At 70.9% G+C, this 115,343-nt stretch carries 74 protein-coding genes and 2 riboswitches (1 of these 76 running past the window's edge); of the genes, 32 read left to right on the forward strand and 42 right to left on the reverse strand.

Going from position 1 to position 115,343, the window contains the following annotated elements; all coding sequences use genetic code 11:
- Positions 1 to 201: 201 nt before the first annotated feature.
- From QOZ89_RS28300 to QOZ89_RS28315, 4 genes are all read right to left on the reverse strand, one after another.
- Positions 202 to 1,269 carry a nucleotidyltransferase domain-containing protein gene (locus QOZ89_RS28300; RefSeq protein ID WP_071053573.1) on the reverse strand — a complete coding sequence of 356 codons (1,068 nt, stop codon included), beginning with the start codon at positions 1,267 to 1,269 and terminating at the stop codon, positions 202 to 204.
- A 626-nt stretch (positions 1,270 to 1,895) separates the two neighbouring features.
- Complete coding sequence (locus tag QOZ89_RS28305; RefSeq protein ID WP_241842350.1) at positions 1,896 to 2,438, reverse strand: GNAT family N-acetyltransferase; 543 nt, start codon at positions 2,436 to 2,438, stop codon at positions 1,896 to 1,898.
- The gene (locus QOZ89_RS28310; protein ID WP_071053572.1) at positions 2,435 to 3,673 is read right to left on the reverse strand and encodes an NAD-dependent epimerase/dehydratase family protein; all 1,239 of its coding nucleotides are present in this window, start codon (positions 3,671 to 3,673) and stop codon (positions 2,435 to 2,437) included. Before QOZ89_RS28310 ends, QOZ89_RS28305 begins: the two co-directional genes overlap by 4 nt.
- A gap of 483 nt (positions 3,674 to 4,156) precedes the next feature.
- Positions 4,157 to 4,852, reverse strand: a complete 696-nt coding sequence (locus tag QOZ89_RS28315) for a DedA family protein (protein WP_083419922.1) — start codon at positions 4,850 to 4,852, stop codon at positions 4,157 to 4,159.
- A 460-nt stretch (positions 4,853 to 5,312) separates the two neighbouring features.
- Between QOZ89_RS28315 and fbaA the strand changes: the two genes are divergently transcribed.
- From fbaA to QOZ89_RS28365, 10 genes are all read left to right on the forward strand, one after another.
- Entirely contained in the window at positions 5,313 to 6,341 is a 1,029-nt protein-coding gene (gene fbaA / locus QOZ89_RS28320) for a class II fructose-bisphosphate aldolase (protein WP_071053571.1), read from the forward strand.
- A 1,843-nt stretch (positions 6,342 to 8,184) separates the two neighbouring features.
- Positions 8,185 to 8,859: a transglycosylase family protein gene (locus tag QOZ89_RS28325; protein ID WP_071053622.1), complete on the forward strand. Its 675-nt coding sequence runs from the start codon at positions 8,185 to 8,187 to the stop codon at positions 8,857 to 8,859.
- Positions 8,860 to 9,503: 644 nt separating this feature from the next.
- Positions 9,504 to 9,658, forward strand: a riboswitch (cyclic di-AMP (ydaO/yuaA leader).
- 19 nt (positions 9,659 to 9,677) lie between these two features.
- Positions 9,678 to 10,427 (forward strand): transglycosylase family protein, encoded by a 750-nt coding sequence (locus tag QOZ89_RS28330; RefSeq protein WP_071053621.1) that lies wholly within the window; start codon positions 9,678 to 9,680, stop codon positions 10,425 to 10,427.
- A 329-nt stretch (positions 10,428 to 10,756) separates the two neighbouring features.
- Positions 10,757 to 11,185: a DUF3151 domain-containing protein gene (locus QOZ89_RS28335; RefSeq protein WP_071053570.1), complete on the forward strand. Its 429-nt coding sequence runs from the start codon at positions 10,757 to 10,759 to the stop codon at positions 11,183 to 11,185.
- Between the two features lie 323 nt (positions 11,186 to 11,508).
- Complete coding sequence (locus QOZ89_RS28340; RefSeq protein WP_071053569.1) at positions 11,509 to 12,792, forward strand: adenylosuccinate synthase; 1,284 nt, start codon at positions 11,509 to 11,511, stop codon at positions 12,790 to 12,792.
- A 330-nt stretch (positions 12,793 to 13,122) separates the two neighbouring features.
- Complete coding sequence (locus QOZ89_RS28345) at positions 13,123 to 14,052, forward strand: hypothetical protein (protein WP_241842349.1); 930 nt, start codon at positions 13,123 to 13,125, stop codon at positions 14,050 to 14,052.
- Between the two features lie 207 nt (positions 14,053 to 14,259).
- Positions 14,260 to 15,621: a phosphoribosylamine--glycine ligase gene (purD, locus tag QOZ89_RS28350; protein ID WP_241842353.1), complete on the forward strand. Its 1,362-nt coding sequence runs from the start codon at positions 14,260 to 14,262 to the stop codon at positions 15,619 to 15,621.
- 103 nt (positions 15,622 to 15,724) lie between these two features.
- Positions 15,725 to 16,264, forward strand: a complete 540-nt coding sequence (purE, locus tag QOZ89_RS28355; RefSeq protein WP_071053567.1) for a 5-(carboxyamino)imidazole ribonucleotide mutase — start codon at positions 15,725 to 15,727, stop codon at positions 16,262 to 16,264.
- A complete protein-coding gene (purB, locus tag QOZ89_RS28360; RefSeq protein ID WP_071053566.1) occupies positions 16,261 to 17,568 on the forward strand; it encodes an adenylosuccinate lyase in 1,308 nt (435 codons plus the stop codon). The genes purE and purB overlap by 4 nt, the downstream gene beginning before the upstream one ends.
- Positions 17,569 to 17,596: 28 nt before the next feature.
- On the forward strand, positions 17,597 to 18,508 hold the full coding sequence (locus QOZ89_RS28365; RefSeq protein WP_071053565.1) for a phosphoribosylaminoimidazolesuccinocarboxamide synthase: 912 nt from the start codon (positions 17,597 to 17,599) through the stop codon (positions 18,506 to 18,508).
- A gap of 142 nt (positions 18,509 to 18,650) precedes the next feature.
- On the opposite strand, the gene QOZ89_RS28370 is transcribed toward QOZ89_RS28365, so the two are convergent.
- Positions 18,651 to 20,072, reverse strand: a complete 1,422-nt coding sequence (locus tag QOZ89_RS28370; protein WP_312626472.1) for a hypothetical protein — start codon at positions 20,070 to 20,072, stop codon at positions 18,651 to 18,653.
- Between the two features lie 774 nt (positions 20,073 to 20,846).
- Here QOZ89_RS28370 and QOZ89_RS28375 point away from each other — a divergent pair.
- From QOZ89_RS28375 to QOZ89_RS28420, 10 genes are all read left to right on the forward strand, one after another.
- Positions 20,847 to 23,399 carry an MMPL family transporter gene (locus QOZ89_RS28375; RefSeq protein WP_083419920.1) on the forward strand — a complete coding sequence of 851 codons (2,553 nt, stop codon included), beginning with the start codon at positions 20,847 to 20,849 and terminating at the stop codon, positions 23,397 to 23,399.
- A 348-nt stretch (positions 23,400 to 23,747) separates the two neighbouring features.
- Complete coding sequence (gene panC, locus QOZ89_RS28380; RefSeq protein WP_071054558.1) at positions 23,748 to 24,629, forward strand: pantoate--beta-alanine ligase; 882 nt, start codon at positions 23,748 to 23,750, stop codon at positions 24,627 to 24,629.
- Between the two features lie 131 nt (positions 24,630 to 24,760).
- On the forward strand, positions 24,761 to 26,464 hold the full coding sequence (locus QOZ89_RS28385) for an L-aspartate oxidase (protein WP_071054651.1): 1,704 nt from the start codon (positions 24,761 to 24,763) through the stop codon (positions 26,462 to 26,464).
- An 80-nt stretch (positions 26,465 to 26,544) separates the two neighbouring features.
- Entirely contained in the window at positions 26,545 to 27,453 is a 909-nt protein-coding gene (gene nadC / locus QOZ89_RS28390) for a carboxylating nicotinate-nucleotide diphosphorylase (protein ID WP_071054653.1), read from the forward strand.
- 17 nt (positions 27,454 to 27,470) lie between these two features.
- Entirely contained in the window at positions 27,471 to 28,223 is a 753-nt protein-coding gene (locus tag QOZ89_RS28395) for a type III pantothenate kinase (protein WP_071054560.1), read from the forward strand.
- Between the two features lie 1,580 nt (positions 28,224 to 29,803).
- Entirely contained in the window at positions 29,804 to 31,348 is a 1,545-nt protein-coding gene (locus tag QOZ89_RS28400; protein ID WP_397428859.1) for a sugar transferase, read from the forward strand.
- Positions 31,349 to 31,891: 543 nt separating this feature from the next.
- A complete protein-coding gene (locus tag QOZ89_RS28405) occupies positions 31,892 to 33,553 on the forward strand; it encodes a sugar transferase (RefSeq protein ID WP_198543645.1) in 1,662 nt (553 codons plus the stop codon).
- A gap of 639 nt (positions 33,554 to 34,192) precedes the next feature.
- Positions 34,193 to 35,809, forward strand: coding sequence for a lytic transglycosylase domain-containing protein (locus QOZ89_RS28410; RefSeq protein WP_241842452.1), 1,617 nt, complete (start codon positions 34,193 to 34,195; stop codon positions 35,807 to 35,809).
- Positions 35,810 to 35,913: 104 nt separating this feature from the next.
- Positions 35,914 to 36,777, forward strand: a complete 864-nt coding sequence (rfbA, locus tag QOZ89_RS28415) for a glucose-1-phosphate thymidylyltransferase RfbA (RefSeq protein ID WP_071054565.1) — start codon at positions 35,914 to 35,916, stop codon at positions 36,775 to 36,777.
- Positions 36,778 to 36,896: 119 nt separating this feature from the next.
- Positions 36,897 to 37,835 carry an SGNH/GDSL hydrolase family protein gene (locus QOZ89_RS28420; protein WP_071054567.1) on the forward strand — a complete coding sequence of 313 codons (939 nt, stop codon included), beginning with the start codon at positions 36,897 to 36,899 and terminating at the stop codon, positions 37,833 to 37,835.
- A gap of 219 nt (positions 37,836 to 38,054) precedes the next feature.
- Here the strand turns inward: QOZ89_RS28420 and lysS are convergent, their stop codons facing one another.
- The 23 genes from lysS to QOZ89_RS28535 form a co-directional block, all read right to left on the reverse strand.
- Complete coding sequence (gene lysS, locus QOZ89_RS28425; protein WP_071054569.1) at positions 38,055 to 39,572, reverse strand: lysine--tRNA ligase; 1,518 nt, start codon at positions 39,570 to 39,572, stop codon at positions 38,055 to 38,057.
- A 332-nt stretch (positions 39,573 to 39,904) separates the two neighbouring features.
- Complete coding sequence (locus QOZ89_RS28430; RefSeq protein WP_071054571.1) at positions 39,905 to 41,251, reverse strand: UDP-glucose dehydrogenase family protein; 1,347 nt, start codon at positions 41,249 to 41,251, stop codon at positions 39,905 to 39,907.
- A gap of 361 nt (positions 41,252 to 41,612) precedes the next feature.
- Entirely contained in the window at positions 41,613 to 42,515 is a 903-nt protein-coding gene (locus QOZ89_RS28435) for a right-handed parallel beta-helix repeat-containing protein (RefSeq protein ID WP_071054573.1), read from the reverse strand.
- Between the two features lie 4 nt (positions 42,516 to 42,519).
- A complete protein-coding gene (locus QOZ89_RS28440) occupies positions 42,520 to 43,155 on the reverse strand; it encodes an acyltransferase (RefSeq protein ID WP_071054575.1) in 636 nt (211 codons plus the stop codon).
- 90 nt (positions 43,156 to 43,245) lie between these two features.
- A complete protein-coding gene (locus QOZ89_RS28445) occupies positions 43,246 to 44,820 on the reverse strand; it encodes a DUF4082 domain-containing protein (protein WP_071054577.1) in 1,575 nt (524 codons plus the stop codon).
- Positions 44,821 to 45,442: 622 nt separating this feature from the next.
- Positions 45,443 to 46,444 (reverse strand): glycosyltransferase family 2 protein, encoded by a 1,002-nt coding sequence (locus QOZ89_RS28450; protein ID WP_241842453.1) that lies wholly within the window; start codon positions 46,442 to 46,444, stop codon positions 45,443 to 45,445.
- Between the two features lie 126 nt (positions 46,445 to 46,570).
- Positions 46,571 to 47,182 (reverse strand): acyltransferase, encoded by a 612-nt coding sequence (locus QOZ89_RS28455; RefSeq protein ID WP_071054582.1) that lies wholly within the window; start codon positions 47,180 to 47,182, stop codon positions 46,571 to 46,573.
- Positions 47,183 to 47,184: 2 nt separating this feature from the next.
- Positions 47,185 to 48,180: a glycosyltransferase gene (locus tag QOZ89_RS28460; protein ID WP_083420126.1), complete on the reverse strand. Its 996-nt coding sequence runs from the start codon at positions 48,178 to 48,180 to the stop codon at positions 47,185 to 47,187.
- 42 nt (positions 48,181 to 48,222) lie between these two features.
- Positions 48,223 to 49,434, reverse strand: coding sequence for a glycosyltransferase family 4 protein (locus QOZ89_RS28465; RefSeq protein ID WP_241842454.1), 1,212 nt, complete (start codon positions 49,432 to 49,434; stop codon positions 48,223 to 48,225).
- 36 nt (positions 49,435 to 49,470) lie between these two features.
- Positions 49,471 to 50,712, reverse strand: a complete 1,242-nt coding sequence (locus QOZ89_RS28470; RefSeq protein ID WP_312626485.1) for a glycosyltransferase — start codon at positions 50,710 to 50,712, stop codon at positions 49,471 to 49,473.
- Complete coding sequence (locus tag QOZ89_RS28475; RefSeq protein ID WP_312626487.1) at positions 50,709 to 52,238, reverse strand: O-antigen ligase family protein; 1,530 nt, start codon at positions 52,236 to 52,238, stop codon at positions 50,709 to 50,711. The genes QOZ89_RS28470 and QOZ89_RS28475 overlap by 4 nt, the downstream gene beginning before the upstream one ends.
- 56 nt (positions 52,239 to 52,294) lie before the next feature.
- The gene (locus tag QOZ89_RS28480) at positions 52,295 to 53,083 is read right to left on the reverse strand and encodes a YveK family protein (protein ID WP_131804241.1); all 789 of its coding nucleotides are present in this window, start codon (positions 53,081 to 53,083) and stop codon (positions 52,295 to 52,297) included.
- A 449-nt stretch (positions 53,084 to 53,532) separates the two neighbouring features.
- The gene (locus tag QOZ89_RS28485; protein WP_071054590.1) at positions 53,533 to 57,165 is read right to left on the reverse strand and encodes a fibronectin type III domain-containing protein; all 3,633 of its coding nucleotides are present in this window, start codon (positions 57,163 to 57,165) and stop codon (positions 53,533 to 53,535) included.
- A 442-nt stretch (positions 57,166 to 57,607) separates the two neighbouring features.
- A complete protein-coding gene (locus tag QOZ89_RS28490) occupies positions 57,608 to 58,540 on the reverse strand; it encodes a phytanoyl-CoA dioxygenase family protein (RefSeq protein ID WP_071054592.1) in 933 nt (310 codons plus the stop codon).
- Between the two features lie 478 nt (positions 58,541 to 59,018).
- On the reverse strand, positions 59,019 to 59,492 hold the full coding sequence (locus QOZ89_RS28495) for an NUDIX domain-containing protein (RefSeq protein WP_071054594.1): 474 nt from the start codon (positions 59,490 to 59,492) through the stop codon (positions 59,019 to 59,021).
- Positions 59,493 to 59,499: 7 nt separating this feature from the next.
- Positions 59,500 to 60,690, reverse strand: a complete 1,191-nt coding sequence (locus QOZ89_RS28500; RefSeq protein ID WP_071054596.1) for a class I SAM-dependent methyltransferase — start codon at positions 60,688 to 60,690, stop codon at positions 59,500 to 59,502.
- Entirely contained in the window at positions 60,687 to 61,919 is a 1,233-nt protein-coding gene (locus QOZ89_RS28505) for a class I SAM-dependent methyltransferase (protein ID WP_071054598.1), read from the reverse strand. Before QOZ89_RS28505 ends, QOZ89_RS28500 begins: the two co-directional genes overlap by 4 nt.
- Positions 61,916 to 62,992 carry an NAD-dependent epimerase/dehydratase family protein gene (locus QOZ89_RS28510; RefSeq protein WP_071054599.1) on the reverse strand — a complete coding sequence of 359 codons (1,077 nt, stop codon included), beginning with the start codon at positions 62,990 to 62,992 and terminating at the stop codon, positions 61,916 to 61,918. Before QOZ89_RS28510 ends, QOZ89_RS28505 begins: the two co-directional genes overlap by 4 nt.
- A gap of 4 nt (positions 62,993 to 62,996) precedes the next feature.
- On the reverse strand, positions 62,997 to 63,779 hold the full coding sequence (gene rfbF / locus QOZ89_RS28515) for a glucose-1-phosphate cytidylyltransferase (RefSeq protein WP_071054601.1): 783 nt from the start codon (positions 63,777 to 63,779) through the stop codon (positions 62,997 to 62,999).
- A gap of 422 nt (positions 63,780 to 64,201) precedes the next feature.
- Positions 64,202 to 65,191, reverse strand: a complete 990-nt coding sequence (locus QOZ89_RS28520) for a glycosyltransferase family 2 protein (RefSeq protein ID WP_241842455.1) — start codon at positions 65,189 to 65,191, stop codon at positions 64,202 to 64,204.
- A gap of 64 nt (positions 65,192 to 65,255) precedes the next feature.
- Positions 65,256 to 67,070, reverse strand: coding sequence for a lipopolysaccharide biosynthesis protein (locus tag QOZ89_RS28525; protein ID WP_241842456.1), 1,815 nt, complete (start codon positions 67,068 to 67,070; stop codon positions 65,256 to 65,258).
- A 95-nt stretch (positions 67,071 to 67,165) separates the two neighbouring features.
- On the reverse strand, positions 67,166 to 68,536 hold the full coding sequence (locus QOZ89_RS28530; RefSeq protein ID WP_083420128.1) for a class I SAM-dependent methyltransferase: 1,371 nt from the start codon (positions 68,534 to 68,536) through the stop codon (positions 67,166 to 67,168).
- Positions 68,537 to 68,877: 341 nt separating this feature from the next.
- Positions 68,878 to 70,203 (reverse strand): glycosyltransferase family 4 protein, encoded by a 1,326-nt coding sequence (locus QOZ89_RS28535; protein WP_241842457.1) that lies wholly within the window; start codon positions 70,201 to 70,203, stop codon positions 68,878 to 68,880.
- Between the two features lie 2,322 nt (positions 70,204 to 72,525).
- On the opposite strand from QOZ89_RS28535, the gene QOZ89_RS28540 reads away from it, so the two are divergent.
- Together QOZ89_RS28540 and QOZ89_RS28545 are read left to right on the forward strand one after the other, a co-directional pair.
- Complete coding sequence (locus QOZ89_RS28540; RefSeq protein ID WP_071054606.1) at positions 72,526 to 75,030, forward strand: ATP-dependent Clp protease ATP-binding subunit; 2,505 nt, start codon at positions 72,526 to 72,528, stop codon at positions 75,028 to 75,030.
- A 289-nt stretch (positions 75,031 to 75,319) separates the two neighbouring features.
- Complete coding sequence (locus tag QOZ89_RS28545; protein ID WP_312626504.1) at positions 75,320 to 76,930, forward strand: purple acid phosphatase family protein; 1,611 nt, start codon at positions 75,320 to 75,322, stop codon at positions 76,928 to 76,930.
- On the opposite strand, the gene QOZ89_RS28550 is transcribed toward QOZ89_RS28545, so the two are convergent.
- The 4 genes from QOZ89_RS28550 to QOZ89_RS28565 all read right to left on the reverse strand — a co-directional run bounded on the left by QOZ89_RS28550 (position 76,896) and on the right by QOZ89_RS28565 (position 83,692).
- Positions 76,896 to 77,981: a cytochrome d ubiquinol oxidase subunit II gene (locus tag QOZ89_RS28550; RefSeq protein ID WP_312626505.1), complete on the reverse strand. Its 1,086-nt coding sequence runs from the start codon at positions 77,979 to 77,981 to the stop codon at positions 76,896 to 76,898. The two genes, QOZ89_RS28545 and QOZ89_RS28550, sit on opposite strands and share 35 nt — an antisense overlap.
- The gene (locus QOZ89_RS28555; RefSeq protein WP_312626507.1) at positions 77,978 to 79,567 is read right to left on the reverse strand and encodes a cytochrome ubiquinol oxidase subunit I; all 1,590 of its coding nucleotides are present in this window, start codon (positions 79,565 to 79,567) and stop codon (positions 77,978 to 77,980) included. The genes QOZ89_RS28550 and QOZ89_RS28555 overlap by 4 nt, the downstream gene beginning before the upstream one ends.
- 445 nt (positions 79,568 to 80,012) lie before the next feature.
- Entirely contained in the window at positions 80,013 to 81,554 is a 1,542-nt protein-coding gene (locus QOZ89_RS28560; protein ID WP_071054615.1) for a PP2C family protein-serine/threonine phosphatase, read from the reverse strand.
- 479 nt (positions 81,555 to 82,033) lie between these two features.
- Positions 82,034 to 83,692, reverse strand: a complete 1,659-nt coding sequence (locus QOZ89_RS28565) for a hypothetical protein (RefSeq protein ID WP_397428858.1) — start codon at positions 83,690 to 83,692, stop codon at positions 82,034 to 82,036.
- Positions 83,693 to 84,210: 518 nt separating this feature from the next.
- On the opposite strand from QOZ89_RS28565, the gene mptB reads away from it, so the two are divergent.
- A complete protein-coding gene (mptB, locus tag QOZ89_RS28570; RefSeq protein WP_491723675.1) occupies positions 84,211 to 86,043 on the forward strand; it encodes a polyprenol phosphomannose-dependent alpha 1,6 mannosyltransferase MptB in 1,833 nt (610 codons plus the stop codon).
- Here mptB and QOZ89_RS28575 read toward each other — a convergent pair.
- A complete protein-coding gene (locus QOZ89_RS28575; protein WP_312626511.1) occupies positions 85,985 to 87,745 on the reverse strand; it encodes a hypothetical protein in 1,761 nt (586 codons plus the stop codon). The two genes, mptB and QOZ89_RS28575, sit on opposite strands and share 59 nt — an antisense overlap.
- 372 nt (positions 87,746 to 88,117) lie before the next feature.
- Between QOZ89_RS28575 and QOZ89_RS28580 the strand changes: the two genes are divergently transcribed.
- Positions 88,118 to 89,371, forward strand: a complete 1,254-nt coding sequence (locus QOZ89_RS28580; RefSeq protein WP_071054621.1) for a Glu/Leu/Phe/Val family dehydrogenase — start codon at positions 88,118 to 88,120, stop codon at positions 89,369 to 89,371.
- Between the two features lie 367 nt (positions 89,372 to 89,738).
- Here QOZ89_RS28580 and QOZ89_RS28585 read toward each other — a convergent pair whose 3' ends face one another.
- Positions 89,739 to 90,119 carry an RNHCP domain-containing protein gene (locus tag QOZ89_RS28585; RefSeq protein ID WP_071054622.1) on the reverse strand — a complete coding sequence of 127 codons (381 nt, stop codon included), beginning with the start codon at positions 90,117 to 90,119 and terminating at the stop codon, positions 89,739 to 89,741.
- Positions 90,120 to 90,399: 280 nt separating this feature from the next.
- On the opposite strand from QOZ89_RS28585, the gene QOZ89_RS28590 reads away from it, so the two are divergent.
- From QOZ89_RS28590 to QOZ89_RS28610, 5 genes are all read left to right on the forward strand, one after another.
- Positions 90,400 to 91,695, forward strand: coding sequence for an ABC transporter substrate-binding protein (locus tag QOZ89_RS28590; RefSeq protein WP_083420131.1), 1,296 nt, complete (start codon positions 90,400 to 90,402; stop codon positions 91,693 to 91,695).
- A gap of 335 nt (positions 91,696 to 92,030) precedes the next feature.
- On the forward strand, positions 92,031 to 92,333 hold the full coding sequence (locus QOZ89_RS28595; RefSeq protein ID WP_071054673.1) for a DUF3263 domain-containing protein: 303 nt from the start codon (positions 92,031 to 92,033) through the stop codon (positions 92,331 to 92,333).
- The gene (locus tag QOZ89_RS28600) at positions 92,330 to 93,040 is read left to right on the forward strand and encodes a LytR C-terminal domain-containing protein (protein ID WP_312626515.1); all 711 of its coding nucleotides are present in this window, start codon (positions 92,330 to 92,332) and stop codon (positions 93,038 to 93,040) included. Before QOZ89_RS28595 ends, QOZ89_RS28600 begins: the two co-directional genes overlap by 4 nt.
- Before the next feature lie 311 nt (positions 93,041 to 93,351).
- Positions 93,352 to 94,251 (forward strand): trehalose-phosphatase, encoded by a 900-nt coding sequence (otsB, locus tag QOZ89_RS28605; protein ID WP_071054624.1) that lies wholly within the window; start codon positions 93,352 to 93,354, stop codon positions 94,249 to 94,251.
- 289 nt (positions 94,252 to 94,540) lie between these two features.
- Positions 94,541 to 96,331: an alpha,alpha-trehalose-phosphate synthase (UDP-forming) gene (locus tag QOZ89_RS28610; RefSeq protein WP_241842459.1), complete on the forward strand. Its 1,791-nt coding sequence runs from the start codon at positions 94,541 to 94,543 to the stop codon at positions 96,329 to 96,331.
- Between the two features lie 386 nt (positions 96,332 to 96,717).
- Here the strand turns inward: QOZ89_RS28610 and QOZ89_RS28615 are convergent, their stop codons facing one another.
- On the reverse strand, positions 96,718 to 97,551 hold the full coding sequence (locus QOZ89_RS28615; protein WP_312626518.1) for an HAD family hydrolase: 834 nt from the start codon (positions 97,549 to 97,551) through the stop codon (positions 96,718 to 96,720).
- Between the two features lie 270 nt (positions 97,552 to 97,821).
- A riboswitch (SAM riboswitch) is annotated at positions 97,822 to 97,883 on the forward strand.
- Positions 97,884 to 98,072: 189 nt separating this feature from the next.
- Here QOZ89_RS28615 and thrC point away from each other — a divergent pair.
- The 3 genes from thrC to QOZ89_RS28630 all read left to right on the forward strand — a co-directional run bounded on the left by thrC (position 98,073) and on the right by QOZ89_RS28630 (position 100,148).
- Positions 98,073 to 99,359, forward strand: coding sequence for a threonine synthase (gene thrC / locus QOZ89_RS28620; protein WP_312626520.1), 1,287 nt, complete (start codon positions 98,073 to 98,075; stop codon positions 99,357 to 99,359).
- 133 nt (positions 99,360 to 99,492) lie between these two features.
- Positions 99,493 to 99,798, forward strand: a complete 306-nt coding sequence (locus QOZ89_RS28625; RefSeq protein WP_312626522.1) for a type II toxin-antitoxin system Phd/YefM family antitoxin — start codon at positions 99,493 to 99,495, stop codon at positions 99,796 to 99,798.
- Positions 99,795 to 100,148 carry a type II toxin-antitoxin system RelE family toxin gene (locus QOZ89_RS28630; protein ID WP_083420133.1) on the forward strand — a complete coding sequence of 118 codons (354 nt, stop codon included), beginning with the start codon at positions 99,795 to 99,797 and terminating at the stop codon, positions 100,146 to 100,148. Before QOZ89_RS28625 ends, QOZ89_RS28630 begins: the two co-directional genes overlap by 4 nt.
- A gap of 115 nt (positions 100,149 to 100,263) precedes the next feature.
- Here QOZ89_RS28630 and QOZ89_RS28635 read toward each other — a convergent pair whose 3' ends face one another.
- From QOZ89_RS28635 to QOZ89_RS28665, 7 genes are all read right to left on the reverse strand, one after another.
- Entirely contained in the window at positions 100,264 to 102,531 is a 2,268-nt protein-coding gene (locus QOZ89_RS28635; RefSeq protein ID WP_312626525.1) for a hypothetical protein, read from the reverse strand.
- A 242-nt stretch (positions 102,532 to 102,773) separates the two neighbouring features.
- Positions 102,774 to 103,922 carry a TRAFAC clade GTPase domain-containing protein gene (locus tag QOZ89_RS28640; RefSeq protein WP_071054633.1) on the reverse strand — a complete coding sequence of 383 codons (1,149 nt, stop codon included), beginning with the start codon at positions 103,920 to 103,922 and terminating at the stop codon, positions 102,774 to 102,776.
- The gene (locus tag QOZ89_RS28645; protein WP_071054635.1) at positions 103,919 to 104,998 is read right to left on the reverse strand and encodes a protein kinase family protein; all 1,080 of its coding nucleotides are present in this window, start codon (positions 104,996 to 104,998) and stop codon (positions 103,919 to 103,921) included. The genes QOZ89_RS28640 and QOZ89_RS28645 overlap by 4 nt, the downstream gene beginning before the upstream one ends.
- Positions 104,998 to 108,069 (reverse strand): hypothetical protein, encoded by a 3,072-nt coding sequence (locus QOZ89_RS28650; protein ID WP_131804242.1) that lies wholly within the window; start codon positions 108,067 to 108,069, stop codon positions 104,998 to 105,000. The genes QOZ89_RS28645 and QOZ89_RS28650 overlap by 1 nt, the downstream gene beginning before the upstream one ends.
- Positions 108,066 to 111,281 carry a tubulin-like doman-containing protein gene (locus QOZ89_RS28655; RefSeq protein WP_071054639.1) on the reverse strand — a complete coding sequence of 1,072 codons (3,216 nt, stop codon included), beginning with the start codon at positions 111,279 to 111,281 and terminating at the stop codon, positions 108,066 to 108,068. Before QOZ89_RS28655 ends, QOZ89_RS28650 begins: the two co-directional genes overlap by 4 nt.
- A gap of 126 nt (positions 111,282 to 111,407) precedes the next feature.
- Positions 111,408 to 114,014: a vWA domain-containing protein gene (locus tag QOZ89_RS28660; RefSeq protein ID WP_071054641.1), complete on the reverse strand. Its 2,607-nt coding sequence runs from the start codon at positions 114,012 to 114,014 to the stop codon at positions 111,408 to 111,410.
- Positions 114,015 to 114,521: 507 nt separating this feature from the next.
- On the reverse strand, positions 114,522 to 115,343 hold the 3' portion of the coding sequence (locus tag QOZ89_RS28665) for a DUF4231 domain-containing protein (protein WP_071054643.1). 126 nt of this gene lie beyond the right edge of the window; the window shows 822 of its 948 coding nt (coding positions 127-948); its start codon lies beyond the right edge, outside the window; it ends in the stop codon at positions 114,522 to 114,524.

Here is a 115,343-nt window from a genome sequence, read left to right on the forward strand (position 1 = left end):
GACGTCACAGCGGCAAGCAACCGAGCTGGGCGCGGAGGCGCGCCTCCGCGGAGGCCTGCCTACGAGCGAAGCGACGTAGGGGGGCCGCAGCGGAGGTCGCCGGAGCGCCCGTTCGCGGAGGAGGACACGGCGCGGAGGTCCCTTGGGAGCGAAGCGAGTAAGGGGCCGTAGCGCCGTGCCCGCACGGAGCGAACCAATGTCTCAGCCGAAGGTCGGGAACTCCGGGCCGAAGATGGCGGCCCAGAAGGCGACAGCCTCCTCATGCCTGCCGTCGGCTTCCGCGACGACCGCCTTCTCGGCGTAGGAACGCGCCAGCCTGATCGACTCGCCAAGCGCGGCGAGGTCGTCCGGCCGCAGGTAGGTCGACAGGTCGCCGCCGACGTCCGCCGGGTCGGCCACCGACAGACCGACCTCCTCCATATACCGGAAGACGGTGGTCAACGCCTGGCGGGTGTTCAGGCCGCGCCCGGCGAGCACGGTCCCGGCCAGCGCCTCGATGTGGAACGAACGCAGGTGGCTGCCGCAGACCCGGTTCCACGCCTTCAGCAACCGCACGGCGGAGATCACCCGAGGGCCCAGGTCCTCGGTCCAGCTGGCGTGCCGCTCAGGGCGGGTAGGCAGCCAGCCGCCGACCCGGTCCGGCATCACATAGCCGGCCCGCGGATGGTCGAACGCGGGAACGAGGTGCACGTCCGGCGGCGAGTCGTAGACGACGCGCAGCGCCTGGCCGCGGGTGCCGATGGTCTGCACCCGGTCGCCACCGATCGCGCCCCGCACGCACAGCAGGAGGTCACGCGAGTCCCAGCGGAACCGCTTCCAGGCGCCGGCCGCGGCGCTGAACACCGCGAAGATGTCCACCTCGTCCAGCGGGCGGATCATTGTGTCCCGGCCGGCCGAGCCGATGGTGGCGACGCCGACGAGCGGCAGCGCGCAGCGCGGCGGGAAGATCGCGCGCAGCGCCCGCTCGGCCTCGTCCCTGCGCGCGTCGATCACGGCCTTGTCCTCGGAGCTCAGCCGGATCATGTCATCGAGCTTGGCGAAAGCGCGCGCCGTCGTGCCGACCAGCAGCGGGCCGGTCATCGCGCCCGTGTGCGGGCCACTCGTCGTCTGCGCCGGCGCCGCGGGCGCGTCGACGGGGAAGAGCGAGTTCGGCGCGCCGGGGATCGACTCGTCGGGCCGACGCCAGTGCGGCGGAATGATCAGATGGTCGTAGGTGACCTCGGCTGGCGGGGTCTGCGACGAGACCGGGTGTGGGGAATCCACGCTCATGGTGCACCTCCCCGGCGCATGGCGCCGACCGTCGGGCTCCCCTCCCGGACACACATCGACATGCTCATCGACGCGGACACCCGACCGGACGGTGGAGGCCTGCCCGGTCGTGACATCACTGCCATGGTGCCTCAGACCGTCACCGCGCGAACAGCCGGGACACCCTACGAGTGGCCAGAAGCTACGCACCGGCGACGAAACAAGACCCCAGACGTTGTCGGGTAGCCGACAACCTAGCAGCGCACCCCCCCTGCGCGCAGGCCAAAGAACAAACGGGAGACGCGGCGTTGACCTGCGGCAATGGCGTGGGGAGCCGGGCTTCTCGCGCTGTGCCGCGCCCCATGAGCGAGGGGTGCGAGTGAGCTCCACGCCCTCGTCGCGCCGTTACGCCCTGTTACGGATGTCTGTCCCTGTCGGCGCGAGTTCGGGACTTTCGGGCAACTTGGGGCGACCGCCACCCGAGAGGCGAGGGGCGAGGGCCGCGCGGCGAGGGCCGCGCGGCGAGGGCCGCGCGGCGAGGGCCGCGCGGCCACGTCGCCAGGGCCTTATACCTAGTGCGCTACCCATGAGGGCCGGCCGCGCGTCCTCTCGCCACCCGGCCGCCGCGCGCCAGGTGCCGCGAAGGATCAACGGGACGGCGGACGGCACCAAAGCCGCCAGCCGGTGGCGAGTACGACCCTGGTGGGCTGAAAGGACGTCACCATCGCCAGCCGTTCGGACGCGGGGTCGTCGGCGCGCACCCGCGTCTCCACCAGCGCCAGGCGATACGCCTCCAGCCAGCTGGCCAACGCCCGGACGATCTCGGCGCCGTATCCGCACCGGCGTTCGTCCGGGCCGATCACTACCGCGACCGCGGCCCGGCGCGCCCGGGTGTCCGCGCCGAGCAGGCCGACGGCCACACCGTCGTGGTCGCGCACCACCCACGTCAGCGCGGCACGGCCGGCGCCCGCGCGGTGGCGCAGCTCGCGGCGCAATGCCGCCGGCTCGGCCGTCCCGCGCGCGTCCGGGCCGGCGAACAGGCCACCGACTCCGAGCCCCGGAGCCGGGCGCGCCGCGAGCGCGACCTTGCGCGCCAGTTCCTCAGCGACGTAGCCCGCGTTCCACAGCGTCACCGGCAACGCCTGTAGCCGCGGCGTCATCAGCGTCGGGCCGTCGTCGCCCACACTCACCCACGCCGAGATGGCTCGCTGACGCCGAGCAGGCCGCGCTCACGCAGCCACGCCTCCGTGCGGCTCATGCCGTCGGCGAGCTCGACCCGCGGGCCCCAGCCGGTCAGCGCGGTGATCCGCTCGCCGGAGCACCTCCCGGTCCTGGTCACGTCGGCCACGGTGAGCGGCCCGAGGTCCATCCGGCCGCGCGGGTCGACACCGGCGACCAGCCGGGCGCCAAGGCCGCGCACGATCCCCAGGGCCGCCGACCTGGCCGACGGGCCGAGTGTCTGGCCGCCGGCGGCGTCTCCGAGCGGCTCCCGCGCGCCGCCGGCCGGCCGGGTGCTCCGGCCGGCGGCGCGGGGCGCCGTGGCCGAGGAGCCCGGCCGCGGGACACGGCGCGACTCGACCCGGCCCCGCAGGCGCCCGACGGCCACGGCCGCCTCATCCAGCGCGCCGTACATCTTGGCCGGCACGGAGCGAGGCGCGGGCAGGTCCAGCATCCGGCTGTAGTAACCGACGAACTCGGCGACCGTGCACGGCTCCGGGCCCGTCACATGCAGGATCTCGCCGCCCGCCCGCGGCGAGTCCGCGGCGGAGATCACGGCGGCGACCACGTCGTCGATGTGGACGGGGTTGAGCCATCCGGTACCGCCGTCAAGGAGGACGAACCGGCCCGCGCGCAGCAGCAGCACCGGCCACACCGTCCACCGGCCGGCCCGCGGGCCGTAGGCGTCGCCGAGGCGCAGCACCGTCGCGGACAGGCCGGACGCCGTCGCCGCGCTCACCGACTGCTCCGCGGCGGCCAGGGTGTCGGCGCGCGGGTCGCCGGTCAGCCCCACCGGCGCGGTCTCGTCGATGCCGTCGGCGATGTCCGGGCCGAGTACCGACACACAGGACAGATGGATCACCCGGCGCACCTCGGCGCGGGCGGCGGCGTCGAGCACCGTCGCCGTCCCGCCGAGCAGCACCTGGCGCATCCGAGCCAGCGGAATCCTCGGGCTGCCGACCGGCCGGCCGCCGCGGATCGGCGGCAGCTCGCCGACCCCGCCCATGCCTGCCGCCGCCGCGTGGACCACCAGGTCGGCGCCGGCGAGCTTCTTCTCCCAGTCGCCTGGCCGGCTCACGTCCGCGGCAACCACGCCAGGGCCGCGGGCCGCGTCGAGCGCGACCACCTCATCCCCGCGACCACGCAGGGCATGGGCAACCGCCCCGCCGACGAACCCGGCCGCGCCGGTGACCACCACCCGAGCCAACGTCAGCCCTCCTGACAGTGACCTCGCAGGCGAGGCCATCCCGGCCATCCGGGCACGCGGTACCCGCGGCCGGAGTCCGGATCACGTCTCAGCATGCAGCATGACAGCACACCCGGATCTCAGCACGGCGGTCCCGCGCCGGACGCTTCGCGGAGCCGATCTGGGAGGTCCGGGGCGCTGGGCGCCCTCCCCATGTGGTTCCGGGCCCTGGTATATGGCGGTTGCTGGGCTAGGTCTGGGTTGACGAGGTGGCCGGCAGACCTCCCAGATCGGCTCCCAGACCTCCCCGATCGCTAACCTCCCAGATCGGCTCCGCCGATCCGGCAGGGACCCTGTCGCCAATCGGGCAGGGACCCCGGATCCGGCGGGACCCCGGGCGCTGCGCTGATGCGCGGTCACCAACGGTAGCTAGGCTGCGCTGACACGTCGCCAGTATGGGGTTGCGCGTGGCTGCGTGACTAGACGGTTGTAGTCATGGGTGCGCTACGACCGGCCGCCGCCCTCGACGGGCGTGAGCCTGGCCGGCTCCTCCTTCTCCTTCTCTCCCTTTCCCTCTTCCTTCTCTCCTTTTCCTTCCTCGACGCTTCCGGCCGTCGTCGCGCGGCGCCGGGCCGCGCGCCGCAGCAGCTCGCCGGACAGGCCGGCCACGACCGAGACGACCACGACGGCCGGCGCGAGCCAGGAAGCCGACTCCTCCAGCCCGGGCAGCGACGACGCCGCGTAGCCCAGAGCGGGCAGCCCGGTCCCCCAGATCACCGCGCCGATCACGGCCGCCGCCAGGAAACGCGACCACGGCATCCGCACCGCGCCGGCAAGGATCGGGGCGAACGTACGCGCCCACGGCACAAATCGGGCGGCCACGAGCGTCACCGGACCGAAGCGTTCGTAGAACGCCTCGGTCCGTTCGAGCAGCTTTCTGTGTCGGCGTTCCAACCAGGGCCGGCCGAGCCGCCGCCCGGTGACATAGCCAACACAGACTCCCGCGACCGCCATCACGGTCACGCCGGCCGCAAGTACCGGCAGTGACACCCGGTGTGCCGGATCTGCCGCCATCAGCCCAGTCGCCAACAACATGGCGTCTCCCGGCAGCCAGAACGCGATCGGCACGCCGCTCTCAAGGAAGACGATCGCGAACACGGTCAGATACAGGGTCAGGCCGGATAGACGGTCGACATCCATGACCTCAGTCTGACGGGGACGCCGAGCGCCTCGGCCGTCGGACGCTGCGCGCCGGGTTCGGATCCGGGGGTATGGACGGGAAACGGGTGCTCTTGCGGCCGACCTGGGCGGATGTCGACCGGGTGGGCGAGATGCGGCGGGCGCGACCGCCCGCGCCGTGCGGACGCGCCAAGCGGCGGGTCGCTCGACACCCGGTCGGCGCGGTCGCTGCCAAGATGACGGATCGAAGGGTAAGTAGTCACGAGTCACGGTGGCACGCGCGATGTCGGCGGCAACGGGCTCCCGTCGGACCGCCTCGCGTCATACCCTTCGCGCAACACAGCCCGCAACGCGCGGTCCCGGCACGCCCCGGTGCGCGCCGTCCATCACTGCCCGGCTCGCCAGGGGATGACGGCCGCCGGCCGGCGAGCCGGCCGTGTCCGCCCGCTCGGTGGCCCGACGCCTTTGACAGGAGCTTTCGATGCCCATCGCGACCCCAGACGTCTACGCCGAGATGCTCGACCGGGCGAAGGCCAATGCCTTCGCCTACCCCGCCATCAACGTCACGTCGTCACAGACGCTGAACGCCGCGCTGCGCGGCTTCGCCGAGGCCGGCAGCGACGGAATCGTCCAGGTGTCCACCGGGGGGGCCGAGTACCTGTCCGGGGCGACGGTCAAGAACATGGTGCTCGGGGCCGAGGCACTGGCCGAGTTCGCGCACCACGTCGCCAAGGCCTACCCGGTACAGATCGCCCTGCACACCGACCACTGTCCGGCGGACAAGCTCGACGCCTACATGCGCCCGCTCGTCGCCATCTCCAAGGAGCGGGTGCGGGCCGGCCGCGACCCGCTGTTCCAGTCGCACATGTGGGACGGCTCCGCGGTGCCGCTGGAGGAGAACCTCAAGCTGGCCGAGGAGCTGCTCGCGGACTGCAAGGCCGCGAACATCGTGCTCGAGGTGGAGATCGGCGTCGTCGGCGGCGAGGAGGACGGCGTCGTCGGCGCGATCGACGAGAAGCTGTACACCACGCCCGAGGACATGTGGCGCACGGCCGAGGTGCTCGGCACCGGCGGCAAGGGCCGGTACATGCTGGCGGCCACCTTCGGCAACGTGCACGGCGTCTACAAGCCGGGCAACGTCAAGCTGCGCCCGACGATCCTGCGCGACGGCCAGCAGCACGTGGCCGCCAAGCTGGGGCTCGGCCCCGACGCGAAGCCGTTCAACCTGGTCTTCCACGGCGGCAGCGGCTCGGAGCTCTCCGAGATCCGCGAGGCGCTGGACTACGGCGTCGTCAAGATGAACGTGGACACCGACGCCCAGTACGCGTTCACCCGGCCGGTCGCGGACCACATGTTCAAGAACTACGACGGCGTCCTGAAGATCGACGGCGAGGTCGGCGTCAAGAAGTCCTACGACCCCCGCACCTGGGGCAAGGCCGCCGAGGCGAACATGGCCAAGCGTGTCGCGCAGGCCTGCGAGGACCTGCGCAGCGCCGGCCAGGCCATTTAATCTGGTTCGCTCCGTGCGGGCACGGCGCTACGGCCCCTTACTCGCTTCGCTCCCAAGGGACCTCCGCGCCGTGTCCTCCTCCGCTCACGTGCCCTCCGGCGACCTCGCTGCGGCCCGACCCAGTTCGCTTCGCTCGTGGGCCGGGCCTCCGCGAGGCGCGCCTCCGCGCCGCACGGTCACCCGCCGCTCAACGTCACCAATCCACAACGACCCGATCCAGAACCATCCCCGCGGGGCCACGTCGCTTCGCTCGTGGACGGGCCTCCGCGAGGCGCGCCTCCGCGCCGCACGGTCACCTATCGCTGAACGTCACCAACCAAGACCCACTCGATCCAGGCGTGAGCCAGAGCCTTGCGGAAGCCTCCGCGCCGCACGGTTACGTCGCGCTTGACCGTTTCTAGATCATCTTGAGCTCGAAGTCACACCTTCGGCCCGGGGCCGCCACTTTGGCAGCCCCGGGCCGAAGTCGTTCTGTGACTTAGCGCTTCCTACCCCATCAGGCGCGAGCACCGCCCACGAGCGCAGCGAAGTGCCCGCAAACAGAGGCTGTTCGAGGATTGGTGACGTTCCAGCGCATGGCAACCGAGCTGGCGCGGAGGCGCGCCTCCGCGGAGGCCCGGCCACGAGCGAAGCGACGGGGTCGGGCCGCAGCGGAGGTCGCCGGAACGCCCGTGAGCGGAGGAGGACGGCGCGCGGAGGTCCCGTGGGAGCGAAGCGAGTACGGGGCCGGAGCGCGCCGCCCGCACGGAGCGAACCAACAACAACCTTCCCGCCCGACCCGGTACCGCTCCGAACGGGGCGACTACCCATCGGCGACTTCTGGACCACTGAGCGCCACCGTCGGTAGACCACCGCGGGGTACGGCATCTAGCGGTCGCAACCGCAATAGTTAACCAGAAGTAATCATTTGACTACCGAATGTACAGCAACCGGGTGTGTCCCGACGGGTGTAGCGAGGATCGCATTTCGCCCGGGCATGCATCGAAGGGGCCGTTCGGGCGGCAGAATGGTAGATTTATTTTTCGACGCGACACGCGGACGACACCAGACCCGCGCGTGGCCCTCCGGCACGGATGGTCCCGCCCGTTGTGGGGCGAAACCGCCAGTCAGCAGATCTTCGACGCGGAGCAAGAAATCACCGACCACGGCACCGGGTAGGAAAGATGAGCGCGCGTATGCGCGCGCTAACATCGTTTCGGGCAGATTTCAAGCAGCGACACGCCGGTGTGGCCTTCTTCACGTGCCTATTTCAATGCTTGCCGTCACCCCGAGGAATGTGGTTATGGTCTTCGCCGTGCCTGGCGACAGGACAGGCACCCACCGGGCGGCACGCCGAATCCTGCCCCCGCCCGGCGAGTTTTTAACCAGCGGCAGGAACGGGGGAACCGAATCCGGACGCCTGACCAGAGATCCTGGACAGCGACCTTTTCCGCCAGCCTTATCGGGACCGACGAGACCCGTGGAGCCGAAGTGGTGACGGAAAAGGCTCAATAGGGCGACGGCCTGCGTGGCCAGACAGCGCGCCACGCCAGCCTCGCCCTCAACAGGCGTCCTAGGGGTGAAGCCGACCGACTTTCGCTGTACTCGTTGATGCGCAGGACCTAGCGCGTCAGCCCAACAGCCGAACATGTCGCGCGGCCGGGCAATCTCTTTCCAGCCCGAACCCGACAGCTCACCTCGCAGGCGTGGGGAAGGGCAACCACGCATGTCCGAAACAAGTACCCCTGGTCGACATCGCATGCCCGGCGGGCGTTTCGTTCCGCCATTGGCCGACTGTCCGCCAGACGGCACCACGAGCGTGCGCGTCTCCGTCAGCCCCGAACCCGCCGAATCGGCGGGGCCGATCCGCCAGTCCCGGGAGCCCCGGCGGGCCATCACGTCCCCGGCACGCCGGCTACGCAAGACCCTCGCGGCCGTTCCCGTCATCGCCGCGGCCGTGGGTGGCACGATCGCCGTCGCGACACCCGCGAACGCCTCATCCACCTGGGCAGAACTGCGCCAGTGCGAGTCCGGCGGAAACTATTCCATCAATACCGGCAACGGATATTACGGCGCGTACCAGTTCTCTGTGAGAACGTGGCAGGGCCTCGGATATTCGGGACTGCCGAGTGCCGCGCCACCCGCGGTTCAGGACGAAGCGGCGCTGCGGCTCGCGCAGCGCTCCGGCTTTGGCCAGTGGCCGGACTGCGGCCGCGGGATGGGCCCGGACCAGCTCGCGCCTGGCGCCAGTTCCCCCGGCGCCAGCCAGGCCTCCCGCTCAGCCCCCAGGGCGCCCCTCGTGACCCAGGCGATCTCCTCGACCACGGCGCGCCTGCCGTTCACGACAGCGCTGGCCGGCCAGTACCGCGCCGATGTCCGGTCCTGGCAGGCCCAGATGAACAAGATCGGCTACTCGCTCGCCGTCGACGGGCACTACGGGCCGCGTTCGGCCGAGGCCGCCCGCGCGCTGCAGCGGGCCAAGGGCCTGGCCGTCGACGGCGTCGTCGGTCCAAAGACCTGGGCCGCCACCTTCGCCTGAGCAGTCAGGCGTCACCGCCCGTCTGACCTTCTTGCCGAGGCCTCCGGCCGCGCAGGGCTCTGCCACTGTCGCTGACGGAACTCCCGGAGATCGGCTGACGCCGGTCCCTGAAGAAGAGCCTCGGCCTGGGCCACCCGCCCGGCACCTCCCTCCCGGGCCGGCCCCGCGAGGTCAGTCGACCCGCCGCCGCTGGAACCTCGCCGCGATCGGCCCCCACCGACCGCTGCCCACGTCGGCGACGGGACCCCTTTCCCACCCCGCCTCTGGCCGCCAGTCGGAGGCATACGGCTCTGACCCGCCGGCTGGTCGGTGGGCAAGGGGACCTGGCGGTAGACGACCGGCCGCTGCCTCGCCGCTGGGCCGCCGCGCCGGCCACAGGGCTGAAAGCCGCGCGAGCCTCATCATGATCGCGCTGCTGCCGGCCGGCGTGCCGGCCAGGCGGCGTCAGCGAGCGGCTGGCGCCACCGCTGGAGCAGTCGCGAACCGGGGCCGCCCCGTTCACTGGGGCGACCCCGGTTTGCGGCGAAGGATGCGGGCTCGCTACAGTCCGGTGCTACTCGCCCGACCTGGGTGAGTCGCGCGGGCGGACGCCAAGTCCTGCCCCCACCCGCGTGTGGAGATGGCCCCTCTATCGCGGGGCACGGATCCGCTTGGGCAGGAGCGGGGGACCCATTTCCGGGCGTGGCGACAGTCGCGTCCTTGGGGTGAAGCCGGTCAGCCCGGACGCGACGCCATCGGCGGAGCGCGAGGTGACGACCGGCCGGGCATTCCCGGCCCGAACCCGACAGCTCACCCCGCAGGCGCAGGGAAGGACCGACATGCCGTCTGAGCAGACCGGCGAAGCCCGGCCCGCCTACAGGACGGGAGGCCGGCACCGCGCCCAGCAGGGCCCGTCGTCGACCGCCCGCCTGCTACGCACCACCGGCGCGGTCACGGCGCTCGTGGGCAGCGGCCTCGCGGTCACCGCGATACCGGCCGGCGCCGCCACCCCGGACGACTTCGCCCGGCTGCGCCAGTGCGAGTCCGGCGGCAACTACTCGATCAACACCGGGAACGGCTTCTACGGCGCCTACCAGTTCGACCAGCGGACCTGGCAGGGCCTCGGCTACTCCGGCCTGCCCAGCGAGGCGCCACCTGCCGTCCAGGACGAAGCGGCATACCGGCTGTACAACTCCCGCGGCTGGTCCCCGTGGCCGGCCTGCTCCAAGAAGCTCGGCCTGACCAACAACGGGCCGGTCGGCGGCGTCTCGTCGTCCGCCTCCAGCGGCTCGGTCCAGCAGGCGGTCCAGCCGGTCGAGCCCCCGATGACGCTCGACCGGGCCCGCTCGGAGGTCCAGCAGTCGGGCTTCCACGGCACGATCTCCTCGGCCGACGGCGGCAAGGTGCGCGCCGACGCGTACGTCTGGCAGCAGCAGATGCGCGACCAGCGCTTCTCGCTCACCGTCGACGGCAAGTTCGGCCCGCAGTCGCAGGGCGTCGCCGCGCTCTACTCGTACCTGACCAAGGTCAGCGACGGCCAGCCCGGCGTCGTCGGCGAGAACATCTGGAACGCGACCGTCCAAGGCTGAGGCTGCCGCGCGGCTCAGCCGCTGCGCGTCTGACCGCTGCGTCAGCCTGGCGGGCGCGGAGCGCCCTTGAGCGTGGTTCCGGGCACAGGCGTATGACGGTGGCTGGGCTGGTTCCAGGCTGGCGACGTGGGTGGGTTGGCGCCAGCGCTGATGCGCCGTCACCCCCCTGGGCTGAGTTGAGTGCCTCGCTCACCAGAACGGCACCACGCTTGCGGGACGGGCCGTCATCTTCTTGGGGCTAGGTCGAGTGCCTCGCTTGCCAGAACGGCGTCAGGCTCGCGGCGCGGGCCGGTCCTTGGGTGGCGGGTCGGGGCGATTACGGTTGGGGTATGACGACTCCGTCCGGGCGTGCCGATCTTCTGGGTGGGCCGCCGGCTACCCTGCTGCCGTTCGACCCCGCGTCCGCGGCGCTCGCCGAGGGCGCGGCGGCCAGCGACGTGGCCGCTCGTTTCCCCACATCCAGCGCGGCCTGGGCGGTGCTGGCCGAGGCGGCGCTCGACGGCGGGCGCCCGGTCGAGGCGTACGCGTACGCGCGCACCGGCTACCACCGCGGGCTCGACGCGCTGCGCCGCTCGGGCTGGCGCGGGCACGGGCCGGTGCCCTGGTCGCACGAGCCGAACCAGGGATTCCTGCGCGCGCTGGCCGCCCTCGGGCAGGCCGCGGCCGCGATCGGCGAGACCGCCGAGGTCGAGCGGATCGGGACGTTCCTGGCCGACAGCGACCCCACCGCGCCCGGCCAGCTCGGGCAGGCCGGCTGATCGTCGGGCCCGCGGGGCCGAATCCTCCGCGCCGAGTTGCCCGAGGGGTCCCCGGGGTTCCTGCCGGACCGGCGACAGGGTTCCTGCCGGATCCGGGGTCCCTGCCCGATTGGCGACAGGGTCCCTGCCGGATCCGGGGTCCCTGCCCGATTGGCGAAGCCGATCGGGGAGGTCTGGGAGCCGATCTGGGAGGTCAGCGATCTGGGAGGTCGGCGATTGGCTACCGGGACGGGTCGGGCATCGAACGCACAGCCAGACACCAGGCCGTCACTTAGCCAATCGGTGGGGAAGGTCGGGCTTCGTTCTTAGTACAGTCTTGCCCCGTGCCTGCGCTTGTCCTGATCGGAGCCCAGTGGGGCGACGAGGGTAAGGGAAAGGCGACCGACCTTTTGGGCGGCGCCGTCGACTACGTCGTGCGCTACCAGGGCGGCAACAACGCCGGCCATACGGTGGTCATAGGCGACGAGAAGTACGCCCTGCACCTCATCCCCAGCGGAATCCTGCGTGCCGACTGCATCCCGGTGATCGGGAACGGTGTCGTGATCGACCCCGGCGTGCTGCTGTCGGAGATGGCTGGGCTCCGCGCCCGTGGTATCGACACATCCCGGTTGATGATCAGCGCGAACGCCCATCTGATCATGCCGCATCACCGGGCCCTCGACCGAGTCACCGAGCGTTACCTCGGCAAGGCCCGGATCGGCACGACCGGCCGCGGCATCGGCCCGGCCTACGGCGACAAGGTCGCGCGCACCGGCATCCGCGTGCAGGACCTGCTCGACCCGGGCATCCTGCGCCAGAAGCTCGAGCTGGCGCTGCGCGAGAAGAACCAGGTGCTCGCCAAGGTGTACAACCGCCGCAAGATCGAGGTTGACGTGGTGGTCGAGGAGTACCTGGACTACGCCGCGCAGCTCGGCCCGCACATCGCGGACACCGGGCTTGTGCTCGACTCGGCGCTGCGCGCCGGCAAGGTCGTCCTGCTGGAGGGCTCGCAGGGCACCCTGCTCGACGTCGACCACGGCACCTATCCGTTCGTCACCTCGTCGAACCCGACCGCCGGCGGCGCGGCCACCGGCGCGGGCATCGGCCCGACCCGGATCACCCGCGTGATCGGGATCATCAAGGCCTACACCACCCGGGTCGGCTCGGGCCCGTTCCCGACCGAGCTCGACGACAAGGTCGGCGACGAGCTGCGCCGCGTCGGCGGCGAGTTCGGGGTGACGACCGGCCGCGCCCGGCGCACCGGCTGGTATGACGCGGTCATCGCCCGCTACGCGGTGCGGGTCAACGGGCTCACCGACCTGTTCCTGACAAAGCTGGATGTCCTGTCCGGCTTCGACCGGGTGCCGGTGTGCGTGGCCTACGACGTGGGCGGCACGCGGATGTCCGAGATGCCGATGACCCAGACCGAGTTCCACCATGCCAAGCCCATCTACAAGGAGCTGCCCGGCTGGCACGAGGACATCTCGGGCGCCACCTCGTTCGACCAGCTCCCGCCCGAGGCGCGGGACTACGTCAGGGCGCTGGAGGAGATGTCCGGCGCCCCGATCTCCGCGATCGGCGTCGGCCCCGGCCGCGACCAGACACTCGTCCTACGCGACCTCCTCTAACGGGCCAAAGGGCGTGCGAAAATGATCTTCCTTCGCACGCCCGGCGGCCGTTGTCCCCAGGATCACTAGAGGGCCAAAGGGCGTGCGAAAATGATCTTCCTTCGCACGCCCGGCGGGCCGTTGTCCCCAGGATCACTGACGGATCACCAGCGCCACGCCCGCCCGGTTGCGGCACGGCCCGTGACGGGTCACGCTTCCTTGGTCACGCTGCGCAGTCGCCGGGAGGTGGATCACGTGGTCGCCCGCCCGTCCGAGGAGCCGCAACCCACTCCAGGACCGCCGGAAGCACGGAGGGAAGCCAGCTTCAGGCCTACCTCCGGCACGCCGGCAGTGCTGGCCCCCATCGACGGCCGTCAAGGCGGGATCGGCCCCGCCCGGACCAGTGACAGGGTCCCCGCCGGGCCGGCGGAGCTCTTCTGGCAGGTCAGGCCGGGCAGCTACCGCGCGGACGTGGATGCCGACGCGTGGCCGGTCGGGTTCTCCCCGACGGGCGAGGCGCTGCCCGACGCGCTCACCGACGTCCTGCTGCGCGGCAGCCACTGGGTGCGCAGCGCCCAGCGGGCCGAGGCGGAGCGTCGGGAGCGTTCGGCCGCCATCGCCACCCATGTCGAGGCGCAGCTGGCCACGTTCCTCAGGTTGTGCGCCGAGGCGGAGCTGATGCCTCCGGTGACGATGCGGGTGGTGCGGGACGTTCCGCGGCTGGCGGGAGCCAGGCATCGCGCCGAGGGCCGGCCGCGCGCCGCGCTGCGCACCGCCGACGACCTGGCCATCCCGCTCGGGCTCGTCGATCCGGCGGGAGCGGCCCGTTCGGCCACCGACTCGCCGGCGGACCAGCCGGCCGACCCGCCGGACCGGCCCCGCCCATCCGACAGGAACCCCGGCCTTCGCCGGTCCAGGAGGAGCCCCGGGAACCCCCCGCGGGGCGCCGACCGCCATGACCGGCGCCCCCCGGCCGGCGGGCCGCCCAGCCACTGGCACGGCAGGAGCCAGCTGACGGCGTGGCCGCTGCTCTACTGGCGGTGTGAGAGCTTCCCCTCGGCCGGCCGGTCGCTGCACCTGTTCGTCGAGCCGGGCGGCCGGACGTTCGAGGGCCGGGACCTGCCGGCCCCGCTGACCGTGGTCGGCCGGCAGGTGCGGGTCTGGCCGGTCGACGCGCCGTCGATCGTCGAGGGCATGGCCGAGGTCGACGCCCGCCGCTGTGCCCTCCACCTGGTAGACGGGATGGCCCGGCTGCTCTGGAGGGCGGGAATCGGGCTTTAGGCGAGCGTCGGGGAATCAGGGGACAGGTCGGTTTCCGGGTATGGTGCGGCGCGGGCCTGAGGTCCCCCGCCGACCAGCGTCACCGGTCCCCAGGGGCGGCCCGCGGCGGCCGCACCCCGACTGGCAAAGGACCGACGGACCGATGACGCACGGCGTACGACGCCCACGACCGCCTGGCCGGGTGCTCCCAGAGGTGGCGGCGTGGGCATGAAGGTCCTTGTGGTCGGCTCGGGCGGGCGGGAGCACGCGCTGTGCCGGGCGCTCACCCGTGACCCCCGCGTCGGCTCGATCGTCTGCGCGCCCGGCAACGCCGGCACCGCCGACATCGCCGAGCCCCGCCCGCTCGACGTCGCCGACCCGGAGGCGGTGGCCGCCGTCGCCGAGTCCGTCGGCGCCGAGCTCACGATCATCGGCCCGGAGGTCCCCCTCGTCGGCGGCGCCGCCGACGAGCTGCGCGCCCGCGGCCTGCCGTGCTTCGGGCCGTCCGCCGCCGCGGCGCGGCTGGAGGGCAGCAAGGCGTTCGCCAAGGACGTCATGCGGGCCGCGGGCGTGCCGACAGCCGCGGCCCGCGACCACGCCGAGGTCGAGCCGGCGCTCGCCGACCTGGACACCTTCGGCCCGCCCTACGTCGTCAAGTACGACGGGCTGGCCGCCGGCAAGGGGGTGACGGTCACCGAGGACCGCGACGCCGCCGTCACCGCCGTCCGTAGCTGCCTCCAAGGGCCGGACGACCGAGTGGTGATCGAGGAGTACCTCGACGGCCCGGAGGTGTCGATGTTCGCGGTCGTCACCGAGGACGGCACCGTGGTGCCGCTGCTGCCCGCCCAGGACCACAAGCGGATCGGAGACGGCGACACCGGTCCGAACACCGGCGGGATGGGCGCCTACGCTCCCCTTCCCTGGGCCTCACGCGGGCTGGCCGGCCAGGTGGTCACCACGGTCATCCGGCCGACGGTCGCCGAGATGGCCCGGCGCGGCACCCCGTTCGCGGGCCTGCTCTACGCGGGCCTGGCACTCACCGCGCGCGGGCCGCGCGTGGTCGAGTTCAACGCCCGGTTCGGCGACCCGGAGACGCAGGCGATCCTCGCGCTGCTCACCACGCCGCTGACCGACGTGCTGACGGGCCGCCGCCCGCCGGTGTGGCGGTCGGGCGCGGCGGTCACCGTGGTGCTCGCCGCCGCCGGCTACCCGGGCACGCCGCGGCTCGGCGACCCGATTCGCGGCCTCGATGCCGCCGCGAGGCTCACCGGGGTGGACGTCCTGCACGCGGGGACGAGGCTCGACGCGGACGGGCGGGTGGTCTCGGCCGGCGGGCGGGTGTTGTCCGTCACGGCGATCGGTTCCAACCTCGAGTCCGCGCGAGGATCGGCGTACGAGGCCGTCAGCCGGATCTCGCTGCCCGGCGCGCGTTACCGGACCGACATCGGTGACCCGGCGCGGCTGCGCCACGCCGCGGACGTCCGCCGCGCCGGCTCGGTCACCCAGCGGACCGACCAGCCCGGGCCGGCCGACGGCCCGCGTGGGCCGGGCGTGTCCGGTGGGCCGGTCGGGCCGGGTGAGCCTGGTTAGGCGGCCATCGCCCCGAGCAGTCCCGAGCAGTACAGCCGCCCGGGAGTACGTGCCGGTGGTCGAACCGGAGTCCTCCCCGACGACGAGGAGCGAAGTGAGCAGCATGTCTAGCCCCCCCGAATCCCCCACCGCCCGTTCACGGGTCGCGGTCGTCTACGGGTCCGCGTCGGACGCGCAGACGATGAGCAAGGCCGGCGCGACCCTGGCGCGGTTCGGCGTGGCCCACGAGGAGGCCGTGCTCTCAGCGCATCGCGCGCCCCGCACGCTGGCCGACTGGGTGGAGGGCCTGCGCAGCCGCGGCATCCAGGTGGTCATCGCCGGCGCCGGGCTCGCCGCGGCGCTGCCGGGCACAGTCGCCGCGCTCACCACTTTGCCGGTGATCGGCGTCCCGATCTCCGGGGGCGCGCTCGACGGGATGGACTCGATGCTCGCCATCGCCCAGATGCCGCCGGGCGTCGCGGTGGCCACGGTGGGCCTGAACAACGCCACCAACGCGGCCGTGCTCGCCGTCCAGATCCTGGCGCTCTCGGACCAGGAGCTCGCCGGCAAGCTCGTCACCTACAAGGACGACTTCGAGCGTGCCGCGGCGGACGGGCTCGCCCGCGTCGCGGCGGCCGCCTCGCCCGCCGGCGCGTCGGCATGATCGAGCGCTACACCCTGCCCGAGATGGGCCGGGTCTGGTCGGAGGCGCACAAGTACGAGCTGTGGTGCGAGGTCGAGGTGCTCGTCATGGAGGCGCACGCCGCCGCGGGGCGCATTCCCGCTGACGCGGTCGAGCCGGTCCGGGCCGCGCCCGCCCCGACGCCGCCGGCGGTCGCCGAGATCGAGGCCGTCACCCAGCACGACGTGATCGCGTTCCTCACCGCCTGGGCCGACCAGACCGAGCCCCGCTCGGCCGCCGCCTACGTCCACTTCGGGATGACGTCGTCCGACCTGCTGGACACGGCGCTGGCCTGTCAGCTGGTCGAGGCGACCGACATCCTGCTCGCCAAGGCGGACGCGCTGGTCGCGGCGCTGCGCGACCTGGGGCTCGCGCACCGGTCAACGCTGCGGGTCGGGCGCACCCATGGCATCCACGGCGAGCCGACGGTCTTCGGCCACCGGGTCGCGGACCTGGCCTTCGGTGTCGCCCGCTGCCGCGACCGGCTGCGCGCCGCCCGCGCCGACGTCGCCGTCGCCAAGATCTCCGGAGCGGTGGGGACGTACTCGAACATCGACCCGGACGTGGAGCGCTACGTCGCCGACAAGCTGGGCCTCACCCCGGCGCCGGTGGCCACCCAGGTGGTGCTGCGCGATGGGATAGCGAGCTGGGTGGCGGCGCTGGCCGGCATCGCGACGGTGTGCGAGGCGGTGGCCCTCGAGGTGCGGCACGGGCAGCGCACCGAGGTGCGTGAGCTGTCCGAGCCGTTCGGAAAGGGCCAGAAAGGCTCGTCCGCGATGCCCCACAAGAAGAACCCGATCATGTCCGAGCGGATCGCGGGGATTGCCCGGATCGTGCGTGCCCAGTACGTCCCCGTCCTCGAGGGCGTGCCGCTGTGGCACGAGCGGGACATCTCGCACTCCTCGACGGAGCGGATCGCGCTGCCGGACGCGTCCGCCGGCGTCGACTACCTGCTGAACCTGACAACCCGGCTGGTGACCGGCCTGGTCGTCGACGTCGACCGGATGCGCAAGAACCTCGACGCCACCGGCGGACTGGTCTACACCTCCGCCGTGCTGCTGGAACTGGTCGAGACCGGCCTGTCCCGGGAGGACGCCTACGCCATCACCCAGGCCGCCGCGATGGAGACCTGGCAGACCGGCGTCCCGTTCCGGGAGACGCTGCGCAAGCACGCCGCCGACCGTGGCCTGCCCCTCGACGAAGCCCGCCTCGGCCAGGTAAGCCGCCCCGAACGCTACGTCGAGCGGCTGGCCCCTGTCTTTGACCGACTCGCGGCGCTGAGCTGACGGCGTTAGCCAGGAACCTGGAGAGATCATGCCACTTACGCATGAGGAGTTCGGCGGGCTGACCCACCTTGGCTCGGGCAAGGTCCGCGAGCTGTTCGCCGTCGGAGAGGACGCGGTGCTCCTGGTCGCGAGCGACCGGATCTCCGCGTTCGACGTCATCCTGCCGACGGAGATCCCCGACAAGGGCGCGGTGCTGACCGGCCTGACGCTGTGGTGGTTCGACCAGCTCGCCGATCTCGTTCCGTCGCACGTCATCAGCTCGAACGTCGACGAGTACCCGGCCGAGCTCGCTCCCTACCGGGAGCAGCTGCGCGGCCGGTCGATGCTGTGCCACCGGCTGGACATGGCCCTGATCGAGTGCGTCGCCCGCGGCTACCTGACCGGCAGCGGGCTCAAGGACTACCGACGCACCGGCGCCGTCAGCGGCCATCCGCTGCCCGAGGGCCTCGTCGACGGCTCGAAGCTGCCGCACCCGATCTACACGCCGTCGACGAAGGCGCCGATCGGCGAGCACGACGAGAACATCAGCCGCGCCGACGCGGCGAGCCGGGTCGGCGACGAGCTCGCCGCCGAGCTGGAGAAGCTCACCCTGCAGATCTTCGGCCGGGCGAGCGACCTCGCGGCCGAACGCGGCATCCTGCTCGCCGACACGAAGTTCGAGTTCGGCCATGACTCGGCCGGCGTGCTGCGGCTCGGCGACGAGGTGCTCACCCCGGACTCGTCCCGGTTCTGGCCGGCGGACCTGTGGTCGCCCGGCGGCGCCCAGCCGTCGTTCGACAAGCAGTTCATCCGGGACTACCTGGTCAACTCGGGCTGGGACCGCGACACGTCGGCTCCCGAGCTGCCGGCGGACGTCATCGCGTCGACCAGGGCGCGCTACGTCGAGGCGTACGAGCGTCTTACCGGCATCTCGTTCGACGACTACCTGTCGACCTCCTGAGCAAGGAGCGTCACTGACCTGTCTGTCAGTCTCTCGCCACGGTGACGACAAGCACAGCGATGGGGCGAGCATGGCGATGGCTCGGGCTTCGGCCCGAGCCATCGCCATGAAGGCGCCAACCAGACACCGGGCCTGCCCGTGCCTACGCGACGCCTGCCTCACCCGAGCGAGTCCGCCGGCGGGAACGGCCGTCCAGTACCTTGATCGGGTCGGTGCACAGGAGACTCAACGCCTGGCTCACGAGCGCCGGGTCGTGGTGTCGCTCGTCGAACTGCGCCCGCACGTGCAGCACGCCCTCGAGGTCGACGTAGATGAAGGAGATGCCTTCGTCCTTGCCACCGGAGCGCGCGTTGGCGAAGAAACGTCCCTCCGGCGGGGCGAGCCACCGGAGACGTTCCAGCTCGGGCACCCGGCCCCAGCTGACCAGCCACGGCCGCAGGTCAGGCGACGTCGGCGCCGGGGTGGTCTGGACGGCGGCGGTGGTCTGGACGGCGGCGGCCTCACGCGGTTGGGGCAGCCAGGTCTTCGCGATCTGGATGGCGTGCCTGGCGAGCGGCTGGCCCACCTCGGTCGCCCGGCGCAGCTCCGCTCCGAGCGATTCCGGTGACGACGGGTCGTCCGGCCAGATGGTCAGCCGTTCCACGAAGTTGCCGAAGTCAGGTGCGCCGGCCCGCAGATAGCGCCGCAGGTCGCAGGGGAGGTGGACGCCGTCGTCGGGCCGGGCGAGCCCAGCCGCGTCCGACGCGGCGATAGTCGCCGCGAACAGCACGCTGTTCACGGACACGCCAGGGGCGTACAGGTCCCGCCATTCGCGCAGGGCGGCCATGTAGCCCGCCTTGGAACGCTCGACCAGCCTGCCCACGCCCCCGGCCGCCGAGCGCGGCCCCGCCGCGGCACGGGCCGGTCGCCGTTCACCGACCTCGGACTGCTCGCCGCCCAGGAAACCTAGCCGGCTGGCTGGGACGCCGTGCTGTTCACGCATCGACGCCGCGAGGCCCCTGAGCAGGGCCGGCCGACGGCCGTAGGTCTCGCCCAGGGCACGTGGCAGCGGGTACCGCGTCCCGCCTTCCACCAGGTCGACCGGACGGCTGCCTTCCAGCGCGTGGCGCAGCACGCCCGCCCAGAACTTCAGGCAGGTGTAGTCGCCGAGGAGATGGGAGAACACGAAGAACGAGCAGCGCTGGCCGACGAAGATCCGGAAGGGAAGGTCACCGAGACCCTCCTCGCAGATCTCGGCCAGGCGGGCGAGCAGGGGACCGGAATCCTCGGCGGGCTCGCCCACAGCCGCCGGGCTGTCGTCAAGGCCGACGACGACGGCCGACAGAAACCGCTCGCGCCGCGCGAACGGAATGGGAACACGGGCCCCCCTGACGGCATCAATGCGACGCGTGAACCGGCTGGCCGGATCGATCGCCGCGAGATGCCGGACCACCGCGCGCACGGCCTCGACCGACGGCATCTCGGCCGGGCCCGTCGCGACCGCGAAGGTGCTCTCGACCTCGAGCCAGAACCGGTCGCGCCGCGGGAAGTCGTTCCATCGGAACACAGTCGCAGTTTTCGTCACGGGATTACCAGGCACCCCCAGCCCTGCCAAGTACAGAAACTGTACCCACCGCTGGAACAGGCACGTTCACCGCCCCACCGGTCCGAGCCCCCGGTTCCAGGCCGCCGGGGGAAGCGCTGTGGGCCACCCGCCGACGGCGGACGGGGCTTAGCCGGCGGCTACCCGTCGAACTTCTGAAGGATCGGCCTTCTGAAGGATCGACACGCACGGCTCGGCCGTTACCGAGGCAGGAGCGGCCGCCGCCAGCCACTTGTCGGGGCGAGGCGCTGGGCGCGCTCGCCCCGTGTCGGGCGCTGAGCGCCCTCCCCGCGTGGTGCCGGGCCCTGGCATATGGCGGTGGTAGAGCTGGGACCGGGCTGACGACATGGCTGGGCTGGCACCGCGCCGATGCGCTGTCACCAGTTGTGGCTGAGTTGCGCTTACTGGTCGATGGAACGGCGTCGCGGCCCACCGCGCGGCTGGACATCCGAGCCGATGGGATGTCTGTCGGCGTTCTGACACCCGTCTGGGGCGGGCGATCGCAGCTGGGCGGCGCCTTCCTGCCCCTGAGGCAGGCGCACTCGCGTCGTCGCCCGCGCGTCGGGTGCGCCGGCCGAAAGAGCTGGTCACGGGCCCGGCCGCGGATGCCCGTCACCCGGCGCGCCGGGCTGGGGGTGGGGCTGGCCCCACCCCCAACCGGCGGTGGTGACCCACCATGGCCCACAGGCTGGCCTGACCCCAGGGTCGGCGGTTCGCTCCAGTGACCTTGCGTGCCCGTTCCGGGAACGTTGACGCATGCCCAGTCGCGCTTCCCACCACCCCGACGGCCATCGGGCCGATCACTCCGCCCAGGCCCTGGCGCGCTCCGCCGCCGGGTCCACCCGCCGGCCGAGCGGTGACGCGGGCCGCGTCAACGCCGACGGTCACGCCAACCACATCGCCGCCAGGGCCGCGCGCTGGAGCGTGCGGCACCGCAAGTTCGCCGTCGCCGGCTGGCTGCTCGCCGTCGTCGCTGTGATCATGATCGGCAGCATGATCGGCACGAAGACCCTCAAGGACGAGGACATGAGCCTCGGCGAGAGCGGCCGCGCGGAGCAGACCCTGCGCGACGCCGGCTTCGTCGACCGCGACAGCGAGAACGTCCTCATCCAGCTCCCGACCGCGCCGACAGGCGGCCCGTTGGCCGACCAGGAGGTTCGGGCGACGATCGCCGATGTCATCGCGCGGATCTCGGCCACCAGTGAGGTGACCGACGTGCGGGCCCCGATCGCCGCGCAGGGCGCCACCGAGGACCGCGGCCTGGTCTCCGCGGACGGCCGGTCCGTACTGGTGACCTTCGAGCTCACCGGCGACCCCGACACCGCGACCGACCGCATCGAGCCGGTGATGGACACCGTCGCCTCGGTCGCCGCCGCCCACAGCGGGCTCACGGTCGAGCAGTTCGGCCAGGCGAGCGCCGACAAGGCCCTCGACGAGACGATGGGCAAGGACTTCCAGCGCGCCGAGTGGTCCGCCATCCCGGTGACCATCGCCATCCTGCTGATCGTGTTCGGCGCGCTGATCGCCGCGCTGATACCGGTCGCGCTGGCGATGACCGCGTTCGTCGGCACGCTAGGCGTCGTCGCGTTCGTCAGCCACCTGATGCCGACCAACGAGATCGCGACGTCGGTCATGCTGCTGATCGGGCTCGCCGTCGGCGTCGACTACGCGCTGTTCTACATCCGCCGCGAACGCGAGGAGCGTGCCAAGGGCCACGGCCCCGAGCGGGCGCTGGCGATCGCGTCCGAGACCTCCGGTCACACCGTGCTGGTCTCCGGCCTGACCGTCGCCGTGTCGCTGGCCGGCCTGATGATCACCGGGATGAGCGTCTTCACCGGGATCGCGGTCGGCACGATGATCGTCGTCCTGGTCGCGCTGCTCGGTTCGGTCACCGTGCTGCCCGCGCTGCTGTCCCTCCTCGGTGACCGGGTCGAGCTCGGCCGGCTGCCGTGGAAGCGCCCGGCCGCGCCGGACGCGCCCCGCTCCCGGCGGGCCCGGCGGGCGGCGCGGCGCACCGCGCGTCACTCGAAGCGGCAGTCCGGCGAGATCGCGGACGCGGCTCTGACGGAGGTCCTCGGCGCCGCCGTCGCCGCGGAGCACGCCGAGCGGGTGGCCCAGGCCGAGCGCGCCGCACTCCTCGACGCGGCCGGGAAGAACGGCCGGGTCCGCCTGCTCGACCGGCTGATGCGCCACCCCGGCATCGTCGCGACCGTGACCGGTGGCCTGCTGATCCTGCTCGCCCTGCCCATGCTGAGCATGCACACCGCGGAGCAGGGGCTCGACGACCTGCCCAAGGACATCCCGGTCATGAAGACCTACCAGCGGCTCACCACCGCCTTCCCCGGCGGGCCGACGCCCGCGGTGATCGTGGTGTCCGCGCCCGACGTCACCTCGGCGCCCGTGACCGCGGCGATCGACGACCTGCGGTCGAGGGCCGTCGCGGGCAAGGTCGCCTTCGAGCCCGTCGTCGTCGACGTCAGCGCCGACAAGACGGTCGCCCGCGTGCTCATGCCGATCGCCGGTGGCGGCACCGACGACGCGTCGATGGACGCGGTCCACACGCTGCGCGACGACCTGGTGCCCGCGACGATCGAGAAGGCCCCCGGTGCGCGTGCTGACGTCAGTGGCATGGCCGCCGGCTCGCTGGACTTCAACGACCAGCTCGGCGGGCGCACCCCGCTGGTGATCGGATTCGTGCTGCTGCTCGCCTTCGCGCTGCTGCTGGCGGCGTTCCGCAGCGCCATCGTCGCGACCCTCGCGGTCGGCCTGAACCTGCTCTCCGTCGGCGCGGCCTACGGCCTGCTGGTGCTGATCTTCCAGCATCACTGGGCGGACGGCCTGCTCAACTTCACGGCCACCGGCAGCATCGCCAACTGGATGCCGCTGATGCTGTTCGTGATCCTGTTCGGCCTGTCGATGGACTACCAGGTGTTCCTGCTCTCCCGGGTCCGCGAGGCCCGCGAGGCCGGGCTGGACATGCGGTCGGCGGCGCTCGCCGGCCTGCGCCGCAGCGCCGGCGTGGTCACCAGCGCGGCGGTCATCATGGTCGCAGTCTTCGCGATCTTCGCGACGCTGTCCCAGGTCAGCATGAAGCAACTGGGCATCGGCCTCGGCTCGGCCATCCTCATCGACGCGACCGTCATCCGGGTCCTGCTGATGCCCGCCATGCTCACCCTGCTCGGCGACCGCGTCTGGCGCCCCAAGGCCGGCTCCACCCCCACGGCCGCGACCGACACCGACGAGTTCCCCGCGACCACCCTTCCCACCCAGCAGACCCGCCAACTCCCGGCCCACTCCCGCACCCACTAGCCAGCCCCGATCCTGTGCCCGCCCTGCCGACCCCCGCGGCAGGGCGGGCACAGCCATGTCCCGCAAGACATCTCGCGGTGTCTCCGACGTCTCAGACTTCCTGCTTCTGCACCGAGCTGTCCGCGGGGTCCCCACCGATTGGCTACCAGTCGCGACAGGCAGCACCCGACTGATCGGGATCTAGCCCTGTCCTAGCCAATCGGTGGGGAAGGGGCAGTCGGTGGGGAAGGAGGGGGCACAGCTCTGTGTGGGAGTTGGGGGAGGTCACAGCGGGGGCCACGGGGGTTGCGCAGGGGTTACAGTCGTCCGCGACGTCCGGTACCGCACTACGAGGACTGGAACGGCCAGATGCCCCGTACCCCGCTCGCCGATCCCGACGCAAGGACTCGGCCCGCACTCGCCAGCACCCGCACGGAGCTCGCCGCGCTGCTCGCCCGCCCCGCCGGGCGCCGGGCGGTGGTGATGACCATGGGCGCGCTGCACGAGGGGCATGCCACCCTCATCCGCGCGGCCCGCCGCGAGGCCGGCCAGGTCGTCGTCACGATCTTCGTCAACCCGTTGCAGTTCGGCCCGCACGAGGACCTCGACCGCTACCCGCGCACCCTCGAGGCCGACCTCGAGGTATGCGCCCGGGAGGGCGTGGACGTCGTGTTCGCCCCGGCGGCCGTGCACGACCCGGCTCCGCTGGTGACCGTGAGTGCCGGGCCGCTCGGCGACGTGCTGGAGGGGGCGAGCCGGCCGCGGCACTTCGACGGTGTCCTCACGGTCGTCGCGACGCTGCTGCACCTGGTCCGGCCGGAGCTGGCGTTCTACGGCCGCAAGGACGCCCAGCAGCTGGTCTGCATCCGCCGGATGGTCTCGGACCTGGCCTTCGGGGTGAAGATCGTCGGCGTGCCGACGGTCCGGGAGCCGGACGGGCTCGCGCTGTCCAGCCGCAACGCCTACCTGACCGCCTCCCAGCGGTTGTCCGCGCTCGCGCTCTCGCGGGCGCTCGCGGCGGGCCTCGCCGCCAGCGGTGACGGCCCCGACGCGGTCATCGCCGCCGCTCGCGCGGTGCTCGCGGCCGAGCCGGGCATCGAGGTCGACTACCTCGTCCTCGCCGGGCCCGACGACCTCAGCCCCGCCACGACCGGGCCCGCGCTGCTGCTCGTGGCGGCCAGGGTGGGCAGCACCCGCCTGATCGACAACATCGAACTCGTCCTTCCGCCCGCCGCCGAGCCAGAGGCCTGACCATGACCAGCAACCCTTCACCCTCGGCCTCGGCGCTGCCCGCTCTGGCGGGCCAAAGGGTGCGCGAAAATGCTTTTCCTTCGCGCACCCGGCGGCCCTTGTCCCTGGAGTCACTGGCGGGCCTGCCGCCGTTGCCGGTGCTGCCCGCGCGGCTCGGCGCGCCGCGGGCCGGCTGGACCAGGCACGCCGACGTGGTGGTGATCGGCTCGGGTGTGGCGGGGCTGTCCGCCGTGCTGCGGGTACGCGCGGCGCTGCCGGCCACCCGGGTGCTGCTGGTCACCAAGGCGCTGCTCGACATGGGCTCGACCCGCTGGGCGCAGGGCGGGATCGCCGCGGCGCTGGCCGCCGAGGACTCGCCCGACGACCATCTGCGCGACACGCTGGTCGCGGGCGTCGGGCTGTGCGACCCGGCGGCGGTGCGGGTGCTGGTCGACGAGGGCCCGGCCAGGGTCCGCGAGCTCGCCGCGCTGGGCGCCCAGTTCGACCGGACCGCCAGCGGCGAGCTCTCGCTCACCCGGGAAGGCGGTCACCTGCGCGACCGGATCGTGCACGCGGGCGGTGACGCCACTGGCCTGGAGGTGGAGCGTGCGCTGATCGCGGCGCTGCGCTCCGACGAGGCCGTCGAGGTCATCGAGCACGCCCTCGTCCTCGACCTGCTCACCGACGCGGACGGCCGCGTCGCCGGCGCGACCCTGCACGTCCTGGGCGAGGGCAGCCGCGACGGGGTCGGAGCCGTCACCGCCAGGGCGGTGATCCTCGCGACCGGCGGAATGGGCCAGATCTTCGCGTCCACGACGAACCCGCCTGTCTCCACCGGAGACGGGGTCGCGCTCGCTCTGCGCGCCGGCGCGGTGGTCACGGACCTGGAGTTCGTCCAGTTCCACCCCACGGCGTTCTGGGCTCCCGGCGCCGAGCCGCTCGCCGTGGGGCAGCGGCCGCTGGTGAGCGAGGCGATGCGCGGCGAGGGCGCCGTCCTCGTGGACGCGGCCGGCGAGCGGGTGATGCCCGGCGTGCACCCGCTGGCCGACCTCGCGCCGCGGGACGTGGTCGCGAAGCAGATGTCGCGGGTGATGGCCGCCCAGGGCGTCGACCATCTCTATCTGGACGCCCGTCACCTCGGTGAGGAGACGATCCTGCGCCGGTTCCCGACCATCACCGCCCAGTGCCGCGCCCAGGGTGTGGACCCGGTCACCCAGCCGGTCCCGGTGGCACCGGCGGCCCACTACGCCAGCGGCGGGGTACGTACCGACACCTGGGGCCGCACCAGCGTTCCCGGCCTCTACGCCTGCGGCGAGGTGGCCTGCACGGGCGTGCACGGCGCGAACCGGTTGGCGTCGAACAGCCTGCTCGAGGGCCTGGTCTTCGCGGCGCGGATCGCCGAGGACCTGGCCGGCGGGCTGCCCTCGCCGGGCGAGCCCGCGCTGGCTGTGGTCGAACGCGGCTCCGCCGGGCTCACCGACCCGGCCGAGCGGGGCGACCTCGCACGGGTGATGACCGACGGCGCCGGGGTGCTGCGCGCCGCGCCGAGCCTGCTGGCCGCCGCCAAGGCGCTCGCGGCCATCGGCGACGTCCGGGTCACCGGCTCGACCGTCACCGCCGGGCCGGACGCCTGGGAGATGAGCAACCTGCGGACCGTCGGGACAGCGCTGGTCGCCGCCGCGGCGGCGCGCACGGAGACCCGCGGCTCGCACTGGCGCGAGGACTTCGCCGAGGCGGACGACGACTGGCGAGGGCACCTGCTGGTCCGGCTGGACTCGGACGGGGCGCTCGGCGTCACGTTCGAGCCCGCGGCGGCGGGCGGGGCGACCCCTGTCGAAGGAGAGAAGGCATTGTGAGCCCCAGGATCGCCGCGAAGCACGCCGTCGCTCCGGCCCACTTCCTCACCGACGCCCACGCCCCCGCCGCGGCGTGTGAGATGGGCCTCGGGTTGTCGGACGCGACCGAATCGGCCCTCGCCGCCGCCGGCCTCGAGCCGCTGGCCGTCGCCGACGTGCTGTCCCGGGCGCTCGCCGAGGACCTGCCGGCCACGAGCGGGCTGGGTGTGGATGCCACGTCGGCCGCCACCGTGCCCGCGGACCTGGTGGCCACCGGCCGGGTCGTCTCCCGGGCACGCGGCGTGGTCGCGGGCCTCCCGGTGGCCGCGGCCGTGTTCGAGGCCGTCGTCGGCCTCGCCGTCGAGGTCACGCCGACCGCGGCGGACGGCGACCGGGTCGAGCCCGGCGACGAGGTGCTGCGGGTGCGCGGTCCGGTGCGCGGCCTGCTGACGGCCGAGCGCACCGCGCTGAACCTGCTGTGCCACCTGTCCGGGGTGGCGACGGGGACGCGGGCCTGGGTCGACGCCATAGCCGGGACGGGCGCCGCCGTGCGGGACACCCGCAAGACGCTGCCGGGGCTGCGTGCGCTGGAGAAGTACGCCGTGCGTGCCGGCGGCGGCGTGAACCACCGGATGTCGCTCGTGGACGCGGCGCTGGTCAAGGACAACCATGTGGTCGCGGCCGGCGGGGTGGCGGCCGCGTTCGCCGCCGTGCGCGGGGCGTTTCCCGACCTGCCCGTCGAGGTCGAGTGCGACACCGTCGAGCAGGTCGCCCAGGCCGTCGAGGCGGGCGCCGACCTGATCCTGTGCGACAACATGAGCACCGACGAGCTTCGCGCGGCGGTGGCGCTGGCCCGGCCGGCCGGGGTCCTGCTGGAGGCCAGTGGCGGCCTCACCCTGGCCGTCGCGGCCGAGGTGGCGGCCACCGGCGTCGACTACCTCGCGGTCGGCGCCCTCACCCACTCGGTCACGGCGCTCGACCTGGGCCTCGACCTCGCTCTCGACGCATAGGGAAAACGGTCGCACTGATGCTGCTGACGATCGACATCGGCAACACCAACACCGTCCTCGGCGTGTTCGAGGGCGAGACGCTGGCCGACTCGTGGCGGGTGCGCACCCAGCCGAACGCGACGGCGGACGAGCTGACGCTGGTCTACCGCGGCCTGCTCGGCGACTACCAGATCGACGGCGTGTCGGTGTGCTCGACGGTGCCGGCGGCGCTGCGGGAGATCCGCCGGATGGCGGCGCGGATCTTCCGGCACGTACCGGTGGTGGTGGTCGAGCCCGGTACTCGCACGGGAGTGCCGATCCTCATCGACAACCCCAAGGAGGCCGGCGCCGACCGGATCATGAACACGCTGGCCGCGCACCACCTGCACGGCGGGCCGACGATCGTGGTCGACTTCGGCACGTCGACCAACATCGATGTGGTCTCCGCGCGCGGCGAGTTCCTCGGCGGCGCGCTCGCGCCCGGCATCGAGATCGCGCTGGACGCGCTCGCCTCCCGGGCAGCCCAGCTGCGCAAGGTCGAGCTGGTGCCGCCCCGGTCGGTGATCGGCAAGGGCACCGTCGAGGCCCTGCAGTCCGGCATGATCTACGGCGTCGCCGGGCAGGTGGACGGGCTGGTACGGCGGATCAGGGCCGAGCTCGGCGTCGAGGCGACCACCATCGCGACCGGCGGTCTCGCCCCGCTCGTCATCAAGGAGAGCGAGACCCTCCAGATCCACGAACCCCACCTCACGCTGATCGGCCTGCGGCTGGTGTTCACCAAGAACATCTGACGTGCCGCCGATGCGCTCCCTCCCCTCGGCCGGCCGGCTGTCGGCTAGCTGGCCGGTCCGGGGTCCGGGGTCCGGGGTCCGCGTCCGGATCCGGGGTCTGGGTCCGCCGGCCCTCCCGGACCGGCGAAGCCCGGGTTCCTCCCGGTTGGCCGCCGAAATCCATAACGGTCTTTTCTGGCAAAGCCGCCATTCCGGGGCCGATCACCCGCGCCGCCGGTTCGCGGGTAGCCGACGCGATACCGCACCAACGCGCGGCACCCGGCCCGGCATACTCGCCAGGCCGGCCACACCGAGAAATTCCCTGTTTTGGAGTCATCTTCACGACATATGCCCAGGGTCATGCCTCGGCGGAATTCGCGTGCCGGCTCGCGCTGGCACGCGCCGTCACACAGTGAGATCGGGGATCCAGCCAGGCGCGCCACGCCACGCGCCACACCCAAAAGTGCCGGGTCGGGACCACTTCGGGACCATGTGGCCCAGGCGGACCAGACCAGTCGGCGCGACGGAATTTGCCGTAACAACACCAAGAACACTACGCCGCGCCGCTAGAATTCGGTCCTAATCTCCGTTCGGCCATCATCAGACCAACGGTCACTCGATCACACTTTTCGATCGAGCAGCCGATGACCGACACACCCAGGCAATCAGATGCAGCTAGGCTCGGCGACTGACGATCATTCGCCGGGCAGACCGAAACGGCGGAAGACGCAAGGGGGGCGGGGGCCACCGTGACGGAGACGGTCGACGGCATAGACCCATTTGCGCGGGCGGAGGCCTCGGTTAGGGAGTATCCGGGCATACCGCACCTCGAGACGGCACACCGGCGCACGACGGGCCCGGACACGGCGCGCCTGCACGCGGAACACCTGAGCACGGAGCACCCTGGCCTGGGGCACCTCGGCGCAGAGCACGCGAGCACCGAGCATGTTGGCACCAGAACGGACGAGCCGAGTCAGGGCGGCCTCGGCTCATCGCCCGGCGCCAGGTCCTCTCCCGGCGCGGGCCACGTCGCCGCCGTGGAGTTGGCCGCGTCGACCGGCGTCGCGACGGATGATGCCGCCGACCGGAGTCCCGTGGAGCCCAGCACCATGGACGAGAACGCCGTAGACGATGACACCTCCAAGCCCACCGGCACCGATCCCGAGGCGACGGTGCGAGTCCCGATGCAGTGGGCGCGGGTCTCGCCGCGCACGACCGATCCACGCACCGCCGGTGCCCGCGGCGCGCGCACCGGCAGCCGGGCCAAGGGCGGCTCCCCCGCCGGCGACTCCGCCGGCGCGGCACGCCACACCGCCGACGACGACGCCTCCGGGGGCCGCGCCACCGCGGGTGACGTCGCCGACGACGACGTCACCCTGCGCATTGCCGCCAGGAACGGCATCGCGCGCGACGGTGCCACCACCGCCCGCGAGGACGGCGACGCGGAGGCGGGCCCGACGCTCGAAGGGGCCGCGGCGGAACACACCGCGCGGGACGCCCTCGAGAGCACGGTGCACGGCGCGGTCACCGGGCCGACGCTGCTCCCGCTGCCGCCCGGTGGCCTCGAAGGCCTCGGGCTCGCGACGGAGCCATCCGAACCGGTGGCCTCCATTCCCACTCCCAGGGCGGCGTCGCCGACCGGCACGCCGGCGGACGACCGGGCCGGCGAGACGGATCAGCCCGCCGGGCGTCAGGCATACCGGGCCCACATCTCGTGGGAAGGCAAATACACCCGGCTGGTGGTCTGCGCGGACCTGGCCGCGGGGGCGCTCGCGGCGGCGCTCGCCTACCTCCTGCGGTTCGGCGGCCTCGTCGACTTCGACCTGATGCCGGTGTCGCCGACGCCCTACCTGATCCTCAGCGCGGTCTTCCCTGTCGCGTGGCTCGCCGGGATGTCGCTGAACCGTGCCTACGAGGACCGCTTCCTCGGCGGCGGGACGGAGGAGTTCCGCCGGGTCGTCAACGCCGCGGTGCGGCTTACCGCGCTCGTAGCCGTCGGGTCGTACGCGACCAAGGCCGAGATCGCCCGGGCCTACCTCCTGATCGTCTTCCCCGCGGCCACGGTCCTGACGCTCGCCGGCCGCGGGGCCGCCCGCTCGCTGCTGCACCGGATGCGCCAGGCCGGCCGCTGCCAGCACAGGGTCCTCGTCGTCGGAGCCGGCGAGTCGGCGGCGTCGCTGGTGCGGCTGGCCCGCCGCGACCCGAGCGCGGGCTGGTCGGTCGTCGGCGTCTGCCTGGACCGCGCGCCCGGCCGGCACAGCCACGACCGCCTGGAAAGCGCGGGCTTCGACCTGTTCGGCGTCCCGATCGTCGGGACGTCGGACGCGCTGGAGGACGCGATCCGGCTCACCGACGCGACGACCGTCGCGATCAGCCCGCAGATCGACGGTGAACGGCTGCGCCGGGCGCTGTGGGCGTTGGAGGGCACCAAAGTCGACGTGCTGGTGTCCTCGGCGGTGACCGACGTCACAGGCCCCCGGATCCACCTGCGCCCGGTCGCGGGCCTGCCGCTCCTGCACATCGAGGAGCCCGAGCTCACCGGCACCCGCCGGCTGATGAAGGTGCTGCTCGACCGCGGGGTGGCGTTCGTCTCGCTGACGCTGCTCTCGCCGCTCCTGTTCGGGCTCTCCATGGCAGTCCGGCTGACCAGCAAGGGCCCGGCGATCTTCAAGCAGACCCGGGTCGGCCAGGGCGGCAAAGAGTTCACGATGTACAAGTTCCGCTCGATGTACGTCGACGCGGAGGCACGACTGGCCGAGGTCCTCGCTCTCAACGACCGCGAGGACGACTACATGTACAAGGCCAAGGACGACCCTCGGATCAGCCGGATCGGCAAGTTCCTGCGCAAGTGGTCGCTCGACGAGCTGCCACAGCTGCTCAACGTCCTGAACGGCACCATGTCGCTGGTCGGCCCGCGCCCGCCGCTGCCGCGGGAGGTCGCGAAGTACGCCGACGACGTGCACCGCCGGCTGATGGTCAAGCCGGGCCTCACCGGCCTGTGGCAGGTGAGCGGCCGCAGCGACCTGCCGACGGACGAGGCGGTCCAGCTCGACCTGCGCTACGTCGAGAACTGGTCGCTCGCCATGGACCTGATCATCCTCTGGCGCACCGTCTTCGCCGTCCTCAAGCGCGAAGGCGCCTACTAAGCCTCCCCACCGATCCGCGAGGGTGGTCGGGGCCCATACCAGGCCGATTGGTGGGGTCCTGGCCACTCCTCAGATGTGGTCCTGCCCACTCGGGGCGGAGATTTCCTGGTCCGGCCGGTGCCGTCAGAACTGGGCCTGGTTTCCGCCGTCTCCTCGCCCGGCGCCCGCCTGCTCGGCGGGGACGCCTGTCGCGTAAGCCCACGGGCGGGAGCCGTCGTCACGTCCCGCGCCGCCGCGGCCCGATGCTGGCCGCGCGCGGCCAGCCAGGACGATGTCCGGAAGGAGACTATTCGTCCGCCTGCGGATGAAATCCGAGAAGGATGCCTCAACGCCGGGGATCAGTCAGACGTTGGTACTTTCGACGCGCGTGTCACGTCAGCCGCCCGCGGACGGCCCGGCAGGGTACGCGTGGGCTGCTGCCCGGGGGGCTGTGTTCGGCGGAGGGGTGCGCATGGGTGCGAAGCGGGTCATCCCGCGCGCCGACCCGCGGTCGGCCGCCGCTGGCTGGCGGGCCGGCCCAGACAGCCCAGGGAGGACGCACCGGTGACCGCGACGACGACCCGCGGGCCCGCCGGGAACGCGGGCCCAGGCGACGGAAAAGGCGACGGCGAGGCGACGCTACGCGTCTCGATGCGCAACTTCCGGGCACGCCTGGCCGGCCGCCCACCTGAGCAGCGCGCCCACCCGCATGCCACCACGCGCAGCGCCGCCGAGCTCGCGGTCCTGTCGAGCACTCCGCACGAGGGGGTACGCGAGCCGTACCGGGCCCAGCTCACCTGGGAGCGCGACTACGCGCGGGCGGCGATGTTCGCCGACCTCGCCGCCTGCCTCGCCGGGACCGGTCTCGCCTACCTGATCCGCTTCGGCGGGATCATCGACTTCAGCCAGACGCCGCAGTCGTCGCGTCCCTACCTGTTCTTCACCCTCGGGCTGCCGCTCGTGTGGATCGCCGCGGTCGCCCTCAACCGGGGCTACGAGCACCGCTTCCTCGGCGGCGGGTCGGAGGAGTTCCGCCGCGTCCTGAACGCGGCCGTCCGGCTGACCGCGCTGGTGGCGGTCGCCTCGTACGCGACCAAGGCGGAGTTCGCCCGCTCGTACCTGCTGGTGGCGTTCCCGACGGCCACGGTGCTGACCCTCGTCGGTCGAGCGGTGGCCCGTGCGCGGCTGCACCGCATGCGTCGCGCCGGCGAGTGCCAGCACCGGGTGCTGGTGGTGGGCGCCGGCGAGTCGGCCGCGTCGCTGGTGCGGATCGCCCGGCGTGACCCCACCGCGGGCTGGAACGTCGTCGGCGTGTGCCTCGACCGGGCGCCCGGCCTGCACAGCTCCGAACGGCCGGACCGCGCCGGCTTCGACCTGGCCGGTGTGCCGATCGTGGGGACGTCCGACGCGCTGGAGGAGGCGATCCGGCGCACCCAGGCGTCGGCCGTCGCGATCAGCCCGCAGATCGACGGCGAGCGGCTGCGCCGGGCGCTGTGGGCGCTGGAGGGTTCCGACGTCGACGTGCTGGTGTCGTCCGCGATCACGGACGTCACCGGGCCCCGCATCCACCTGCGCCCGGTCGCCGGCCTGCCGCTCCTGCACATCGAGGAGCCCGAGCTCTCCGGCGCCCGCCGGCTGATGAAGGGCATGCTCGACCGGAGCCTCGCGCTGACAGGTGTGCTGGTCACGCTGCCGCTGTTCGTGGCGCTGGTGCTGGCGATCCGGCTGACCAGTAAGGGCCCGGCGTTCTTCAGGCAGACCCGGGTCGGCATGAGCGGCAGAGAGTTCACGATGTACAAGTTCCGCTCGATGTACGTCGACGCCGAGGCGCGCCTGGTCGGGCTGCGGACGAGCAACGAGGGCCAGGGCCTGCTGTTCAAGATGCGCGACGACCCGCGGGTGACCGGGGTCGGGAAGTTCCTGCGCAAGTGGTCGCTCGACGAGCTGCCACAGCTGTTCAACGTCCTGAACGGCACCATGTCGCTGGTCGGCCCGCGCCCGCCGCTGCCGAGCGAGGTCGCCCAGTACGAGCGGGACGTGCACCGCCGGCTGATGGTCAAGCCGGGCCTCACCGGCCTGTGGCAGATCAGCGGCCGAAGCGATCTCGACTGGGACGAGTCGGTCCGCCTCGACCTGCGCTACGTCGAGAACTGGTCGCTCGCCATGGACCTGATCATCCTCTGGCGCACCGTCTTCGCCGTCCTCAAGCGCGAAGGCGCCTACTAAAAGCCTCCCCACCGATCCGCCGGCTTGGCGCCTGTCCCGTAGGTCCTGGCTGGGAGGGACTCGGCGAGACGGATCGGCGGGGACCCCTGGCCAACCGCTCCTGGGGCCCACATCACGTCGGAGTAGACGTGGCCGCCGAGCCAGGCCAAGGGAGGCGGATCGCAGACCTCCCAGATCACGACCTCCCAGATCGGCTCCCAGACCTCCCCGATCGCTAACCTCCCAGATCGGCTCTGCCGATCCGGCAGGGACCCCGGGGACCCCTGGCCAACTACTGCTGGGACGACACCACGCTGGGGCAGGCGTGGCCGCCGAGCCAGGCCAGCCACAACGGCGCTCGGGCATCCGGACGACACCGGCGGAGAAACCGCCAAGGCGGCCCCATCCCGGCAGACAGTTCACTCGGCTTCCATGTTTCGTGCCCAAAGGGGTCGTTCCCGGTAAACGAGGTCCGGTACATTCGCCGGGTTGACGCGGCGCCTCAGGCCATCGGCGGCGGTCGGTACGACTCGGTCGGCACGGCTGGTCGTCGAGGCCGGCCGTCGCGTGCCCGGGCTACGCGGCCGGGGGGACGACCGGGACGGGGAGACAGTGGCGAACCGGACAGGTGGGGCGACAGGCGATGGCCAGACGGACGTGGTGAGCGAGACGCCGGCGCCTTCCCCACCGTCGACGCCGCGGACTCCCGCGGCGCCCGCGCGCCCCCGGCATCGGCACCGGCGTGCCAAGCCGGCTCGGCAGGGCAGGCGGCAGGGCAACCGCACCCTCAGCCTCACCCGCGTCGTCGCCGTCCCGGCGGTCGGCCTGCTGCTCCTGCTCGGCGGTGGGCCCGCGAGCCCCCACGATGACGAGGCCGCCTCAAGCTCCCCCAGAAACCAGCCTGTACGGGGCGACAACTACCCCATGCCGCCGCTCACGCCAGACGGCGACGACGGCGACGATGGCTCGGTCCTTGTCACCGCGAGCCCCAGCCCCGGCGACGAGGTCGGCACGGACGCGCTGGCCGCCGCCGCGGTCGGCGACGGCGACGGCGGGCTGGTCCGCCTCTCCGGCGCCAACAAGCGGATACCTGACAAGATCCTCGCCGCCTACCAGCGGGCCGTCGCGACGATGGGCGGCGAGCTGCCCGGCTGCCACCTGCGCTGGGAGTTGCTCGCCGGCATCGGCAGGGTCGAGTCGAACAACGCGAATGGACGCTCCATCACCGCCGACGGCGCCGTCACGCCGACGATCCTCGGCGTAGCGCTGGACGGCAAGGGTGGCCACGCGCTGATCCGCGACACCGACGGCGGCTCGTTCGACCACGACAAGGTCTACGACCGCGCGGTCGGCCCGATGCAGTTCATCCCGAGTACGTGGAAGACCAGCGGCCGCGACGGCAACTCCGACGGCCGCAGGGACCCGAGCAACATCAGTGACGCGGCACTCGCCGCCGGCGGCTACCTGTGCGCCCGTGGCCGGGACCTCACCGATCCGGCGCAGCTGCGGGCGGCCATCTTCTCCTACAACCCGTCCGACGCCTACGTGCGCGCCGTGCTCGCCTGGATGGACGGCTACATCAACTCCAGCCCCACCACGGTGCCCATCCCCGTGGTCCCCCTCACGCCCAGCCCCGGCTCGAGCAGCTCCCCTGTCCCGGCCGTCACGCTGGCGGCGGGGCTCCCCTCCCCGTCGGCAAGCGTGAGTGCGAGCGCGAGCCCCACCAGCGCGGCCTGCGCCACGATCACCGTCACCACCAGCAGCCTGGCGGCCACCGTCAACCAGTCCGCCAGCGGCACCGCGCTGGACGTCACCGGCACCTACACCGCCGCGGCCGCGGGCGCCACCGGCAACGTCTCGATCCACGCGGAGGCCCGCGCGTCCAGCGGCGGCGCCCCGCTCGCGCAGGCGGACACCAGCGTGCCGGCCCAGCCGGCCGCGGGCGCCACGCCGCTCGCGCGCCTGAGCCTCCCTGCGGCCACCGGCGGCTCGGTCACGGTCACCCTCACCACGACCCCGGCCGGCTGCGCGGCGCGGACGCTGACCACCGTGGTCGTCACCGGCATCCCCACCGCGACGCCAACCCCGACGCCGTCGTCGACCCCCAGCTCGTCGCCCAGTTCGTCGCCGACCTCCAGCCCGGCGCCGTCACCCACGCCGGCCGCGACCACCTCGAGCCCGGCCGCGGCCGCGGCCACTACGGCGCCGCCAAGCGCCACCCCAAGCCCGGCCACCTCGACGCCGAACGCCACGCCCACGTCGACGTCCCGCGCGTAAGGCTTGCCCGACCACTTCCTGGCCGTCGAGCCAGCGCCGAGCCATCATGGCGGAGAGCCGCGATGCTGAAAGTCGCACGGGTCCTCAAGGATTGGAAGGACGGTATGAAAGGCATCATCCTGGCCGGCGGCACCGGCTCCCGCCTCTACCCGATCACCCAGGCCGTCTCGAAACAGCTGATGCCGGTCTACGACAAGCCGATGATCTACTATCCCCTCTCGACCCTCATGGCCGCGGGTATTCGCGAGATTCTGATCATCACCACACCCGCGGACCAGGACCAGTTTCGCCGCCTGCTCGGTGACGGAGACCGGCTTGGCTGCCGTTTCGAGTATGCGGTGCAGGACCAGCCGCGCGGGCTGGCCGATGCCTTCATCGTCGGCGCGGACTTCGTCGGCACCGACAAGGTGTGCCTGATCCTCGGCGACAACATCTTCTATGGCGCGGGGCTCGGGACGCAGCTCAAGCAGTACACCAACCCGAACGGCGGCGTCGTCTTCGCCTACCATGTTTCGGACCCGGAGCGCTACGGCGTCGTCGAGTTCGACGACGGCCGCCACGCCGTCTCCATCGAGGAGAAGCCCGAGAAGCCCAAGTCGAGCTATGCCGTTACCGGTATCTACTTCTACGACAACGACGTCCTCGAGGTCGCCAGGCAGACCAAGCCCAGCGCCCGTGGCGAACTTGAGATCACCGCGGTCAACCAGGCGTACCTTGACCGCGGCCAGCTCGGCGTACACGTGCTGGACAGAGGCACCGCCTGGCTCGACACCGGGACCTTCAACTCCCTGATGCAGGCAAGCCAGTTCGTCCAGGTCATCGAGGAACGACAAGGCCTGAAGATCGGCTGTGTCGAGGAAGTCGCCTGGCGCGAGGGGTTCATCTCGGATAATGATCTTGACTCGCTGATCCAGCCGCTCGCCAAGAGTGGGTACGGCGGCTACCTCCAGCAGCTCCTGACCGCCTGAGGGCATCGTCGACAAGCGGACGTAGGGCGGTCGAGAGTCGGCCCATCGACACGTACAGCAGGGTGTCCCGACCGCAACACGACGGTCGAGGACCACCGATGCGGTTACGCTGCGATACCATGCGGCTCCGCTTGCCCGCGCCGACGCGGGCTCACCGTCCCGTCAACCTAGGCGCTGTCGGCCTGTTGGCGACGCTCGTCGTCCTGCTGTCCGGCTGCCAGCCGCGTCCTCCTGCCGGGCAGGGCGAGGGCCCCGATTCCCAGGTACGGACAGGCACGAACTCGAGCGGATCCGGGAAACCTCTCACAATCGTCGCGCTCGGCGATTCCTACTCCTCCGGTGAGGGCAACGCTCCCTTCGACCTGGATGCCCCGGGCTGTGGTCGCAGCGGCGCCTCCTGGCCCAGGCTGCTCGCCCAGGAGATCGCCGGCTCCACCGCCCGATTGCTCGCCTGCTCGGGCGCGAAGACCAGCGCGTTCACCGCGTCGTTCCACGGTCAGCCACCGCAGGTCGAGGCGCTACGGGCGCTGGTGGCCAGCGGGGTGAAGCCGGACATCGTGACGATCACGATCGGCGGCAACGACGCCGGTTTCGGGCCCACGATCGTCAGCTGTGTCGTCTGGCGCTGCTTCTGGACCGGCCACGACGACCACAGCCGCGAGTACGTCACCGACCAGCTGCCCCCGCTGCTGCAGGCGGCCTACTCCCAGGTGAAGGAAGCGGCGGGCGGTGCCCGGGTCATCGTCATCGGCTATCCGGACCTGTTCCCCAGCAGCACCGCCAACACCTGCAGGTGGCTGGACAACAACGAGCGCGTCCAACTCGCCGGCCTGAACAGGGATCTCAACCGCGTGATCCGCCGCGCGGCCAGCAAGACCGGCGTCGAGTTCCTCTCCATCGACCGGGTGCTCGATGCCCACAAGCTGTGCACCAAGGACCCCTGGGTGTACCCGATCGCCGTGACCGGCGCCGGCCTGCAGGCGAGCGCCCATCCCAACACCATGGGCCAGCGCGCGATCGCGGACGCCGTCCACGCGTACCTCTCCAGAGGCAAGTAGTCCGGCTGCGGAACGCTCGCGACTGGGCGCGGGAGCGCCGTCGACGTGGTGATCCGAGACATGGAAGTCGGTGAAGTCCGCGTACTGGTCGGTAGGGCTCGCCCAGCTGCCGCCGTCACTGCCGAAGACGCACGTGTCATAGATTTTTTACCACTTGGGCCCGTATACGAATTACTGCGGTCGGCAATCCGTATACGGGTTGAGCGGACCGGGTAGCGGTCAGGCGTCGGGAGTGTCGTCCGGCTTCGGGCCCGCGGGCTCGACGGGCGTCGCCGCCGCTGCCGCCGCGTCGGCGGTCGGAATGGCGTCCTCGGCCCCGGAGCCCTTGGCGCCGCGCATCGACGGGAACAGGACGACGTCGCGCAGTGTCGGGGCGTCGGTCACCAGTGCGACGAACCGATCGATGCCGAGACCGAGACCGGACATCGGCGGCATGCCGTACTCCATCGCCTCGATAAAATCCTCCTCCAGCATCATCGTCTCGTCGTCCCCTGCCGCCCGCAGTTCGGCCTGCTCCTCCAGCCGAGCCCGCTGGTCGACCGGGTCGACCAGCTCGGAGTACGCCTTGACGATCTCCCAGCCGTTGACGACGACCTGGAACATGTCCAGCCTGGTCGGGTCGTCGTCGCTGCGCCGCGCCAGCGGCACGAGCTCGACCGGGTGCCCCACGAGGAAGCACGGCGCCACAAGCCGGGGGCGGACCGTCTTCTTGTAGAGGAGGTCGACGAGCGCCGCGTAGGAGGCGGCCTTCGTGACGTCGAGGCCGAGCACGGCGCACTTTTCCTTGAGCGTGTCGAAATCGCGGATCACCCGCAGGTCGACGCCGGTGTGCCGCTCGACCGCCTCGCGGTAGTCGATCACCGGCCAGTCGGCGCCGAAGTCGAGCTTGACGCCCTCGTACGTGACGCACCGCGTGCCGAGCACGTCGTCGAGAACGGCTAGGAGCAGCTCGCGCACGAAGCTCATGTTGTCGCGGTAGTCCCAGTACGCCGCGTACCACTCAAGCATCGTGAACTCCTGCAGGTGCGAGGGGTCGATTCCCTCATTGCGGAAGTTCCGGCCGATCTCATAGACACGGTCGAACGAGCCCGCGACCACCCTCTTGAGGTAGGTCTCCGGCGAGATGCGCAGGTAGAAGTCCTCGCCCAAAGCGTTGTGCCTGGTGATGAACGGACGCGCGGCGGCGCCGGAGGCGGCGTCGGTCAGGATCGGGGTCTCGACCTCGAGGAAGTCCGCCTCGTCCAGGAAACGGCGGATCCTGCTGATCACCCGCGAGCGGGTCTGGAACCGCTCCCGCGACTCGGGGTTCGCCAGCAGGTCCAGATAGCGGCGCCGGTATCGAGTCTCGATGTCGGCGACACCGTGCCACTTGTCCGGGAGTGCCCGGATTCCCTTGTTGAGCACGGTGAAGCCGCTCGCGGCGACGGTCCGCTCGCCCCTGCGGGTGGTGTAGACCGTGCCGGTGACGCCGACGAAGTCACCGACCCTCGCGGAGCTGTGCCACGCCTTGAACGTCTCGTCACCGAGATCGTTCCGCGCCAGCGAGATCTGCACCCGGCCGCTGCGGTCCTGAAGATGCCCGAAGACCAGGCCGCCCATCCGGCGCCACAGCACCAGCCGCCCGGCGATCCGCGCCGGGGTGCCATCGGGTGCCGTCTGGACGTCCCGGGCGACCGTGTCCGTGGGGTACCCGGACCGCGGCAGCCGAGCGCCGGACCCCTCGGGCGTGACCGTCATGCGAACCGCACCTTCTTCGCTGCTACGTCATGGACGCCGATGTCCTGAGACGTCGTCGTCCTGACCGGCCATGCCTGACCCACCAGACGCCACAACGCCACGTGACGGCCTCGGGCGCGCTGGCGCGAGAGGCCACGACCAGCGTACCGAGCGGCGCACGCAGCCCGGTACGCCCCGGAGCCGCGACCGCTCGCGATCCACGCAGGGGCTCGGTCCCGCCCGGGCCTGGGATCACGCCCGTCATGCCGGTGTGGCCCTCGGGGAACTCCACGAACGGAGCCGAGTTGAATTGTTGGGAATGTGTCGGACCGGCATTTAACCATCCGGGTCAACTACGCGTTCGGCCGCCCGAGTGCGCGGTAGTCCCAGCCGGCCGCGCGCCAACGGGCGACGTCGAGCGTGTTGCGGCCGTCGATGACCACCCGAGAACGCACGTGCGACGCGAGCGCCACCGGGTCGATCTCCCGGAAATCGGCCCATTCGGTGAGGTGAAGCACGATATCGGCGTCGGCCGCCGCGCTGACGGCGTTGTCGGCGTAGGAAAGTTCGGGGTGCCGGCGCCGAGCGTTCGGGATCGCCGCAGGATCCGTGACGGTCACCAGGGCGCCCCCCCGGTGCAGAATCGCGGCGACGTCGAGGGCCGGCGAGTCACGGATGTCATCGCTGTTCGGCTTGAACGCCGCGCCGAGCACAGCTACTCGGCGCCCGGCGACGCTGCCACCGAGCAGCTCGGTGGCGAGGTCCGCCATCCGTGTCCGGCAGCGCAGGTTGATCGCGTCCACCTCCGCGAGAAACCCGACGGCGTCCGCGGCGCCCAGCTCCTCGGCTCGTGCCTGGAAGGCACGGATGTCCTTGGGCAGACACCCGCCCCCGAAGCCGACGCCGGCGGCCAGGAAACGGCTTCCGATGCGAGCGTCGTATCCGATCGCCGACGCCAGGGTCTTGACGTCACCGCCAGTCACGTCGCAGATCTCCGCCATCGCGTTGATGAAAGAGATCTTGGTGGCCAGGAAGGCGTTCGCCGCCACCTTGACCAGCTCGGCCGTCGCGAAGTCGGCCACCACCACCGGTGTGCCCGCCTCGATGGCGCGGGTGTAGACGGCACGCAGCATCGCCTCGGCCCGGCCGCCGTCATCGCTGGGCAGTCCCAGGACCAGGCGGTCGGGGCGAAGGGTGTCCTCCACCGCGAAGCCCTCGCGGAGGAACTCGGGGTTCCAGGCAAGCCCGACTCCCGGTGCCTCGGCCGCCAGGCGGTCGGCCAGCGCGGCGGCCGTGCCGGCGGGGACCGTGGACTTGCCAACCACAAGGGAGCCTGGACGTGGGCCGGCAGCCAGCAGCTGGCCGACGGCCGAGTCGAGATAGCTCAGGTCGGCGGCCCGCGAGCCGGGCCGCTGCGGAGTACCGACGCACAGGAAATGCATATCCGCGTCAGCGGCCTCGGCGAACGATGTGGTGAAGGTCAGCCTGCCCGCGTCGAGGTTCTTGCGCAGTAGTTCCTCGAGGTCCGGCTCGAAGAAGGGCACGGTCCCGGCCGCCAGGCTCGCCGCCTTGTGCGGGTCGACGTCGACGCCGACGACCGAGAATCCCAGCTCGCTCATGCACACCGCGTGGGTGGCCCCGAGATAGCCGGTGCCGATCACACTGATCCGCGTGACCGCGGGCACATTCCATCCTGTCATTTTTCATTCCCCCGTTGTTTCCCGAGCCGAGCCAACCGCCGATCCGCCCATGAGGCGATCTCGCAGGTGGCCCCACCTCGACATCGGCTCCCGCCACTCCGCCGAACGGTAAGGGCAAGCCCGCTTCCGCCAAGACTCAGTAGACATCAATGTGTGCCGTACACATGGGCGGGTCTTCATGACCGTGAGGTGGCGCACATTCGTCGCGAACTCGTTGCGGGCACGGCTCGACAGGCCGCGGCGCCTGCGCCGTGCGTCCGACCGCCGACCTCCTGGCGAATCGCTTGGTGATCGGTCCGAACGACTGTCACCAGACGCCCGTATGAGTTGCCTGTCGGCTCGGTCGCGACGTGGGCGTCGTTCAACCCTGGCCGCAGAGGTTCACCGCGGCGCCGGTGTCCTTCCAGACGTTGCCCCGGCTGACGAACGTCCGCTGACCACCGCCGGAGTTTCGACGATCGTTGTTACACAGGCCGAAGTGATCGGCCCTGCCAAACTGGTTGTCGACCACCTGAAGGTTCTCCGCGTCCACCCGGAGCGAGAAGCCACCACCGTTGATCCAGTTGTGGTCGATGGTGACGTTCCTGTTACCGGCGCCCGCCCACTCGAGGTAGATGCCGGCGTTGTGGTTCATCGCGAAGGGCACCAGGTCCAGGTTCGAACAGGTCACCCGCAGCCCGTCGATCCCGCGGACCTGAATCCCGTCGTAGTGCGCGTCCGGCGGCGGGTTCGGCCCATGCAGATAGTTGTTCGCCAGCGTCACGTCGGACACCGGGTCGTACGCCGACGAGATCTGGATCGCGTCCGAGCCGCCGGAGATGTCGGTGTACCGCACCACATGATGTGAGCCGTTGGCGATCGCGATACCCGTCGTCCGGACATGATCGATCGTGACGTCGCTGCCCCGGACGACGATGCCGCCCGGCGCGACGGAATTCCGGATCGTCACCCTGTTGGCGTAGATCGTCAGCGTCCCGGAGAAGGTAAGACCGTCCAGTACCGCTCCGTCGGTCTTCAGCGACCCACCCTGGTGCGGCGTCAGCCGCACCGACGGGGCCGGGCCGGTGTTCGCCGGCCCGGGCACCGCCGGGCAGAAGGCACCCGACGCGGTGGGCCGGCCAGCATGCTCCGGCGGGGCCGCGGTGGGTGAATCCCGGGTGGGCCGCCAGGTCAGGATGGCGGCGAGGATCCCGAGGGCGGCGATGGCGGCGATGGCGGCGACGACCGCCAGCCCGATCCGACCGGGACGTTTCAGCGCTGTCACCTGATCAGGACGGAGTCGGTGACCATGACCTGATCACCTTCGCTGGCGATCCAGCGGCCACACTGTAGTCCGGGATCTCGTCCTTGACGACGCTGTTGGCGGCGATGACGGCCCCCCGACCGATCTGCGCGCCAGGTAGTACGACGACATTCTGACCGAGCCATGCGCCGTCGCCGATCGAGACCGGCTGGAGGTTCCGATGCCCCTGGTCCATGATCGGAATACCGGCTCGCTGGAACTCGTGATCGTGGTCACAGATATAGACGCCCCTGGCGAACAGCACCCGCTCGCCGATCGTGACGCCGATGACCGCCGACACCGTGGCCCAACCTACGAACGAGCAGCCGTCACCGATCCGGACAATGACGTCTTCCTCGGAAGCTGACAGATCATTGGGTACCTGCAGCCAGGAGCCCGGCCCGATGAAGACACCGCTGCCAATCTCGATCCGACGGGCTCCGTGCAGGCGCAGCGGCGGCTCGATCATCGTGTGTCCGCCGAGCGCGGCGAACGTTCGAGCGATCGCCAGGGTGAAGCTCTTGCCCCTGATCCGCCGCCACAAGTCGAGTAGACGCTCCGGCGCCGCCGGGCGGATCCGGGTCCGCGTGTCGCGGCTCGACGAGCCGGTGAGACTCGGCATCTGGCTCTCCCTCCCGGGGCGGGTCTGGTCGACCCGCCCCGCCCCCTACGAGGTTTCCACGCAACGCTGCCCCGGACGCGGGGCCGGGACTCAGCCCTGGCCGCAGAGGTTCACCGCGGCTCCGGTGTCGTTCCAGACGTTGCCCCGGCTGACGAACGTCCGCTGACCACCGCCAGTGTTGCGGCGATCATTGTTGCACAGGCCCCAGTGAGAGGCCCGACCGAACCGGTTGTCGACGATCTTGAGGTTCTCGGCGTCCACCCGGACGGCGTATCCGCCACCGTTGATCCAGTTGTGGTCGATGGTGACGTTCCGGATGCCACCCCCGGCCCACTCGAGGTAGATGCCGGCGTTGTGGTTCATCGCGAAGGGCACCAGGTCCAGGTTCGAACAGGTCACCCGCAGCCCGTCGATCCCGCGGATCTGAATCCCGTCGTAGTGCGCGTCCGGCGGCGGGTTCGGCCCGTGCAGATAGCTGTTTGTCAATGTCACGTCGGACACCGGGTCGTACACCGACGAGATCTGGACCGCGTCCGAGCCGCCCGAAATGTCAGTGTACCGCACGACGTGATGCGAACCCGAAATGATCGCGATGCCCACCGTCTTCACATGATCGATCGTGGCGCCGCCCGCTGACCGGATGATGATGCTTCCGCGGACGACCGAGTTTTTGATCGTCACGTTGCTGCCATAGATCGTGATCGTCCCGGAGATATCACGACCGTCCAGCACGACGCCGTTTTCCTTGATCTGTGCGCCCGAATACGGCGTCAGCCTCGCCGAGGAGGACGGGCCGGTGTTGCCCGAACCGGGCATGACCGGACAGGTGCTGGAGAACGGGTCGGACGACGGCACGCCAGGGGCCGCGGACGACGTGGGCCCGGCGCCGCTGGTCGGCGCCGTCGTCGACGTCGGCTGGGCAGTGGTCGTGGGCGCCACCGTCGACGTCGGTGTCGACGTCGGTGTCGGCGTGGGACCCGCGGTCGGCATCGCCTCGCCGGTCGGCGTGGCGGCCGGCTGTGCCGGGACGCTCACCGACGAGAAGAGCGGGTCGACGAACAGGAAGTCGGACGTCGACGACGTCGGGAACTTCGCCTCCCGTGCGAAGAGGTAGGTGCCGTGGGTCTGCTTGACCGGACCCACCGTGCGCGGGCCATTGGTGTTGAAGTACTTCTGGGTTACCGGCCAGTGCCCCTTGGGGAAGAAGGCAGCCACGACGTACTTCTGACCGGCGGTTATCTTCACCGGCGCGGAGAATCCTGCCTGTATCCAGCCCTGCTGGCTGCCACCGTCCACCGTGACGCTGGCGAGCGCCCGGCCGTCGGAGCTGTAGAGCGAGCCGACGAACGGGCCGGCCGTGGTCGCCGCCTTCCAGAACCGTATTCCGGTGACCTGGGCGTCGGAAATCGCGTCGAAAGATGTACCTACGTTGAGTGAATACTTGACTCCGTATGACTCGATCGCGGGTAGCGGATCGTCACTCGCTACCGTCTCGATGGTCGTGACGTTGTCCTTCATCGATCGCAGGACGACCGCGGAGCACACGGCTCCCAGGAGCGCCGCCAGCAGGATGATGCCGATCGGCAGGCGGAGTCGCGCGGCCGGCTTCCGAGCCGGCCTGGTCGACGCTGTGCGATTTTGAAGGGATCTGTTGTGGCGGCCCATGAGATCTCCTCACCATCGGACCGGTCGCCTCGGAGGCGAGCAGGCCGAACGGTGTGCTTGTCGGAAACTGCTGGCCGTGATCCGTCCGAATGCGTCCCGGCTGGCGCCGATCAACGGCGTCGCTGACGGCGATGCGTCAAGCCGGCGGCGCGCGACAGCGACATCGTTCGTTCGCCTGCCATCAATGGTCCCGTCACCGCCTGTTCCAGCGACCTGCGGGCAGGTCCAGGCATAGGTACGCGGCACCAGGCCGAGCGAACGCGCTTCCCTCGGGAAACACAACAAATGGCTGTCGAGCTGACACGACTCGCTCACAGGCCGAGCTGGCCCCCATCCCCAGGCCGTCGGCCGTCGCGAACGGAATCGAAGTCACGGACGGTCATGGTGCTGGTCACGTGGCCAACGAGCACCCTACGCAGACCCGGTCAGCCGAATGGCCTTAAATGCCGGCCGGCCTCCGGAGCTGGCGTGACCCCGATGTTGGGTCTCCTTTCACTCGGGCAGACCCCTCCATGAACGTCAGAGTACTCACAGCCACGATCACCCCACTCACGCCCCCCGGCCGCGCACTCGACCTGTGTCGACGTTGTCCTTTCGTTTTTTCTCTGGAGAGAATATTGAGTCAGGGACGTTCGGGAGCGAGCCCGGCGGCATCGACGGCCGGGTAGCCCGAACGCCATTCACCACGCCTGCGCCACAGCGCGGGCCAGTCACTGCGGCGTGGTCGGCCGGGCCGAACCGCCTTGCTCAGGACATCCAGAACGGCCCGCAGCGCCACGCCAAGATCGATCATCGACAGACAGAGCCGGCGACGCCATCCCGTCCAGTGGGTGGTGGCCAGCGTGACCTTGCCGGTAAGCACAAGGACGAACTTGTTGGCCCAGTTGGAAGACGCGGCGCCGACGTGGTGCACGACCGTGGCGTCCGGCGTGATGACCGGGTCCCAGCCCTGCCCGCGGGCCCGCATGCACAGGTCGACGTCCTCGCCGTACATGAAGTAACGCGCGTCGAATCCGCCGAGCTGCTCGAAGGTCTCCCGCCGCAGCATCAGCAGGCAGCCGGTCACTACTCCCACCGTCCGCACGGTGTCCCTCCGCCAGGTGCCCAGCGACTCGGGATCGAAAAGCCGGGAGCGCCGGAACGCCGTCGTCAGGCCCAGCCCAAAGCAGACATGGCTCCAGAGGGTCGGCTGGCCCCAGCACGAACTCGGCTCCAGCGTCCCGTCGGCGCGCTCCGTCCGCCCGCCGTACACGCCGTACGCCGGATTGGCCCGGGCGAACGCGAGCAGGTTGTGCACGGCCCCGTCAAACACCACGGTGTCCGGGTTGAGCAACAGCAGGTATTCGCCGGTGGCGCGCGCGGCCGCGGCGTTCACAGCCCGGGCGAACCCCTGGTTCACGCCCGCCTCGACGACCTGGACGTCGGGGAAGCCACCCTTGACCGACGCCACGGAGTCGTCCGTCGAGGCGTTGTCGACCACGATCACCTCGGTCGCCACGCCCGCGGCCGACGTCGCCAACGACTCCAGGCACCGGACAAGGAGCGCGCCCGTGTTGTAGGAGACGATCAGTACGGAGACGTCGGCTCCCATGGTTGCCTTGCCCTTCGCGGTTCGAGCGGCCACCGGTCGGCGCCGCGATCACTAATCCAATGTCCGAGGCGCCTGGCATCGGGAACTCGCCGGGCAGGAGGTCGGGCCGCCGTGGGCATGACCGTCATGGCCCGTTCGCCGGAGGCCGCCCGCCTCGATTCAGGCAGGCTGCTCGCGGCCGGGCTCCGGGCTCGCGGCCGGGCCCGAGACCGTGCCGGACACGCCCACCGGAGTCGGAGCCTCCTCCGGCTCGGTACGCATGCCGATCACCCGGGCTGGCACCCCGGCGACGATCGAGTTGGGCGGCACCGACCTGGTGATCACAGCACCAGCCGCGATGATGCAGCCGTCGCCGACGGTCACACCCGCGAGCACCACCGTTCGGGCGCCCAACCAGACATCCCGGCCGATCCGTACATCTTTTTCGATCTTCGGTTGGTCCATGACCGGGGTACCTGGCTTGATCATGTAGTTCGAGGCGGTGATGAAGACCTCGGGGCCGAACAGTGCCTTCTCCCCGATGTCGATCTGGCCTAGGTCGTCGCCCGCCCAGAGGTAGCAGCGTTCACCGATGTGCGCGCCGGCCCCGATGGTGATCCGCTCGCCATTGCGAATCGAGACGTTCGGCGCCATGCGCACCCCCTGCCCCATCGTCACGCGAGCGCGCGGCAGGACATGCGAGTAGCCGTAGAAGTGCACGAGGCGGAACAGATGCGCCCAGACGCGAACGTCGAACACCGACCGCAGTGCGCGGACGAGTCTTTGTGCCACGGTTATCCCACCTTGATCCGGCTGCTCTCGTCCCGTTCCCAGGAGCCGAGGTCGCCGCGGGCGACCTTCCGACGGGCCAGCACCTTTGCCACCACCGATATCCCGACGTACGCGGGCAGGGCCGTCAGGAGAGTCCAGTCGGACGCGACGACGCTCAGCAGGTTGCCCGCCGGGCTGTCCTTCTCGGTCGGGCGGACGCGCCGTGGCGTGCCGGGCTCGGCTTCGCCGACCGGCTGGTGTGCCTGATCGGTAGGCGTGACCGAGGTCCTCACCGCCGCGGCCGTTTCGGTGCCGGGTCGCGGGTCGGACGGGGTCACGGCGTCCTTCGGCGCGGTTGCGTGGCCGGCCCGGCGCATCTCGATGTTGCCCGCGAAGACTCTGGTCTTCCGACGCACCAGGTCGCGGGTAGTACGGGCGGGGAAGACCGTGAAAGTGACATCCGACACGGTCCGACGCTCGCCCGGCACAAAAAGGGCATATAAGAAGTAGTCATCCGCGATCGCGGCTGGAAAAGATACGAAACGGGCCCTACCGGCCTCGCTGAGCCCAACTACCCCCGAGCCGATGTGGTCGGCTGTCACATACGGCAGTCGAGACCAGATCCGGTGGTAGCCGCGCACCAGCCGGCTCGTCCCGGTCGGGTCGATCACGACTCTCGGGGCGGCCGCCAGACATCTTCCGTCCCTCAGCGCTGCCGCTACGGCCATCAGGGCATGGCCCGTGACCTCCACGTCCGCGTCCACGTAGAAACGGGGAAAGGCGGAGACCATCTCGTCGCCGAGGTTGAGCGCGCGTGCCTTCCCTGGCTGGGGCGTCTCCAGCACCGTCACGCTCGCGGACCGCGCAAGCTGCGCCGTCGCGTCGGTGCAGCCATTGCAGACGACCACGATCTCGAGGGCGCCCGGGGGGGCGCCGGTGCGCAGCGCCGTCAGGCAGCGCTCGATAACTGCCGCCTCGTTGTGCGCCGGGATGATGACACTTGCCACATGATCGGACATCGGATCGGTTTCTCCCCCCGTCGGCCCGACGCGCGAGTCCAGTCAATCCGCCCGCGGGGCGGTGACCATGTCCAGCAAACCCTCGCGATATGCGTCCATCAGCGCGACGCCCGCATAATCCCACGTGAGATGGTCTCGACCGCGCAGCGCCCCCCGCCGCAGCCGGGCCAGCATCTCCCGGTCAGCCGCCAGCCGGGCAAGGTCCCGCGCGAGCGCGGCCACGTCTCCCGCCTCATGGATCAGCCCCTGCTCGCCGTGCGTGACCACCGCGCCGGCCTGGCGCGAGACGAGCAACGCGCAGCCGCTGGCCTGCGCCTCGTAGGTGACCAGCGCGCTGCCCTCCTCGACCGACGGCAGCGCAAGCACGTCGGCGCGTCGCAGAAAGGAAGGGACGTCATCGACGAAGCCGGCCATCCGGATCCCCAGTCGGTCGAGCGTCGGCGTGAGCAGGGCGTGGTAGCGAGGCTCGAAGGTGCCGCAGATCGTCAGCTCGGCGTCACGGCCACTCAGGCCGGCCTTCTCCCAGGCCTCCAGCAGCAGGTGAAGGCCCTTGCGGGGATCGCAGCGGCCCACGAAGACCACCCGCAGTGGTCTGTCGGCGTCCCGAGCGAGCTCACGCTCGTCCGGAGGCCCAAAGATCTCGGGGTCGAACCCATAGCGGTGCCTGGCCAGACGGTCCGGGGCGAACCCACGGGCTAGAAATGTCTCCGCCACCACCTCCGATGGCACGAGCAGACGGGCCGCGCTCGCCCACTCGGCCTCCTCGGCACGCAGCACCGCGGCGTCGAAGGCGTTCAGGGCGCCCGGAGGCAGCGGACAGCCAATCCGGTCGGCCTCCCGACCGACGACCTCGAAGGCGTGCCCGGTGTGCGTGTTGGGCACCTCGCGCATGCCGGCCGCGCCGGTGCGGCGGGCGGCCTTCAGCGTGCGCAGCGACGACGCCGGCCACGCATGCACCACGTTGTGGCGGCCGCGACTGACGACCGTCGCGACGAGCCTGTCGTGGTAGGCCCGCGCCCGGCCCACCCCGAGGACACGAGGCGGCACCCGGCGCCCGGCGACGGCCAGCGTCTGGACGACGCGCAGTCCCGCGGGCAGTGGCCGAGCGAGGCTCGCGCACATGACGTCCACGGTGATGCCCTGTCGCCACAGCGAGAGCACCTGGTAGTACGCGGTGGTCCCGATCCCGGCGCCACCGAGCGGATGCGGAAAGCTGTAGAGCACCCGCGGAGGCAGACCAATCTGGGCCTTCACTTCTCTACTCTCACCGGGCAGCCTCCGGGACCAGCCTCACGTGTCGCTTCCCAGCGCGAAGGTCAGCAGCTCGTCGAACCGTCGAGACCAGGAGTTGTGGGCGATGAAGTCAGCGCGCGCCGACGGCGGGACGGCCGGCTCGTCGATCGCTCGGGCCACCTGGTCGACGAACTGCGCGGCGTCACGGGCGATGCGCACCTCGCGGCCGAGCGCGCGCACGGGCTCCAGGTCAGAAGCCACCACGGGTCGGCCGGCGGCCAGGTACTCGAACAGTTTCAGCGGGCTCATGGCCTCGGTCAGCGGGGACGGCACATGCGGCAGCAGGCAGACGTCGGCCGCCGCGGTCATCGCGACCACGGCAGCTCGCGAGTGCAGGCCGCGGACATGGACGTTGCGGTGCCGCAGCAGCGGGGCAAGGTAGCTGGGATCGGCGCAGTGGCCGACCAGGACCACGCTTCCCTTCGGATTGGCCTCGGCCAGCGCGATCAGCGCGTCGAGATCGAGGCGCTGTCCCAGCGTGCCGGTGTAGAGCAGGATCGGATGGGCAAGCGCGGCGAACCACGGCGGCACCGGGCCGGGTGAGCTCCACTCCGCCGGCTCCACGCCGTTGGGCAGCACCAGTCCCGGACCGCGCGGATCGATGGTTCTGATGATCGCCGGCGTGACGGCGGCGACCGGCAGCGCATGTTCCGAGATCCTGCGGTAGGAGTCCCGGATCGCCTCGTGCCAGCGCGCGTGTGGGGCATAGGACGCGAAGTCGTCCCACCCGTAGTAGATCCGCCTGCGCCAGTGGTCTTGTCGTGCCGCTGCCGCATGGAACGGATGCGTCGCGATCAGGACGGGATCGCGCAGCCCATGGTCGCGGACGGCGCGGGCGACCAGGCCGTCGTAGCGCTGGTACTCCGCCGCCACATCACCCGGCTCGGCCGGGTCCGCCCGCCGTGCCCGCATCGGCGTGAGGTGACTGGTGCCCGCGTCGGCGGGGAACGAGACGCCCGGCGGGCGACCAAGCATTCGCCGTGCCCGGCGGACCAGCGTGCTGCGCCAGGGGTCGACCAGTAGCAGCCGGTTCACCCGGTTCGACGCATAGAGGTGGGCGAACAGCCGGTCGACCGAGAAGGCGAACTCGCGCCGATGAATGTCGGCCCAGGTCTCCCAGGCCAGTGTCAGAACGACGTCGGCCGCGCCGTCGGCCGGCGAACGCCGGGCCGGCCCGCTGACGGACAGCCGACCTGCTGGCCGGCTGTCCGTCAAGGCCTGCCCCAGGGAGCCGGTCATGACCCGTTCACGGCCACCGGCACGCCGCGCGTGTCATCGGCCTCGGCGGGTGATCCGCTCGTTGCCCCCGTCTCCCGGGCGTAGACGCCTCGGTCGGCGGCGGTCAGCCGCCACAGCGCGCCGGCGCAGCCGACGAGCAGGAACAGGGTGAAAGTGACCTGCCGGTAGCCGAAGGTGTCGAACGTGGCGCAACTCGCCACAGCGGCCAGGATCCCGGCGACGATCGCCTGGCCGAGCTGACGGTCCACGGGGTCGACGGCACGCCTGCGCGCGCCGCGGGCGCAGGCGAGACCAACGACGAGCCACAGCACCACGACGGCCAGACCGAGGTAGCCGATCTCAATGATGGTGCCGAGGAACTGGTTGTCGAGGAAGAAATACTGGCCAGGGACGAACGTTCCGAGCCCCCGGCCCAGCACCGGGCGCTGGGCGATCATGTGCCACACCAAGGGGTAGTCCTCGGTGCGGCCCGCGACGCTGGGATCCTCGTTGGCCCACAGGAACAGCGCCTTTATCGTGCCCAACACGCCGGGAACCGCGACGTTGAAGAACGCCGTGAACAGCAGCAACGACGCGCCGAAGTTCAGTCGGCGCCGGTTGTCCCACCCCGCCATCATGACGATGAGAGCGACCGCCAGGCTCAGCACGGCGGACCGCGAGATGCTCAGCGGAAGGCCGATCCCGATCAACGCGACCTGCAGCCAGGCCCACTGACGTGACCGACCGGGCGAGGACGACATCGCGAAGTGCAGTGCGAGCGGCAGCACCATCGCCAGCAGCACGCCGAACTCGATCGGGTGACCGGCGGTACCCGCGACCCGGCGCAGGTTCGACCGCTCGAGGATGGCCGCCGCCGCGGCGTCCTGGTGCAGGCCCGGCGGCACGAAGTACATGCTGAGGTCACGGTCGAACAGGTACTGCACGATCGCGATCGCCGAGACGAAGGTGACTCCGAGCACCAGCCGGCGCAGCAGGACATCCAGCCGCTGTCTGTCGCTGATCCGGTCGGCGGCCAGCAAGGTCACCCCGGCCGCGGCTATCATGATCAGAGTCTGACGCTGTCCGTTGCTCACCTCGAGGGTGGTCAGCACCCTCGTGAAGGCAACCGCGTAGCCCAGCAGCAGGAACCAGATCAGCAGAAGGGTCGCGGCGCGCACCGGACTGCGTGGCGCCGGCCGGCGGTCGGTCAGCGTGGCGACCAGCCACACGCCCAGACAGAACAGGCCGGCGAACATGACCGGCGGGCCCACTCCGAGTGTGTACCGCGCCGAGATGCCGAACACCACCAGCAGCAACAGGGTCAGTGCGGAGACCGAATCCCAGCGGCAGACCATCGCGACCGGCACGATCGCGACGATGAGCAGCAGCGCGGCCGGGCCGAACGGCACGATCAGGCCGGAGACGATCACGGCCAGGAGGTAGATCCCGCCGGGGACCGCCGTTCGCCACCCGATCGGAGGCCGGCCCGTGTGAATGGCCGCCGACGCGGAGATACCGCCGGACGCCGCCTGCGGGTGATCCCCCAAGCCGGCCTCTCGAGGAGCACGACCGCCACGGTGGCCCACGTCGTGAGGGCCGCCCATCAAGCCTTCCTCAGGCCCGAGGTGTCGGCGTACGCCTCCTGGTCGTCCGACCGGGGCGCCGCCGGCGCCGGCCGTACCTGGTCACGGCCGTACGGCTGCAGCCGTACGGTGTCCGGCGAGACGTCGCCGCGGTTCTCGTCGCGCGGGGCAGGAGGCGCGCCGGCCCCCGCGGGCCGGTCGTCCTCCACGTCCCGGCGACGCCGCCAGAGGTCGACCGCCACAGCCCCGCCGATGGATGCGGCCAACCCAAGCACGGCGATGACCAGCAACAGCTTGGAACTGCCGTCTGGCTTGGCCTTGAACACGTTGGGCTGCTGCAGGACCTGCACGCTCAGCCGCTGAGCCTGGGGGCTGCGCGTCTGGAAACTGTCGACGATGTCCTGCAGCTCCTTCAGCACGCGGCCGGTGGTCCGCTCGGTCTCCTGCTGGCTCGATCCGTTCACCGCCACGTTGATGAACGAGGTCCCCGGCTGCACCTTGACCGTGAACTCGCCGTGGTAACCCTCGGCGTAGACCTTGTTGTGGATCTCCTGGCTGTTCGCCACCGCGACGTCGGCGAGCGCCATCACCTTGACCGAGTCACTGAGGTAGGCGAAGGGGTTCACGTTGATCACTGAAGCACCGACGACGCTTTGCTGCGGCCCGATAATAAGCACCGTTGTTGACGTCTGGTAAACAGGGGGAAACGATGCCGTCACAAGGAACAGCGAGATGCAGGTAACGATCACCAAGGGCAACGAAACGTACCAGCGTCGCAGCGTGGCACGGATAATATTGATCAAATCCACCTGGATCCCCCCAGAAGTCTGCTTGCGCCAGTCCAAGGTGTTCTTGGGTGCTCCAGGCCCCGGCCCTGTTTCAACCCGAACGCCGTCGTTGCCCTGGATCTCGACTGCGTGGCCATACTGCCACACACCCACCACGAGGGCGCACAGGGGACTTCGTGACGCGGCCACCCCAAACGAACGTGAATGGTGATCACCGGGTCCGCCGAGGTCGTTATGTTGCCGCTCCGACCTCGCATGGAGTCGGTCGTCCGCTGATGTGCCGACCATGCTGGCCCGGAGTTCGTCCTGGATTCCGATGTCACGGAACACGCCGCGGCCCTGGCTGTCGCATCGCCCTGCGCGGCAGCGGCAGCGGCCACTCGAAAGCCCCGGCCGCCTGACGTTGCAGGTGGTCGGCGGTGGCCCGGTGTCCCGGGCCACCACCGACCGCCAGCTGCTGCTGTCGTGAACTACAGCGGCGTGACGACCACCGTCCCGAACGAGGCATCCGCGTCGTTCGCCAGAAGCAGGACCGACCCGGCGCGGCTCGGCAGCGTGGTCGTCAGATCCCAGGTCGCCGGCTCCGGCTGGCCCACCTGCCAGACCTTGAAGCTGTAAACGCTGTTGCCATTGCCCTGTGGATCTGCACGCAACTTGTAGTTGTAGGTCGTGTCCACGGTGAGGAATCTGCTCGTCGAGGTCACAACCACGGCATTGGTGTCCAGAAGCTCCAGTCTGTTGAGCCGGAACCAGCCGAGCGCGCCGTACGGGTGCAACGTCCTGGGCTGGTTGGTGCCGCTATGGCCCGACCAGCCGACCAGGATTCCGGCGCCACCCGAGGTGGCCGAATGCACCGTGATCGGCACCGTGACCTCGTAGCCGGCCGGCCAGTCCATGCTGCCGACCCCGACCAGCCGGTCGTAACCGGGCTCGGCCGTGCGGATCGTGTCACCGGTGATCTGCCACACGCCGTCGACCACCTGGCCGCGGTCGCTGATCGCGCTGGCGCCAGACCAGCTCACGGTGTACGGGAGCGCGGGCGCGGGACCGTTGACGTTGTTCAGCGTCACGGTGTGCGTCGTCTGGTGGCCGAGTCGGTCGATGAAGGTCAGAACGACCGAGTTCGCCCCGGCGACCAGCTCCGCGCGGTCCGGCTCGGCGACGAAGTCACCCGCCGCCTCCAGCCGCGAGTTGTTGGGCCCGACACTGAGCAGCCGCGGCGCCGAGTTGTTGATCCGATACCAGAGCTGGGCAATGCCGTCGGCGTCGGTGGCCCGGCCGAGCACGCCAGCCCACTGCTGCGGGTATCCGTGGACCCCCACGTTCTGGTTGTCGCCGTAGAACGGCTGGATCTGGCCCGGCTGGCTCGTCGCCGGCGGCGCGCCGCCGTCATCGACAACCGGCGACGCGAGGTTGTTGAAGTAGTCGACGGACGCGACCGCCGCGGCACCCTGGCCGTTTCCGACATATGGGCCCATCTGGGTCACCGGCATCGTGTAGTTGAACGTGGCGTCGGTGGTCCAGCTGGTGCCGTCCACCGAGTGGCGCAGCGTCCATGCGTTGCCCTCGCGGCGGATTCGCAGGAAGACGCTGTCTCCAGCCGTGATGGTCTTGTTCAGCCGGGTCACGGCCGTGCTGCCCGTGACGGTCGCGGCGAAGAGCTGCACCGTCGTGCCGTTCGACGACTCGTCGAAACGCAGGAAGTTCGACGCGTCCTGCTTGACCAGCAGGCCGACCGTCTGCCGGTTCAGCTCCAGCTTCGTCTCGAACTTGGTCTCCACCTCGAAGTCCGTGTCCGGGGCCGGCTGGAGGAGCTGCAGGCCGGTCTTAGCGCTGGTCCACATGTCATGGGTGGTGCGCGACGGGACGTACATCGCCGCGTTGGTGCCCGTCATCGCCAGCTGGCCGTCCCCACCCGGGTTCAGCACCGTCCACAGGTCGGTGTCGAGCGGGCCAGAGAAGTCGTCCGAGGAGACGCCACCGCCCTGGGTCGGGCATGCCGTCGTGGTGAACGTGCCGTCCTGGCTACTGGCCGCCAGCCCGTCTGGGTCCGTCGAGCTGACCTTGAAGTGATAGGTCGTGGCGCACTGCAGACCGGTGGCCTGGACGAGATGCGAGGTGACGTCGGCGGGATCCTGCATGGTCTGGCCGTAGGAGGTGGTGGTGCCGTAGTCGAGCCGGGTGTCCGCCGGTCGGTTGGTGGTCCAGCTCACGTCGGCTGACGTGTTCCCTGGTGTGGCGCTCACACCGCTGATCGTCAGCGGAGACGGCGGCGGCGGCGAACCCCCGCCGGCGACGCGGAAGTAGTCGACGAGCGCCGTCATGGCCGGGTTCGGGCTTGCGTTCCCGACGAACACGCCGATCTTGGACATGTCGGTGACGAACGTGAAGGTCGTCGCCACGTTCCAGGTCGCGTTGTCAGCGGACCACCGCAGCGTCCAGGTGTCGTTCACCCGCCGCAGTCCGAGGTAGATCGGGGCGGTCGCCGGAATGACGGTGCTCATCCGGGTGGTCGGGGTGCCGTTGACGAACGTCGCGCCGAACAGCCGCTGCGCGGTCCCGTCCCAGTAGGTGTCGAACCGCACCAGCCGACCGGCCGGATCCTCGGACACCAGCCCCTGGGACTGGTTCTTGACGGTGACCGCCGAGTCGAACTTGGCCTCGACATCGATGTCCGCGTCCGGGACGTTCTGCGTCAGCCGCGGGGCGCGGTTCGGAGTCCAGAAGTCGTGTGAGACGCCGGCCGGCACCGAGAACCGAAGCCGGTCCTGCGCGACCGAGACCGTGGCGTCGCCAACCGGGTCGGTCAGCGACCACAACGAGGTGTTCAGCGACGTTCCGGAGAACTCGTCGTTGAGCACCGAACTCTGGCAGGCCGGGGTCGTGAACGAGCCAGGCGTGCCAAGCCCCTGATTACCCGCGGTGTCGGTCGAGCTCACCCGGTAGAAGTACTGGGTCGCGCAGACGAGGCCGCTGATCGTCACCGTGTGCGAGGTGACGCTGTTCGGGCCCTGAGCGGTCTGGCCGTACGAGGTCGTGGTGCCGTAGTCGACCCGTGAACTGGATGGCTCGTTGGTCGACCAGGTTACTACCGCGCCGTTCGACGTCGCCTGGGCGTCGATGTTGCTGAGCACCGGGGCCGTGGTGTCCGGTGGTGGGCAGCCGGCGGTCGTGAAGGCGGCGTCGGAGCCGGTGGCCAGGTTGCCGCCGCCGTCGGCGGACCGTACCCGGAAGTGGTACTGCGTCGCACAGGACAGCCCGACCAGCTGGACCTGGTGGGTCACCGCCAGGCTGGAGTCACCGGCGGAGCTGCCATAGCCGGTGGTGGGGCCGAACTCGACGGTCGACGAAGCGGGCTCGTCGGTCGTCCAGGTCACCGTGGCGCCGTCCGACGCCGGCGCGACCGCGATCTGGCTGATCACCGGAGGCGTCGAGTCCGCGGTCACCCGTCGGAAATAGTCCACCCGGGACGTGAAGGCCGGGGTGGGAGTCGCCGCGTTCCCAGCGAAGACGCCTACCGAGCCAAGGGTCATCGAGAACGAGAACGTCGCCGCGACGTTCCAGGACACACCGTCCGCGGACCATCGCGCCGTCCAGGTGTCTCCGACGCGGGTGAGCCGCAGATCTATCGGAGTGGTCGTCGGCACTGCCGCGTTGAGTCTCGCGGTCGGTGTGGTCCCGACGAAACTTGCCGCGAAGATGCGCTGGGTGCTCCCGTCGTAACTCTGGTCGAAGCGCACCGTGCGGTCGCCGCCGACGGCGAGCAGACCCTGCATCTGGGTCTTCGTCGAAACCGCGGAGACGAACCTGGTCTGGATGTCGGTGTCCAGGTTGCCGACCGGCTGCAGAACTCGGGGCCCATTGAGGCCGGAGCTCCACATATCGTGTGTCGTGCCGCCCGGAACCGCGATGGAAAGCGCCCCACCAGACTCGGAGACGGTGGTGTCGCCACGCGGGTCCGTCACCGACCACAGGCTGGTGTCGAGAGCACTGCCGGAGAACTCGTCGGAGACCGGCGGGTTGCCGTCGGCACGGGCGGGCGCTGTCGCGAGCGCTGTGACCGCTACGACCTGCAGGACCACCATCAGGCCAGCGGCGCCCACGCGCCAAGCCATCCGGCCGGGCGCGCGCGCCTTCCGCCGGGTCACACGTCGAGTCTCCATCGATCCCCCTGGTTCTCGCCCCATCCGGACACTGGCCAGCTGAAGGCGCCACGCCCGCGCCGAGCCCTCGTCCGGTGCCGTGCAGATTTTTCAATATAGGGCGTCGGAGTGCGATCGTCCTCAGGCGGATGGGAAACGAGGGACCGTCGTCGACATTGTGTGAATGGGCACCGGATAGAGTTTCTGGACCCGCGGTGTGGCGCCGGGGACTACCGCAGGACGATGGGTCATGGAGGCGTGGCGCCGCAGCAAGAACCGAGAGGCGTCGGGGTCGGCCCGCCACCGGGCCGAGCCCAGCACGGCGGGAGTGACGATGGCACGAAGGTGGTCGTCCAGATCGTCGGGGCGCCGCCGGCTGGGCCAGTCCGGCCGGCCGTGCAGGTCAGGAGCTGGCGGCCGTCACCGGCTCGTAGACCAGCACTGCCCCCTCGGGGATCTCGCCGCTGTCGTACTGGGCGACCAGCTCCGCTGGCATCGGCGAACCGTCACTGCCGCGCCGGAAATCGCGCAGACTCGTGCCCTCGCAGTAGGTGTCGACGTTCGGGGCCGACCTGCCCGCGCGCAGGTCGGCGGCGTTCACGGTCCGAAAGTCGATGCTGAAGCGGGTGCGGCCCGACGTGTTCGGCACCGTCGAATGCATCTGCGCGGCGGAGAACCCGATCATTCCCCCGGCCGGGCAGACGACTCGGATCTGCGGTTCCGGCCGGACCGGTTCGCGCGGCCCCGGCTGCTTGCGGGTGTCCTTGCCGACGTGCTGCGCGGCCTGCGCTCGGCCGGTCGCGTTGTAGACGTAGTAGTTGAACTCCTCCGACCCGTTGCTGATGCCCGTGTCCCAGTAGTGCGGGTGGAAGGCCATCGACGACTCGGACTCGAAGTCGAAGATCGGTAGCCACCAGTTGATCTGGGCGAGCGGCGCCGACCACCACACGTCACGATGCAGCGGGAAGGCGTAGCCGACGCCGGCGGTCAGGTAGCCGTCGCTGGTGGCGCCGCGCAGGCGGGGCACATCGATGTAGGTCTCGTCCAGATCGGCACTCTGCTGATCGACGATGTCGCGCAGCAGGCTCTTGGTCTTCGGATGATGAATGAACTTGGGCTTGACCGGCCCGAAGATCTCGACGAACTTCTCCACCGGGATCTCGTGCTGGGCTTGCTGCGGGTCGAGCGGCGCGAACGCCTCCTCGACGAGCTCACGCGCGAAGTCGGTCAGCGCACGGGTGGCGGCATTCGGAGACGTGACGAAGATGTCGCCCTGGTAGATGTGGCTCCGCCGCCTGTCATCCGGCATCGGGGAATCGGTGAAAACCGTTGTCATGGTCATCCTTGATGTTCATGTGGCGGGTCTCGAGATTTCACCGAAGACCGTGGCCACGAGGGGCCATCAGACTCAGGCGGCCGGTGCCGTCACTGTCGGACGTCGATCGACCGCAGGTCGGAAGCGTCGTGGTATGCCAGAGCAGGCGCTGCAGGAAGAGCACTCCGGCCGCTCGTGGAGTCGTTTTCCCCCTTGGCGTGCATGCTCCGTCGGCACTCAACCAGTTCGCGGCCCAGGCGGCTCGACGATCCGTACCCGCGATGCGGCGCCCGCGCGTGTCCGCCTGGGCCGGCGGCCGGACTCGTACCCTTCTTGCCCGCGACTTTCTAGGATGGCGGACGCTCGACGACCGCGCAACAGCCACCTCTCGCGGAATTCGCTGGTAGTGGCGCACGTCGCCGGTCGCGTCGGGCCGGGCAGGGCCCGTCCAGGCGGAGGAGAACGACGCCGAAAGCCGCCCGCCAGGGCGCGACCGCGATCAGCGCAACACCGGTAGTCCACCCTCGAGGTAGTCGGAGATCCGCTGGCGGGCGCTCTCGTGGAATTCGAGCTGGTCGAGGTCGTCCACCGCGACGAACTCAACCGCGGTGGACTCGTGGCTCACCCTCAGCTCGCCGCCGATGATCGTGCACGCGCAGCACACGCTGAACTCCTGCCGCCGCTCGCCGTCCGCGTAGACCATAACGTGGCCGGGATTGGAGTACACCCCGACCACGCGGTCCACCCGGACCTCGAAACCGGTCTCCTCTCTGACCTCGCGGACCACGCAGTCGACGAACCACTCGCCGATCTGCATGCCGCCACCGGGCAGGCCCCAGCGGCCGTTGTCTCGACGCCGCTCCAGCAGGATCCGGCCCCCCTCGTCGGTGACGATCGCACTGCCTCCGACGACAAGAGAGTTGGCCGCTACCTGGGACCCCACTGGTCTGACCGGATCGAATACATCGCTCATCGGGGACCTAGATGGCCCGAAGATCGGTACTCACACCAAGCTCGGCAAGCGACTCGCCAATCTCGTCGAGGTAGATCGGATTCATCACGATCACAAGTTCCGGCCGGTCCGTGGCGAGCCGGTCCGGCGCCACGATCGCATGCCCGCTGCCCGCCATGAACTTGCCGTGCTTGTAAGGATTGACGTCCACGGCGTAGTCGACGAGGCGAGCTGCCTCGCCCAGCCCCGCGAAGAAGGACACGCCCTTGGAGCCGGAGCCCCAGATCGCCACCCTGCCACCCCGCGCGCGCACCGCGCGGATCTCGTCGGACCAGTTCGCCAGGCTCGTGGCGACCGACAGGTCGAACGACGCCAGCGACGCTCGTAGCCGCTCGACATCGTCCTCGATCTCCAATGGCTCACCCGGTGCCGGAGTCGTCGACGGCTTGGCCTCGATCACCAGGTACTGGTCGTCGTACTCACGGGAGACCTCGAGCACCTCGAACCCGGTCGCGCGGAACAGGCGCGCCAGCGACCCCGCGCTGAAGTACGAGCAGTGTTCGTAGTAGACGTCCCAGTAGGCGGCCTCTTCGAGGATCCGCAGCACGTCAGGAAGCTCGAACAGCACGACGGTGTCCGGCTGGTCGCCAATGGCCTCGCGGATGGAACGCATCCAGTCGCCGACCGGCGAGATGTGCTCCATCGTGTGGCGGCAGACCACCGCGTCCGCCTTGAGGTGGGTGTACTTCGGACCGTAGTAGTCGGCGATCCAGGTGAGCCTGTCGGTCAGCTCCGGGTCGATCCGCTCAGGGTGCACGCCCGGGTCGATGCCGATCCCGGAGCCGGCACCCTGTTCGATCATGTTGACCAGGAACTCGCCCTTGCCACAGCCGAGCTCAAGGACCGACCGGTCGTGCAGGTCATACTTGTCGACCCACCGTTTGGCCAGGTCACGAGCGAACTCTCGAAACAGCGGGGAGAACGCCTGGGTCTCCTCGTAACGAGCGGAGTAGGCGGCGAGCGAGCCGTTGTAGTGGGTGTTGAACACGAATGCACAGGTGTCGCAGAAGACGATCCGCAGGTCGCCCTTGGGGAACGCGAGCGCCTCCACCTCGTCGTCCATCAACAGGCAGCTGTGCGATGCCACACCGTCCTTGGCGTAGAACGGAGTAAGGCTCGACCCGTTGCAGGCCGGGCACCGGTCGATGGGTTTGGTCACGGCACGATCCTCGGGGTCGGGACGGGGAGGATGAACTTCCCACCCCGTCGCAGGTACTCGCCCTGCTGCTTCATGATTTCGTCGGCAAAGTTCCAGGCCAACAGGAGCACGTAGTCGGGCTGCTCGACGAGCAGGGCCGCTGGCTCACGGATAGGCAGGTGCATGCCGGGCATGTACCTGCCTTGCTTGTGCACGTTGCGGTCGACGACGAACTCGACCAGATCGGTCCCGATGCCGACGTAGTTGAGCAGCGTGCTGCCTTTGGCCGCCGCCCCGTAGGCGGCGACCCGCTTCCCGCCGGCCCGTAGCGACCCGAGCAGCGCGCGCAGGTCGGCGCGGATCCGCTCGACCGCCACCCCGAAGTCGGCGTAGTAGTCGAACGTGGTCATGCCGGCGTTCGCCTCGGCGGCCAGGTAGCCGCGCACAGCGTCGCTGACATGCTCGCGCGGGCCGATGTGCCAGCGCAGCGTGCCACCGTGCAGTTCAGGGAAGTACTCGACGTCGTTGAGGAACAACCCGTGCCGACGGACCAGCGTGTCGACCGCCGTGCAGGAGTAGTAGCAGAAGTGCTCGTGATAGACGGTGTCGAACTCGCGATGCTCGACCAGGTCGCGCACGTACGGGTTCTCCACGGTGATCAGCCCGTTCTCCGCGACGAGTATTGCCATCCCGGCGACGAAGTCGTTGAGCTCGGGGACGTGCGCCATCACATTGTTCGCAATGATCACGTCAGCATTCCCGCGCTCGGCGACGATCTGTCTGGCGAGTTCGCTGCCGAAGAACTCGGCGAGTGTCGGCACGCCCACCGCCGCCGCGGCGGCGGCCTGGTCGGGTGCTGGATCGATCCCGAGCACCGGTACTCCGCGCTCGACAAAGTTGCGGAGCAGGTAGCCATCGTTGCTGGCCAGCTCCACGACCAGACTGTCGCCGTCGAGCCCGCGCCGCTCGATCAGTCCGACCGCGTGCTCGCGTGAGTGCCGCAGCAGGTGTTCGGAGAAGGAGGAGAAGTAAAGATAGTTGTCGACGAAGAGCTGCTCCGGCGGCACCTCCTCGAGGATCTGCACCAGCGAACACGCCGAGCAGAAGGCAACATCGAGCGGGAACCGCGCCTCCGGGTCGGCCAGCCCGTCCTCGGTGACCAGCGCGTCAGCCAGTGGGGTTGTGCCGAGCGAGAGGAACGGTTTGAGGCCGGTCTGTCCGCAGGACCGGCAGCCCAGCAGGTCGCTCACGAGGCGTCCGGGCCGTCGGCTCCAGTGCCCGCGGCGTGGGAGCCCGTCAGCGCCGTGAAACGCAGTGAGTCGTTGAGAACGCCCTGCTCGATCAGCTCCTGAATCCGGCGGATCCGCTGGAAGCGCGCGCCGACCAGGTCGTCGTGCGTGAGCGCCTCGGCGAGGAACGTGGTGTACAGCTCCTCGACTCCCTTGCGCACCGTCCACACCGGCTGGAAGGACGGGAAGGTGTCGGCGAACCGGTCACAGTCGACCCGATAGTTACGCTTGTCTGGGCTGGCACCGTCCGCGAAAGTGATTTTGCAGTTCGGGACGACCTCCTCGACGATCTCGGCAACGTCACGGATCCGGTAGTTCTCGCTGGTCCGGCCGATGTTGTACGCCTCCAGGTGGATCTTCTCCCGGGGAGCCTCGCAGACAGCCTGCATCGCGCGCGCGATGTCCTCGATGTGCACCAGCGGCCGCCACGGGGTGCCATCGCTCTTCATGCGCACCTCGCCGGTGGTGATTGCGTACCCGGTCAGGTTGTTCACGACGAGGTCGCCACGCAGCCGGGCCGATACGCCGTACGCGGTCGCGTTGCGCAGGAACACCGGGCTGAAGGCGTCGTCGGCGAGCTCGGCCAGACCCTTCTCAGCCATCACCTTCGACTCGCCGTACGGAGTGACCGGGTAAAAGTCGGCGGTCTCGTCGATCGGCGCGTCGCCATGTGCGCCGTAGAGGCTGCATGACGAGGAGAAGACGAACCTGGAGACCCCGGCCGCCTTCGCGGCCCGCGCCACGCTGATGGTGGCGTGAGCGTTGATGTCGTACGTGGTCTGCGGGTTGAGGTCGCCGAGCGGGTCATTGGAGATCGCCGCGAGGTGAACGACCGCGTCGAAGCCCTCAAGGTGGCTGGGCGTGATGTCACGGATGTCCGCCCGGACCGCGGGGACAGTGGGCGGCTCCGCGCCGATGGTGCAGTCGGCGAACAGGCCACTGTCCAGGCCGGCGACATCATGGCCGGCCTGCAGGAAGAGCGGGACCAGACGGGTGCCGATATAGCCGTCGTGGCCGGTGACGAGGATGCGCATGTTGTCAGGCCCAAACCTTCCACGGAGCGTTGCCGGAGTCCCAGAGCGACTGGAGCAGCCTGCGATCACGGACAGTGTCCATGCACTGCCAGAAGCCGCCGTGCCGGTAGGCCATCAGCTGACCGTCCTTGGCCAGCTCCTCCAACGGCTCCTTCTCGAACTGGGTGAGGTCGCCTTCGATGTAGTCGAAGATTCCGGGCTCGAGGACGAAGAAGGCACCGTTGATCCAGCCTTCGCCAGTCTGCGGCTTCTCCGAGAACTCCGTGATCCGGCTGTCGTCGTCGATCTCGAGGTGGCCGAACCGGGCGGGCGGGCGCACCGCCGTCAGGGTCGCCAGCTTGCCGTGCGCGCGGTGGAAGTCGAGCAGCGCGTGGAGGTCGATGTCGGACACACCATCGCCCCAGGTGAGCATGAATGTGCCCTCGGTGCCGATCCACCGCTGGAGCCGCTTGATGCGGCCGCCGGTGTTCGTATCCTGGCCGGTCTCGACCAGGCTGATGCTCCAGTCCTCGCGGTGGCCGTCGGCCTCGTGTTGGTACACGGTCCCGTCTCGGAGCGACACGGTCAGGTCGCTGGCGAGCGACGCGTAGTCCACGAGCCATCGCTTGATGTATTCGCCACGGTATCCGAGCGCGACGGCGAAATCGGTGAGACCGAAGTGCGCATAGTACTTCATGATGTGCCACATGATCGGCTGATTACCGATCTCCACCATCGGCTTGGGTTTGATGGTGGTCTCCTCGGCGAGCCTGCTGCCAAGTCCTCCGGCCAGGATTCCGATTTTCATGTCCCCCCTCACGACCCGGCGCTACCGAGGCACCGGGAGTACGACCACACAGCACGATCGCACGCCCGGTGGCTCGACAGACCGAATATGACTGAAAACCTTGGTGAATCTGTCAGACGTCATCTCGAAACATCGCCGTGACCTATACCGCGACGGTGTCGGAAGTAAGATCACGACTACTCCGGTCGGCCGGGCCCGACGCGCCATGGTGGCCAGCCGACGAGGGTGACATGGACAAGGTGGTCATGTGCCGGAGGCGGGCGGCCACGACACGATCCCGTTCGAACATTGGCACGATCCCCTATGTGTCTCAAGTAAGGGTCGAACAGCTATGGCGTAGATCACGTGGGCCGCGGCACGGGACTGCCTTCGGGCCGCTACCAGCCCTTTCGGCCGATACGCTAAGTCACACGGTGTCGACGTCACGACGCCGACAGACCACTGCGCGGCTTCTTGGTGACCGTGGCTCGAATCTCGCCAGCCATGTGCCGCCAGTAGGGCCGAGCCCAGTGGCGCGCGAGGGCGTCCAGACAGCGCCCCTGCTCGGCGAGACCCAGCTCGGCCTTCCGGACCGACGCCGCTATCTGGATGGTCATCTGCGTGAACGGCAGCGACTTGCGCTTGCGCAGCGCCGGGTCGAACCAGGCCGCACGGTCCTGGTAGTCAGGGTTCGCGTTCACCGAGTTGTCCTCGTGGAAACGCCGGTGGAACAATCGCTCTGGCACCTCCAGGAAGCGGCCACGCAACGCCATCTCCGCGAGAAGGACCACGTCCGACCCGACGAACCGGTCGATCAGTCTGGTCTCGCGCAGCACCTCCATCCGCATCACACCGAACACGGCGTGATACTCGGTGCGGGTCGCGAGGAAATGCGCCAGCCGTTCGTGCGGGGTCGGCTCCCGGAGGTCCATCCCGTCCTCGAATTCGCCCACGACCTGATCGTCCTTGTCGATGACCAGGGTCTTGGGGTAGGCGAGTACGGCTTCGGGGCCGAACTCCTCCAGCGCGGTCACGCATCTGGACACGTAGGTCGGCGCGCACCGGTCGTCATGGGCCGTCCATTTGAAGTACTCGCCTTGGGCGGCGTCGAAGGCGCGGTTGTAGTTCCAGGCGGCACCGCGGTTCTCCGGCGACCGCAGGTAGGTCACCCGGTTGTCGCGCTCGGCCGCCTCGCGGCAGATGCTCTCCGTGGCGTCCGTGCTGCCGTTGTCAGCGAGCAGGAGCTGCATGTTCGGGTAGTCCTGGGCGATCAGCGACTCCAGCGACCGCGCGAGGTAGTTCTCGCCGTTGAAGACCGGCAAGGCGACCGTCACGAGTGGGGCACGTCCCGTGACCGGCCTCAGGCCGTCGCCGCCCAACGACTTCGCCAGCGGACTGGCTGGATTCTGGTCTGGCGTCGCCGCCATGGTCATGTCGAGGTCCCTCCCCCGAGACGCGGCGTCCTCAGCCGCTCCTGGGCAACGCCTGGCTGGCTTGTCAAGCCGTCGGCGCGTTCGCGCGTCCGGCGCCGGCGAAACGCCGGAGATCTTGCAATGCGGGCGGGCGGACCAGCACCATCAGGCCGACATAGCAGATCGCGCCCACCGCGACGGACAACGACAGGTTGGCGACGGCCAGCACCCCGGCCCGCCCGACGCAGTACTGGACGCCGGCCACCAGCGCCGACATGACCAGGGTGGCCCACAGGTACGGCCAGAGCGTCCGGACCAACTCGGACTGCCGTGCGCCGATCAGCCGGAACGGGATCGCGAACCCGGGGGACAGGAGCAGCAGGATGACGATCCCATAGGCCGCCGCGACGCCGTTCACCCCCCATGGCAGGCCCGCGAAATAGCTACCGAGCATCAGCAGGCCGGAGAAGATTCCCCAGCGCAGCAGGAGGTCGGTCCGGCCTTGGCTCTGGTAGATGACCCCGACGCTGAAGCTCACCGACTGGATGCCGCCGATCGGCGCCAGGATCTGGATCAGGCCTACCAGCGTTCCCCACTTGTCGCCGAGCACGACGTGGACCAGATTGTTCGCGACGACGGCCAGCAGCGCCATCGCCGGGAAACAAATCAGAGCACTGACCGCGCAGGCTCGGAAGTAGATGCGACGAACCTCCGGATGATCGTCCTTGATGCGCGAGAGCCCCGCGAACATGACTTCCTGTAGCGCCGTCAGAACGGAGGTGACAGGATACATCAGCACGCGCTGCGCGAGGCCGTAAAAGCCGAGCGGGCCAGCTCCGAGGAATCGGCCGACGATGATCTTGTCGCCGTTCAACAGAAAGAAGTTGAAGATGTTGAAGGCGCTGAGGTTCGCGCTGAAGCCGAGGAGCTGGCGGATGTCCGCGAAGGAGAAGTGGATGCTGGGCCGCCAGGACGACGTGAACCAGACGATCAGCGTGATCACGGCATAGCCGGCCACGTTGCCGACGACCAGTGACCACACTCCCGCACCCAGGATGCCGAGCGTGATCGAGCAGACGGCGCTGAAGAGCGTGCCGATGATGTTCGCGGCGGCCACGGCGCCGAACTTGAGGTCGCGGCGCAGCAGCCACTGCTGGAGGTCGCCGGCACTGAGCATGAACAGGCTCAGACCGATCACCTGGAGGACCGGAGTCAGGGCCGAGTCGCCATAGGCCAACGACAGCAGCGGTGCGACCAGGGCAAGCACACCGGTCAGGCCGAGCCCCAACCCGAGGTTCAGAAAGAAGACGCTGCTGAGCAGATTCTGGTCGGACTCCTGCCGCTGGACCACCGCCATGCCAGTGCCAAAACCACGCACGATCTCCAGGAATGCCAGGACGACCAGCGCCATCGTCATCAGGCCGAACGCCCTGGGCTCCAGGATGCGCGCCATCGCGATCTGGACGACCAGCCGGATGATCTGCACGCCGATCTGGTTGAGCGACATCCAGCGAATCCCGTGCACCATCGAGCCGTGAGCGGGTGTCCCGTCGCGCGGTGCCGTCCGCGCCGCGCCGCCAGGTGCCGCCGGCGGCTCGGTGAGATCGACGAGACCATCGAGCCGTTCCTCGCTCCACCGGTCCCGGACCATCGCGGGTGCGTTGACGAAACGAGCATTGCTTGGGCGCAAGGTGTCCGACGAGTCGTAGCCATCGACCCGCATGAGATCCGCCGGATCAAGAAAGGTCTCGGGCGCGTCGGCGGGGAAGGCGGGGATCGCGGGGATCGTCTCCCCGGTAGGGGACGATCCAGAGGCGGCCGGAAGCGCCGCGGGCGGCCGGCCACCCGGGTTGGAGTGAGTACGGTGCCGACGCTCACGCGTCGGCTCAGCCCGAGTCACGGTTGATCACCTGGCACGGACCGAACGGATCGCGAGCAGCGACCAGACGGGTGGTGCGCGGGTGTCCTCCACACCTCGCCATCGCGGTTCAAGAGTCAGCCACCCTGCCGACGGACATGCGCGCTGCCCCCGGCGGGGGTGCTCCGATACTCATCCGTCGATCCTCCGACCGTGCCACGCGTCCCCGTCCCCCTTGGCTCCGTCAGGAGAGGAATGACCTCCGCCCGGACATCGAGCTTGTCAAGAAACGCCCGTACCTCGTCCAGGTACAGCGCGTTGGGCAGCAGTACCCGATCGATGTCCATGCCGGCGATCTCTTCGGGCGCGAGCACCCGATGTCCAGTACCGGGGATGAACGTTCCCTGCTTGTTCGGGTTCAGGTCGACGACTCCCGCGACCGCCGCCCCGGCGCCGACGACGTTGAGGAAGTTCACCCCCTTGGCACCGGCACCCCAGACCAGGACCCGCCCCGAGGTCAGATCGGGCTGGGCCTGTGCATCCGCGCCCGTGTGCCGCGCCTTGGTATCCATACCCGCCGTTGGGCCGCGGCCAGGCGTCGCCTCGCCGGCGAACTCCTTTGTCCAGCGGCCGACCACGTCGCGATAGCGGCTTCCGAAACGGCGCCCGCTCGCGACGTAGTCACCGACCGTACCCATCACATCACCCGGCGCGAGAGTGCCCGGCGCGATGTCCCGAGAGGCCCGCGCCGTTCTCGCCTCGACCCACAGGAACTGGTCACCGAACGCGGTGCCGGTACCCGTGACGTCGAACCCGGCCGCGGTGATGACGGCGGCCAGTCCGGCAGGCGAGAAGTACGTGACGTGCGGGTAGATGTAGTCCCAGGCCCCGGCCTCGCTAAGCATGAAGCCGCCGTTGGGCACCTCGAGGTACATCGACGCGTCCCGCTCACCGAGCGCGTCCCGTATGTTGCGCAGGAACGCGAGCGGGTTCTCGATGTGCTCGAGAACATGCCGGCAGACGACGAAATCTCCGGGCAGGTCGCTGTAGCGCGGACCGTAGTAGTCGACGATGAAGGCGACGTCAGCGTCCTCGGCCCGGTCGGGCCCCACATAGGTGGGGTCGTATCCCGTTCCGGACGAGCCGGCGAGCCGGCAGAGTTCCCGAAGGAAGTCGCCCTTGCCCGAGCCGATCTCGACGATCGAGCGTGCGGCGAGACCGTGCGTGTCGACGAGGCGACGCGCCAGGGCGGCTGAGAAGGCGCGGAAGGTACCCGAGTAGTGCAACGAGTTGTCGTAGTGGCCGTCGTACTCGAGCAGGTCGGGGTCGAAGGCGACGTTCACGACCGTCCCGCAGACGCCGCACAGGTGCAGGTCAAGCGAGCGTCGGACCGCTCCTAGCGCATCTTCCTCGGTCGAGCAGAGCACCCCGATGATCACCGGAGTGCGGTCCACGACGATCAGCGGCTCAAGTGCAGGGGCCTGACAGGCGGGACAGGTCTGCCGCATGTCAGAAATCCCGCGCCGGGTTGGCCACGTGGTGGTGCGCCGACGACGTGCCAGGCCTGGCTGGCGACGTCTCAGCCAGGACAGGGACGTCCGGTCTCGCCAGACTGGACACCACGGCAAGGCCTCCGGAGTAGGTGTGGGCCGGTATCGGTCGGCCTGTTCGCTGGGACGCGTTCGTCATGGTGCCAGGGCACGCCGGCCGTCGTTTCTGTCGGCCGGGCAACCTTGTCGCCGGAACCAGGCGCTTACCAGTTCCTGGCCCAAGGCCAGCGAGGAGAAGTTCGTCGAGCCGTGGGATGCCGCGCGCCGGTCGCAACCGCTGGCATCTCGGTCGCGCCCCCTCAGGCCTGCGCGACGGTGACAGCGCAGAGTAGCCGGTCGTAGACCTGGACGTACTCGCGAGCGGAATGTCGCCACGAGAGCTCGTTTTCGATGCGCTTCTGCCCGGTCAGGCCCAGCTCCTCGCGCTTCCCTGGATCGTCGATGAGCTCACCCAGCGCGTCCGCGAACGACTTCGGGTCGTCAGTGGCCGCATATATGGCGGCCCCGGCGGCGCTGACCCGCGTCTCGGTGAGGTCATAGGCGACGACTGGCAGGCCGAACGCCATGTACTCGAGCGTCTTGTTCATGGTGGAGACCTCGTTCAGCGGGCTGCGCGGGTCCGGGGAGAGGCCGACGTCCGCCGACGACAGATAATCCTTGATCATCTGATCATCGGCTCGACCGGTGAACTCGACCCAGTCGTCCAGGTCCAGCCGGCTCACCTGCTCCTTCAGGAGAGCCAGGCAGTCACCGAAGCCCATGAGCACGAAGTGGCAGTCGGCGCGACCCAGCACGTGAACGTAGTAGTCGATCGCCTCCACCAGCCCGTCGACACCGTCCTGCGGACCCATGACACCCAGGTAGGCGGCCATGTGCGCACGCCCACGGCGAAGCTCCGGGCGGGGAGGCACGGGATGCAGCTTGGCCGGGTCGGGGCCGCTGCGGACGATCGTGACATCCTCGGGGTCACGCTGCCCGCGGGTCAGCGCGATCTGCCGGTAGGACTCGTTCGTAACCACCACGTGGTCAGCGAACCGCTGGTTGCCGCGCTCCAGCAACAACAGCAGTCGGTGCAGCAGGTCACCATCCCGTTGGAAACGGGACCGGTAGACCTCGGGGCACAGGTCGTGGTGGTCGAAGACAAACTTCTTACCGAACGGCTTGTAGAACAACGCGAGCGCCCAGTATGTGTCCGGCGGGTTACACGCCTGGATCACATCGAAGCCGGTTCGCCACGCGACCATGAACGACAGAAGAAATGTGCGCAGCCAACAGTAGCCAAACTCGAGGACGTAGCTCAGCACACCCGCCGTCTGGGGCGCTCCTCGATACGTCCAGATGTGGACCCCGTCGGCGACCTGATGCCTGCGCTCGCCAGGGCCCCGTGGACAGATGACCGAGACTACGTAGCCGGCCTTGACCAGCGACTGAGCCTCCTGCCAGACCCGCCGGTCAATACGAACCGGCAGGTTCTGGACCACGATGAGCACTCGTCGCCCGCGCCGCCGGCCACCGGCACCGAGGCTGGTCACGCCCGCGCGTTCCGCGTCGAGCGTCGAATCCAGCGTGCCGGCCGAATGGCCGTTCAGCGAGTAGGCGGTCGACGGCGCGTCGATGGATGACACGAGTCCGACCTCTTCTTGCCCCACCATTCCCCCCCCAGGTGGTATGGGAGTCGCCCGCCGGCTGTCCAGCCGACGTTCACCCTTCACAAACAGGCGCGACTCCCGGGCGAAACAAATTTGTGACCCCTGCGGCGCACAGTGTCGACGACGGACCGAGGCAATACGCAACCACTCCGACGCCGGACCCGCTTGATCCCCGCTGGGAATGCTACCGCAACCGTCCGGGGCGGCAAGTGGCTTCCCTAATTCCCGCAGCGAGTGAACTGCAAAGTAACCGCGGCGTAACCGTCAGGCCCGCCCCAGGCCCGACGGCCGAGCCTCCTCGTCGTGCCACGCCTCGACCACCGGTGATCCCCACGGACAGGGTCCGACCTGCGCACTGTCTCTCGGCGACGCTTCGGAGCCGCCCCGACAGCCATGGATCCAAACGACGAGCCAACGCCAGGCGTGACGGTGGCAACGAGCCCGGACGCACAGTGCGTCGACGCTGGCGATAATTGGAAGATAACCGGATATAGGGGACCACATATCACCAGGGATGCATCGGGTGACCTCCGCCACAATTCCCAGTAGTCATGTCGTCCAGCCACACGACAGCCGGGTGCGCCGGATGTTCGGCGACCCCTTGGACGCCGCGGTTGCCGCCCACCGGCGGTCGCGAACGATCTCGTCCTATCGGCGTAGTCCGGTATGGCGTATTGCCGCCCAGTCGGCCGCGGCTGGTTCGGCAACCACGGACGCCAGCCGTCCCGATCTACCACCGGCGCACACGCCAGGTGACGACCACACCTGGAGAGCTCGCGACGACCGCACCTTTCACGTGTCCGTAGGGCCCGGCTACCAGACACCCCGCAACCATTGACCATGGATTGATCTACTCAACAACCGTTGGGATGACATAGCTATTCGCCCCCACGGCGCCACTGCTCGGTCGCGCAGGCGGGCTCGCGGTGGCACTGCGCAAGCAGCCGAACCCTGGCGGCGCGGAAGCGCGACGACCATTCAAGCAGGGGCCTTCGGCCACGCGGAATGGGTCTTGTGGCCCGCCGCCGCGAAACGATCCCGGTCGCCGTCGAAGACTGGTTTGCCCGTCCCGGCGAGGGCCGGGCTGTATCCCGGGGCGCGACGTCCGGATAGTCGCCCTGAGCGACGCCAGGAGATCCCGCCGAAGATCGTGATCGTAAGAACGAAGATCGTGACCGTAAGGGCCGGGATCAGTGTCCATATATCTACCGGGCGTCGTGGGAGCCGACCGGCGCGAGCGCTCTGTGGCCGCGGTTCCTGTGTCAGGCCGCGGTCCAGCGCGTCCAGGTGTCGCGGGCGCGGGTGGCATCGAGCACGGTGAGTCGACGGGCTGGTTACGGCGTCACGATCGTTCGGTGGGAGGTCGCTCTTGGCCAGGTCGCGGCGGCGTAACCGACGGCCGCCGCGGATGAGCCGGGCCGCGGCCCGCTCGACCCCGGCCCGGTACCGGCGGTAGGTCCACTGGAGGTCCGGATCGGTGACCGCTCGGGCATAGCGGAGCAGTGCGTCGTCTCGGCGGACGGTAGCGGTCCGTCCGGCCCTTCAGGGCAAGGCCGCATGGGGAGGCCGGCAGAACCCGCCTGACCGTGCCGCCCAGTCGCCCCAGTCTCCCGAGTCGGCCGATCGGAGGTCGCTGGGTTCGCGCAACTACCGCGCCGATGCTGGGGCATTTCCTGCTAAGTCCTTGTGTCGCCCCGTCAGCTGGGTCGCCAGGCCACGTGCTCGATTGAACCGGGCAACATCCAACAATGAACCGGGCAACATCCACCAGCGTCGACGCGTTTCCCTCGCGAAGCCGATCCATTTGCAGTCCGACCACGTAGAGTATTGGTTCGATCACCCAGGGCGACTATGTGATGTGAATCCGACTGGCTGGCTCCACAGCGACATCCGGTGATCCGTAACGTACAGTAACGACTGAAGCGGAGAGGGGAGAGAGTCTCGCCTTGACTCTCCCGTGCAGCACCTGCGCCGCCGCCCCCCAGCGTCACTCGGAGGACCGGCGGCCGAGACGGCGGTCCAAGACCCTGGCACACGCCGCCCTCCACCCAGGCCTGCGCGTTTCCGCTCTCGGCGGAACGCCGTGACGGAATCATGCCTGCTCCGCCACGGTTGTCGTAGACATCGAGGTAGACGTCTGAGCCCATCGGGGCGCGACAGCGATGTCGGCCCCGTCCGCGACGAGGTGGACGGGTTCTGACGGGTAGGTTTCTGTTCGATGCGTGAGGACATGCCTCGGCGGAGCTAGCATGCGGATACCGGCTGTCGTGTGGTCGGTCGCAGCTCGAAGGAGCGCACATGTTCGAGAGATTCACCGACCGGGCACGTCGGGTCGTCGTCCTGGCTCAAGAAGAGGCCAGGATGCTCAACCACAACTACATCGGCACCGAGCACATCCTCCTCGGCCTGATCCACGAGGGTGAGGGTGTCGCGGCGAAGGCGCTGGAGTCGCTGGGGATCTCGCTCGAGGGTGTGCGGTCGCAGGTTGAAGAGATCATCGGCCAGGGCCAGCAGGCCCCCAGCGGTCACATCCCGTTCACCCCGCGCGCGAAGAAGGTCCTCGAGCTGTCCCTGCGCGAGGCGCTGCAGCTCGGTCACAACTACATCGGCACCGAGCACATCCTCCTCGGCCTGATCCGCGAGGGTGAGGGCGTTGCCGCCCAGGTGCTGGTGAAGCTCGGCGCCGACCTCAACCGGGTCCGCCAGCAGGTCATCCAGCTCCTGTCCGGCTACCAGGGCAAGGGCGAACCGGCTACGGCCGGCGGCCCGTCCGAGGGCACGCCGTCGACGTCGCTGGTGCTCGACCAGTTCGGCCGCAACCTGACCGCGGCCGCCCGCGAGTCCAAGCTCGACCCGGTCATCGGGCGCGAGAAGGAGATCGAGCGGGTCATGCAGGTGCTGTCCCGCCGGACCAAGAACAACCCGGTCCTGATCGGCGAGCCCGGTGTCGGCAAGACCGCGGTCGTCGAGGGCCTGGCGCAGGCGATCGTCAAGGGCGAGGTGCCCGAGACGCTCAAGGACAAGCAGCTGTACACGCTCGACCTGGGCGCGCTGGTCGCCGGCTCGCGCTACCGCGGTGACTTCGAGGAGCGGCTTAAGAAGGTCCTCAAGGAGATCCGCACCCGCGGCGACATCATCCTGTTCATCGACGAGCTGCACACGCTCGTCGGCGCGGGTGCCGCCGAGGGCGCGATCGACGCCGCGTCGATCCTCAAGCCGATGCTGGCTCGTGGTGAGCTGCAGACCATCGGCGCGACGACGCTGGACGAGTACCGCAAGCACCTGGAGAAGGACGCGGCGCTGGAGCGCCGGTTCCAGCCGATCCAGGTCGCGGAGCCGTCGGTGGCGCACACCATCGAGATCCTCAAGGGCCTGCGCGACCGGTACGAGGCGCACCACCGTGTCTCGATCACCGACGCCGCCCTGGTCGCCGCCGCGTCGCTGGCCGACCGGTACATCTCGGACCGCTTCCTGCCGGACAAGGCGATCGACCTGATCGACGAGGCCGGCTCCCGGATGCGCATCCGCCGGATGACCGCGCCGCCGGACCTGCGCGAGTTCGACGAGCGGATCGCCAACGTCCGTCGCGACAAGGAGTCCGCGATCGACGCGCAGGACTTCGAGAAGGCGGCGTCGCTGCGCGACAAGGAGAAGACCCTCCTCGCGGAGAAGGCGAAGCGCGAGAAGGAGTGGAAGGCCGGCGACATGGACGTCGTCGCCGAGGTGGGCGACGAGGAGATCGCCGAGGTGCTCGCCATCTGGACGGGCATCCCGGTCTTCAAGCTCACCGAGGAGGAGACGGCTCGCCTTCTGCGCATGGAGGACGAGCTGCACAAGCGGGTCATCGGCCAGCAGCAGGCCATCAAGGCCGTCTCCCAGGCGATCCGGCGTACCCGCGCCGGCCTGAAGGACCCGAAGCGCCCCGGCGGCTCGTTCATCTTCGCCGGCCCGTCCGGTGTCGGTAAGACCGAGCTGTCCAAGACGCTGGCGGAGTTCCTCTTCGGCGACGAGGACGCCCTCATCCAGCTCGACATGTCCGAGTACATGGAGAAGCACACCGTCTCGCGACTGGTGGGCTCCCCGCCCGGCTATGTCGGTTACGAGGAGGGTGGCCAGCTCACCGAGCGGGTGCGGCGCAAGCCGTTCTCGGTGGTGCTGTTCGACGAGGTCGAGAAGGCGCACCCGGACGTCTTCAACACGCTCCTGCAGATCCTGGAGGACGGTCGCCTGACCGACTCCCAGGGCCGGGTGGTCGACTTCAAGAACACCGTCCTGATCATGACGTCGAACCTGGGCACCCGCGACATCTCCAAGGGCCCGGGCATCGGCTTCGCCACCGGTCAGGGCGCGGTCGACTACGAGCGGATGAAGGCGAGGGTCCAGGACGAGCTCAAGCAGCACTTCCGGCCGGAGTTCCTCAACCGCATCGACGACATCATCGTCTTCCACCAGCTGAGCAGGGACGAGATCATCCAGATCGTCGACCTCATGCTGGCCCGGGTGGACTCGCAGCTGAAGAACAAGGACATGGCGCTGGAGCTGACTCCGGCCGCCAAGGCCCTGCTCGCCATCCGCGGGTACGACCCGGTGCTGGGCGCCCGGCCGCTGCGCCGGACGATCCAGCGGGAGATCGAGGACGTCCTCTCCGAGAAGATCCTGTACGGGACGCTCAAGCCCGGCGAGATCGTCATCGGGGACGCCGAGGGCGAGGGCGAGGACGCGAAGTTCATCTTCCGCGGTGAGACCAAGCCCAGCTCGGTCCCCGACACCCCGCCGATCGACCTGGCGAAGTCCAACGAATAGGGCGGTCGGCTCAGGGTCGCTAGCGCGACCATCGCCGCTCCGCCGCCGGCGCGGAGCGCCGGCCAACGTGGTTCCGGGCTGGCGTACTAAGCCGGGCCGACTCTGGAGCCGGGGCGGTGTGGTGGCTGGGTTGGCGCTGGCTGCCGGCTGGACTGGTGGCGAGCTGCCGTCTGCGTCGGCGGCGAGTAGGGGCGAGTAAGTAGGGGCGGGAGGGCGGTCACGGACTCCGTGACCGCCCTCTGGCATGTCAGGAGAAGAGCACCAGGTTGAGAACGGGGGGCGAACGGCCGTGACGCGGCGGGTGGCGGACGGCGGCGGGGTTCATCTGACGTTCGGGGTGGACCCGGCCACGTCGATGGTCGTGTCCTGGCTTACGGACGGACCGGTATCCCGGCCGATGGCACGGTTCGCGCCGGTCGACCCGGACGCGGCCGAGGCGGGCGAGGCGTATGCGACGACCAGGACCTACCGGGACGCCGCCCGCCGAAGGATCCACGTCCAGCACGCGACGCTGGTAGGGCTGCGGCCGGGCGTCCGCTACCGCTACGAGATCTTCCCTCCGCTTGGCGGCGAGGAGCCGTCCACCGGCGAGTTCCGCACGGCTCCGCGCGCGGGCGGCACGAGCGGCACGACCGGCGCGCGCGAGGGCGCGAACGGGGCCAGCGTGGCCGGCGCGACCTTCACGTTCACCTGCTTCGGTGACCACGGCACGGACCAGGAGGACGACCCCTACGGCAGTCCGGCCTCCGGGGCGGTCGTCGCCGCGGTCGACATGCTGGCTCCGCTGTTCCACCTCGCCCTCGGTGACCTGTCGTACGCGAGCCTGCGGCGCGACCCGTCCCAGGTCTGGGCGGACTGGTTCCGGATGGTCGCCCCCTCGGCCAGCCGCCGGCCGTGGATGCCGGTCGCCGGGAACCACGAGAGCGAGCGTGAGCTCGGCCGGTTCGGGCTCGACCCGTACCAGGCCTACTTCCAGCTGCCGGACAACGGCGCCGGCGGCGACTTCCGCGAACTCTGGTACACCTTCGCCGTCGGCCGCGTCCGCTTCGTCGTGCTCTTCGGCGAGGACGCCTGCTACCAGGAGCATGGGCTGGTCTACCTGCGCGGGTTCAGCGAAGGCCGGCAGACGGCCTGGCTGGAGCGGACCCTGCGCGCGGCCCGCGCCGACCCCGAGATTGACTGGGTGATCGTCGCGATACACCAGGTGGCGGTGTCCACCGCCGCTTACCACAATGGCGGCGATCTTGGTCTGCGCGAGGAGTGGCTGCCGCTGTTCGACCGTTACGAGGTCGATCTGGTCCTCTGCGGCCATGAGCACCACTACGAGCGGACCCACCCGGTCCGCGGCGTCATACCAGGATCGCCGGTGCTGACGCCGCGCCCGGTCGTACCCGCGAACGCCACCGCCGCGTCCACCGGCGCGGCGGTGTCGCCCACGGCGCCCACGGTGCCAATGGCGGCGATGGCGGCGAGAACGGCGGCCTCACCCGGACTGGCGCTCGCCGACGAGGCCGTCGACACGACCACCGGAACCGTGCACATCATCATCGGCACCGGCGGCTCGTCGTCGCCGAGCACGGGCGCGCTGTTCGACCCGCCGGCCGGCCGGGTGGTCGTCCGGCCGGAGCCGCCGGACCCGCCGGCCGCACCCGTCCGCCGCCGATTCGGGAAGAGCCCCGTCAGCCGCCGGCGCACCATCCACGTGACGGAGGGGGCGCCGTGGCTCGCCGCGCGCTCCACCGACCACCCGTACGCCTTCGCCGCCCTCCACGTCGACCCCGGCCTCCCCGGTGGGACGACGACCATCCGGCTCACCGTCCACGACTCGCTCGCGCCGGACGAGCCGCCGTTCGACGAGGTGCTCTTCACCCGCCCCCGCCGCGACGGCGCCCCGGCCTGACCGGGGCCCCGCCGGTTCCGCCCGCCCCGCCGGTTAGGCCGGGCCCCGCCGGTTCGACCGGTTCGGCTGGTTCCGGGTGGGCGAACAGCCTGAACAGCGCGACCAGCGCCGGAAGGATCACGAGCATCCCTGCGGCGATCGCGACAAGCAGGGCACGCAGGTTCGCCTCCGGCGCCGCGGCACCGTCGACCGTCGCCTGACCGACCACGATGTCCGGGTACTGTGCGACCGCCCAGCCCCACAGCACGGCGGCGGCCGCGAGCCCGGCGGCGAGCCGCGCCGCCGTGAACCGCCGCCGCCACACCAGCGCCAGCGCCCCGAGCCCGCCGACGGCTGATGCCGCTACGAGCGGTACCGACCGGGCGGCGAACCGGTCCGCGACGATCGGCGCGTCCGACCAGAGCAGCGGCAGCAGGGCGGCCGCGAGCGCGCCGGCCACCACCGCCGAGGCCAGGGCGCGGCGCCGCAGGCCGGCGACGAGGTGGGTGGTCTCCGGCCGCGCCGCCGCGTCCCGGCACAGGTAGACCGCGGCGAGGAAGGCCGTGACCGCGACCGTGAACAGCCCACAGACCACGCCGAAGGCGCCCGTCAGCGGGGCGAACGGAGCGCCACCGTCGAGGTCGCCGGTGGCCAGTGCCGCGCCCGCGACACCGAGCGAGAACGGCGTGAGCACGGACGCGGCGGCGAACACCCTGCCCCACCAGTGGTCCGGGCCCGCCGCCCCGCCGCCGTAGGCGCGGTAGACGTAGGCGGCGCCGCGCAGCACGATCCCCAGGAGCGCACCCACCAGCGGAACCTCCAGCGTGGACCCGACCACGCCGAACGCGGCCGGGAACCCGCTGAACAGGGCGACGATCACGAAGATCAGCCAGACGTGGTTGGCCTCCCAGACCGGGCCGAGGGAGCCGGCGATGAGCGCCCGCTGATCCCTGGCGTCCCGGCCGTGGGCCAGCAGGTCCCAGAGGCCGCCGCCGAAGTCCGCGCCGGCGAGCAGGGCGTACGCGGTCAGGCCGACGACCATGACGACGACGAGCAGGTCCGCCGCGCTCATCGTCCCGCCCCGTTGTTCCGCGCGGCCTGGCCGGCCTGGACAGCCGGGGCAGCCGGGGCAGCCGGGGCGACGGCGGCGACGGCCGGCGCCTCGGCGGCGGGGTCCTCGTCGCCGGGGCGCTCGGAGTCCTCCGGGCAGTCGGGATCCGGACGATCGGGATCGGGTGGGTACGGCTCGGTCGGCGGCCCTTCGGTCGGGGTCCGCGGCTCGTAGCCGGGGCCCCCGGTGGCCATCCGGCGCAGGATGAGCACGAGCGCGGCCGCGAGGCCCAGGTACAGCGCGAGCGTGCCGCCGAAGATCCAGCCGATCCCGCCGGTGGTGGTGACCGCGTCGGCCACCCGCATCCGGCCCTGGACGATCCAGGGCTGCCTGCCGCCCTCGGTGACCTCCCAGCCGGCGAGCATCGCGAGCACCGACGCCGGCCCGCTCGCCACCGCCGCGAGCAGCCACGGTCGGCCGGTGGGGAGAAGGGGCCGCCGCCCGCGCCGTCGCCGGCGCAGCGCCACCCCACCGACCAGCGCCGACAGCGCGATCAGCGCTGTGCCGAGCCCGACCATGGTGTCGAACGCGAGATGCACGATCGTGGCGTTCGGCCGCTCGTCCGCCGGTACCGCGTCCAGCCCGGTGACGACGTGGTCGGGATCGAACCCCTCCAGCAGCGACAGCCCGTCCGGAATGTCGATGCCGTAGCGGACCTCGCCGGTCTTCGGGTCGTACAGCCCGCCGATCGTGAGCGGCGCGTGGTCGCGGGTGTCGTGCAGGCCCTCCATCGCGGCCAGCTTGACCGGCTGGCGCGCGCCGACGACCCGGCCCGCCCAGTCGCCGACGACCAGCTGCAGCGGGGCGCAGACCAGCACGACGACGAGGCCCACCCGCAGGCCCCGGAGGTGGTAGGTGTCGCGGCGGCCGCGCAGCATTCCGACGGCGTAGATCCCCGCGACCACCCCGCCGGTGCACATCAGCGCGGCGAGCAGCATGTGCGCGACCTGCGGCGGCGCGGACGGGCTGCGCAGCGGCGCCAGCGGCTCGGCCGCGATGACCCTGCCGTCCGCCGTCTCCACCACCCCGTCCGGCACGTTCATCCAGGCGTTCGCGGTGATGATGAACAGCGTCGACAGCGTCCCGGCGATCGCGATCGGCCAGAGCGTCAGCCAGTGCGCCCGGGGCGAGAGGCGCTTCCAGCCGTAGAGGTACATCCCAAGGAAGATCGCCTCGGCGAAGAACGCGAAGCCCTCGAGGGTGAACGAGAGCCCGAGGGCGCCGCCGTAGCGGGCCATGAACGCCGGCCAGAGCAGCCCGAACTCGAACGAGAGCACGGTGCCGGAGACGGCGCCGACGGCGAAGAGCACGGCGAACGCCCGCGACCACTTCTTCGTCAGGGCGAGCCACGTCTCGTCACCGGTCCGCAGCCACCTGCCCTCGGTGTACAGCAACAGCCACGGGATACCGACGCCGAAGACGGCGAAGCAGATGTGGAACGCGAGGCTGAAGGCGGTCTGCCCGCGCGCGAGCGCGAGCGAGCCGGCAGCCTGGGACTCGGCGATCCGGGCGGCAGCCTCGGTGATCGCCGGTGAGCCGAGGACCATCAGCGGTCCCTTCCGAGCCGGCGGTGCCCTGACGTCCGAGCCGCGGGCGGGGCCGGCGCCATGGCGGCCGTCTGCCCCGCCTGACCGGGACAGCGGGCCGTCCCGGTTGTGTCCTGGCCGGCGTCGATGGTGACCGACTCTAGGTTCTACGCAACGTAGAAACTTCTACAAGTCGTAGAATAATCGCGGGCGCGGCTCCCGCCACCGCCCGAGGCGGGGAACACGACGAGATGCCCCACACATCACGGACGCGCCCCGAGGACGGATCACGACAGACCGGCGGTGCCGAGATCGACGGCCGTCCGGAGCCGGCGGCCGCCATGCCCGCCGCGACGGCCGGTCCGGAGACGACGAGGCCCGGCCGGGGCGGACACCTGACGGTGTCGCCCCGGCCGGGCCTCGTGGGTGGAGCGGCGGCCTCGTGAGCTGGCGGGCCGCGCGGTGTCTAGCGCGGCGTCGGCTCGGGCACCAGGTCGGCGACGACGACCGTGGTGTCGTCCCTGGCGCCGGCGAGCAGCGCCGCCTCGACGAGCGCGTCGGCGGCGCGCTCGGGCGGATCACTGGCGAGCTGGTGGAGCAGGCCGTACAGCTGCTCTGGCTTCATCACCTTGGTCATGCCGTCGCTGGAGAGCACCACCCGGTCGCCCGCCTGGACCTCCACCTGGAACAGGTCCATCTCGACCTCGTCCGCCAGGCCGATCGCGTTGAGCAGCGGGCCCCCCGTGATGGCGTGCGGGGTGGTGAGCTGACGTGGCTCGCCCCTGCCCGGCTGCAGCCAGACGGTGCTGTCGCCGACGTGCGCGACGGTGAGGGTGCGCCCGGTCGTCTCCTGCCGGCCGAGCACGACGACGTCGAGGGTGCAGGCCATGCCCCGCCAGGACGGCTCGGACTTGGGGCGCTCCCGCACCACCCGGTTCGCGCGCTCCACGGCCGCGCGCAGCCCCTCGCGGGGGTCGGCGGCGTACTGCGGCCGGAAGCCCGCGACCGTGGTGACAGCGAGCGTGGAGGCGATCTGCCCGGCCGCCTCGCCGCCCACACCGTCGGAGACGGCGAGCAGGCCGTCGACGACCACGAAGGCGTCCTCGTTCGGGCCGCCGCGCTTGCCACGCCGCGTCCGCCCGGCGGCGGACAGCCGCAACGGCGGCGCGCTGAAATGCTCAGGTTCGTCGGCGACGTACGGCCCGGGGGTCGTGACGGGCACGGCGGGCGGCGCCCCGGGGGGCGCCGGAGCCGGTGGGACGGGAGAGGCCGCGGCGGGCGCGGGCGGTCCCGCCGACGGCACGGTCGGCGCGTCCGGCGCGGGCTGTTGCCTGGGCGGCTCAGGTACCGGCAACTGGCTCGCGGAGGGCTGGACGGTCCACGCCGCCTCGTCGGCCGCCCAGGTGGTGTCCACGACATCCCTCCCGGGCGCCGAGCCCCCACCGGCCGGCCCGGCCTGGGCCGCCCCGGGATGCGGCGGCCCGCTGGGTGGCGGAGCCCAGCCGGTGGCCTCCGGGTCCCGGTCGTCGTCCGGCCAGCCGCCGTCGCCGGTGGGAACCTGCGTCGTCACGTCATCACTCCAGGCATGGTCGACGCGGCGCGCGTCAAGGTCAGGGGCAGGTCCCGGGCCAGCGGGATCAGCCGGCCCAGCCGGGCCGCCGGCCGCCGCCGGCTTGCCTTCGGCCGCGCTCGCCCGTGCTCCGGCGCGGCCGTCGGCGGGCGCGGCCGGCCCGAAGCCAGGTACGAGGTTCGCCGCGTCCGAGGAGTAGCCGTCACCCGCGGCGGACCGGCGCGTGCCGCTGGCTCCGCCACGGCCGCCAGGGTGGTCCCGGCTGCGGCCGGCCCGACGGCCGCGCGGGCGGTCGTCCCGCCCGGGCTCGACGGTGGGTGGCCGCAGACCACCCGGGCCGTAGTGCGTCCGGCCCGAGCGGCTGGACAGCACGACGAAAACCGTGGCGCCCACGACGAGCACGACGATCAGCATGATCGGTAGCAGTGAGCTCTTCATGGCCTCCGTACCCCACCACCGCGCCGTCGATCAAGCCGACCTGACGCGGACCGCCATTCGGCGAAACTGATCGTGCCGGTCATGCTGCCAGATCGCGGGCATGCCCGACCGCCGGTATCTGTCCCGTTGGTCCTAACAAAGACGCCAGACCATGGCCCCGAGGGAAAGTGTCGGAACACCGACACCGGCTTGGTCATCTAGCCATCTTCCACCTGAACCGCCCGCGCGCATGACAACCCCCGCGTATTGGCGGGCCCGTCACCCTTTCGCGGTGCTCGAAGAGCGGTCTCAGGCCAAAGGCGCTTCCCAGGAGATCGGGCTGGCGCCGATCCGCGGATCTCCGTCCGGAGCCCGGGGTTTCGCCGGCCGGAGGCAGCCCCGGATACCCAGGGGCCGCCCGCGGCGACAAGGACGAGGCCTCGCGCGCGCCCGAAGGCCCGCACATATCGGCGCGCACGTTTTGTCAGTACGCACGTTTGTCAGTGCACGCGCTGGTCGGCAGGGCAGTCCAGGGCGCTGGCCTTGGTGAGGCCGTCGACGGACAGGCGCGCCGACAGCCGCACCGGTCCCGGGGACTCGGCAAGGATCCCGGTCCAGTCGCCGGCGGCGCGGAACACGCAGACGTTGCCCTCCGTGATCGACCAGAGCGAGGTGAAATGCACCAGGACAGTCGCCACGCCCGGCGACTGGAAGTCGACCGCGACGGAGCTGACGCCAAGCTCGGTCAGCGTGGCCGGCCCCCGCACCAGCCCGCTCGAGTCGGTGACGATCCAGACCTTCCAGTTGTCGTCCTGCCAGGCGAGGTCGAGGTAGGGCAGGCCGGAGCGCAGCAGCTTGGCCTCGGCCTGCCCCGACGCGTCGAGCGGCACATTCGGCAGCGCCACGTAGGTGACGCCCCGGGTCAGCAGCCAGTCGTGGTACGTGCTGGCCGTCAGTGTCCCGTCGTAGAAGAGCGCGTTGTCCTTCGTGTCCAGCTGCCGCAGCCAGCCGCGGGCCATCTCGGCGTGCGGCGCGACGTAGCGGGCCTCCCAGTGGGCCTTGGTGAACGGGATCTCGACCCGGCCGGCCGGGACCAGGCCGTCATCACGATCGAGATACGTGAGCAGCCCGGTGTAGTAGCCGGGGGAGGCGGATGGGTCGCCCTGGGTTATCAACGCGCCGTGTACCGGCCCGATCGACCAGCCGATCAGCGGTATCGCGACGACCAGCAGAACCCGCGGCCGGCGGGCGAGCAGCACGGCGGCCATCGGTCCGGCGAGCAGCGTCGCCGGACGGGTGATGTTGCCGCCGACGGACGAGGGCACAAAGAAGAACACCGTCGCCGACGCCGCCCACAGCAGCAGGCCGCGGCGCACGGCCCGCTCGCGGCGCGGCACCACCAGCAGGCCGCCGCCGATCAACGCCAGCAGGCAGAGATAGGTGAGCGCGGGAAAGGGCTGGACGCCCTCCTCGGGAAAGACCAGCGACACCACGAGGCCGCTGACCGCCCCCACCATCGGCAGGATCCGCCGCCACGGCAGGCTGCCGACCAGCGCCGCAGCCACCAGCAGCACGAACGCGCCGGCCAGCGGCGAGGACAGCGACGCGCCAATCGCCCCCACCCAGGCGACCCAGGCGCGCCGCTCCCGCACGCCCACCAGCGCGAGCGCGCCGAACGCCATCCCCAGCGCGAAGGCGCCGCGGCCGACGACGAGGTTCGCGACGGTCACGGCGGCGAACCAGAGGACCGCGAGGTCGTGGTGGCCGCGGCGGCGGCGCGGCCCGCGCAGCAGCCGCGCCACCAGCACCGTCGACGCGACACAGGACAGCGCCCCGAGCAGCCGCGTCCCGAACAGCGCTCCGAGCGGCGGGAACAGCACGCTGTAGCCGAGCACCGTGTGCCCGCCGTACCACTGGTTGTCCCAGAGCCGCGCGCCGCCGTGCTCGAACAGCCAGACCCGGTACTCCTGCGCCGGCGTGTCCGGCCCGGTGAGGCCGAGGCCCAGCGTCAGCGCGCACAGCGCGGCGGTCAGCAGCCAGGGCCGCGCCCGCACCGCCCGGCCGACGAACAGCCCGGACCGGACCACCGCTCGCCGGACGGCCCCCCAGCCGCCGGGGCGTCCGTCAGGGGGCCGGAACGCCCCGGGCGGCGTGGGCACCGATGATGGAAGCCCGGCCAGCGCCCCGACGGCGCCCGCGGCCGGGGCCGCCGGGGCCGCCGCCTCCAGAGCCGCGGCCGCCAGGATCCCGGCATCCGGGGCCCCGACGGCCGGGAGGCTGGCATCAACGAGTGAGGAGGTCGGCGGGAGTGACGGAGCCGGATCATCGCCAGGTGCGGCATGGCTTGGCCCCTGGTCCGTCCGCGGCTCCACGGCCTCAGGAGACGGCCCGGCCGGCGGCGCCGGCGGCGCGGGAGAGGCAGCCGGAGACGGCGCCTCCTCCTCCTCGGGCTCCGACGGCGGGCGACGGCGATGAGGGCCCGTCGAGGATCCGGGTATGGCGAGCGGTCCTGCCACCCGGTGCTACCTCCCAGACGTTCCCAAGTCCTCGCCCACTCCCCGTCCGGGCGACCAAGCGGGCGACCTCCGCGACCGCCTGGCTGCTCGTCGCGGGCGCTGGCGCGGCCATTGCCGCAGTTACGGCGGAAGGCCGGCTCGGGCCGCGTGATCCGCGCGCAATCGACCCGACACCCTGGTGGGGCATTCTCCCACCAGCTCCGCCCACCGGCACCACAAGGGGCGCCCTTGCCGGAATCGCCGCACTCGCGGTCATCACCTTGTGCGTGTGCTGGATCACCCTGGTCCGGCGGGCATTGTCTGGCCGAGCGGGCCCACGCGCCGCCCTGACGGCCGCCATCGCCTGGGGAATGCCGTTCGCCCTCGGGCCGCCGCTGTTCAGCCGGGACGCCTACGCCTACGCCGCGCAGGGCGAGCTCGCCCGGCGCGGCCTCGACCCGGCGACCCACGGAGTGGCGGCCTTGGCGGCAGGCGGGCCCACCTCCCTGGGCGCCGCGTTCAGCAACGCCGTCGACCCGCGCTGGCGGGATACGCACACCCCATACGGCGGCGGGGCGGTGGCCGTGGAGAAGCTCGCCGCGACGGTCGGCCACCTGCTCGGCGGCGGGCCGACGGTGGCGCTGGTGACGTTGCGGGTCGTCGCGGTTCTCGCGGTGGTGGCGATGGTCGCGTGCACCGTCCGCCTCGTCGACCGCCTGCCGCGCGCCGCCGGCCCGGCCGGCGACGCCGGGCGGGCGGGCGCGAAGGAGGGCGCATCAGGCCGGGCCGTCGTGCTCGCGCTCGTCGCCGCGAACCCGGTGACGGTGATCCACCTCGTCGGCGGGATGCACCTGGACGCCCTGGCCGCCGGAGCGCTGGCGGGCGCGCTGCTGATCGACCGACGCCGGGTCACGCACCGGCCTGGACGACCGCCGTTCACGCGGTTCCCGGGGTTCCCGTGGGGTCGGCGGTCCAACAGGTCCGCCGGCGGGCCCGTTCACCGGGCCGTTTCCGGCGCGGCCATGGCGGCGACGGCGCTGGCCTGCTTCGCGGGCACGATCAAGGTGACGACGCTGCTCGGATTCGCCTGGCTGGTCGTGGCGCACGCCCGCGACGCCGCACGGCACGACCCGCTCGCCGACGGCTCCCGGCCCGCGGTCTCGGGACTAGCGGTCTCGGGACTACCGGTCTCGGGACTACCGGCGGCCGAGCCGGGCGGCCGGCCCCTGGCGGCCGGCCGGTGGGGGCTGGCGGCGGTGGCCGTGGCAGCCGACCTGGCCGTGGCGGCGGCGGTGCTCGGGCTGAGCGTGCTGGCCAGCGGGTTCCCACCGACCTGGATCAAGGCACTGGCCACCTCGGGGGAGCTGACGACGGGGATCGCGCCCGCGTCACTCCTCGCCTCACTCGTCGCGGCGGTGGCCGGTCTCGCGGGCCAGCAGGTCTCGGCTGGGCGCGATTCGGCGCTGCTCACCGACTGTCGCACCGTGACCCTCGCGGCCGCCGCGGCCGTCGTCGTCGTCCTGTTGTGGCGGGCCTGGCGCCGCCCGGTCACCGGGGCGGCCGACGGGCGGGACGGGCTCGCCGTGCTGGGCATCGGCGGGTTCGCGGTGGCGCTCGGAAGCCCGGTGCTCTACCCCTGGTATCTGGGCCCGGCGCTGCCGATGCTCGCCATCCTCATCGCGGACGCGCACGTCGCCCACCAGCGCGGCGATGGTCCCATGATCCGGGAGGGCCTTCGGGGCGACGAGGCCGAAGAGCCCACCGGGTCACGGGACGAGGCCGGGTTGGCGCGGAGGCGGTGCCGGGTCGGCGCGGGGATCGTGTGCGCGACCTCGGTGTGGCTGTGCGGGGCGACGCTGTCTCCGCTGGCGCAGACCTGGCGGCTGCTCGGCCCTCACGGGCCGGCCTTCCCCGCTCCGCTGGTGGGGACGCTGGCCGCGGTGGCCGCGCTGCTCGTCACGGCCGCCGGCGCCGTGACGGCGCGGCGGCCTGGCTGGTGGGCCACGCCAGGCTGACCCGGACGGCGTGCCAGGTGGCGACGAGCAGCAGCACGTTGCGCCCCACGAGAACCAGGCTCATGACGATCCGGCCCTGGATGACGTCGTTGTACCGCCAGGGGTAGACCAGTTGGCTGACCGCGACCGCCGCCAGCAGCACGATCAGCCCCACCCGCCGTCGCTCGCGGGCGTCCCGGCGATCCTGCCGGCAGATCTCGGGCCTCGCCGAACCGGGAGGGACCCCGCCGGTCCCGCCCGCGAGCGCGACGCCGGTGACCGCGACCGCCAGCACCCACAGCAGGTACTGCGGGCTGAGCACCCGCGATGTCATGAGTACGACGAGCAGCAGCGCCAGCAGCCGGTCGCAGGCCACCACCGCCCAGCCGGCCGAGGTTCCGTCGGCGTCGCCGGAGGCGGGCGATCTGGCGGGCAGCAGCCACCAGCGGACCACGACGGCCGCGACCACCACCAGCTCGACCACGGTGCAGACGGTGGCGACCGTGCGCGCGGCCGAGTCGCCGAACTGCAGGGAGCCGTAGGAATACCGGGCCGTCTCCCCCGCCCCGGACATCCGGATGACGACGAAGACGGTCGCCGGCACGGCCTCCAGCTGCAGCCCTCGGGCCCGCTGGGCGCCGAGGAAGCCGAGCAGGTCACCGCCCGCGCCGGCCGCGACGAGCACCAGCCCCACGGCCACGGCGGCGCAGGCCGCCCCGATGGCCATCCGGGCCAGTACGCGGGCCGACGGCCGGCCCACGGCGCCCAGCAGGAAGGCCGGCCAGACCTTGACCAGCGTGCCGGCCATGACGGCGAAGCCCACCCGGCCGGGCCGCCCGGCGCGCAGAGCGAGCAGTGCCGCGACGACGCAGGCCGCGGGTACCAGGTCGAACCGGGCGAGCGTCACCGGCCCGAGCAGGAGGGTGCCCACCAGCCATACCCGCGCCCCCGGCCCAGGAGGTCCCCCCTGGCAGACCCGCAGGATCGCCGACCTTCCAGTAGTGCTTCTGGGGACGGCGGCCTCCGGAGATGCGAAGGAGGAGCATTTTCGCACCTCCTTTGGCCCTCTAGTGCTTCTGGGGACGGCGGCCTCCGGAGATGCGAAGGAGGAGCATTTTCGCACCTCCTTTGGCCCTCTAGGAATCCCAGGTGAAACCGGCTCGGCAGAGCTTCCGGTAGCTCTGCCGGCGGTTCCCTGACCGTCGGCCCCCCGGCCGGCTCGGGCGAGGGCGGCGGTCACCGCGGCGTCGACGGCGACCATGAACAGCGGGAAGCCGACCCGATAGGACAGGCCCGCCACCGCGCGCGCGAGCGCCGGGACCGCGAAGACGAGGACCGCGCCCGGTGGGTATTGCCAGGTCTCGTCGCCCACCGGCAGCCCATGGCCGTGGACGAACGACTCCCCCCAGCCGGCGTAGAGCCGGATGTCGCCGAGGACGCCCTGCTGGGCGCCGAGCACCCGGCCGGCGAAGACCAACGTCAGGAGAACCGCCCGGCTCACCGCCCAGAACGTCCACAACCGCCGCCGTGACCAGGGCTCGCGCCAGCGGCCCACCATCTGAGCAAACCCGCCGCGTCTCGCGCCGGCGCCCGCCGCCCCGGCCGGCGGGACCAGCCCGGTCCCGCCGGCCGCCGGAGTGCCGTCTCCGGACGGCACCGCGCCGCGGCCGTGAACGGCGAGATCGGCGGCACGCTCGGGGTCGACACGCTCGAGGTCCTTCACCACGCCACCGGCCGTGTCCCGATGTCGGCCACGGCCGCCGCCCGAGGGGTCGTCTCCCCTGCCGTCCGGCGGCGAGCGGCCGCGTCGCGCTCCGTCGGCGTGTTGTCTCGCCGTGGCGAATCAGGCCGCATATCGCGGACCGTACCGGCCGACCACGCCGGGCCGCGTGGAGGGGACCGCTCAAGGCGGGTACCGTGCGTGACCTAGTGCATCAACGGCGATGCGCTCGCGGGGGCTCTCCCGCCACGGGGTTCACGGGGTCCCCGGGATCGGCAGAGCCGGTCAGGTAGGTCGCGGGCCAGCCCGGCGCCACTACCTGCCGGGTGGCTCTCGCGGCGGGTCTTCGTCCCCGCGGGCCACATAGGAGGGCCAGTGAGCCTCGGGGCATCACCCTGGGACACCGCCTGCGTCCAGCTTGCGGACGCCGCGCGGCACCTGGGTCTAGACGACGGAATGCACGACCTGCTGCGCATGCCGCGGCGGTCGGTCACGGTCAGCGTCCCGCTGCAGCGCGATGACGGGCAGCTGCTGGTGCTGACGGGATACCGGGTTCAGCACAACCTGGCGCGGGGGCCGGCCAAGGGTGGCATCCGCTTCCATCCGTCCACCGACCTCGACGAGGTCAAGGCGCTCGCCATGTGGATGACCTGGAAATGCGCCCTGATGGGAATCCCCTACGGCGGCGCCAAGGGGGGGATCGCGGTGGAGCCCGCCATGCTCTCCGACCGGGAGCGGGAACGGATGACCCGCCGCTACGCCGCCGAGCTGGTGCCGCTGATCGGCCCGGACAAGGACATCCCGGCCCCGGATGTCGGCACGGACGAGCAGACCATGGCCTGGATCATGGACACCTACTCGACGCACACCGGCCACACGTCGCACGGCGTCGTGACCGGCAAGCCGCTGGCGGTCGGCGGTTCCGCGGGCCGGGCCGGCGCCACCAGCCGCGGCGTCCAGCTGGCGATGTTCGCCGCGCTGCGCGAGCGCGGCATCGACCCGAAGAGCATCACCGTGGCCGTGCAGGGCTTCGGAAAGGTCGGCGCGCTCGCCTCGCAGTACCTGCACGACGCGGGCTGCCGAGTGGTCGCGGTGTCCGACGTGAAGGGCGGGGTCTACAACCCGCGCGGGCTCAACCCGACGGCGCTCATCCGCCATCTCGCCCGCGGCGCGGACACGGTGGTCGGCTATCCCGGTACCGACACCCTGACCAACGGCGAGCTGCTCGAGCTCGACGTGGACGTGCTGGTGCCGGCGGCGCTCGAGGGTGTGGTGACGGCGGAGAACGCTCCACGGGTGCGCGCCAAGATGATCGTCGAGGGCGCGAACGGCCCGGTGACGGCGCAGGCCGACCCGATCCTCGCCGACAAGGGCGTCGTCGTGGTGCCGGACATCCTGGCCAACGGCGGCGGCGTCGCCGTCTCGTACTTCGAGTGGGTGCAGGACCTGCAGGCCTATTTCTGGTCCGAGGACCAGGTGAACGAACGGCTGGCCGAGCTGATGGAGCGCGCCTACGCCCAGGTGTCGCGGCTCGCCACCGAGCGCGGGCTGACGCTGCGCGAGGCGGCGCACGTCATCGGTGTCGGGCGGGTCGCGGAGGCACACCGCACTCGCGGCCTCTACCCGTGAGGCGGCGGGCGCTGGACGTGCGGCGTGCGGCGCTGGACGCGCGCCCTGCCTGTCGGACGCTGAGCGTCCTCCCCGCGTGGTGCCGGGCATAGGCGTATGGCCGTGGTTCAGGTGGTGCCGGGCTGAGGACGTGGCTGGGTTGGCGCAGCGCTAATGGCGCCGTCACGAGCTGTGGCTGGGTGTCGCTTGCCGCTTGCTGGGGCGGTTCCGGGTTGGGGGGCCGCTTGCTGGGGCGGTGCCGGGCTGGGGGTGCCGCTTGCCGCTTGCTGGGGCAGTCCGGATGCTGGGGCGGTTCCGGGCTGAGGGGGCCGAGCGGGGTTCCGGGCTGAGGGGGGTGCTGGGCTGGGCGCGTCCGTACGATGAGCGGCTATCGCCGTCGGCGCCGTTCTCTGGCGCCGGCGGCGGCACTCGGCGCGGTGCTGTCGATGCCGCCGGCGATGGCGGCGCTCGCCGCCTCGGCCGCCAGGCTCAGCAGGGCGGGCTGGTCGTCCGCCGGCGAGGTCCGGTTGCGCCGACGGTGGCCGCAGCGCTCGCAGACGTGGGTGAGCACCGTGTCATGGGCACGGGACTCGACCGCGACCGGGCGCATCAGGCCGCCGCAGCCGGCCTCCCGGTCACCCGGCTGGACGTCGACGTGCCGGGACCACAGGCAGTGTGGGCAGTGGTTCGTGTACCCATCGCCTCGCACCGAGGCGCCGCACACCAGGCAGTCGAAGTCCTCGGTGGTGCGGGTGAACCGGCGTGCCACAGGTCCACGGTAGCCCGCGCGACGCGGCCCACGGCGGCTGGAAAGGGCGATTCGCGCACTTCGGCGGACGAGGCAGCCACCGGCAGGCACGGTGCCACGACCGCCGCGGGTGGCGGGCGAGCCCCATCAGCACTCGGTAAGCGCCGGTTAACTGTCTAATTCTTCATCCAACATCAACAGAAGGTCTCTAGCACTCGGCAAACACGGGGTCACCTCGCGTCGCGACCAAACGCCGGACTATCGTCTGCCGGAATCGGCCAGGAGGTCAGAAGTGTCCCGTATGCGCCGCTCGCGCCCCCGACCCCGCACCGTCCGGCCGAAACGCCCGGGCCGGTTACGAATAACCGCGCTGCTCGCCACGGTCGCCACCACCGCCGCCCTCGCCGCCGGTTGTGGGACGTCTGGTAACGCCGCCTCCGGACCGGTGCCCTGCACCACCCCCGGCTTCAGCGCGGACGCAATCAAAATCGGCTGGGTCTACCCGGACACTGGGCCACTGGCCCAGGCTCTGGGAGCGGCCCGTTCGGGCTTCATCGCCCGGGTCGAGCAACAGAACGCCGCGGGCGGAATCCACGGCCGAAAACTCACGTTCGTGTGGCGCGACGACGCGGGCAGCGCGCCCCAGAACCTCGAGGCGATGCACGACCTCGTCGAGAACGAGCAGGTCTTCGGGGTCGTGGAGTCGACGACGGCCGCCTCGGGCAGCGCCGACTACCTGCACGCGAAGGGTGTGCCGGTGGCGGGCCTGCCGGCGGAGGCCCTCTGGGCCGACCACCGCTACGACAACATGTTCGCCCACGGCTATGTGATCACCGATGGCCCGTCGGTCGACACCTTCGGCACCTTCGTCAAGGCCCGGGGCGGCACGAAGGCCGCCATCGTGCTCAGCGACGCCGACCAGGTCTCCAACCAGATCAGCCAGAAGGTCGCCGACAGCCTGCGGGCGGCGGGCGTCGAGGTGTCCCCGGAGAAGTTCATCTACAACCCGACCCACACCGACCCGGTCCAGCTGGGCCAGCAGCTGAAGGAGGCCGGCGTGGACACGGTCGTCGGCGCCCTGTCCGCCGTGGACACCAGCGAGGTCATGGAGGGCGCGCGCGCCGCGGGTGCCACGGTGAAGGTTTTCCTGTCCGCCGCCGGCTATGACCGCGGTGTGCTCCAGGAGAAGGGCCCGGCGATGGCCGGGCTGTACACCTACATGAACTACGTGCCGTTCCTGAACCGAACCCCCGCTCACGACCTCTATATGGACGCGATGCGCGCGTATGCGCCGGAGCTGCAGCCGCCGGACCAGGAACTCGCCCTTGTCGCCTACCTCAGCACCGACATCTTCCTGACCGGCCTGCTCCGGGGCCCCGCCTGCCCGACCCGCGCCAGCTATATCGAGACCCTGCGGGGCGTCACCGACTACAACGCCGGCGGCCTGCTTCCCGGCCCGGTCGACTTCAAGAACTGGGGACAGCTGAACCTCTGCTACACCTTCGTGCGGGTCAACAACCAGGGCACCGACTACGAGCTGGTCAAGGACCCCGACGGCGCCGACCGTTGGTGCGGCAACCGCCTCCGGAGCAAGTAACCCACGCACTCGCCCGCCCCCCGGCGATCGCGCGCCGCGTCCCTGACCGTTCCCCGGCCGCGCCGCGCTCCCCCTCCTCCCAGCCCCGGCGGCGGCCGTGTGTGCCAGTGACGGGCACCGGCCTGCTTCCTGGGCTCCTGGCACCGGCGTGCGGGTGGGGCTCCTCGGTTTGTCGTGCCCGCGGGGTGAAATAGTGACGTCCAGCCCGATAGCCGCGTTCGCGGGAATCGGGCGGCGGGGCGGGAGCCAGTCCAGCCCACGCGGGTTCCGAGTCGCTTGAGAGGCCGAAGGGGGGTCGCGCCGTGGATGATGGCGAGCCGACGGCGGTCACCGGAATGTCCGGACCGGCCGTGCCGGGGCTGTCCGAGCGTGACAGCCGGGTGCTGCGGTTCGAGCAGCGCACCTGGCGGTACCCGGCGGCCAAGGATGAGGCCATCCGTGCCGAGTTCGGCCTGTCCCCCGCGCGCTACTACCAGCTCCTCAACGCGCTGATCGAGTCCCCCGCGGCTCTGGCCGCCGAGCCCATGCTGGTCGGCCGCCTGTCCCGCCTGCGCGCCGCCCGCCGCCAGGGCTGGTCCCCGGCCACATCCGCGCCGGTCACAGCTACCAACGGCTCCCAGGCGGACGACCGAGCATGAGCGAAGGCGACCCAACACCCGGCCCGCACGCCGGCGCCGCCCGCGCTGGCACCGGCACGGCCGGCGCCGCCCCCGGCCGCGACGGCTCCGCTGGCGCCGCGAGTGGTGGCGGCGGCCGCCGCCCACCGCCCAGCCGTCCCGGGCTGCGCAGGCTCTGGGGCGGCCTGATCGCCATCATCGCCGTCGCCGCCGGCATCCTGCTGGTCAACCTGCTTCACAATCCGGACGACGGCGCCGATCAGGCGGCCGCCCGCCCGTCGGCGTCGGCCACCGCGGCGACCACCACCCCGGCCGGCACGGCCACCACCGCCGCGCCGGGAACGAGCCCGGCAGGCACCCCGTCGGCCGGCCCGGCCACCACCTCGGCGCCGACCACCCGCCCGCCCGCCCCAGCCGGGGGTGATCACGCCCTCGCCCCGGTTGTGATCCTCAACGACTCCAAGATCGAGGGACTCGCCGAAGCGGCCCGCAAGCCGGTAGAAGACGCGGGCTTCACCGTCGACCGCGTCGGAGGTTACGTCAGCACCTATGACGTGCCGGTCACCACGGTCTTCTACGAGGAGGGCCTCAAACCAGCGGCGGAGGCGCTCCAGCGGCTGGTCCCGGGGGTCACGAAGACCCAGCAGATCACCGCGAACTTCAAGCTGGTCGAACCCGGCAAGCTGATCCTCGTGGTCACCAGGGACTTCCCCACCCCCGCACCGTAAACGAGCACCCGACCGATGATCTCCCGTCTCGGGAGCATCGGCGACGCGGCCGGCCGGCCGTCCTTTCGACCAGGCGGGGTGGGGCGGGGCGGTTCGCCTGCACCCAGACCCTCCGAAGACCGCCGGCTGGGCATGCGGATCGGGCTTCCGACCGGCCGGCGACGCGTCCGGGACACGCTTGGCGGGGGCCGGGAGGGGCGACACGTGTGGCAACTCTGAGGTCTAGCGGGATGGTCGGTGCGTGGCCGGCCTGACGCCACCGGCACACTTGTTGCCATGGTCGCCCAGGTACGCCCAACTGAGGCAGCGTCATGACAACTCTTCCCGCCCCTGCCCCACGCACGCCCGCCGGCGGCGCCGGGCTCGCGGCATTGATCACGGCGCCGAAGACCGCGCTGGTCGCGCTGGACTATGACGGCACGCTCTCGCCGATCGTGCTCCGGCCGTCGGACGCGGTGCCCGTCCCCGGCGCCCTGGACGCTCTGCGAGTGCTCGCGGGTCGGGTGGGCACCTGCGCGATCATCACCGGTCGCCCGGTGGACGTGGTCCTCGAGCTCACCGGCCTCGTGTCCGGCGGTGCCCGCGCCCAGGGCGGTGGTTCCGGGAAGAACGCCGCCGCCGGCAACGGCGCCGCGCCGGAGGCGCTGACGAACCTGACGGTCCTCGGCCAGTACGGGCTGCAGCGCTGGGATGGCACGACCGGGGTCACGACCAGCCCCGAGCCGCTGCCGGGGGTCGCCCGCGTGCGCGCGCTGCTGCCCGAGGTGCTGCGCGACGCCCCGCCGGGCGTGACCGTCGAGGACAAGGTCCAGGCCCTGGTCGTGCACGTCCGGCGCGCGGCCGACCCGGACGCGGCGCTCGGCGCGCTGGCGCCGGCCCTGCGCCGCCTCGCCGAGGACCACGGGCTGGAGGCCGCGCCGGGCAAGAAGGTGCTGGAGCTGCGCCCCCCTCACCACGACAAGGGCAGGGCGCTGCGCGAGCTGGTCGCGGAGCGGGCCGCCCGCTCGGTGCTGGTCGCGGGCGACGATCTCGGTGACCTGCCGGCGTTCGACGCGGTCGACAGGCTGCGCTCCGCCGGCATCGCCGGTCTCACCGTCTGCAGCGACGGTCCGGAGGTCCCCGCCGTCCTGCGCGACCGCGCCGACCTGGTTGTGGACGGGCCCGCCGGTGTCGTCGCGCTTCTGCGCGTCCTCACCAACCGCCTTCGCTGACCCGGATCGGCCTCCGCTCGCCGCTGGCCCACGGACCCGTCACAACGGTCGGTCCACCAAGTTAACTTTTGGCACCGTCGTGTAGCGCTACTTGGTCAACGACGGGGTCTCACTCGTCTAGGGTGCCTATGTGCCATACCTGACCCGGGCCGCGGTGGCGGGGCCCGACCCGGAGACCGCCGGCACCGCGCGGGTGCTCGTCGCCTCCAACCGAGGTCCAGTCGCTTTCTCCTTCTCGGAAACCGGCGCGTTGGTGGCTCGGCGCGGCAGCGGCGGGCTCGTCAGCGGCATGCAGGAAGTGATCCGCGACGCCGCCGCGACCGCGGCGGGCGCCGTGGGCACAGCCGGGGCCGTGGGCACGGTCGCCGGGCTGGGCGACGCGGTCGAGGGCGACTGTGGTGATCACCCCTCCGGCATCGTGTGGGTCTGTGCGGCGCTCAGCGACGCCGACCGCAAGGCGGCGCGCGAGTCACCGGACGGGCGGCTGGACCGGGCGAGGTTCGACACCGGCGGCGCGGCGGTGCGGATGCTCGACGTCGACCGTGTCGTGTTCGACCGGGCCTACAACGGGGTCGCCAACCGCACGCTGTGGTTCGTCCTGCACCTGCTGTTCGCCCCGGCGGCCGAGCCGAGCTTCGGCGCGGTGTTCTGGCGGGACTGGGAGGCCTACGAGGCCTACAACGCGATGTTCGCCGACGCACTGGCCGCGGAGGCCGCGCCCGGCGCCGCGGTGCTGATCCAGGACTACCACCTGACGCTGGCCCCCGGCTTGCTGCGCAAGCTGCGTCCGGACCTGCGGATCTCGCACTTCACCCACACTCCATGGGCACCTCCGGACTACTTCCGCATCCTGCCGGATCGGGTGTCGCGCGCGGTGATCGGTGGCATGCTCGGCGCCGACCGACTCGGCTTCCTGACCGCCCGCTGGGCGACGGCGTTCCGCGACTGCGTCCGCGCGCTGTTCGGTGACGACATCGAGATCGAGATCGACGATCGGCTTCAGATCGACGGCGAAAGCCCGACCGTCGTCGCTGCGGTGGGGATCTCGGAGGCGGTCGCCGTCCATGAGCAGCTGGCGGTGAACGGCGAGCGGGCGCTCGTCATCGACCGCGGCGTGACCGAGAGCGTCCCCATCGTCGAGCAGCGGACCGCCCCCGATGAGGAGGACGGACACCGCGGTGGCCCGGACGGCCCGGACGGCCCACCGCGGCCGGCGGCGAACGGATGGGCCGCCGCGAACGGGCGCCCGCGGGCCGCGGACGGTCTCGGTCTCCCGGTCGAGACCGCCGGCCAGGCCAAGATCGCCCGGCCGGGCGCCGGGGGCGGGCACGGGGACCGCCGGGTCAGGATCGGAATCCACCCGCTAGGAGTCGACGCGGTCGCGCTTCGCGCGCGGGCCGCGGCGAAGGACGTGATCACCCGTGCGGCCGAGCTGCGCGAACTGGTCGGCGACCGACGGCTGATCGTGCGGGTCGACCGCACCGAGCTGTCGAAGAACATCGTCCGTGGCCTGGACGCCTATCGGGAGCTGTTGCGCAACCACCCGGTCTGGCGAGGCCGCGTGACCCACCTGGTCTGTGCGTACCCCTCCCGGCACGACCTGCCCGAGTACCGCGAGTACACGGCGGCGGTGCAGCGGATCGCGACCGAGATCGAGGACGAGTTCGCCACCGACGGCTGGCTGCCACTGCGCCTCGAGGTGACCGACGACTACCCGCGCTCACTGGCGGCGCTGACGCTGGCCGACGTCCTGGTCGTGAACCCCATTCGCGACGGCATGAACCTCATCGCCAAGGAGGGCCCCGCGGTCTCCGGCCGCGACGTCGCGCTGGTCCTGTCCCGGGAGGCCGGTGCCTACGCGGAACTCGCCGCGGACGCGCTGGTGGTCAACCCGTTCGACGTGGCCGAGACCGCCGAGGCGATGGACGCGGCCCTGCGCATGTCACCCGCCGAACGCCGCCGACGCGCGCTCCGCCTGGCCGCGCTCGCCGCCAGGCTCCCTCCCGGCGACTGGTTCCGCCAGCAGCTGGCCGCCCTCCCCGCCCCTCCCGACCTCCCCCAGCCCCTGGCAACGAACTAGGGCGTCGCTGGCTCGAAGGTCGCTTGCGCGACCTCTCGCCGCGACGCCCGGGGTTCCTGCCGGATCGGCGGAGCTTGCGGAGCCGATCTGGGAGGTCCGCGGGCGCCTAGGGCGCCCTCCCAGCCTGGTTCCGGGGCTGAGGTGTATGGCCGGGGCTGGTGTGGGGCTGGGTCGGGATGTGGTTGCGGTGGTGGTGCGCCGATGCGCCGTCGCCATCGGTGGTTGGGTTGCGCTGACGCCACGCCAGAACGGAGCGCGACTCTTGGGAGCCGCCGGGAAACAAGTTCCGTCTTTGATGTTGGACTTGTCGCGAGACTGGCGGCATCTCTCCTTGGTCAAGAAGCAGAGTTATTTTCCGGCGGCTTCTTAGCGGCGGGGCCTCGGTGTCAGCCGTGGGTGGCGACCGCGGCGCGGACGGCGCTCGCCCAGCCGAGGGTGACCGGCTCCTTCTCCACGACGACGTTGTCGTAGGCGGAGAGCAGCGCCGCAATGTCCGGGTGGCGCAGGGCATTGGCAACCAGGTGCATCTGGCCCACGTGGCGCGCCATGGTCAGGTCGCTGGCGGAGTCTCCGATCGCGATGGCCTCCGACGGGTCGATGCCGCGCCGCTTGAGATCCCAGCCGACCGCCTCACCCTTGCCGACGCCGTCGGGCACGAGGTGGTAGACGTGCGGGTTGACGCCGAGGTCCGGCATGTGGGCCGGCGAGATCAGCCCGTTGTCGCGCAGCGAGAGCCAACCGTAACCGGCGGCGCGCAGCCAGGCGTCGGCGGCGACGATATCGATCTTTCCGCGGAACATCACGTCCAGCTCACGCCCGGTGTGCCATGGGGTGTGTAGTTCCAGACGGCCGGGATGGGCGGCGATCAGCTCGTGCAGTAGGTCCTCGGGTACCTGGGCGAAACGCTCGGGCATCGCGCCGCGCAGGATCTCGCTCTGGCGGCCCTGGTCCCAGCCGACGATGGCGCCGAGCTCGCCGATGAATCCGTCGGCACCGAAGATCGCCGCGGCCTCGACCAGCTGCGGCCGGGTCCGCCCGCTGACCAGTACCAGCGTGATGCCGGCGGTGTGCAGGTCGACGAGCGCCCGCGCGGCCGCGAGCGTCAGCGTCCCCGGGGAGCCGCGACGTGCGTCGTCGGGGGTCGCTTCGGCCAGGAAGAACGAGCCCTTCGGGCCGACCATGGTCCCGTCGAGGTCGGTGTAGACGACACGGACGCTCACGCGCGCTGCTCCTCCCGAGGGCCCGCCTGCCGCGCGTCCGATCGTCGGCCGCGCGGCCCACAGGCCCGGATCTGCGATGTCCCAGCAACTCTGGTGGGCTTCCGGTGGGCTCGCGCTCGACCCGGGAGTCCCATCCGACAGCATCCGCCAAGAGAGCCCGCCGATGCCCGGACGAGTGGACCGACGCAAGCCGTATCACAGTGCATACGACAAGAAGTGCGGTGCGCGCGATGGTGGGGCGGTCTAGAGTACGGAGACACAACTGAAGATGGCTCATCCAGAGGGGCAGAGGGAACGGCCCAGTGAAGCCCCGGCAACCGAGCGGATGAGTGTGCTCGCCGCCCTTCGGGCGGTTCGTCCTGGCCGCGATCTCCCCCTGGGAGGCGGCCCCTGGACCCTGGTGTCGCGCTCCGCGCGACGGGGACAGGCAGGGCAACCGGACGAGGCGAGCGCACCCCCGCGGCAGGTGCCAATTCCGACCCGTGGTGCCATGGCGGCCCCGGGAAAGATGAGGAGTTCCAATGACTCTTGCGCCGGAGCGCTCTGCCCAGTCGGGCTTCACCTCAGATGACACCGCGAACCCAGCGGTAGCGCTGTCCTGTCGCAACTGTGGCGCTATCTACCCGCTGGCACCATCGCACGTCTGCATCGAGTGCTTCGCTCCGCTGGAGATCTCCTACGACGAGGACCGGCTGCGCCGGGTGACCCGGGCGTCCATCGAGGCCGGCCCGCGCAACCTGTGGCGCTACGTCGGTCTGCTGCCCGCCGGGCACGACCCGGCCCGCCGCGTCTCGCTCGGCGCCGGCTTCACCCCGCTGCGCCCGGCACCACGGCTGGCCGCCGAGCTCGGCATGAAGACCCTCTGGGTCAAGGACGACAGCGCCAACCCGACGCACTCCTTCAAGGACCGGGTCGTCTCCGTCGCGCTGTCGGCCGCCCGCGATCTCGGCTTCACCACCGTCGCCTGCGCCTCCACCGGCAACCTGGCCCACTCCGTCGCCGCCCACGCCGCCCACGCCGGCCTGCGCTCGATCGTGCTGGTCCCGCACGACCTGGAGGACGGCAAGACCGTCTCGACCGCCGTCTACGGCGGCACCCTGGTCGCGGTCAAGGGCAACTACGACGACGTCAACAAGCTGTGCAGCCAGCTCGCCGACGAGTACGAGTGGGCGTTCGTCAACGTCAACGTCCGCCCGTTCTACGCCGAGGGCTCGAAGACGCTCGGTTACGAGGTCGCCGAACAGCTGGGCTGGCGCCTGCCCGAACAGGTCGTCGTGCCGATCGCGTCCGGCTCGCTGCTGACCAAGATCGACAAGGCGTTCCGTGAGCTGATCAAGCTGGGCCTGGTCGAGGAGACGCCGTACAAGGTGTTCGGCGCGCAGGCCGCCGGCTGCAACCCGGTCGCGTCGGCGTTCGCCCGCGGCACCGACACCGTCGCGCCGGTCCGCCCGTCGACGATCGCCAAGTCCCTCTCGATCGGCAACCCCGCCGACGGCCCGTACGCCCTCGACGTGGCCCGGCGCACCGGCGGCGCGATCACCGACGTCACCGACGACGAGATCGTCGAGTGCATGCGGCTGCTCGCCCGCACCGAGGGCATCTTCGGCGAGACCGCCGGCGGCGTCACCGTCGCCAACCTGCGCCGCCAGCTGCGCGAGGGCCTGCTCGACCCCGAGGCGGAGACCGTCATCTACAACACCGGCGACGGCCTGAAGACCCTCGACCCCCTCGTCGGCAACGCCCTCCCCACCGCCACCATCCCCCCGAGCCTGTCCGCATTCGAGGCGGCCGGGCTCGGCGACGACTGATACCGGGCACAAGCCCACACGCTGGCTGCGTCGAGTCGGCGCCCAACGTCCGGCCGGCCTGTCAGATCGGCTTCACCGATCTGACAGGCCGGCGACGCCCAAAAGGCATAACATAGCCCCACGTGCGGCTAGCATGGACAGCGTGACCGTGCTGCCATTCACCGAGGCGCGCAACCGCCTGTCGGATCTCATCGATGAGGTGGAGCGGACGCACGACCGGGTCGAGATCACGCGACACGGCCGTGCCGTCGCCGTCCTCATCTCCCCCGACGACCTGGCGGCGATCGAGGAGACACTGGAGGTGCTCGCCAGTCGCGAGACGATGCGTCAGCTGGCGGAGTCCCGCGCGGCGGTCGAGGCCGGTGACGTTCTGGACGCCGAGGAGCTCGCCGCGCTCATGGCCAAGCGCGCCCGCGGCGCCGGCCGGCCGGAGGTGTGAACCACGGCGGCGAGCCCTACGAGCTACGGATCGCGGGCCCGGCGGCTCGCGCACTCGCCAGCCGGCTCCCGGAAAAGATCGCCGCCGCCGTTCACGAGTTCATCACGACGACTCTCCTGGAAAACCCGCATCGCCTGGGCAAGCCGTTACTCCTGCCGCCCTACCAGGGGACCTGGTCGGCACGCCGCGGCACCTACCGAGTTCTGTATGAGATCGACGACGAGAGTCGAACAGTACTAATCACCGCGGTCGAACACCGATCCGACGCATATCGATCACGCCGACGCACGACGACCAGCGACGACAGCCTGCGGACCCTCGACGGCGGAGTGCCGCGGCCAGGGCCGTGACGCGGGGGTCACCGAACCAGAGCGCTGGGACGCGAATCCGGTGGCATTGAGGGCGGGGCGCGACCAAGGCCCCGAAGAGATCCGGTTCAACGCGACAGCGCCGAAAAAATCGAAGCTAGAACGCGTTTCCACTTACCGAAAGAGTTACGAAAAGTACCAGTAGAAGAATCATGACGCCGGCGACAACCCAGCCGAGGTAGGACAAAATCAAGTTACTTTGCGCGAGTACCGTCCGATTGTCGGATCGATTTTTGGTGTGCCGGGAACCGGCACCATCGATTTCAGGATGGAGACTGGCCGCAGCACGGGACCGCGCTACCTTATCGAGCTCTTTCTGCTGGAGGAAAAAGGCAGCTTTGAGGGCCTCCAGTTCACTGTTAAGATCGTCGATCTGTCTACTGGAATTCACGAGGATCTCGGCGTAAGGGGTCTCCGGATTCTTCTCCTCCTGCCGCTGACGGAGTCGATCGATGAGAGGTTCGAGTTTCTTGTACTCGACTATCTTGCTTTCTATTATTTCGAGCTGCTCGCTCAAGGGGAGACTTGTGTCCAGGGATTCGTTCCTGGTGATTTTCTTGGTGATGCTGACGATGATTGGGTCCAGTTCGTGCTGAACCTGGCCCGACTGAGAGGAACGGCCGGTCTGCCGGCGGCCGGAAAATCCACCCGATGGCTGTCCGTCTGACCGGGTCTTCCTCCCGCGACTACCGGTCTCCGAGGGTGGCTGACCGCGACCACCACCCCGAGAACCTGCGTGACGCCGGTCCTGGTTGTCGTCGTAGCCAGTTAACGCTGGCTTCCAGCCTGAGATCTTTCCGCCGTGCCCGTGGTCTCCGGCGTAGTCGTCATCCCCGCCGCCGGCATCGCCATCAGTTTGCGGCGAGGCATAGCGGTCGTCCCGCGGCGGCGCGGCGCGGCCTGCCCGGGATCGCTGGCCACCACCGGTTCGTCGCGGCTCGGCCGGCGGCGCGGGGGTGGATGTCGTGTCGAGCCTAATTTGCTGGGTCGGTGGGTCTCGGGTGGCCGATCTCTGGCCGGTTGCCGTGGCGATCTCAGGGTCGACGGGGGCACCTGGCTGGTGGGGTCGGGCCTGTTCGGGAGCCACGTGCCCGAGCGGAGGCGCAATCGCGAGCTGTGGGCCGGTAACCGACCGCACCGGGCTCGGCGGGGGAAGCGGGGGAAGCGGGGGAAGCGGGGGAAGCGTGACGCCTTCTCTCCCGAGCAGCTTCGCGCACCAGTCGGCAACATCCTGGGCAGATGCCCAGACGATCGGACCGGCCGCCCGGAGATGCGCGGTGAGCGGCCGGCTGGCACTCGCCTCGGTGGACCACGCCGCGCGGCCACCGAAGTCGGACTCGATGTCCGGAGACGCGCCGCCATAGCGGGCAGCTTCGGGACCGCCGTAGTCATACCCCGGTGCGGGTTCGCCGTCGTGATGGCCGAACTCGCGGACGCCGTCGCTTAGAAGCCCGCTGGGGTAGGACTCGGAGCCGGTGGAGCCGACGCCATCGAGCCCGACATCGTCGAATCCGGTGTCATCAAAGCCGATGCTGCCCGGCGCGGGTTCGTCATAGCGGAAGAAGTCGTCGCGGTCGAAGATGGCCAGTTCGACTCGATAGTGGGCAGCGAGCATGGCACCGGCATCGTCGAAGATCTCGTGGTCGGCCCGCCAGCCCGGAGTGATCCGCGCGCACAGGTGCTCCTGGCCCTGCAGCTCGAACCTCGGCGGGTGGGTGCAGATCACCCGAGGGGCGAGGATGGCCGCCGCCCGAGGCAGCCGTCCCACCTGGGAGAGCGAGAAGGTCAGCTCGGCGTCCTCGCTGCTCTCGACGCCGTCATCGCCGGCCCGGCGGCCGAGACCACGAAAACGCCCGCGACCACCACCGTCCATGCCCTGCTCCCGTACCCGCCGGAGCAAATCGTCAAGGCACCACAGCAGGAGCTGGTTGTCGGCCGTCTGCCGGTCCGGCAGCAGCAGGTGCCAGTGCCGGTCCTGGGAGGACCCGTAGCGCAACGCGGCGGCGGCCAGCCGGCCCAGGTCGCCTTCGTCCACCGTGAAGCGCCGCGCGTCCAGCGCCGCGGCCCGCGAGGCGAGGCCGCGCAGGCTCTCGGCGGTTGGCGTCTCCGATCCTCTGACCTGGCTCAGCAGGCGGTCGATGGCATCGGCAAGGCTGCCGCCGGCGTCGACCTCGCCAGGTACGGTTCCGGCTGGGACCTCTGACGGTTGCAGCGACAACGCGAGCGTGGAGGTCAGGTCACTGGGGTGGCCGAGGAACAGGCATCCATAGCGCCCTGACCGGTCATCGGCAGGAGACGCGAGGCGGGTCGACTTGTACCGGTCTCGGATCCGTACGCCGACGACGGCCCACTGCCCGTCCCGCACCCGGCAGACGCTCACGTTGCCGCCGCCGGCGCCGGACGGGTTGGCGTACCGCTCGTATCGCCCGCTGCAGGCGGCCAGCGCGTCACCGGTCAGCGAGGAGGCGATGGGTATGAAGCCCTGACCGCCGACCTCCCGCACGCCGCGCGCACGATCGGTCTCATCCCGGTAGAGGATGTAATGGACCCGCGATGCCTCCGGCGTACCGAGTATTTCGTCCAGCGGCTGCGCGGCGGTCACGACCATCAGAGATCACCGCCCTGCGCTGTCCGCGGAGGTTCCGGCCAGACCCCGACCTGGAGCCCGGCCGGGCCGAAGAGCCCGCTCATCGCCAGCACGGACACGAGCGGGTCGAGCACCCTCTTCGGCCGCACTCCGTTGACGAACCGGACATACGGGGTGCCGAACTGGTCCTCGGCCCCAACGCCCTGCGAGCCGGTGGCGGAGACGAAGTGCATCGTCACTTGCCGGAACACCGAGTACGGCTCCAGCCACTTGCCCATATCTCGTTGGAAAAGGTATGCGTAGGCGTCCCGGCTCTCCTGCCAGAGCAGCTGGCGGTCCGGGTTGCGCGCCTGGCGGAAGGCCGCGAGCTGGGGCCGGCGAAGCCACCGCATCACCGGGTCCTCGAACCGCACCTCGTCACACTTGTTGATCGCGATCGCGACGGGGAGGTCGTGCCGGCGCCCGTCCTGGTTCTGCAGCCGGCGCAGGGTCCAGCTGACCGCGGCATGGATGTCCTCGCGCCCCACGCGAGTTCGGTCCCAGTCCGCGACCACGATCATCGCGTCGATGGCGAGCAGGAACTGGTTGCCGAGATCCCGGCCCGACGCGAGCACCTCGCCGGACACATCGAAGAACACCACCGGTCGGGTCACCGAGCCGTGCGTGACGACGAACCCGTCGAGGAACTCCGCCGGCGCGTTGCGCTCTGGCGTGGTCGACTCGATCGCCCGGTTGTACCGGAAAAGCGGGTCGACGAAGGTGGCGACGTAGTTGTCATGCTCCTCGTGGTCGAGCGCGTCGGCACGGGCCCCAATCGCGTCCAGCGCGCCGCGTTCGATCTCCCGCACCATAGCCGCGAGCAGGTGGGACTTGCCCGCGTTGCTGCCACCCACGAACGCGACGACCAGCGGGCGGCCGTACTGCCCGTAGCGCGCCGGGAGGAAGTGTGGGTTCTCGCTCTCCCGCAGCGGCGCGGCGCACTTCTTCCAGGCACCGAGCTGCCGGTCTCGGAGCACCCGTTCGGGCTCCCCGTCGAGTTGGAAGATCGGGATGAACTGGCGGCCTTTGGTCCGTTCGTACAGCGTCGGGTCGGCGTTCCAGTCGAACTCGTGCAGGCAGGTCGGGCAGAGGACGACGGTGGCGTCGTTCCTGGTGAACGGGGTGGTCATTCTCGCCAACTCCTGGATCCGCCGCCGCTTCCGCCAGCGCCGTCGCCACCGGACCGCGCACCTCCGGATCCTGCTGGCTCCTTGGCGCGGCTTATCCGGTCGAACTCGTCGATGCCCTGCCGGAACCGCCTCTCGTTCAGGACTGCCTCCGGGTAGCTGCCCGGAGGCACGAACTGGTCCGACGCGTTCAACTCCTCCATTATCAACTGAATCGACGGCCGGTCCCACGGTTCCGGCCGGAACACGCCATCCAGCGTCTGGTCGAGCCCGGCGGCGATCCCCCGCAGCTCCGGCGGGATCTCGTCGCCGTTGCGCAGCCGACCGTTGAGCACGTGCACCATGACCAGCCCGGCGCTCCAGAGGTCCTCTGCGGGGTCGGCAATCGCGTCGGGCTGGCGCGCCTCCGGCGCCGACCACAGCCAGTCGGGCGCCGGCCGGCATGGCTCACCGGTCAGCCGCGCGTTGCGGAAGTCTGTGATCTGAACGTTCTTCCCGGTCCAGCGGACCGTCATCGGCCAGATGCTGCGGTGCACCACGCCGGCCGTTTCCAACATCGACAGTGCCCGCAACAGGCTGACCTGGAAAGCCTCGACCGTCGGTATCCTCTCCACGAACCGCTCGACCGGGTCCCCGAGCTCCTCCCACAGCATGAACGGCGCGGCCTCGGCGGGGTTGTAGCCGATCAACCGGGACAGCTCCACCGGATAGCGCTGGCCGGCGGCAGTGGTCGCGCGGGCGAGCTGAAGACCGACCTGCACCTCGTTGTCGTACGCCTCGAACGCGTCGGCGGAACCGGATTCGGCGAGATCCTTCGGCAGCTTCTTGTAGAGGTAAGACCTCTTGGTGCCGACCTCGTCGACGATCAGGGTCTCCAACGGCCCCTGGCCTTGGCGGCCGGCCGAGCCGTTCCGGCTGGCGCGGGGCTCCAGCGGCCGCGGCTGGACGAGCAGTCTGCGCACGTTGCCTCGCGGGTCGACGTACTCGATCTCGTCCGGCTCGTCGAAGCCCCCGTCGCCGGCGCCGTATGGGACGTCCGAGCGCGGCCTGCGGCCGGCACCTGGTGGCGACGCCGCCATCACGCCTCCCCGGCGGTGGTCGTGCGCACCGCGCCAGGGCGCAGGCTGACCAGTCGCAGAACTCCGGCCACCTGGCCTCCCTCCGTCCACGCCAGGTCGGCGGGCACCGGCACCGCCGACGCGGGCTCGTGCCCGAGCCTGCCCAGCACGCCCCGCGCGGCCCGCGGGGCGAACCGGGCGACCGCCGCGCGCGCGGCGGAGACGTCGAGGAAGGAAAGGTCCTCGGCGCCGTTGAGCTGCAGGATGTCGTCGTCCGATACCTGGGCGCCAAGCACGTCGCCAACCCGGCGCGACCCGGTCCACACCGCGTCCACCAGCTCCTGGCGCGGCCCGTGGTCCTCGCGGCCGAACGGTGGCTGCTCGTGGATCCCCCGCAGCTGAAGGTGCTGGCCGTACACCTCGAGCAGCCAGTCCGCCTCCTCACGCAGCCACTGCGCTGGGGCATCGAGGGCGCGCCGCTCCAGATCGGTCCACACCCTGGTCAGTGCGGCGCGCACCAAGTCGACGAGGTCCTCGAGGACGACCCTGGAGATCTCGCCCACCCGCTGGTAGAGCAGTACCGCCACCTCGGTTTCCAGGCCCGGAACCGGCTCCGGCGGCGGGACGTCGACCCTGGGGTTGAGCTCGTCGGCGTAGTCGGCGATGGCTCCCTGGATGTCGAGCACCGCGCCACGCACCGCGTTGGTCAGCTCGTGCGCCGCGCGGCGCCGGTTGACCAGCATCCATTCGAACCGCGCCACGTGCTCGGCGAGCTCGGCCAAGCGCACCGCCGCCTCGCGCCCTTCGGACAGGGCAGTCTGCCACCGCCCGGCGGCCGACCGCCAGACCAGCGGCGGCCACAGGACCAGCCCCAGCGCGGCCAGCAGGAGGGTGACAGGGCGCAGCTGGCCGGGCAGCGGAGGGCCGCCGGTGAACCGGGTGAGCGCGCACCCCGCGGCCACTCCTGCCAAGCCGACGGCGCCGAGAGCCAGCCACTCACCCGCGGCGACGCGCTGGTCGGGCAGGCTGCCGGCGACCACCAGCAGCCGGGCACCGGCCAGCGCCAGCAGCCACGCGAGGACTCCGAGCACCGCGGCGGCCGCCAGCCCGCCGGTGCCGCTGGCGCCGACCGGCGACCAGAGGGAAGCGAGCGTGCACAGCAGGAAGACGGGGAGGACCAAGCCGGCCCCGGCAGGCCGGATACCCAGCGACGGCGGGCTCGCCAGCCGCGTCAGGGTGTCGTCCGGGCAGGCTTGGTCGAGCTGGTCGACGTACGCCGCACTGCCTGCGGGGAAGAGCGCCGACGCGATGCCGCCGAGCCAGCGCGCCAGTGTGCCGAGCGACACGCGTGTGTCCTCGTCCGGATCGACCAGGTCGAGCGAGTCGTGGGTGAAGCCGCGCAGACTGGCGACCACCGACCGGTCGTCGATGGTCGACGGCGGCTGCGCGACACCGAGGCGGGCCAACCGGTCGCGGGCGGCTGGGCCAAGGCCGCGCAGCCCGTCGAGGTCGGTGAAGTCGTCGGCCAGGTTGACGCGCAGCTGGCGCAGTTCGTCCGCCGCATCCGTCATCAGCGTCGCCGCAGTCGCCACCGGGCGCCGATCGACGCCGCCCTGTCCGGGCACGCGGCCGGTGAGCAGAGCGCGGGTACCGCGCAGGCCAGTCACCACGGCATCCGCGTCGTCGAGCAGATCGCGGCAGCGTCGCAGCGACGTGCCGAGCAGGCCGTCCGGCAGCAGGGCGCGCACCGAGCGGGGCCCGCGGGCGCCGGAGCGGGCGGCGGCCAGCCCTCGTTCGGGCGGTCCGGCTGGCAGCAGCAGCGACAGCGGCGGGCTGGGGAACAACCCGGCCGGCGGTGCGCCGCCGGCCGGAGTCTTGTCGTCGGATAGGGCCAGCCTGGCGATCGCGCGTTGCTGCGCCTCGTCGAGCACCCCAGTGTCGACCCGGCCGGAGACCGCCCGCAAACCTGGCGCCGCAACGGCGTCCGGCAGCTCGGCCACTAGGTTCGTCACCCGGTCAAACACTGACGGCTCGCGCAGCGCGTCGCGCAGCGCGATCAACTGGGCACTCTCAGACGTGTCTCGAAAGTCGGCGGAGGCGGCGGTCATCGAGCTCGGGCGCGTCTCGCCAAGACCCCAGCCGACACCGCGGCCGTCGCTCACCCACAGGGTGGCGATCGCGCGCTGCCCGAAGATGCTGGGCAGCCGCAGTGCGACGTCTCTGTCCTCGAAGGGCTCGGGGATGTCAGCGGCGCTGGCGCTGGCGCCGGGACCGCGCCAGCTGGCTGGCGCCTCGGTCCAGCCTTCGGCCTCCGGATCCACCCGGGTGGCGCGCCGGTCTGCCGCCGCGCCGGTGGTCGGTCGCTGGCCGTTGCGTGCCTCGCCCGCGCCCCTGCCGCGCCCCGGCCGACGCCCGTGGGTGGCGGGGTTTCCACCGTCGCCAGAGCGGCTGGGGCCATAGCTGTGCCGGTCAACGGCCGGCTCGTTCTCAGGGTCGTCGTCCGGAAGGCCGGAGTGCGCCACGCGCCGGCTCTGGGGGGCACCGCGCCCCGGCCGCCGGCCGGCGCGGCCCGGGTCGAACGACGTCGCGGAGGCGCCCCGACGCTCCTCCTGGAGGGCGGCCTCCCAGCGGGCCGCGGTCTCGGGGCTGCCCGTGCCGGGCGGCGTCGCCGTGCCGGGCCGCGGGCCCCGGCCCGGCCGGCCGGCATGCCGGGCCGTCTCGGGCGTCTCCCGCCGGTCGTCGGCCTCGTCTGGGTCCTGCGGCTCCGGCAGCCCGAGCGGAGTCGGCACGCCGCTGGCCGGGCCGACCAACAGGCACATCACCGAGCCGGCTGTCCTGGCCAACGCGACCTTGCGCACCCCCTTCACGTGCGCGGCGCGGCGCAGCTCGCGCGGGTTGTCGACGAGCAGCACCCGGCCCCAGTTGCCGGACCTGACCCCCTGCTCCCTGGCGAAGTCGCGCTGGAACTCGTCGAAGCTCGCGCAGTCGGCCAAGGCCTGGCGGACGTCGTCGTCACGCAGGTCGATCTCGACGACCAGGTCCTTGACGCCGTCAGGGGAGACGGGCATGCCCGACGGGGCGGTCATGGTCATCGCCACGGGTCCGTGTAGTTGTCGTCGTAGTCGTCGTCGCCGCGGCCGATCACCGGGTCCTGCTGGTCGGCCCGGGCAGAGCGGCCGCGCCGCACGGTGCTCACGTTCTCGACCAGCTCCCGCAGGTTCGCGAAGACCGGCAATGAGACGTTCTCGAACGGCAGGTCAAGGGCCGCCGGGAACGTCTTCGTCCAAAACTCCTGCACATGGCCGTGCGGGCCGGCCTTGCGCAGCGCGCGCCGCTCGTCCAGCTCGGTCTTCAGAGCTTCGGCCACCTTGTACAGCGTCAGGAACAGCTCGGCCGGCGGCACCGGGCCGCGGGCGATCCCATGGGGGGAGCTGTGCATGAGCTGCTCACAGAAGTCCCGCCGGATCACGTCGTCGTCGGCGAGGACCCATTCCTCATAGGAGCGCAGCAGGCTGCTCCACGACGACAGCCGGCCATACCTGGTCAGCGGGAGGGTCATCGCCACCCGGTCGCCGCCGTCGCCCAGCTGGACGCGCAGCCGGGCCGGGGACTCCGGGTCGTCGCCCTCACGCATCCCGATGTGGCCGTTCCACAGCGCGCACAGCAGGTGGTGCAGGATACGGACCCGGTCCTCCTCCGTAGTGACCGTCCAGGAAAAGTCGTAGCTGAGCCGCTGACGCCATTTCAGGAAGTCCTGCCGGAACTCGTTCGTGACGGCTTCCGACCAGAAGTGGATGATCTCCCGGACCTCCGGGACCTCGGTCAGGCCCATCGAGGTCCGGAACAGCACAACAGCGATCGACTCGGCGGTGATCGGGCGGAACTCCAGCGCCAGGCCGGAGTCGCGGGGCAGCCGCAGGCGGTCGCGCAGGAATCGCTCGATCCCCTCGTCCGCCGCGCCCGCCGGGTAGGAGATGAGCACCTTGAGATCGCCAGAGCCCTGCGGGGTGAAACCGGCGGGGACCAGACCGTGGATCTTCGCCTCAAACTGACGGATCTCGTCGCTGACGACGCCGCCACCGCCGTCCTCCGGCCGAGCGGCCCGCATTAGTAGGCTCGCCATCGTCGGGAGCAACGGCTGGGTCCCCGGCTGCACGTCCTGCGTGAAGAGGCGCTTGACCTCCTGCTTCAGCCGCTCACGCAGCGTGGCGACGGCCGCCGCCGGCGACTGCTGGCCGGCCTGCCAGGCGCGCAGCCAGCCGTCCGAGCCGAGCAGGGAGTTGACGATGTCCGCTTCCGTGGCCCGCTGCCGGGTGTGGTCGCGGTGGGCGAACCGGTCGAGCACGTCCCGGTAGAACGCGTCGAGGTCGCCATGCGGCGGCAGCAGGTAGGTCACGCCGACGCGGCTGCGGTAGAGCGCGGCGGTCCGCTGCGCGAACAGGCCCGGCTCCTCCTGGACGTGCTGCTCGAGCTCGTCGACTACCGCGGTGAGCTGGGAGCGCAGTCCATCGAAGGTCCTGCCCCACCGGCCGGCCTGATCGGACCAGGCAGCGCTCCACGCACGCTCCGCCTGCCAGGCATACCAGTTGTCCTGCTCGGTGAGCAGGCGCTGGACCCGGTCGTCGCTCCAGCGCATCTTCGACATACCCAGGAACTTGTTCCGCAGGTCACCGAGCTGTGGCGGCGCCTCGGCGATGCCGGCCGGCGGCCGCGGCGAGCGGCGCATCAGGTCGAGCAGCCCGGCGACCCCGGCGCGGCTGGGCGGCGACGCCAGCCTCCGCTCGCCTTCGATCACCCGCCGGGCCCGCAGCAGGTCCACCCCGCCGAGCAGGCTCTCCAGCGCCCGGTACGGGTCGAAGTCGGCGGCGATGCCGGCGACCTCGCGGCGCAGCCGGTCTTCCAGGAACTGGACGTTGCTCTCCATCGTCTGGCTGCGGGTCCGCAGCGCGGCGACGATGTCCTCCGCGCCGTTCACCGGCTCCACATCGGTGAACGGCGGTGGCCGGTGGCCGCGGACCGCGGCGAGGTTCGCGGCGGTGACGAAGCCGTCGACGAGTTCCCTGTTCTCCTCCGCTCCACCGGGCGGCGGGGTGGCCAGCTCGTCGAGCGCCCTGGCGAGCAGCCGCGAGGCGACGACGTCGGCCAGGTCGTCGACCGGGATCGTCATGGAGGCGACCAGACTGGTGGACACGCCCCGCAGGCCGACCCCCGACGAGGCCGGCACCTCCCGCTCCACGCCCCGGTTGATGAAGTCATCGGCGAACGACTGGTAGAAACGCTCCCCGCCCGCAGAGCCGGCGTCGGCGCGCTGCCCGGTGCCAACCAGCGACAGCATCAGGGACACGATGGAACGGTGCAGGTCGTCACGGCGCACCCCGGCGCTGCCGCTGAACAGGAACGCCGTCTGCACCGTCGACGGCAGCAGCGAGGTGGCCCGCTCCTGGCCGGGGTAGAGCACGCCGAGCGAGCCTGGGACGCCCCGGTGGGACAACTCCATGCTCGCCGACGAACCGTTCTGGCTGTCGACCAGGCGGAAGAGGTCCACCAGCGCGCGGGCCGAGTTCAGCCGAGCCCGGCGGCCGCCGCCCAGCTTGTCTTCGAACGCCGACGGCATCAGGACCAGCGGGTAGATCTGCGCCCGGTAGTCGGAACGCTGGAACGCGTCGCCGATGAGATACAGGTAGTCGTAGAAGATCCCGGCGCCGGTGCCGCCGGCGACCGAGAAGGCGACGAAGACGTCGCAGGACTGGCCGAGGCGACCGCCGAGCCGCAGCAGCGCGTCGCCTGAGTTGCTGATCGCCCCGATAGCGTCGTTGATCGGCCCCTGCGCCTGGCCGAGACCGCCGCGGAAGGTCTCGAACAGAGCCGCCCGCCCGACGGTCGGGAGCTGGCCGGCGCCCTTCAGCAGCGGGGCGATTTTCGGCTCGTGCTCGGTGCCCGGCAGCCAGCCGCGCACGTAGTCGGTGGCGTTCGCCCGCAGGCTCATCGCGACCTGGGGGTAGGTGTCGAACCGCGGCACCAGCCCGTGGGTGAGGTGCTGGGTGCGCCCGACTGCCGCCCGGTGCTCCTCGGAGCCGGCGCGGCCGGACAGCGCGGTGAGCTCACCTTCGTTAAGGTCCGCGTAGACGAACTGCAGCGGGGCTGGCAGCTGGTAAGGGAGATAGCCCGCCGAGGGGATCTTCGCCATGAGGTCCCGGCCGTCCGGGCCGCACAGCTCGTCGCGAAGCCGCCGTTCCAGCTCCGCGCCGACCGCGCAGCCTGTCCCCCCCAGGCCCACGAACATCATCGGCTGGTAGATGTTCATCCTCGGTTGCCTGTCTCCTTGCCATCTCCCGAACCGTGGTCCGGTCTGCCGCTCACCTGGCGCGATCCGCTACCAGGCGGTCCAACGTGCTGTCGCCGTCGACTGGTGGGCTGGCCACCGCGCCGGTCACGGCCGGCGGCCTCTGCCAGGCCGGCGGCCGGAGTCACCGCCGTCGCGGCCTCGCCCGCCGGGCGCCTCCTGGGTCGGGTGCTCGTGGACGTCGTCGGCGGGCCGCCGCTGGTGGCCGGCGAGGCCCTGACCCGTGTCGCGGGCCCCGCGGCCCCGGCTGGGCCGGGGGCCCCGGTCCGAGCCGGCGGTAAGGGTCTCGGCGTCACGGTCCGCGTCGCTGAACTGGGAATCGTCCCAGCGAGCGTCGTCCATGCCGCCAGACGAATACCCGTCGCCGGACCTCCTCGCCCAGAAGTCGTCCTCCGCCGGCGCCGGCGAGTCTGCGCGCGCGCCGGAGGTCGTCGGTCGCTGGCCGGCGGCGGTGGTGGTCACGCGGGTGTCCTCGTAGCCGACCTCGAGCCCGTCGCCCACCGACACTTTCTGACTGCCCCGAAGCGGGACCGCCCGGTTGTCCGGCTGGGTCACCACGAGGCCACCCATGTCACCGCGGCGCGCGACGTAACGCTTCTCGCCAGCGCGCGGCCGGTCGAGGGTGGGGCTTGCGCCGGCGGGTTCCCGGACCGCGAAGACCATCTCCGTGGCGCGCCGTGCCGGGGCGCGCAGCTGGTGAACGAGCTGGTCGCCGCGGTAGAGCTGGATCACCAGCCCGCGGACGTCAGCCCGCTCCCGCCGCGCGCCGACCAGCCGACTCACCATGAAGGTCCCGGCCAGCACGAGAACCGCTGCGACGATGTAGAGCCAGATCAGCTTCTTCCACAGCGGCGCCGGCTTGGCGATCGTGACGTTGAAGAAACTTTCGGCGTAGGCCTTCGACGGCTGGTCGGCGTCCACCGCGCGGACGGTGCCGCTGGTCCCGCCGAGCGGAGTCGCAGCGTTGAAGGAGATCTTGAAGGAGGCCTCGGTCCGGCCGGCCCCAGGGCTGTTGACGACCAGGTCGGCAGGGACGAGCTGGGCGAGCGCGCCGGGACTCAGGTCGTCGAGCACGAGGCGCAGCCGATGCGGCTGGCCGTCCTGGTTGGTAATCGTGATCTTTCCGGTCACGGTGCCGCCGGGATACACGGTGCCATCGCCCAGGGAGACGGCGGCGACCACTGGCGGCGGGCCGGTCGAGATCTCGGTCGAGTAGGTGCGCTCGTCGGGCAGCACGCCGGGGGCGTCGACGGTGCCGACGAACGTCAGCACACCGGTCGCTCCGGCGGGCACGGTGTACTGGCCGGAGAACTGGCCGTCGTTGGCCTTCTGGTCGGTTCCCTTACCGTCGTCGGTCAGCGTGAGGAGCTGAGGCGGGACCGTGTCACCGCTCACCCCCACCCCGACCCGCACCCCGCTGAGCACCTTGGGGTCGTCGATCTCGCCGGTGCGGGTCCGCAGCCGGATGTGGATCGCGACCCGCTCGCCGGCCCGCGGCGACGGCGGGTCGACGACGAGGGAGGCGCGAACGACGCCCTGCCAGATCGCCGCCGCGACGACCTCGGTGTCTTTCGTCGTGCCGGGGCCGGCCGTCAGCCGGATCGTCCACCTCCCTGGCCGCGGGTTGGCGACGCGCAGCGAGTCGACGCCGTCGCCCTGCGGGCCGCGGGTGAACGTCGAACCGTCGAAGCTGGCCTGGTCGCCAACCTCCCTACCCAGCGGGTCGAGGTAGCTGACCTGGACGGTCGGGTCACCTTTGAGCACGACGAACGCGCCGTCCGTGCTGATCTCGGGAACGCTCACGTGTAGGTCGACCGACTGACCGGGCCTCAGGTTGCCGCCGCCGAACTCGGCGTGAGCGCAGCGGGCCGACGCATAGGCACGGACCAGCGCCTGAAGGGTGTCGTTCGAGGAACTGACGATGGTCGCCCGCGGTTTCGCGTCTGGCAGGTTGTTACAGGTCTCCTGCGCGCCGCCCGCGGCAAGGGTGTCCAGGGCGTCCTTGTTGATCTTGTCGCCGAATCCCAGCGGCCAGATCTGCGCCCCGTCGGCCCGGGCATCGGCCAGCTCGCCGGTCAGCTCCCGCCGGGCCGCGTCGTTGCGCTCCGCCGGGGTCGCGCCGTACTGCGGGCTGTTCGGGACGTCGAGCTGGCCGTCGGTGAGCATGAAGACCACGTTGGCGCGCTGGATCGAGTCGGTCTTCTGGTCGAGGACGGACAGCGCCTGCCCGAGCGCGGCAGCGAAGTCGGTGTCGTTTCCCTCGTTGGCGTCGCGGCGATGCAGCTTTGCGATACAGCGGACCAGAAACGTCTGGTTCGCGGCGCTGCCGAGGTCGGTCAGCGGGCACACCGGGTCGACGGCCGACTGGCCGGGGCCGTTGGAGCTGCCGAAACCGATGACCGCTACCTGCGACTGGGATGACAGCTCGCCGAGAGCGAGCAACGTCGCCGCGCTGCGCTCCCGTTCCACGTCGGTGTCCGACTCGCTGCCCGACTCGTCGACGAGGATGACGACACGGATTGGCTTGGTCTGGAGGGCCTCGTCCTTGTTGCCCGAGCCGCCGGAATCGGACGCACTGGCCGTCGCGTTCACGCTGGGTGTCGAGAGCGCCCGCGGCCCGTTGGCGCTGGCGGCGGACGCGCCGAGAAGAAGCACCGCCGAACAGACCAAACCATAGGCCGCCGCGCGCTTCATCTGGCGACCGACCCAACCATAAGCGCTGGTCAGCGGCACCCGCCTCAGCTGACGCCGGAAACGAGCCTGGCTTCGACTCAATACCACTCGACGAGCTCCCCCCGGAGAAGCCGAACCGCTCGCTGAATTGTACGTTGCGGGCAAAGTCGGCGCCGCACCCGTGGTGTGTGGACAGCAGACGGTATCGCTGGCCGCCGAGCTGCTTCCGGTCGGTTCCGCCATCCTCCGCGAAGAACGGCCTGGCAGCAGCTCGGCGGGGAGCATGAAGGCCGGCGCCGCCGCTCCCTTAACCCGTTCCCGGCGGGTCGCCACCAAGCGTTGGGCTTGCTGAAGTCGATGCTCTCGTGGGCGCTGGGTGGGCATCCTCGAGTACGCCGGTTCGCGCGCTGAATGGTCACGTTTCTTGACGGCACGTAACGCAAGGTAACCGTCGCGACGTCACCCGTTCGGCGGTGAGCGGACCTTGTACCGAGGGTTTTCGCGCGACAGCCGGTCAGATGGCCGCGGTCAGGACCGGCCCGCACGGAAGGTCTCGCGCGGCGGCACGCCGCGCCGGGCCAGCCACAGGGTGTGCTCGCGGGAGATGGCCTGTTCGGCAGAGTCGACGAAGTCGGCCCACGTCTTGTCCGCGTCGTCGTAGGTGGCCCGCTTCGCCTCGACCTCGTCCAGTGCCTTCACGAGGTCCCGTTCGGTGTGCTGGTAGGCCCGCGCGATCGTCTCGAAGTCCTTCGACTGCGTCCACGCGAGGGCCGCGGCGGCCGCCGCCGCGGCGATACCCACGAAGTCGACGTCGAGGGAGGTCAGGACGCCGACGAGGCCGAGGACGATCCCAGCGAACGGGATGAAGATGGACACGCAGAGGAACCTGTCGGCGTTGGTCGCGTTCTTCCTCGCGTTCTTGCGGTACCAGTTCCGCTGGTTGTCGAGACGGCCGGCGACGTACTGGTCGATCCTCTTGATCAGGTCCTCCGTCCGCAGGTCCGTCATGCTCGGCGACGGCGTGCCCCCGCTTGGGCCATGGGTTATCAGCCGGTCAACTCCGACCTCCTTCATCCGTTCGAGCAGTTCGTCCATGCGGCCGCGGAAGACGTCCTCCGGGGACTTGCCGTCGGCCCGCTCGGCCTCCGCGAACTCGCCGCCACCCACGGCGAACTGCCAGCTCAGCGACTTGACCGACTCGGCGACCGCCCGGGCGTCGTACCAGGTGCGCTCGGGCCGCCTGAGGGCCAGGGCGAGGTTACAGACGAACACGCCGATGAAAGCCACTATGGCGATCCAGGTAGCAACGTCCACCTCGGTCTCCCCGACGTGCGGCTCGATGGGCAGCGC

The sequence above is a fragment of the Pseudofrankia coriaricola genome (genome assembly GCF_032027725.1).
In the GTDB taxonomy this organism is placed as follows: domain Bacteria; phylum Actinomycetota; class Actinomycetes; order Frankiales; family Frankiaceae; genus Pseudofrankia.

What these genes read in the sequence shown, in the direction of transcription:
- QOZ89_RS28610 (WP_241842459.1), top strand. Translation starts at nt 94,541, where the DNA reads ATGCAGGAAGTGATCCGCGACGCCGCCGCGACCGCGGCGGGCGCCGTG.
- QOZ89_RS28460 (WP_083420126.1), bottom strand. Translation starts at nt 48,180, where the DNA reads ATGTCCGATCATGTGGCAAGTGTCATCATCCCGGCGCACAACGAGGCG.
- QOZ89_RS28490 (WP_071054592.1), bottom strand. Translation starts at nt 58,540, where the DNA reads ATGACAACGGTTTTCACCGATTCCCCGATGCCGGATGACAGGCGGCGG.
- QOZ89_RS28625 (WP_312626522.1), top strand. Translation starts at nt 99,493, where the DNA reads ATGGACAGCGTGACCGTGCTGCCATTCACCGAGGCGCGCAACCGCCTG.
- QOZ89_RS28495 (WP_071054594.1), bottom strand. Translation starts at nt 59,492, where the DNA reads ATGAGCGATGTATTCGATCCGGTCAGACCAGTGGGGTCCCAGGTAGCG.
- QOZ89_RS28550 (WP_312626505.1), bottom strand. Translation starts at nt 77,981, where the DNA reads ATGAGCGCGGCGGACCTGCTCGTCGTCGTCATGGTCGTCGGCCTGACC.
- fbaA (WP_071053571.1), top strand. Translation starts at nt 5,313, where the DNA reads ATGCCCATCGCGACCCCAGACGTCTACGCCGAGATGCTCGACCGGGCG.
- purD (WP_241842353.1), top strand. Translation starts at nt 14,260, where the DNA reads ATGAAGGTCCTTGTGGTCGGCTCGGGCGGGCGGGAGCACGCGCTGTGC.
- QOZ89_RS28660 (WP_071054641.1), bottom strand. Translation starts at nt 114,014, where the DNA reads ATGAAGCGCGCGGCGGCCTATGGTTTGGTCTGTTCGGCGGTGCTTCTT.
- QOZ89_RS28440 (WP_071054575.1), bottom strand. Translation starts at nt 43,155, where the DNA reads ATGCCGAGTCTCACCGGCTCGTCGAGCCGCGACACGCGGACCCGGATC.
- rfbA (WP_071054565.1), top strand. Translation starts at nt 35,914, where the DNA reads ATGAAAGGCATCATCCTGGCCGGCGGCACCGGCTCCCGCCTCTACCCG.
- panC (WP_071054558.1), top strand. Translation starts at nt 23,748, where the DNA reads ATGCCCCGTACCCCGCTCGCCGATCCCGACGCAAGGACTCGGCCCGCA.
- QOZ89_RS28375 (WP_083419920.1), top strand. Translation starts at nt 20,847, where the DNA reads ATGCCCAGTCGCGCTTCCCACCACCCCGACGGCCATCGGGCCGATCAC.
- otsB (WP_071054624.1), top strand. Translation starts at nt 93,352, where the DNA reads ATGACAACTCTTCCCGCCCCTGCCCCACGCACGCCCGCCGGCGGCGCC.
- QOZ89_RS28365 (WP_071053565.1), top strand. Translation starts at nt 17,597, where the DNA reads ATGCCACTTACGCATGAGGAGTTCGGCGGGCTGACCCACCTTGGCTCG.
- QOZ89_RS28600 (WP_312626515.1), top strand. Translation starts at nt 92,330, where the DNA reads ATGAGCGAAGGCGACCCAACACCCGGCCCGCACGCCGGCGCCGCCCGC.
- QOZ89_RS28530 (WP_083420128.1), bottom strand. Translation starts at nt 68,536, where the DNA reads ATGCGGCAGACCTGTCCCGCCTGTCAGGCCCCTGCACTTGAGCCGCTG.
- QOZ89_RS28510 (WP_071054599.1), bottom strand. Translation starts at nt 62,992, where the DNA reads ATGCGCATCCTCGTCACCGGCCACGACGGCTATATCGGCACCCGTCTG.
- QOZ89_RS28540 (WP_071054606.1), top strand. Translation starts at nt 72,526, where the DNA reads ATGTTCGAGAGATTCACCGACCGGGCACGTCGGGTCGTCGTCCTGGCT.
- QOZ89_RS28335 (WP_071053570.1), top strand. Translation starts at nt 10,757, where the DNA reads ATGACGACTCCGTCCGGGCGTGCCGATCTTCTGGGTGGGCCGCCGGCT.
- QOZ89_RS28300 (WP_071053573.1), bottom strand. Translation starts at nt 1,269, where the DNA reads ATGAGCGTGGATTCCCCACACCCGGTCTCGTCGCAGACCCCGCCAGCC.
- QOZ89_RS28645 (WP_071054635.1), bottom strand. Translation starts at nt 104,998, where the DNA reads ATGGCGGCGTCGCCACCAGGTGCCGGCCGCAGGCCGCGCTCGGACGTC.
- QOZ89_RS28445 (WP_071054577.1), bottom strand. Translation starts at nt 44,820, where the DNA reads ATGGGCCGCCACAACAGATCCCTTCAAAATCGCACAGCGTCGACCAGG.
- thrC (WP_312626520.1), top strand. Translation starts at nt 98,073, where the DNA reads ATGACTCTTGCGCCGGAGCGCTCTGCCCAGTCGGGCTTCACCTCAGAT.
- QOZ89_RS28650 (WP_131804242.1), bottom strand. Translation starts at nt 108,069, where the DNA reads ATGACCATGACCGCCCCGTCGGGCATGCCCGTCTCCCCTGACGGCGTC.
- purB (WP_071053566.1), top strand. Translation starts at nt 16,261, where the DNA reads ATGATCGAGCGCTACACCCTGCCCGAGATGGGCCGGGTCTGGTCGGAG.
- QOZ89_RS28590 (WP_083420131.1), top strand. Translation starts at nt 90,400, where the DNA reads ATGCGCCGCTCGCGCCCCCGACCCCGCACCGTCCGGCCGAAACGCCCG.
- lysS (WP_071054569.1), bottom strand. Translation starts at nt 39,572, where the DNA reads ATGACGGTCACGCCCGAGGGGTCCGGCGCTCGGCTGCCGCGGTCCGGG.
- QOZ89_RS28470 (WP_312626485.1), bottom strand. Translation starts at nt 50,712, where the DNA reads ATGACCGGCTCCCTGGGGCAGGCCTTGACGGACAGCCGGCCAGCAGGT.
- QOZ89_RS28430 (WP_071054571.1), bottom strand. Translation starts at nt 41,251, where the DNA reads ATGACAGGATGGAATGTGCCCGCGGTCACGCGGATCAGTGTGATCGGC.
- QOZ89_RS28595 (WP_071054673.1), top strand. Translation starts at nt 92,031, where the DNA reads ATGTCCGGACCGGCCGTGCCGGGGCTGTCCGAGCGTGACAGCCGGGTG.
- QOZ89_RS28420 (WP_071054567.1), top strand. Translation starts at nt 36,897, where the DNA reads ATGCGGCTCCGCTTGCCCGCGCCGACGCGGGCTCACCGTCCCGTCAAC.
- nadC (WP_071054653.1), top strand. Translation starts at nt 26,545, where the DNA reads ATGGGCCTCGGGTTGTCGGACGCGACCGAATCGGCCCTCGCCGCCGCC.
- QOZ89_RS28395 (WP_071054560.1), top strand. Translation starts at nt 27,471, where the DNA reads ATGCTGCTGACGATCGACATCGGCAACACCAACACCGTCCTCGGCGTG.
- QOZ89_RS28555 (WP_312626507.1), bottom strand. Translation starts at nt 79,567, where the DNA reads ATGGTCCTCGGCTCACCGGCGATCACCGAGGCTGCCGCCCGGATCGCC.
- QOZ89_RS28655 (WP_071054639.1), bottom strand. Translation starts at nt 111,281, where the DNA reads ATGAACATCTACCAGCCGATGATGTTCGTGGGCCTGGGGGGGACAGGC.
- QOZ89_RS28640 (WP_071054633.1), bottom strand. Translation starts at nt 103,922, where the DNA reads ATGACCACCCCGTTCACCAGGAACGACGCCACCGTCGTCCTCTGCCCG.
- purE (WP_071053567.1), top strand. Translation starts at nt 15,725, where the DNA reads ATGTCTAGCCCCCCCGAATCCCCCACCGCCCGTTCACGGGTCGCGGTC.
- QOZ89_RS28520 (WP_241842455.1), bottom strand. Translation starts at nt 65,191, where the DNA reads ATGACCATGGCGGCGACGCCAGACCAGAATCCAGCCAGTCCGCTGGCG.
- QOZ89_RS28560 (WP_071054615.1), bottom strand. Translation starts at nt 81,554, where the DNA reads ATGAAGAGCTCACTGCTACCGATCATGCTGATCGTCGTGCTCGTCGTG.
- QOZ89_RS28330 (WP_071053621.1), top strand. Translation starts at nt 9,678, where the DNA reads ATGCCGTCTGAGCAGACCGGCGAAGCCCGGCCCGCCTACAGGACGGGA.
- rfbF (WP_071054601.1), bottom strand. Translation starts at nt 63,779, where the DNA reads ATGAAAATCGGAATCCTGGCCGGAGGACTTGGCAGCAGGCTCGCCGAG.
- QOZ89_RS28315 (WP_083419922.1), bottom strand. Translation starts at nt 4,852, where the DNA reads ATGGATGTCGACCGTCTATCCGGCCTGACCCTGTATCTGACCGTGTTC.